This window comes from Sphaerisporangium corydalis, from assembly GCF_025506355.1.
GTDB lineage: Bacteria > Actinomycetota > Actinomycetes > Streptosporangiales > Streptosporangiaceae > Sphaerisporangium > Sphaerisporangium corydalis.
Window position 1 is genome coordinate 1 of sequence record NZ_JANZYP010000038.1, and the last position, 90,563, is coordinate 90,563.

Genomic DNA, 90,563 nt, shown 5'->3' on the forward strand with positions numbered 1-90,563 from the left:
GTGTACTGGCTGTCGGTGATCCCGATCACGAACTCCCAGTGACCCTGGGCGTTGGTGCGCAACCAGAACCCGCTGGACCTGGAGGCGTCCTGACTGAACACCGCCCGGTAGGTGAGGTTCGCCACCGCGTCCAGCTTCGCCCACGCGCACACCGTGTACCCACCCGCGACATTCACCACGTTCCCCGTACTCGCGTACCCGGTGGTCCCGTTCAACACCAGCCCCTGGACCGGCCGGCCGTCGGAGCCGACGGTGGCCGCCCCGTTGAGCGTGAGCGTCCGGTTGTTGCCCGAGCCGTCGGTGAGGATGCCGGTGCCGGTGTCGAACCTCCAGTGACCGGCACGGGCGTGGTCGGTCTCCTCGGCGCCGACCCGGCCATCCATGATCGTCCTGATCTGGTCGGCGTCGCTGATGCCGCCCACGTACGTGCGGACGTCGTCGATGACGCCGGCGAAGGCGCCGGCGTAGCCGTCCAGGTACTTGTAGCGGCCGATGGTGAACGCTCCCGGAGCACTGATCCCGGTGGCGGTCTTGGCACCGGCCAGGGCGCCGTCGACGAACAGCATCATCTGCGACGTGGCCGCGTCCCACGCGCCGCACAGGTGTGTCCAGGTCCCGGCGGTGGCGAGGGCGGGGGCAGCGACGGTGGTGTACTGGCTGTCGGTGATCCCGATCACGAACTCCCAGTGACCCTGGGCGTTGGTGCGCAACCAGAACCCGCTGGACCTGGAGGCGTCCTGACTGAACACCGCCCGGTAGGTGAGGTTCGCCACCGCGTCCAGCTTCGCCCACGCGCACACCGTGTACCCACCCGCGACATTCACCACGTTCCCCGTACTCGCGTACCCCGTGGTGCCGTTCAACACCAGCCCCTGACCGAGCTTCCCGGTGCCCGTCGTGGCCGCCCCGTTGAACGTGAGCGGCCGGCCGTTGCCCGAACCGTCGGACGTGGCGCCCGTGGCGGTGTCGAACTTCCAGTGGCCCGATCTGGCGTGCGTGGTGTTGGCGGCGCCGACCTGGGTGGCGGTCAGCGCGGTGCCCCAGGTCCGCACGTTGCCGACCTGGCCGGAGTAGTAGGCGGTGGGGGCGCCGTTGTTCAGGTACCGTCCGATGACGAAGTCGCCCGTCGCCGGCCAGGTGACGGCGCGGTCATGGCGGGCGGTCCCGGTGAGCAGGCCGTTGACGTACAACGCCATGGTGCTGACGTCGGCGTCGTAGGTGGCGACCAGATGGGTCCACACGCCGAGCCGCGCGCCGGCGGGTGAGATGACCTGGTCGTAGGACCAGCCGGTGATGTCCCCGCCCGCCATGCCGAACCGCCAGGTGTCATCGCTTTCCTCGTGCCACATGATGAACCGGGAGGAGTGGGCGCCGTCCTCGGAGACGATGACGCCTCCGGCCCGGGTGGGCTTCACCCACACCGAGACGCTGAAGGACCTGGTGGTGTCGACCAGCGGGCCGTTGCCCGCCAAGTGGCCGGTCCCTGTGGGGTCCACGGCGGTGCCGGCGGCGTCGGTGTTGAGCAGCAGGCTCGGGCTGAACAGGTCGCCGTCGTGCCATACCGCGTTGCCAGATGCCCGCAGGGTGGCGGTGCCGGTGGTGTCGGCCGCGTTCGTGGCCCTGGCGCCGCCCGTCCCGTCGTTGAGCGGCCAGGTGTGGGCGGAGGTGACCAGGGAACGCGGCGGCCGGGCGGTGACGGTGCCGGTGCCACCGGTCAGGCCCGTGACGAGCCAGGCGGTCGCCGTCCCGCCCGCACCGACGGCCCACAGGTCGGCGGTGCCGTCGGCGTCGATGTCGGCGGCGCGCAGGCTCACCGGGGTGCCGGCGTTCCAGTCGCCGGAGAGCGTCCTGCCGGTGTGGCTCAGGGTGCCGTCCATGTCGTAGCGCAGGTCGGTCCACAGGTGCAGGGCGCCGGTGCCGCGGTTCCACAGGAACATGGCGGTGGCCCCCGCGACCTGGGCGGTGGCGATGGTCCACTGGTTCCAGGCCATGTCGCCCGCTGGGGTGGGCGTGCTCAGCCGGTCGGCGGCGGAGTAGCCGCCCACCAGGTCCAGGTTCGGGTAGTAGGTCAGGTAGTAGCCGTCGTCCGCGTCGCCGGCGACGCCCATCAGGTCGGGGTAGAGCAGGCCTCGGCCGGTGGTGTTCCCCGCGTTCGCGACCTGTGATGGCCTGTTCCCGAGATCGTCCACCAGCAGGTCGGAGCCGAGGGTGTACTGGTTCTCGGTGAGCTGCGCCTGGATGACCGAGCCGTCGCCGTTGGCGTGCAGGATCGAGCCGCCGCCGGCGTTGGAGCCCGACGGGTAGTAGACCAGCACGTCCTGCAGGCCGTTGCCGGTGAACCGCCCGCTGACCACCTGGCCGCCGTCGAAGTCGGCCGGGGAACCGGCGCCGATCCCGTTGCCGTTCGCCCCGATGTCGGTCGCGTTGGTGTTGACGTCGGCGAAGGCCCTGCCCGCGCTGAGCCACAACCCCGAGGGGAGGCCGTTGGCGCCCCCGGCGGCGAGCAGGTCGGCGACGCCGTCACCGGTGAGGTCCGCGTCCGCGGCGGCCGCGGCCGGATCGGAGTTGAACACCACCCTGGCGGTGTCGCCGAAGTTCCCGCCCGCGGACAGGCTGGTCACCGTGAGCGTGTTGGTGTAGCGCGTCGGCGCGACGGTGATCTGTGCTCCGCCGGCGGAGGCGTTCACGGTGGCGGGCGCCGCGCCGTTGAGCTGGTAGTTGTAGGCGACCGGTGTCGGCCCGCCGACGGGCGCGGCGATCGTGAAGGCCGCCGCCCGGCCGATGACGGTCTGTTCGGCCGGCGGGGTCACACCGGGCGCGCCGGGATAGGCGGGGTCGTAGTCGAACCGGCACGTCGCCGACCAGTCACCGCTCATGTTGAAGTCGGTGACCTGCACCTTCCACGAGAATCCCGTCAGCGTGCCGCCGGCGGCCCCCGTGAGGACGGCGGCGGGCACGACCAGGACGGCGGTGGTGCCGGAACGGTAGGTCAGCAGGTTGGGGTCGGAGGAGGCGACGGCGGTCTGCGTGGCGTCGCCGGTCTTCCACAGCTTGAACGACACGCCGAGGTTCCCGCCGTCGCGGTCCGACACCGGCGCGTACAGCGACACCGTCCCGGCGCCGAGCGTGGTCGGCGTGGCCGCCGCGCACGAGGTGGCGGGGGAGGTCGTCATGCCGTCGGGGGTGTTCGGCCTGTGGTTGTAGGTGATGGTCAGCCTGGGGCTGGTCTGCAGGAACTCCTTCCAGCTGTTGGTGTCGCCCCCCTCGTTCTGCCCGGTGAGGACGAACGTCTGGGTCTTCTTGCCCGCGCCGACGTCGGCCCTGACCTCGTCCAGCACGTTGAAGGCGACGCCGTGGGCGGGGCAGGAGGAGTTGTAGCCGTACGCCACGTTCTTGTAGTCGGCCACGCCGCCGAGGTTGACCCCTTCCCAGGCGTTCCAGGTGGCGTTGGAGGAGGTCAGCGTGGTGGCGGGAGCGTAGAGGTTCACCCTGCTCGGGGTGCAGGAGTAGGACCAGGTCTCGGTGATGTCGATGGTGGCGGAGTTGATGGCGGCACCGGCCAGGGTGGCCGTGTCGATCGGGAAGTTGATGAGCGTGTGCGACCACATGCTGCCCGAGTTGCCGACCTGCATGCGGCCGTCCGGGTCGGGGGTGTTCTTCCAGTAGTTGGTGGACTGGAAGTGCTGGGAGATGCTGGCCCAGCCGTTGTTCCCCGTGCCGAGCGATGACCACGTGAAGGTGGGGTCGATGTACACGGGGTAGACGGTGTCCGCGCCGGTCAGCAGGTCCGCGCCCGGCGCGAGCTCTATCCCGCCCGGCGTGACGGCGACGCCGATCGGCGCCGTCTTCGCGGCCTCGCCGGGCCCCCGCACCGTCGAGGTGCCGTGCCCGGGCGAGGCGGCCCGCGCCTCGGCTCCGAGACCCCTGGCCGAGTCCCAGGCCATGGGCGCCGGCGCCGTGAGGACGACCTCGCCGGCGCGGTCCCTGCCGGTGATGTTGCCGTGGCCGTCGGCGGTCAGGGCCACTCCGTCGGCCTTGGTGGCGAGGGTGAGCCTCCTCAGCGCGGGGTTGGCCGCGGCGGCGGCGTCACGCACCACCAGCACGTGCGAGAAGCCGCCCTGGAGACCGGCGACCACCTTCAGGTCAACGCCGGGAAGCACTCCGGCGTAGGTGGCGGTGTCCCCCGACACCGTGGGGGCCGGCAGCGCGAACGGCAGGGAGAACGCCACCGACCTGCCCGCGCCGCTCATGGTCGCGAGCGGCCCGCTGCCACCGCCCGACAGCGTCAGCCCGCCCGTCGTGGCGGTGGTCGACAGCGTTCCGTCCCCGTTGCGGCGCAACGAGGCGTCCAGGCCGACCCACGCGCCGCCGACCAGTTTGCGCGTCGGCACGACCGTACGGCTCAGGGTGAGCGTGCCGTCCGGATTGGCGGTGACCGTGTCGGTGGGCGTCGCGGCACCGCCGACCTCCACGGCCGTGCCGGACCGCCGGGCCGTGGCGAGCGACTGCTCCACCGATGGCGCCTTGGACGGGGACACCGGGGCCGGGGGCTTGGCCGCGGCCTCTATCGGCGAGGCGGGGACGATACCGGCGCAGGAGGCGAGCAGGGCCGCGGCCACGGCCGTGCGGCCGAGACGTCCGCGGCGTGACCACCGTGGGCGATGGGTGATTCGAGGCATCCAGGACCACTTTCTCGGAGAGCGCGGCGCCGCCGGCAAGCCATCGGACGGCACCGGCCGCGCGTGACATGCGAAGTCTCGGCCGGTGGCCCCCGAGTGTCGACGTCTTTCGGCCACCGCTGAAATGCCCTGCACAGGACGCCCGCCGGAGTGCGGCGATGCCTGCCGGGCAGGGAAGGTGATCTTCTGGAGGACGCCTCCCGGCCTCGTCCCGTACCCGCTGAGCAGGGTGTTTCAGTGCTCCCCGAAAGATCTCGACGCTCGGAGACGGCCGGCGGAGACTTCCATCCGACGGCGGGGGCCGCCGATGAGCCGGCGCCCATCGTCACCTGGACGCGCCGAACCGGAAGCGCGGGTCCTCGCGCCGTCGGCGGCTGTGTTCCGTTCACGTTTGGGGTGGATGCCATGATTCTTCGGCGGAGGCAAGGCGGGCGTCGCACCGGACGGGCGACCATCGCCACGGTCTGGGTCGCGCTGGCGTCGCTCCTGACGCCGCTCGCCGTCCCGGACCCGGCCGGCGCCGGCTCGGGCACGACCGCGCCCGCCGCCCCGCGGCCCTCGCCGGGACCTTCGGTCACGGGCGTGAAACCGGTCCCGCCCCGGTTCGTCACCCCTCGCGACCAGGCACGGGCGACGTACGTGCCGGGCAGGACGCGGTGGCCGGCGGCGGCGACCGGGGCGATCTCCGTAAGCCCCGCGGCCTCGGGCGCCGAGCAGGGGCCCAGATCACGCGCGGACGGCACCCCGGTCTGGGCCCAGGCCGTCGGGGACGACGTGACGGCACCGAAGCCGGCCCGCCTGGACGTGCGGGTCCTGGACGCCGCCGCCGCTCAGGCGGCCCGCGTCGACGGCGTGCTGTTCTCGATCACCCCCCGGGCGGGCGCCGAGGGGAAGGCCAAGGTCCGGGTGGGCATCGACTACGGTGGGTTCGCCGAGGCGTATGGCGGGAACTACGGGTCGCGGCTGCGGCTCGCGCGGCTGCCGGCCTGCGTGCTCACCACGCCGGAGGACCCGCGGTGCCAGGAGGCCACGCCACTGGACTCGGCCAACGACGGTGCCGCCCAGAGCGTCTCGGCGCCGGTGGGCATCGACGCGGCGGGCGATGCGGGCGGCGTCATGGTACTGGCCGCGTTGGCCGGCACGGGCGAGGAGGGCGGCAGGGGCGGCACGTACGCGGCCACCGACCTCAAGCCGTCGGGTTCGTGGTCCGGCGGCGGCAGCACGGGGTCGTTCACCTACTCCTACCCGATCGCGGCGCCCCCGGCGGCCTCGTCCCTGGTCCCGCAGGTCGCGCTGACCTACGACTCGGGCAGCGTGGACGGGCAGACCGCGTCCACCCAGGCGCAGGCGTCGTGGGTGGGCGACGGCTGGTCCACGCCGCGCTCGTTCATCGAGCAGACCTTCGAGTCGTGCTCCGACAGCCCGGAGGGCAAGGCGTCACCGGTGTCGACGCCGGACCGGTGCTACGCCGGGCCGATCCTGACCATGGCGCTGAACGGCTCGTCCACGTCCCTGGTCTGGGACGAGGGCAAGAAGACGTGGAGGGGGCAGAACGACAACGGCTCCGTCGTCAAGCACGTCACCGGGTCCGGCAACGGCACCGGCACCTACAACACCGACTACTGGCGTGTCACCACGCGCGACGGCACGGTCTACGAGTTCGGCCGCAACCGGCCGCCCGGGTGGTCCGCCGGCAAGACGCCGACGAACTCGGTGGACCACACGCCCGTCTACTCGGCGCACCCCGGCGACCCCTGCTACGACTCCTCGGGCTTCTCCGCGTCGGTGTGCACGATGGCCTACCGGTGGAACCTCGACTACGTCACCGACGTCCACGGCAACGCGATGACCTACTACTACACGCAGGACGTCAACCACTACGGCCGGAACAAGGGCGCCACCGACGTCGCCTACATCCGCGACAGCCACCTCGACCACGTCGACTACGGCTTCACCGACGGCGACGCCTACGGGACGCCGCCCGACCGGCTGGTGTTCACCACCGGCGACCGCTGCCTGTCGGGCACCTGCCAGCCGCTCAACGCCACCACGAAGGCCAACTGGCCGGACGTGCCCTACGACCTGATCTGCGCCAAGGGCACCGACTGCAAGGAGTGGAGCCCCTCGTTCTTCTCGACCGTCCGGCTCACCTCGATCACCGCCCAGCAGTACTCCACCGCGACGTCGAAATACGAACCGGTGGACTCCTACGCGCTGGGCCACGCGATCCCCGCGACCGGTGACGGCAACTCCCCGACGCTGTGGCTGGCCTCGATCACCCGTACCGGGCAGGACACCGGCGCGGGCGGGTCCACCACGCCGATCACCCTGCCCTCGGTGTCCTTCACCTCCGTCAAGCTGCAGAACCGGGTCGACTCGGTCTCCGACGGGCTCAACGCCTTCTACCGGCACCGTATCGAGAGCATCACCAGCGAGGCCGGTGCGGTGACCACCGTCGGCTACGAGCGGCCGGTGCCGTGCACGGCCCCGGTGACGCTGAACCCCGCGACCAACACCTCGTCGTGCTACCCGGTGTTCTGGACGCCGGACGGCTACACCGCCCCGTTCCGTGACTGGTTCAACAAGTACGCCGTCACGCGTGTCACCACCACCGACCCGACCGGCGGCGCGCCCGCCACCTCGACGAATTACCGGTACCTGGGCGGCGCGGCGTGGCACTACGACGACAGCGAGGTGGGCAAGGCCAAGTACCGCGGCTACGGGCAGTTCCGCGGCTACGGCAGGGTCCAGACGCTGACCGGCGACGGGGTCAACGACCGGCGGACGCTGTCGGAGACCACCTACCACCGGGGCATGTCCAAGAACAACGACACGAAGGTGGTCAACGTCACCGACTCCGCCGGCGGCGTCCACGAGGACGTCGACCAGCTTGCGGGCAACGAACTGGAGAGCACGGCGTACCTGGGCGAGGGCGGGCCGGTCGACCACTCGACCATCACCTCGTACTGGGTGTCGGCGCCCAGCGCCACGCGCGACCGCACGGGCATGCCCGATCTGACGGCCAACTGGATCGCGCCGGTGAAGACCTACTCCCGGCAGGCGGTCACCACCGGCGGCACCGCCAAATGGCGGTACACCGGGACGGACAGCTCGTACGACGCGGACACCGGCAGCGCGACGTTCGGCGAGCTGAAGCACACCTACACCCACACGGTCCCGGCCGATCCGGACTACGACACCTGCACCAGCTACACCTACGCGCCGGTCAACGTCGGCGGCAACCTGGCCGGCCTGGTGAGCCAGGAGGAAGCCGTCTCGGTGGCCTGCGGCGGGTTCACCGAGGGCTCCCCGCCATCGGTCCCGGGTGGTGTCAACACCCTCACCGCCCCCGCGAACGTCGACCGCCCGGCGCAGGTCGTGTCCAGCGAGCGCACCTACTATGACGACCCGAGCTTCTCGGACACCTTTCCCCAGGCCACCGCGCCGAGCAAGGGCGACGGCACCATGACCCGGGTGGCGACCGGCTGGGCGTCCGGCGCCTACACCTACAAGACCTCCGAACGGACGGTCTACGACTCCTACGGCCGCACCATCGAGGAGTACGACGCCAACGGCAACAAGACCGCCACCGGCTACACGATGAGCGGCGGGCTGGTCACCGGGACGACCGTGACCGACCCGCTCGGCCACACGTCCACGACCACGATGGGGACACGGCGCGGCCTGGCACGGACGGCCAAGGATCCGAACGACGTCGTCACGACCGTCCAGTACGACGCGCTGGGCCGTACCACCTCGGTCTGGCTGAACTCCCGCCCCACCACCTCGCCCGCGAACCAGAAGTACGCCTACACGGTGGCGAAGACCGGGATCAGCGCGACCACCTCCCAGCGGCTCGGCGAATCCCTGAGCTACCAGACCTCGACCGTGATCCACGACGCCCAGCTGCGCCGGCGGCAGACGCAGGGAATGACCCCGCAGGGCGGCCGGATGGTGACCGACACCTTCTACGACAGCCGAGGCTGGGTCCGCGCCACGTACAACGGCTGGTGGGATCCGGCCACCACGCCCGGCACCGCGCTGGTGTCGGCGACAGGTCTGCAGGCGGCGGTGCCCAACCAGAGCCTCTTCACCTACGACGGGCTCGGGCGGACCGTCGTCGACGCCGCCGCCAAGAACGGCCAGGTCGTCTCCAGCACCACCACGGTGTACAACGGCGACCGCACGACCGTCATCCCTCCGGCCGGCGGGGTCACCAAGACGACCGTGGTGGACCCGGTCGGCCGCACCAGCCGGCTGGAGGAGTACACCTCCCCGCCGACGCTCCACACCCCGGCGGACACGTTCACGGGCGCCTTCCACCTGGAAGGCGGCACCGCGACCGCCGGCGAGTACGGCTACGACCGGCACGGCAACCAGGCCACGCTCACCGACGCCGCCTCGAACACCTGGACCTCGGTCTACGACGTGCTGGGCCAGGTGATCAGCAAGAAGGACCCGGACGCCGGCACGAGCACCATGAAGTACGACGGCAACGGCAACCTCACCGAGACCACCGACGCCCGAGGCAAGACGGTGTCCTACACCTACGACAAGCTCGACCGCAAGACCGGCGAGTACGCCGCCCCGGCCGCGTCGCAGTCCCCGTCCAACCGGCTGGCCGCGTGGGTGTACGACAACTCCGACAACGCCGTACCCGGCATGACGTACCCGATCGGGGAGCTCACCTCGTCCACCTCCTACTCCGGCGACTCCGCGTACACCAGGCAGGTGAAGGGTTACACCGTCTTCGGCACCTCGCTCGGCGAGACCCTCACGATCCCCCAGGAGGAGGGCGCGCTCGGCGGCTCCTACGACTTCACCCACTCCTACACCCCGAACACCGGCCTGCTCTCCACCGACACCTACCCCTCCCGGGGAGGCCTGCCGGCCGAGACGATCACGCACGGCTACGGCGGCGTGCTGGACCTGCCCAAGACCCTCGGCGGCACGCTGGCCGGCTACACGCAGAACGTGGGGTACGACGCCTACGGGCGGGTCAACTCCGCGACCATCGGCGGCACGGCCGGGCGGGCGAACCTGACCAGCGCCTACGACGACCACACCGGCCGGCTGACGGAACGGCTCCTCAGCCGCCAGACGGGCACGACCACCGAGACCGTGGACAGGCAGGCCTACGACTACGACCTCGCCGGCAACGTCACCAAGCAGGTCAGCACGCGCATGGGCGCGGCCACCCCGTCCGAGACGCAGTGCTACGCCTACGACCGCCTCCAGCGGCTGACCGAGGCCTGGACGGCGGACGACTGCTCGAAGGCGCCCACGGCGTCCGACCATGGAATGGTGGCGAACGACCTGGGCTCCGCCTACTGGACCGGCTGGGACATCGACGTCCTGGGCAACCGCACCAAGCAGACCGAGCACGGCCTCACCGGCGCCGCCGACGTCACCACCACCTACACCTACGACGGCGACGGCCACGACCAGCCGCACACGCTGACCGCCACCGGCGGCGGCGCCGGCGGGCCGGCGTCCTACGCCTACGACGCGACCGGCAACATGACCCGCCGGGACGCAGGGCACGGCGCGCAGACCCTCACCTGGGACGACGACGGCCAGCTCGCGTCGGTCACGGGCGGCGGCGCCGGCGACGCGTCGTTCGTCTACGACGCCAACGGCGACCTGCTCATGGAGAAGGGCTCGAGCACCACCACGCTGTACCTGCCGGGCCAGCAGCACACCCTGAACAAGGCGACGCACGTCGTGACCGGGGTCCGCTACTACTCCCTGCCCGGCGGCGGCACCTGCGTCCGCACCGGCGGCGGCTCCGCCTACGCCTTCTCCATCGCCGACCAGCACGACACGCCGGTCCTCTACCTCGACAGCACCGCGCAGATCCCCACGTGGCGCCAGTACACGCCGTACGGCGCACCACGCGGGGCGGCGGGCGCCTACCCCGACAACCGCGGGTTCCTGAACAAGCCGATGGAGGCCGAGACCGGGCTCACCCGGCTCGGCGCGCGCGACTACGACCCGTCGACCGGCCGGTTCATCTCGCTCGACCCGGTGCAGGACACCGCCCAGCCGCAGCAGTGGAACGGCTACGCCTACGCCGGCAACTCGCCGGTCACCCTCAGCGACCCGACCGGCATGATCCCGGCCGACTGCCGCGAGTTCGACTGCTACGGCTACAGCGTCAGCAGCGGGTGCCCGCACGGCTGCGGCTCCACCGAGAACGTCTCCTGGGGCAAGAAGAACCACAAGAGCAGCACCAAGGGCAAGAACGGCAAGTACCGCCCGCAACCGAAGCCGCCCAAGAAACCCAAGAGCAAGTGCGGCTCCCTGTCGTTCGTCTGCCATGCCGCGTCAGGCGTGAAGAACTGGGCATTGGACCATCCGGAGATCGTCGGCGCGATCGTCGGCGCGGTCGTCGGTCTCGGATGTACGGCCCTTACCGGAGGCGCTGGCGCTTTGGTCTGCGGAGCCCTTGCCGGAGCGGTCACGAATCTGGTCAGCGGCGGCCTGCAGTGTTCCCAGGCGGCTGCAGGTTGCAGCATGGGTGCGTTGGCTGTCGGCGCCCTGGAGGGTGCGGTGCTAGGCGCCGTGGGTGGTGTCGCGGGAGCCTGGGCCGGCGGCTTCTCCAAGGGCGGAATGGCCGCCGGGAAGCTGGCGGTGAAACAGATCAAGCCCATCGGAGCACTGCGCAGCCTCTCACCCAGGACGGCCGCGCGGTTCATCAAGAACTCGGCATACAACATCAAGTACCCGGGACTTTACTCGGCGCCGAATCCGCCCTCGCTGACCAGGCTGATAGGCCGCGCTGCCGTGTCACCGGAAGGCATAGGCGCAGGCATTGTTGCTGGCCTCGTTCCAGGTAGTCGGCAAGAAATCGTCAAGTACAACCCCTTGAAACCGCAGAACATGGTCAATTCCGTCGGGGGTATGTTAGGAGAGATTCTGGGGTGAGCCGCCGCATTCCCGGACGCCGCAGGAGTAAGGCAACAGGTCCTACTCACGATATGGATTAAAAGGTTGCGTGCAAACGCATCACCGCGCCAGGGCGGATGTGGGGTTGAGTCTGAGGAGTTCGGTGCCGAGGGGGGTGAGGGTGTGGATCATCTCGTTGGCCTGGCGGGTGGAGGTGATCAGGCCGGCCTCGCGCAGGGTGGTGGCGTGCTGGCTGGCGCTGGAGGCGGTGGCGCCGACGCGCCGGGCCATCTCCCCTGTCGTGCAGCCGCTCTCGATCACCTTCAGGCAGGCCGCCCGGGTCCGGCCGAGGAGGTTCGCCAAGATCTCGGACCCGTGACCGCCCGGACCGGCCCACCATTCCAGGTTCCGGCTGACCGGGTAGACGAGCACCGGCGGAAGCGAGGGGTCGACGAGGGTGACGGGGACGCGCCAGCAGAACGCCGAGGGCAGCAACAGCAGGCCGCGCCCGTTCAGCCGGATCTCATGACGGACCGGGTAGTCGACCTCCAGCACCGGCGGCTTCCACCGCATGGTGGGCCCGAGCCGGTCGAGGAGCCCCTCACCACTGTGATCGAGCACCGAACGGGCGCACACGGCCCGCTCGGCGTCGACCAGGGCCTGCATCTGACTCGCGTACGGGGCGATGACCGTCTCGTGGTAGGCGCTGAGCGCGTCACCGAGCAGGACGAGCGCTTCGTCGTCCCCGGCGGCGAGCGGGGACGCCCATGACGACGCCCCCGGCAGGGGGGCGAGCTCCCGGCGCAGGCGGCTTCGCGGGGTGCTCAGCACCACGTCCATACCGGCCTCGACGCCCTGGGACGCCTCTGCCGGGGTGAGGAAGTCGGGGAAATCCCCCACAGGAGGCACCAGTTGCCGCAGCAGGCGCAGCTGGGGCCGGGGCAGCCCGCGCAGCGCCTCTCGCGCCTGCGCGCGCCAGGGTCCAAGGACCGCCCGGGCGTCGGACGAGCCCAGCAACGTGAGGCTGAGCACCGTCTCCCACAACGGGTCCGGCTGTCTCGCGACACGAACACGGAACACGTCATCCTTCGTGAAGACAAGGCGCAGCACAGCGAACAACCCCCCGATGCGTCGACCATCCCTGGCCGGCTCCTGCGGCCGGTTCGTCCCCCAGACGAACACCGTTAAGGCGCTAGGCAATTGTCCCGAAAGGTGGGTTTGTTGTTCTTGTCAATCCGCGCCACCCCCTTGTCGTTTCGCGCCAGCGCACGCCGTCGCGCGGAAACCGTCGTCCTGTCCCTCCACATTGACGGCTTGACTTTGGCGCGCGCCCGGTTCGCTGTGCCCGTGAAGCTCACGGCGTGCGTTCGCGTGGTGACCGTCGATGATTCCGCCGGGTTCGATCGACGGCCCCGGTGGCGTCGCGAGCACGGCGGCCGGTCGGAGGGCGTTGGCGCCGGGGCGCGGGGAGGCTAGAGTCTGGGCCGGGATCATCAGGGTGCCGCGGCGGAGGAGGGGCGATTGTCCATCACTCCGCTGTCCCTGCCGCGGCCGCCTCAGAGGGCACCGGAGTTCGGGCGAGACGCCCTGATCGTCTGCGAGAACCTCGTGCGGATCTACCAGACCGGGTCGATCGAGGTGCAGGCGCTGCAGGGGCTGGACCTGGCCGTGGAGAGTGGCGAGATGGTCGCCGTCGTCGGGGCGTCCGGGTCGGGCAAGTCGACGTTGCTGTCCATCCTCGCCGGGATCGACGCCCCCACCGCCGGGCGGGCGCGCGTCGACCGGTGGAACCTGCTGGCGATGTCCCGTGCCGACCGCGTGCGCTACCGGCGGCATACCGTCGGGTTCGTCCGGCAGCAGACGGCCGCCAACCTCGTGCCCTACCTGACCGCGCGGGAGATGGTCGATCTTCCGATGACGGCGGCCCGTACGCCGGCCCGCACCCGCCGCGCCCGTACGGCCGAACTGCTGGACACTCTCGGCGTCGCCGGCTGCGCCGACCGGCGTCCCGCGCAGCTGTCCGGCGGGGAGCAGATGCGCGTCGCCATCGCGGTGGGCCTCGCCAACGAGCCCCACGTCCTGCTCGCCGACGAGCCGACCGGCGAGCTGGACACCGCCACCTCCGCGCAGGTCTTCGGCGCGTTACGGGACGTCAACCGGCGGCTCGGCGTCACCGTCGTCATCGTGACGCACGACCCTGAGGTCAGCGGGCAGGTCGAGCGAACCGTGGCTATCCGCGACGGGCGCACCAGCAGCGAGGTGCTGCGCCGCACCGCCACCGGCGCCGACGGCGACACGCACGTGATCGCCGAGGAGTACGCCGTGATGGACCGCGCCGGGCGCGTCCAGGTACCCCGCGACTACCGCGAGGCACTGGACCTGACCAGGAGGGTCCGCCTGGCCCTGGAGCCCGACCACATCACCATCCACTCCGACCTCGGCGGGGACACGTGAGTACGGGCGCGATCCTCAATGCCGTCCGCCTCGATGATGGCGGGGGCGCATGAGCACGGGCGCGATCCTCAATGCCGTCCGCCTCGATGGTGGCGGGGGCGCATGAGGCGCGGGTGCGATCCTCGATGCGGTCCGTCCCGATGGTGGCGGGGACGCATGAGCGCCGGTGCGATCTTTGATGCCGTCCGTCCCGATGGTGGTGGGGGCGGGTGAGCGCCGGTGCGGACGTGAGCCCGCTGCTCACCGTGCGGGGTGTCCATCGGCGCTTCGGTACCGGGCCGGCCGCCGTCCATGCCTTGCAGGACGTGTCGTTCGACGTCGCCGCCGGCACCATGGTCGCCCTGGTCGGCCGGTCAGGATCCGGCAAGACCACCCTGCTCAACGTCATCGGCGGCCTCGACCGCCCGGACTCCGGGACCGTCCTCGTCGACGGCACCGACGTCACCACCCTCGACGAGGACGGCCTGTCCCGGCTGCGGCGCGAGAAGGTCGCCTACGTGTTCCAGACGTTCGGCCTGATCCCCGTGCTGTCGGCCGCCGAGAACGTCGGCGCCCCGTTACGGCTGGCGCGCGTCCCGGCGAAGGAACGCGAGCGCCGTGTCGGGCTGTTGCTGGAGCTGGTGGGCCTGGCCGACCACGTCGAGCAGCGTCCGAGCGAGCTTTCCGGCGGGCAGCAGCAGCGGGTGGCCATCGCCCGGGCCCTGGCCGCCTCACCCCGGCTGCTGATCGCCGACGAGCCGACCGGGCAACTGGACGCCGAGACGGGCCTTTCGGTGATGGCGCTGCTGCGCGGAGTGGTGGAGTCCGAGGGCGTCACGGTGCTGGTCTCCACGCACGACCCGGTGATGGTGGCACTGGCGGACCGGGTGATCCGCATCACTGACGGCCAGGTCGGCGCGGAGGCCAATGGCGAGGGCGACAGGCTCATCGGCAGCTTGCGCGACGAACGCCTCGACAGGCGCGACGGCAGCTTGGACGACCAGCACCTCGACAGGCACGGCGGCAACTTGGGCAACGAGCACCTCGACGGGCACGGCGGCGGCTTGGACGACAAGCGCCTTGACGGGCACGGCGGCGGCTTGGGCGATGAACAAATCGACAGGCACGACGGCGGCTTAGGCGACCAGCACCTTGACGGGCGCGGTGGCGGCCGGTTCGACCGGCGGGGTAGCGATCCTGGCGAGGGGCGGCCCGGCGGGCGGGGAGCCTTGTGATCGTTCGGAGGGGCTCGTGCTGAGGCTGCTCGCTCGCCGTGCCCGGGTGCAGTGGCCGCTGCTGGCAGCCCTCCTGGCGGTGGCCATGGTCGGTCCCGCCCTGCTGGGCACCTGCGCCCTCCTTGTCACCCGCACCGCCGAGCAGGCGCTGGAGGCCGCCGTGTCCCGCGCCGCCCCCAAGGACGTCGACGTCACCGCCTACACCGTCACCGTCCGCGGTCCGGACGCGCGATCCGTCGCCGAGGACACCCGCGGCGTGCTGGTCTCGGCGCTCGCCCCGTTCGCCGCGACGACGGCCACGCGCGCTTCGTCCGCGTTCCGGTCGCTGCCGGCGGCGCTTGCCGGGACGGACGGTGTCCAGGCCGAGACCTACCTGTCGGGAGTGGAGAACCTACCGGCCCGCACCCAATTGACCACCGGACACTGGCCCCGGCCCGCGCCCGGCGACACGCGACCCGCAGCGGAACCCATCGAGCGACCTGCGAAACGATCCGCCACGGAACCCGCCGCGCGAGCGGCCGCGTCGCTGGAGGCGGTGGTGTTCGAGTCGACTGCGCGGGTGCTCGGGCTCGCCGTCGGTAGTCGTGTACGCATTGGCCCGGAGTTGTCCAGTCAGGGTGCCCCGGCGGTCGACGTGACCGTTGTCGGGGTCGTGCGGCCGCTGCCGAGTTCCGGTTGGGACCGTGACCCCCTCGCCGCCGCAGGGTACGACCTCTCCTACCAGGACGGCCGTTCCACCGGGCCGGTCCACGCGTACGGGCCGTTCGTCGTCGATCTCGCCGATCTGCTCGCCGGCGGCTCCACCATCGATCGGATGGAGATCACCGCCCATCCTGACCTGTCGGCCCCCGACCTCCGGGATCTCGACACCGCCGCCGGGGCGGTGCTCGGGGCGGACCACCGGCTGGCGCGCGTCCTCGGCGACCGGGTAAAAATCGAACGCGTCGCCTCAGGGCTGCCGCAGACCCTCCTGTCCGGTCACGACCAGCAGGAGGTCACCGCCGCCACCGTGCTCGCCGTCGCCGTCCTCGGCAGCGTGCTGACCGCGACCGCCCTCGCCCTCGCCGGTCGGCTCACCGCCGGCGTGCGCGCCGACGAGACGGCCTTACTCACCGCCCTGGGCTTCAGCCGAGGCCGGCTCGCCGCCGCCTCGGCCGCCGAGGCCGGTACGCTCGCCGTTCTGGCCGCCGCACTCGCGATCCCCGCCTCGTCCGCCTTGCACGCCGGCCTGACCCACCTGCCGCCGATGGCGCGCGCCGGGCTCGCCGCCGATCCGAGCGTGACCGGCGTCCAGGTGCTCACCGTCGCCGGCGGCGCGCTGGCGCTCGCGGCGCTGCTCGTCGTCCTCGCGGTGCGGCCCGCCCCCGAGGCCGGCGAGCGCCGCCACCGGCGCGAACTGCTGGCCCGCTCCGGTGCCGACCTGCTGCTCGTGGCGTTCGCCGCCGCCGGGTGGTGGCAGTTGCACGCTCAGCCCACCGGCTCCGGCTCCCGCGCCGATGTCGTCCGCGTGCTCGCGCCCACGCTGCTGCTCACGGCGGGCGCCGCGCTGGCGCTGCGCATCGTCCTGCCCGCGCTGCGTGGCGCCGACCGGCTGGCGCGCCGTGCCCGCGGGCTGGTGCTCCCGCTGGCCGCGTTCGAAGCCGCCCGCCGGCCGCAGGCGGTCGCCGCGGGCCTGCTGATCGGCCTGGCATGCGCGGCCGGCACGTTCGGGATCGCCTTCGACGCCACCTGGCAGCGCTCGCAGCACGACCAGGCCGACCTGTCCGTCGGCACGGACCTCGCCCTCACCCTCACCATCCCGCCGGTCGCCGGGCAGGGCGCGATCGTCAGCGCGGCCACCGGAGGAGTGGTGAGCCCGGCGATCGACCGTGGTGTCGCGGTCGGGCAGTGGCTCGGCATCGGAGGCGACGCGCCGCGGCTGGTCGCCGTCGACACCACCCACGCCGACGCCCTGCTGCGCGGGCGGCTCCCCGCCGGCCGCGATTGGACGAAGGTCGGCGCCGCGCTGGCACCACCGACCCGCGCCACCGGAGTCGCCGTCCCGGCCGGCGCCGCGCTCACCCTGACCGGGACGGCATCCGGTGCGACACCGCTCACCGTGACCCCCCGGCTGCTGCTGCAGGACGACACGGGCCTGCGGACGCCCTGCATCGGCGCGCCCGTCCTGCTCGACGGCAAGGCGCATCCACTACCGGCCTGTGCGACGGCGGACGGACTGCGGCTGGTCGCCGTGTCCCTTCCGATCGCGGGCCACACGACCGCACCGGAGAGCCGCGGCATCGGCGATCCCTACATCGCCGACGAGCCCCTGCCCACAGGCGACAGCCACATCGCCGTCACCCTCACGGTGCCGACAACTCCCCCATCGTCGTCCAGACCAGAAGCCCCCGCATCCGCCTCGGCCGGCACGGTGCCCGGGTCGTCCTGGACCGCGACCTCCGCCGCGCCTGCCCCGGGGCAGCTCGCCGATCCGGCCGTGGCCCTCACCCGTACCCCCACGGGCACCCGGCTGAGGATGACGACGACCGTCTCGTTCAAGGGCCCCCCGGACGCCGCCCGAAACCTCATCGCCACAGGGTTCCCCGTCCCCGGTCCGGTGCCCGTAGCCGTCTCCGCCCGCTTCGCCGATGAGGTCGGTGCCCGGCCCGGCCGGCAGCTCAGCCTCACCCTGGGGACCACGGCCGTCCCGATCACCGTCACCGAGGTGCTGCCCACCGTCCCGTCCGCCCCCGGCGCCGCCGCCATCCTGGCCGACCTGGACACCCTCTCCCGGGCCCTGGTGGTCAGCGGAAACCTGGATTTCCCCACGGACGCCTGGTGGGTCGGCCACCCCACCCAGAACCGGCCCAACCAGGGCGACCCCACCCGTGGCGACCGCACTCAGGGCGACCCCGCTCAGGGCGACCCCGCTCAGGGTGATGCCACTCAAGGTGATGCCACTCAAGGTGATGCCGCAGCGCGCGCCACCGCCCTGCATCTCGGCACCGTCACCACCCGCGCCGCCGAGACCGCCCGCCTCACCGACGGCCCTCTGCGCGCCGGGCTGCCGGCCGCGCTCCGGCTGCTGGTCCCCGCCTCGGTCCTGCTGCTGCTCGCCGGCGTAGTCCTGCATGTGACCTTCGACCTGCAGGTCCGCGCCCTGGAGGTGGCGCGCCTGCGGGGCCTCGGGATGCTCCGGCGCGAGATCCGTACCGTGCTGCTCGGCCAGCACATCGGCGTCCTGCTGCCCCTGCTCGCGGCGGGCGCGGCCGTCGGTGCGCTCGCGACCCGCGTCGTCGCGCCCCTGCTCGTCCGCTCCGACACCGGCGCCGTGCCGGTCCCGGCCGCCCTGCCGAGCTGGCCCTGGGCCACCGAGGCCGCCTTGCTCATCCTGCTGCCTGCCGGGTGCGCGCTCGCCGTGGCCGCCGTGGTCGCCGTCCAGGCCCGCCGCGCCGACGTCGCGCACCTGCGCGTGGCGTCATGAGCGTGCGCGCCGCGCTGCGGTCGCCAGGGCTCCGCCGGCCGCTCGCCCCGCACTGGCCCAGCGTCCGAGGCCGCGCTCTCACCGACGCCGGGCCCCTGCTGCTGGCCGCCGCCGTCGTCGCGGCCGTCACCCTGCTGGCCGGTGCCGTGCCGCCCCTGCTGCGCGCCACCGCCGACGAAGCCGTCCAGGACGCGGTCCGCCGCGCGGGCAGCGAAGTCGTCGTCCACGCCGGCTGGGAGCACGACGACGGGCCGGGCGGCGGACGTGTCCGGACTCCTAGCCTCGCCGAGGACATCGACGGCTTCCGCGACAAGGCCATCGACGCGCTCGGCCCCCGCCTGCTCGCCGTGCTGCGACCGCCCGTCGCCACGGTGACCAGCACCGTCCTGACGATCACCGACGGCAGCGTGCAGCGCACCTTTCAGCTCACTTACCTCGCGAAAGCCCCCAACGCGGGCGGCGGGCCACACGTGACCTGGATCGCGGGCGGCCCGCCCCGCGCCGGGGTGCCGGTTATCGAGGTCCCCTACGACGGGACGCCGTGGCCGGTGCAGGTCGGCCTGTCGGAAGCGGACGCCGGTGCTCTCGGCGTGCGTCCCGGCGATCGCATCCCGCTCAAGGACGATCAGAACAACGTCAAGGACGTCCAGGTCAGCGGCGTCTTCCGGGCCACGGACAGCGCCGATCCCGCCTGGCTGCTCGCCCCCTGGCTGCTGCGTCCGGTCTCCGGTGCGGACGGCGCCGGTAGCACCCGGCTCGCCGGTCTGCTGTCACCCGACTCGCTGCCCGACGCCCGCCTCGCCTTCGACGACGACCACCTGCAGCGCACCGTACGGTTCGCCCCTGACCCGGGTGCGCTGACCTCGGACTCCGCCGACGCGCTCGCCGCGACCGTGGTCGCGCTCAAGGCGGCCTCCGCCTCCTCCGGCGACCTGGGCAGCTCCCTGAAGTGGGAGACACGGTTCGACGCCGTGCTGCGCGACGTGCGAACGCAGGTCGGCGCCGCGTCCGCGCAGGCGTCCGTGCTGCTCATCGACGTCCTGGCCGTCGCGATCCTGGTCCTGCTGCTCGCCGCCGACCTGCTGGTCCGCCGCCGCGCCCCCGCGCTGGCCGCCGCCCGGCAACGGGGCGCGGGCCTGCCCGACCTCGGCGCCGAACTGGTGCTCGAATCCGCCGGAGTGGCAATCCTGGCCGCCGCCGCCGGGCTCGCGCTGGCCCGTACGGTCGCCCCGGACGCCTCCTGGGGGTGGGCGGTCCCCGTGGTCCTCGCCGCGGCCGCCGCCGGCCCGGCGTTCGGCACGCTGGCCGCCGCCCGCGCCACCCGCGACCGGCGGGTCCCCGCCAACCGGACCGCGCGCCGCTGGGCCCGCCGCACCCGCCAGCTGCGCCGCGCCACTCTTGAGGCCGCGGTAATGATCGCCGCGGTCGCCGCCTTCGTCGCGCTGGCCCAGCGCGGGATCCTCCCGGCCGACCCCGTCGGGACCGCCGGTCCGGAGTCCGGGCCGGACGGCGCGACGCTGCCCGCGAGCACGCCCGCCCTCGGCGCGCTCGCCGGCACGCTCGTCCTGCTGCGGCTGCTGCCCGCAGGGACGCGCCTGGTGTTGAAGCGGGCCCTGCGCTCGCGACGCCCGCTGGCGGTGTTCGGCAGCGCGCGTGCCGCCGCGACCTCCGCACGGGTGCTGCCGCTCCTGGTCCTGGTGACCTCCGCCGCACTGGCGTCGTTCGCGCTCACCCTCGACGCCACCGCGGGCCAGGGCCTGGCGGACGGCGCCTGGCGCACCGTCGGCGCCGACGCCCGCCTCGACCTCACCCCCGGACCCGCCGCCTCCACCCCCGGACCCGCCACATCGACCCCCGGAGCCACCGCCCCCACCCCTGGACCCTCCGCGTCCACCCCTGCCCCCACCCCTGGACCCGCCGCCGCCACGCCCGCACTCGCCCGGCGCATCGCCGCCGCGCCAGGAGTCAGGCAGGTCGTCACCGCGCAGGTGACGGACAGGGCGCGCGTGCGCGCCGACTCGCTCGCCGTCGCCCCGCGCCTGGTGATCGTGAACGCCGCCGAGTTCCAGCGGCTGCTGGCCGCCACCCCGCTGCCGGGCGCCCCGGCACTTTCCCGGCTCGTGACGGCCGGCCATGGGGACGTGCCCGCGCTGGTGCGCTCCAGCGACGGCGGCCTGCGGCCCGGCATGCGGCTGGAACTCGTCCGGGACGGAGCCCCGGCCATCCGGCTCGTCGCCGCCGGTACGGCACCCGCCATCGGCGACGCCGATGACGTCGTCCTCGTGGACGCCGCGGCCGTCGCCGCCGCGGGCATGCCCGCCGTCCCGAACACGGTGTGGGTGACCGGCCCCGGATCGGCGCGGGCGGTCGCCGCGAACGCCGGCGCCGGGCACGCCGTACTGCTCGCGGACGTGCTGCGCGAACGCCGCGCGGCGCCGCTGACCTCGGGGCTGTTGCGGCTGGCGTGGGCCTCGGCCGCGGCCCTGCTCGCCCTCGGACTGCTCGGGCTCGTCCTCGGCGCCGCCGCGAGCGCGCCGGACCGGTGGCAGACCCTGACCCGGCTGCGGACCCTCGGCCTGCGGCCACGGGACGCCCGCTGGGTCGCGGCGGGGGAACTGCTGCCGCCGGTGCTGGTCGCGGCCGTCGCCGGCCCCCTGCTCGGGGCGCTGCTCGCGCGCCTGACGCTCGGCCCCCTCGCGCTGCGGCTGCTCACCGGGCAGGCGGCCGACCCGGCCCTGGCCCTGTCGTGGTGGCGGCTCGGTCTGGTGGCCGTCGCCCTGCTGGTGACGGTCGTCGCGGTGGTCCCCATCGAGTCGAGGCTGCGGCGCCGGCGGCGGCTAAGCGAAGTACTCCGCGCGGGCGAGGGATAACGCCCCTGGTCGCCGCCGAGGCTCCACGCCGGCGAGGGAAAGCCGCATCAGGTCGCCGCCGAAGCTTGAGTGACGTGCTCCACGCCGACGAGAGAGAGCCGCACCGTCTGTGTCCCGGCCCGGCCGCGGAGATCCCGGAACGTTCGCCTGGAAGCTGAAAGTTACATCGCTTCCGGCGGGTGCGGCGCCGTCCCCTTGCTCGCCACCTGCCCGCCGTCCCCCCGCCTCGCCGCCGCCGCGCCGTGCCGTTGACCGGCCCCTGCTTCGATCCTCATGCTGGCATCCGAGCCGCGCGGAAGGGCGAATCGATGAACGGACGCTGGGCTGTCTCCTGGGCCGTCGCCGCGCTGGTCGCCGCGGCCTTCATCATTCCGGCGGCGGCGAGCGCCTCCTCCGGAGGGCGACGGGGCGCGGCGAGCGTGGCCACAGATGCCCCGCCGCCGGGCTCGCCATCGCCGTCGCCGTCGTTGCTGTGGCCGTGCTACGACCCGAAGACCTACCCGCCGAGCAGCCCGCCGCTGACGCCGCCGACCGCCCCCGGCACGCCCGAGGCGGTACAGGTGATGATGAACTACGTGCGGCTGCGCTGGGGCGCCGCCACCGACCCGGACGGCCTCGCCTGTTACCAGGTGTACGAGGACCGTGACGGCACGAAGACCAAGGTCGCCACGTTCGGTCCCGACGTCACGGAGGGGACGTTCACCGTGAACTGGCCGCCGCTCGGCACGGCCTCGCGGGTCGCCTCCCTCTACGTCGTGGCCGTCGATCGGTGGGGGGCGGTCAGCCCGCCGTCGGGGACGATCAAGGTCACGATCTACAACGACGTCGTCCTGCCACCGACCCCGACCCCGACCCCGTCGCCGTCGGGCGCCTGTCACGTGACCTACGGCTCCCACGGCTGGTCCGGTGGCATGACCTCGTCGGTGTCGATCACGAACACCGGCTCGACCGCGATCACCGGCTGGCGGCTCACCTTCGTCTTCCCCGACCCTGGGCAGCGGGTGTCCTCCGGATGGGCGGCCGACTGGTCGCAGAGCGGTCCGACGGTGACGGCGACGGCGCTCGCGTGGAACCGGGAGATCGCCCCCGGTGGCGGCGTCACCATCGGCTTCAACGGCGCCAACCAGGGCCCCAACCCCGCTCCGGCGACCTTCCAGCTCAACGGCGCCACCTGCCGCTGAGGGCCGGACGTCAGGCGGCGGCCATGACCGCCGCCGGCCTTCGGGTGCGGCGCCAGGCCACCACTATCAGCCCGATCAGGCCGAACAGTGGGAGCGTGCCGATCGTCCAGCTCAGGGCGAGCGGCGGGCCGGGTTGCTCCAGCACGTTCAGGTGGCGCAGTTCGCCGACGCCTTCCCCGGCCGGACCCCGCACGGTGAACGTCAGCGTCCAGTCACCCGGCTCGGGCAGGCTCTGCACGTCCAACCCCCATACCTCGCGTTGACGCGGGTGCCGGACGAGCGCTCCGCTCTCCTCACCGGCGCCGCCGGGGGCCGTCACCGTGATCTCACCGGATTTCCCGGCGATCCCGTCGTCCGGTGTGAACAGCAGGTCCAGCGACTGCATCGCCCGCACCGGCCAGGCGCTGAAGCCGATGGTGATGCCGTACGGCCCGGCCTGGACCCGTTCGGTGTGGACGATGGGGATCGGCCCGGCCGCGGAGACCGGCAGGGCCGGGCCGAGCAGCAGACCGATCGTGCCCACCAGCGCCATCAACGCTTTACGCATGACTCGTCTCCTTCGGGGCGAGGACGCGCAGCATCTCGCCGAATCGGGCACCCAGGGATCCGGCCAGGGCACCGGCCACCGTTCCGGCGGCGGCCACGATGAGGACGTCAGAGACCTGCGGCGGCCCGCCCTGGTACACCCAGGCTTCCTGCAGCGGCACGGACGCCGCGATGACGGCACCGCCGATCGCGCCGGTCGGCCAGGCGGGACGCCTTCTCAGCACCTCGACGAGCACGCCGACGACGATCAGCACCATCGGGATCATCGCCGGGATCACCGGTACGCCCTCGGTGTCCTCACGCAGCGGCTGTCCGATCGCGTCGGCGTACACCCGGGCCGCCCACGGCGCGAACCACCAGAACGCCGCCTGCATGGCCGCGACCAGCGCGATGACGGCGATGGCGCCACCGCGCCGGTCGAGCACGTGCCCGCCCATCGTCACCAGCACCACGCATGTGAACGTGACGCCCACGGTCACACCGTCGACGGCGCCGAGCGGTAACGCCTCCAGACCGGCCACCGTCAGCACGCCGAACGCCACCAGGAAGGCCGTGCCGGCCACCGTGCCGACCACGCCCCAGCGGTGCCGGCGCGCGGCCGCGAAGACCATCACCGCGCCGACCATCGTCACCGTGATCGACAGGAACAGGCCGACGTGCGGAGGAGACGCGAGCATCGCGTCGAAGCCGTACAGGCCATGCCACCACTGGTCCCACAGCCCGTACAACAGGAACGACGCCGCGCCCGAGCCGGAGATCAGGTAGCCGACCGGGGCGGCGATGGCACCGCCGAACACGCCGACCACCCGGCCGCCCACGGTCGGGTCGATCGGGTGCCCCCGGCGACGCCCGGCCGTGGTGGCCAGCACGACCGCCAGGCTCGCGAGCCCCGCGATCGCGCTGCCCGCGTACAGGAGCAGATGGGGAGCGGTGAAGAAGGTGTCAGGGCCGACATCGGTGTGCCATTGGACGTCCCAGACGAAGCCGGCGAGCGAGAGGAAGACACCGGCCAGGACCGCCGTCGCCGGGGCCAGGCCGTTCCTGGGCGAACGCGCCACCGTTGACGCTGTCGTTTCCATCATCCACCCCTGTCAGGTGAGTAGCAGAGAAAAGAGGGCCTTCTCGGTGCCGGCCAGCGAAACGGTCATCTCCCACTGGCCGGCCATCGGGATGTCGGTGTCCGGCACGCGGTACCGGCCCGGTCCGGTCCCGATCGCGGTGACGGGCGGGAGTGCGTGTCCCATGGCCGGCATGACGAGTTCGATCGTGACCGGGGTCATGGTGGCCGGTTCGCCGGTGCGGTCGACGATTTCGAGGCCGAACGTGTTCGCGCCCCGTTTCGGGTCGTCCACCGTCATCGTCACCTGGTGACGCGCGGTCCGCAGGGTGGTCACCATGGGTCCGGGGCCGATCGGCCACAGCAGCAGCGCGGCGCCTGCGAGGAGGATCGTGCCGGCCGCCCAGAGCACGGCTTTCATCCCCGTGGTCCTTCCGCCGCGGGCACGTCGACCACTGTCGGAACGGTGATCACCGAGTAGTCCCGCTCAGCCTGGACCCACGCCAGGTAGGTACCGGGCGACGGGAATGTGTAGGTGAACCGAATGTCCGGCCCGAATGTGGCGACGCTCTCGTCCGGCCTGTCGGGATATCCAGGGGACGACGGGAGCATCGCGTGCACATGCGCCCAGATCGGCGCGGTCACCGGGGTCTGGGTGTCATCCACGGGGCCAACGACGATCATGTGCCCGATCATGCCCAGCCATGGCTGCAGGGTCGGCGAGCCGAACGCGGCCATGATCGTGCTCGGTGTGCCGGCCGGTCGTACCGCCTTGGTCAGTTCGACGGGCGGTCGGCCCGCCCCGTCCGGTCCGGCGCTCTTCTCCAGCCTGGCGTTCCCCTGGTGCTCCGGGCTCGACGCGACCGCGCCGACCAGCGCCGACGACCGCAGGAGTTGCACGCCACCGCCCCGCCTGGCCAGTTCCCCGGCGACGGCGTACGCGCCGGGTTCCGAGGGGTTGAGACGGGCTCGATAGTCACCCGGCGCGACCCGGATCGGATGCAGATGCCTCATGCCCCCCGAAGGGGAGACGACCACCAGATGGATCAGGGCGTCGTTGTGCACCAGCAGATCGTCCACCGGCCGCCCGGAGGAGCCGTCGGTCAACCGGAGACGCAGGTCGGCGCCGTCCATGCCCACCGTCAGGTTCACCGGCGGGCGTGAGAAATCCGTCATGGACGTGCGCCGGTACGGGTGGCCGACGGTGTCGAACGTGGGATCCAGGTGCGTGCCGGGCGCGGGCGGCGACGGGATGGCCGGCGCGAGGGCCCCGGCGGTGATCGCCGTCGCCAGCGCCGCCACCACGCCGCCCGCCGAAACGAGCGCGAAGCCGATCCGGCCGAACACCGCCAGGCCGAGCGCCACGAACAGCAAGGCCCCCGCGGCGGTGAACCCGCCGTAAACGGCGTTCTCCCAGGGTGACGCCACGAGCGCCGGCACGACGAACGGGATCGTGGCCGCCTGGGCGCCGTCGTCGACCGCCAGTTCCCAGGGGCCCACCCGGTCCACCCGTAGTGTTCCTCGGTAGAACCCCGGGGTCACGCCGAGATCGACCTTCGTGGTGCTCACGGTCTCGCCGGCCGTGCTCGCCCTCAACTCCAGCCGGCCCGGGGGCGTCCCCGCGTGCGTCACCACGTCGACCCGGAGCGGGGCCGGTGGGCGGCCGGCCCGGCGGATGATCAGGGTCAGGTCCCGGTCCCCCAGCGTCTGGGCCACCTGGACGTCCGCCCCGGGCGTCGCACCGTCGGAGAAGGCGGGAGTGGCGCCGACGAGCACGATCCCGAACACCACCGCGACGACCGCGGGCAAGGCTCTCATGCGGGCAGCCGGCGCGGCTGGGGCTCCACGAACTCCCAGCCCATCGCCCGGCCGCCGGCCAGCAGTTCCTCGACCGTCGGGTCGCGGGTCGGGTGCGTCGGCATGCTCGGCGTCGTCGCCGGCTCCCCCAGGTCCTCGAAGAACTTCTCGAACCCCGCCGGGGTGACGACACAGAAGCCGCGGCCGCGCTTGGACCGCACGAAGATGGAGTGCGCGGTGCCCTGCGGGATCCAGACCGTGCAGCCGTGCGTCACCAGGTGCACGGTGTCGTTGACGAAGACCTCCCATTCGCCCTCGGTGATGTGGAACAGCTCGCTCTCGCCGGCGTGCCGGTGCACGGGCGCCTGCCAGCCGTACGGCACGTCGCACTGGAAGAACGACAGCACGCCGCGGGTGTCGGCGGCCTTGGCGCGGAAGGTGACGAGCCCGCCGGCGAACCATGTCGTGGTCCCGTCATCGGGGCCCAGCACGTAGCCGCCGGGGTCGGCGCCCGGGATCGGGGTGCCGCCGTGCGGTGCGGTGTAGTCGAAGGACATCGGTACCTCCCGTTACTCGGCCGGCCGGGGTACCCCGGCCTGGTCCAGGCAGGACTCGGTGGTGACCAGCACCGTGCGGACACCGGGCGTCTCCGGTGCGGTCCATACCGACTCCACGTCGGCCAGCGGGAGGGCCCGGGCGGCGATCGCGATCCCGCCGTGGTCGATCTCGTCCATCAGCGCCGGCAGTTCCTCCAGGTAGGCCCGGGTGGACACGGCGCCCTGGCCGTTGCCCTGGAGCCGGAAGTTCGCCGAGCGCAGTGCCACGGACGGCAGCTCGATGACCGGTCCGGCCACCGAGCCGATCTGGATCCAGTTCAGCTCGCGGCCCCGGTCCGCGCGGCCGAGCAGCAGCGACATGATCGCCGCGGCGGCCGGTACGCCCCACAGGTAGTCGATCACCAGGTCCACCTCGGCGGCCGCCTCGGCCAGCGCGGCGCCGGTGGCCTCGGCGGTGCCGGTGAGCGCGACCGTGGCGTCCGCGCCGATCCCCGGCAGCAGGGCGAGGCGGCCCGGGTCCCGTCCGGCGCCGACCACCCGCCCGGCACCCAGCCGTTTGGCGACCTGGATCGCCATCTGGCCGGCGTTGCCGGTGGCGCCCAAGACGAGCACCGACTGCCCGGGGCGGATCGGTACCCGGCGGCGCAGCGCGACCCAGGAGGACATGGCCGGGTTCATCGCGGCGGCGATCTTGACCACGTCCGCGCCCTCCGGCAGCGGGACGCACCGGCGGGCGTCGACCACGGTGCGGGTGGCCATCGGCCCGGTCAGCTCGTCGTCGGCGACGAAGTAGACCAGGCGGCCGTCCTCGAGCCGGCCGACGCCGTCCACGCCAGGGACCATCGGCAGCTTGCCGGTGCTGGTGTAGTGCCGGCCGGAGGCTCCGGTGCGCACCCTAGGGTGCAGCCCGACCGCGAGCACGTCCACGACCACCTGGTCCTCGTCGACGGGTGCGGGCAGGTCGAACGGCTCGTAGCGGGGCGGGTGGTCGAACGAGCCGACCACGGCGGCGTTGACTTCCATCGTCATCGTCCTCATTTCGGTGTCGGGCCTCATGGCCTTACGGGTGCAGGACCACCTTGATCGAGCCGGTGGACCGGTCGGCGGCCACCCGGAACGCCTCGGCCGCGTCCGCCAGCGGGAACCGGTGCGTGATGACGGTCTCCGCGATCTCCGGCTGGTCGGCCAGCATCGCGGCCACGTCGGCGAACTCGCGGCGGCCGTCGCGGTGGTCGTACGCCATGGCGTTGAGGTAGGCGAGCTCCTTGACCAGGCTCGCCGGGCCGGGGAACGAGGCGGCCCCGAAGTACACGCCGACCACCACGACGCGGCCGCCCGGCCGGGCCAGTTCGGCGCACCGGGCCAGCGCGGCTGGACTGCCGGCCGCGTCGATGACCACGTCGTACAGCCCGTGCGGGTGCCCGGCGCCCAGCTTCCCGGCGGCGCGCGCCTGGTGGTCGTACCGCGCCTCGACGTCGACCTCGAACCCCATCCGGCGGGCGGCCGCGGCGGCCAGCAGCCCGATGGATCCGCCGCCCACGACGGCGACGCGTTCCCCGGCGACCGGCCGGGCCCGCCGTACCCCGTGCCAGGCCACCGCGCCCGGCTCGACCAGGCACGCCTCCTCCACCGGCAGCCCGGCGGGCAGCGGGAGCAAGGTGAACTCCGGGACGACGATCTCCGAGGTCATCCCGCCGTCCCGGAAGATCCCGAGCACGCCGTGGCCCTCGGCGTCGCAGCGCTGGACGTCGCCGCGCTCGCACTCCGCGCAGCGGCCGCAGTAGATCGAGGGCTCGACCGCCCAGGCCCGGCCGTCCGGGGTGGTGCCGGCCATCTCGTGCCCGTAGGTGAAGCCGCCGAGCCCCATGGCGGCGAACGACACGTCGGTGCCGCAGATCCCGGCGGCGGCGACCCGCAACCGCACGCCCGGCCCGGACGGCCGGTCGACCGGGACGGCGCGGACCCCGGATTCGGTGCTCCTGACGGCGAGCATGGTTTCCCCCTCGATGGCGTAATCTAAGCGAACGGAGTTAACTTAGGCTAAGTGAACGTGGTTCGCTTAGCAAGAGAACGGATGCGCATGGATGACGCCACGCCGATCAGGGCCGGCACCGCAGCCTGGTGGCTGGCCCGGACCGAGAACGCCGACGACCGCCCACGGCGCCGGCGGATGCTGTCGCTCGACCTGATCGCCGACACCGCGCTGACCGTGCTGGACACCGAGGGCGCGGAGGCGCTGACCATGCGCCGTCTGGCCCAGCGGCTCAACTGCAGCCAGGCCGCGCTGTACCGGCACGTCACCAGCCGCGACGAGCTCGTGGTCCTGGCCATGGACCGGGCCATGGGGCTGGGCCTGGACCTGCCGCCGCCGGGCCTGGGCTGGCGGGAGACCTCGGAGTGGCAGGCGCACTCGTTCCGCGACTTCCTGCTCGCGCACCCAGGACTGGTCCCGTTCCTGCGCGGCACCGAACGACTCGGCCCGAACTCACTGAGCGGGATGGAGCTGTGGCTCGGGCAGTTCACGGCCATCGGGCTGAGCGTCCGGGAGGCGTACGCCACGGCGTCGGCGTTCGCCACGTTCGTGATCGGCTCGGTGCAGTTCACCCTGGGCGTGGACTCCACCAACCCGGACGAGCAACGGCTGCGCCGCCGGCTCTACGAGGGCCTGGACCCGCGGCGCCACCCCATCCTGACCGCGCACGCCGAGGAACTGTCCCAGGTGGGCAGCCCCGAGGAGTTCGCGTTCGGCCTGGCCGCGCTGCTGGACGCGGTCGCCGTCCGGATCTCCGGCTGACGAGAGGCGAAGACGTTGTCCAAGACCTGGTTCATCACCGGCACATCGAAAGGCTTCGGCCGCGAGTGGGCCACGGCCGCCCTCGAGCGGGGCGACCGCGTCGCCGCCACCGTGCGCGACCTCGACCACCTGCGTCCCCTCGCCGAGCGGTACGGCGAGGCCGTCCTGCCCCTGCGGCTCGACATCACCGACCGCGCCGCCGTGTTCGCCGCCGTGGCGCAGGCCGCCGGGCACTTCGGCGCACTGGACGTGGTGGTCAACAACGCCGGCTACGGCCACTTCGGCATGGTCGAGGAGCTGACCGAGGCCGAGATCCGCGCCGAGATGGAGACCAACTTCTTCGGCACGCTGTGGGTGACGCAGGCGGTCCTGCCCGTGCTGCGCGCCCAGGGTCACGGCCGGATCATCCAGGTCACCAGCGAGGGCGGCGTCCGGGCGTTCCCCGGCATCGGCGGCTACCACGCGTCGAAATGGGCGGTGGAGGGGCTGTCGGAGTCGCTCCGCAAGGAGGTCGCGCACTTCGGCATCGACGTCATCTGCCTGGAACCCGGCCCGTACTCGACCGGCTTCGGCGGCGACAGCGTCCGCACCAGCGCCGAGCACCCCGACTACGCCGAGGTCCGCACGGCCACCGCGATCACCTGGACCCTCGGCGACCCGAAGGCGACACGCGCCCCGATCCTGCAATTGGCCGACACCGACGACCCCCCGGCCCGGGCCTTCTTCGGCACGTCATTCGAACCGGTCGCCGCCGAATACGAGGAACGCCTCGCCACATGGCGCAAGTGGCAGCCACTCGCACTGTCCGCATTCCGCTGACCGCCCACCCCCGGCGGAGGAGCCGACCGCTCACTGCGCGTCGGCGACGTGTTCCTGAAGGTGGACGCCGATCAGGCGCGCATCGAAGTGGAGATCCAGGCGATGGCCCTGGCGCCGGTGCCGACCCCGAAGGTCCTGTGGCACAAGCCGCCGGTGCTCGCGATCGCCGCGGTCCCGGGGACGGCGCTCGGCCGCCTCGGCGAGCCGTCGACCGCGTCCCCGGCGGCGTGGGCCGCGGCGGGCGCCGCCATCCGGACGTTGCACGACGCGCCGTTACCGCCCTGGCTCGGCCAGGCCGGCCGGGGCCGCGAGGAGCTGGCGGCGGATCTCGACCGCGAGTGCGCGTGGCTCGTGACCAACGGCGTCCTGCCCGCCGACCTGGTCACCCGCAACCGCCAGGTCGCCGAGGCCGCGCTCCGGCCGTGGACTCCGGTGTTCACGCACGGCGACCTGCAGATCGCGCACGTGTTCGCCGACGGCGACCAGATCACGGGCATCATCGACTGGGCCGAGGTGACGCCCTGTTCGACCTCTCCATCTTGACGCTCGGGCACGAGGAGCACCTCGGCGACGTCGTCGCCGGTTACGGCACCGGCGTCGACCTCGACGTGATCCACGCGTGGTGGTCGTTGCGCAGCCTGCTGGCGGTCCGCTGGCTGGCCGAGCACGGCTTCGACCCGTTCGCGCCGGGCTGCGAGATCGACGTACTGAGGCGCTGATGTAGCCGGGCTAGCTCGGTCGTCGTGCCGGGGTGCAGGACCAGCGGCCGTCGTGCCAGCCGCAGGTCTGCTCGTAGCCGGAGCGGAACGACCCGAGCCAGGGGATGTCGTCCTCGTAGCGCGTGGGCGGCGGGGCCGGTGCGAAGTTCGCCGCGTCGTCGCCGCTGCCGCTCCCGTCGTAGCGTGCGACGGTCGGATAGGGGTAGACCGGCCGGGTCCGTACGACGTTGTCGTCCTGGCGCTTGGTGGCGACGAGCCGGTCGGGTGCGACGCCGTTCTCGACCCAGGCGAGGGTGGGGGTGAGCGCGTCGAACGCGTCCGGTCCCTGACCGCCACCGCAGTGGGCGACGCCCGGCAGCATGAACAGGCGGGCGAACCGCTGCGTGGCGTCCGTCCCGCCCATGCGCTCGGTGAGGGCGTGGTAGTAGGCGATCGTCCCGTACGGCGAGATCGCCTGGTCCGCCCAGCCGTGCCAGAGGAGGAGTTTCCCGCCCGCGGCGCGGAAGGCCGTCAGGTCGGGGTCGCTCGCGTCGTAGATGCCGGCCTGCCGGTTGATCTCGCGGAACGTCGCCGAGTCGTAGCGCAGGTCGCGCAGTGTCGCCGACGGCCGGGCGGACGGGTAGGCGAGGTACTTCAGCGCGCTCGTCGCGTTGCCCTCGGCCACGGCCGGGTCGCCGTTGGCGGTCGGGGTGACCCAGCGGGCCCAGTTCGCCTCCGAGCCCACGGGCTCGCCCCCCGGGTACATCCGCCGGCCCCGCTCGTCACGTGGCCCGTCGTACAGCTTGCGTACCGCACCGATCTGCGCGTCGGTGAGGCAGTCCGCGCTGTCGGTTCCCGTCGCGCAGCGCAGGCTCTGCGGATCGAACGTGCAGGCACGCGGGTCGTCGATCTGGCCGTCGGCCAGGCCGTCCCGTGCGTCGCACTCGCGCATGACAGCGGCGTGCAGCGCGGGAAGCTTGGCCGCGGTCATGATGGGCCGGCCCCGCGCGTCGGTGTTGGCCGTGGCGTGCCAGCCCGCGGACCACACGATGAGCGAGGTGAGCAGCGACGCCGGGGCGCCGGCGATGATGCCGTCGAAGTCATGCGGGTAGCGCTGCGCCTCGGTCATCCCCTCGTGGCCGCCCTGCGAGCAGCCGTCGAAGTAGGAGTAGCGCGGGCCTTGCCCGTAGTAGAGCGCGATGAGCCGCTTGGCGACGAGCGCGACGACGTGGTCGGACCGGTAGCCGAAGTCGACCCGGAGCTGCGGGTCGGCACCGAAGGTGCCGTCGAAGCCGGAGACGCCGACGTGCCCTCCGTTGCCGGTGGCTATGGCGAAGTCGCCGCGGGTCAGCGGCACGCACCCGTCCGACGCGTCGGCGAAGAAGTCGACGCTGCCGCAGAACGCCCCGCACCCGGTCTGCAGATACCGCTGCCGCCACGTCTTGGTGGGGAGGAGCACGTCGAACTGGATCTGCGGCGCAGCGGTTCCCTTGACTTCGCAGGCCGCCCAGCCGTCCGGCGAGATCATCTCGGTCGCGGACCCGATGACCGCCGGAGCGCCGGGCGTCCCCGACAGGTCCTGCCCGGCGAGGGCCGCGCAGTCGGTCTTCGGCAGTACCACGGGAGGGCCGGACGAAGAACCGCGCGCCTCGGCGGGCACCCCGGCCACGGCCGCACGGGACGCGGCCTGGCCACCGTCGGCCATCACGAGGACGGCGAGGAGGGCGAACACGACCGGCAGCGCCCGGACTCCAGCGGCGCGGCCGGCGCGACCCGGCGTCCGGCCCCGTACACGAGCGAGCAGTTCTTGCGTCATCGCCATGCCTGATCATGACGGAAGGCGGCGATCGGCGGCAATGGCTTTATCTCTTACTCCGCCACGAGGAGCCGGTAAGGCTCGAACCACCAGTCGCAGGATGGAGCGTCGCAGCGTGGCAACTCGGACTCGGGGTCTTCCACCACGGCCGGCCGGCGTGACCGGGCGCACCGCGGATCCTAATAAGGCAGGACGGGCTGGCGGACGCCTGCGCGCATGCCGAGGTAGGCGAGGACGCCCAGGGCCGCGCACATCACCCAGACGGCGCCGCCCACGTACTCGAACAGGGCCGTGCCAATGGTGGGGCCGAGGGCCCAGCCTGCTGCCTGGCAGGTGGAGAGCGCGCCTATGTAGCGGCTGCGGAGGATGGGGGCCGGGGCGGCCAGGGCCGGGTAGGCGCCGATGCTGGGAGCGCTGATGATCTCTCCCAGGGTCCAGACGACGGCTCCCAGGATGAAGATCCATGGGCCGAAGGGGAGGCCGAACAGGCTGAGGCCCACGCCCAGGAGGAGGCAGCCGGTGGCGACGGTGGTTCGCATGGGGAATCGCTGGATGAAGGGGGTCAGGGGGAGTTCCACGAGGATGACCAGCGCGCCGTTGATCGCCACCAGTGCGCCGTAGAGAGCTGTGGGGTAGCCGCGTGCCTGCACTTCGAGCGGTAGCGTCGAGTGGTACTGGGCCTCGGCGACGGCCGTGATGAACATGCCGGCGAGGAACAGCAGGTAGCGCCGGTCCCCCAGCAGGTCCTTGTAACGCGCGGTGTCCTTGAGGCGCGGGGCCTCGGCGGCCCGGTTCCCGGTGGTGGGGTGGTCGCTCGCGCGGCCGGGGGTCGCGGCCGGGATGACCAGCAGGACGATCAAGGCGAAGAGCAGGTCCACCATTGCGTTGACGAGGAAGACGACCTGGTAGGAGTACGCGGCGGCCAGCCATACGCCGAGCAGGGGGCCGATGGCGGCGCCGAGGTTGAGGCCGAAACGGCTGGCGGCCGAGGTCGTGACGAGGCGTTGTGGCGGGGTCAGGTCGGCGAGCATGGTCATGGCGGCGGGGCGGTACATCTGGCCGAAGGCGCCTGCGGCGAAGCTCACGGCCAGCAGCGGGACGAGCGCCGTCACGACGGTCAGGGAGGCGATGGCGAGGCTGCATAACAGCATCGACCAGATGATCACGGTTCGCGCGCCGTACTTTCCGGTGGCGCTGCCGCCGGCGAACGTTCCCACGATCGAGCCCACGCCGAAACCGGAGACGACGAAGCCCGCCTGCGCGGGGCTGTAGCCGAGGCCGGTGAGGTACAGGATCAGGAAGAGCGCGACGAAGCTTCCCATGCGGTTCAGCGCGATGCCGGACAGCAGGACGATGGCCGACCGCGGCAGTTCGCGCAGCGTGCGGATCACCCCCGCGGGGGCTTCGGCGGCGGGTGTCTGCGGCGGGTTGGTCATGGGCGACTCCACAAGCGCGGGTTGATCAAGGGTGGCTCCACATGCGCGGGTCGATCAAGGGGGACTCCACGAGCGCGGGTCGATCATGGAGGGCCGCACGGCGCGGCCCGGTCAGCGGGGCTCCACGTGCAGCGCAGTGCCGCCAGGCACCGGTCCAGTGCGGCGGAGACCTCCCCGCGGGTGGACGCGGTGACGGTGGCGAAGGCGACGCGGGCTTCCATGAGGTCCTTGTTCGGCAGCTGGACGACTTCGCCCGGGCCGACGAGGGGGACGGCGAGGTCCGTCTCCGGGGGAAGTGCCGACTCGTCGAAGGCGATCTCCTCTACGCGGGTCTCGGGCCACGGGGGGTAGGCGAACCTGATTCCGGCGCATGACGCGCGTACCGGTGTCAGGTCGGGGACGGCGCCGCAGGACACGGCGGCGAGGGCCAGGCCGGGGGCCACGCCGGAGGCGTTGCCGCACAGGTAGGAGATGAGGTCGCCGCCCAGCCGGCCGTTGATCTCGATGAGGTGCGGGCCCTTGTCGGTGAGTTTGAGTTCGGTGTGCGTGGCGCCGGTCGAGTAGCCGATGGCGGTGTGGACCTGGGTGAGGAACCTGGTGATCGCGGGGTCGGCCAGCAGCGGGTCGGACGCCTGTGTCCAGTGGCCGGTCTCCTCGAAGTACGGCGCGTAGCCCATCTCCTTGTGCGAGACGCAGATCGGCATGACCTGGCCGTTCCGCACGACCGAGTCGACGGCGATCTCCTGGCCGGTGAGGTACTCCTCGATCAGGACGGTGCGGTCCGGGGATCGCAGGCCGGCGGCCGGGAGGCGGTGCGCGGAGGGGAAGTGGCCGGCCAGCTCCTCGGCGTCGTGGATGAGCGCGACGGCTTGGCTCGCGACGCCTCCTCTCGGCTTGATGACGACGGGGTAGCCGAGCTTGTCGGCCACGGCGCACGCCTCGGTGAGGTCGGCCACCAGGACCGATCGGGGTTGTGGGACGCCGCGCGCGGCGAGGGCCGAGCGGGTGAGGTGTTTGTCGCGGCAGGCGCGCGCGGCGCCGGGACCGGGGCCCGGCAGGCCCGCGGCGGCCGCGGCGAGCGCGGTGTCGACGACGTGGTCCTCGGCCCATGTCATGATGCCGTCGACGCCGCCCTGTGCGACGATCTGCCGGACGGCGGCCGCGATGCCGTCCGGGGTCATGCCGGGGACGACGCTGACGCCGGTGACGTACGGCGTCTCCCATTCGGCCGGTCGGCCGATGACGATGTGGACGTCGTGGCGCTCACCGATGCCACGCAGCATGAACTCGCGGTACAGGCGGGGCCCTGTCCCGACGACGACCAGCCGCGTCATGCCGACCGCCTCGCGCCGACGCCGACGAACGCCATCAGTGCCGGGATCTCGGAGCGGTTGTGCCAGGCGTGCGGGGTCCCCTGCTGGACGACGCAGGCGCCGGGGGTGAGCCGCACCTCCGCACCGGAGTCGAGTTCGAGCCACAGCTCGCCTTCGACGCAGATGCCGTAGTCGAGGGTGTCGGTGGTGTGCATCCCCGAGGTGTCGCCGGGGTCGAAGACGTCGATCAGGCCGGGGAGGCGTTCCTGGACCTCCGCGTCGATCTCGGCCTGGTCGTTGGGGGACGGTGGTCCGGTGAGCGCGGACGCGGGCGGGAAGCGCACGAGCAGGAGCCGCGTGCCGCCGATTCCGGCGAAGAACGGCAGCGTGATCGGGCCGGGCGCCTTCGGGCCGACGGTCGCGCCGCCGTCGGGGGTGCCCCACATCAGGTACATCTCCTGGCCGAGGAGCGCGCGCGCCGTGATCGGCGGGACGAGCGTGTCGCGTACGACGACCGCCTTGCCGTCCGGGCCGTAGCCGGTCACGACCACGCGTGGGTCGATCGGCATCAGAGTCCCCCCAGTCCCCGCAGTCGCTTCAGCGTGTCCTCCTCGGCCGCGCGGAGTTCCGCGCACGCGGCGGCCACACGGGAGGCGTCCACCCGGCCGATCGCCTTGCCGATCATCAGCTGGTTCCTGATGTCCCTGCACCGGCCGACGAGGCCGGCGAGCGCCGGACCGGCGTCCGCGTACGCCGGTTGCCGCTTCGCGAACTCCCGCAGGCAGGCCCGTGACCCCTCGTACACCGAGAAGGCGTCGTACAGCAGGGCGATGGTGCGCGCCGGGGTGATCCACGGTGTCCCCAGCAGGTCAGCGACGCCGTCGAGCAGCGCGTAGGTGTCGTCGTAGGTCCGCAGGACCTCGGTGAACGCCGCCGACGACCCGGCCGCCGCGGCGGCGGCGTCGTACGGGCCGGTGGGGAACCAGCTGACGTGCCGCAGTTTGCCATTGTCGTACGCCGCGGCGACGACGTCCTCGGGATAGGCGTACCGGCACAGCACGCTGGCCTGGTTGTCGTCGAGGATCGACCAGAGGCCGCCGGCGCGGGAGGTGAGGGTGATCGTGTGGACGACGTGCTCGGTGCGGTACTCGGGGGTGTGCGGGAGGTAGTAGACGTCGATGAACAGGATCACGTAGCCGGTGCGCTCGACGGTGTCGACGATGAGCTCGCGTGCCCGCGCGTAGGTGTCGAACGGCACGTACTCGCGGGTGATCCCGACGCGTGCGAGCGCGGCGGGGTCGAGGAGGTCGCTCTGGAAGTCGTACTTCGGCCGGCCCAGGCGGATGACCTGGCCGGCGATGTCGTCGCCGGCGACCAGGCAGTTGTAGAAGGTCAGCGGCAGGTCGGGGACACGCTCGGCGAGCATGACCATGGCCTGCCGCTGGTAGCAGTTGAGGAACGACCGGTCGTACAACTGCTGGTCGTAGGCGTGGACGACGTCCTTCATGTCGTCAGATCGTCCGGGTCATGAAGTAGCTGTGCGGGTCGGGGCCGTAGCCTTCGAACGGGCCGCAGGCGTCGAAGCCGAACTTCTCGTACAGCTTCCTGGCCTGCTCGAAGTGCTCGGTCGCGCCGGTCTCCAGGCTGAGCCGTTCGATGCCCATCGCCTTGGCCTCCGCCAGCATGTGGGTGAGGAGCAGGCTCGCGATGCCGTCGCGCCGGCGCTCGTGGGCGGTGCGCATGGACTTGATCTCGGCGTGCGTGCCGTCGATGCGCTTGATCGCGCCGCAGCCGACGAGCTGATCACCGTCGTACACCGACCAGAACGTGACCTCCGGGACCCGGAGCCTGTCGAGGTCGAGCGCGTACACGCTCTCGGAGGGGGTGATGGCGTGCATCTCCCGCAGGTGGTCCTCCAGGAACGCGGCGATCTCCGGGCCGCGGAGGTCGTCGAGCACGATCTTCATGTACTTGCCTCCAGTAGTGCGCACGCGAAGAAGCCCGGCGCGGAGGCTTGCGCGAGGTAGAGAGCTCCTGGCTCCAGGCCGGTCTTGTGGTCGTAGTCCATCAGATTGATCAGCCAGTCGGCGTTGCCGCAATGACCGTACCGGGTCATCGGCTCCTGGAAATAGAGCTTCCCGCGGGCGTGTCCTGCGGCCATCGCGTTGAAGGTCGCGATGGGTGCGAACAGGCTCGACGTGAAGATCTTCGCGACGTCCTCCGGCGCGCGTCCGGCCTGGCCGTACGCCTGGCCGAGCGCGGCACGCGCCACCGACTGCCGGGTCGCGAACGTGTCCTCGCCGACCATGCCGGAGAAGTCGGCGGCGACACCGGTCCCCGCGAGCGTGAGGCCGGCGTGGTCGGGGCTGATGAGGCAACCGGCCACGGCGTCACCGAAGACCGCGAAGGACTTCACCCGGTCGCGGTCGTCCGGTGTGAAGTCCAGCGCCACCAGGACGACGTTGCGCGCGCCCGCGCCGGCCAGGCCCCAGGCGTACCGCAGGGCCTCGATGGAGCTGCAGCACTGCTGGAGCGACACGATCGCGGGAACGCACGCGGTGAGCCCGGCGGCGCGCATGACGTCGACGGCGACGTCCCTGCCGAGCAGGCCGAGCACGCCGTCGGAGGTCGCGAGCACGAGCCGGTCCACCTCGGCCGCGCGGACGCCGTGCTCGCTCAGCACCTTCGCCACACAGTCCACGATGTACGGGGTGACCGGCCCGGTCATCTTGCGGTACGTGCCTGTCCCCATCGCGGCGAACGCGGTGTCCGGCGACACCGCGCGCCACAGGTCCTCGAACCCGGGGATGTCCTCAGGGCGGCCTTCGGCGTGACCGGTGACGCGGGCGAAGGACCCGATGGCCGCCACTCAGACCTCGACCGGCGCGCCGGCGTCGATCTCCTCGATCACCGACAGGATGCCTTCGACCTCGTCGAGCATCGGCACCCACTCGGGACGCAGCGCGATCTTCCCGTCGGCCTTCTCCTCGATGTAGTTGTTGACGAGGATGAGGATGCTGAGCGAGCTGATGCCGAGTTCGGCGCGTGACGTGCTCTGCGCGACCTCGTCGTAGGTGAGGTCCGGCGCCATCGGCTGTGTGCCGAGGAAGTCGACGAAGTTCTTCAGCCGGTCGTCGATCTCAGGCATTGGCCACCCGCCTGAACTCGTAGCCGTTGAGGTTCTCGGTGTAGATCCGGTTGTAGCCGTACCTGTCCTCGCCGGAGACCAGGACGCAGCCGTGGTAGTCGAGGCTGATCTCGTCGCCGAACTCGACCAGCCTGTCCACGTTCTCGTACACCTTGGTCTGCGGGATCACGTACCTGGAGGCGTAGCCGAGGCGGGTCTGGTCGCTGGTGTTCGGCAGGGACCCGTGGACGCATTTCTCGACGAACAGGACGAACTGGCCGGGTTTCATCTCCATGTCGACGACGTCGTCCTTCTCCGGGTCCCAGCTCGGGTCGATCTGGAGCTCGGAGTAGTCGTAGCCGAAGAAGTCGGTCTTGCGCTCCGGGCTCTTGTGGAGCCGCTTGTTCTCGTCGTAGAACCAGCGCTTCTGGCTGCCGCGGATGAAGCGCAGGCAGCCGTTCTCGCGTCCGGCCGGGGAGAAGGCGGTCCAGACGCTGACGTCCTGGAGGACCGTGTCGTCGTCGCGGCTGTAGGCGAAGTTCAGTGAGGGCGTGGCGGCGGTCGTGGTCTCGCCGACGATGTACTTCTCGACCTGGTGCCAGCCGGTGCCGGCGTCACCCGGCTGCTTCTGGAAGATGTTGGACTTCCAGCAGATGATGTCCTCGCCGAGGAGCGAGCGCAGCTTGTTCACGATCTCGGGCCGTGAGATGTGCTCGGAGAGCGTGTCGCAGTCCAGGTGCCGGTCATAGTTGATGATCGTCGAGTTGTGCGGCTTGTTCTTCGACAGCGCCATCTCGATCATGGCCTTGCTCCAGATCTTCTGAACCTCGCCGGGCTCGTACAGATCGAAGGGGCCGACGTAGCCGTTGTCCTTGAAGAACTGGACCTGCTCGGCGGTGAGCCCATCGGTCAGCGATGTCATCTGCCCGTACCCTTCTTGTCGAGGAGCCGTTGCGCGTTCTTCCCCATGAACAGGTCGCGGTCGGCCTGGGTCATCTCAGCCGGGAAGGCCCCTTCGGCTGTGAGTCGTTCCACGAAGTTGGTCTGCCTGCCCTGCAACCGGAAGATCGGCCAGTCGGTTCCGAACAGCACCTTGTGGTGGATGTTGCGGCGGAAGAACCGGTTGAGCCCCGCCACCCCGTCGGGGGCCTCGTAACCGCTGGCGTCGATGTAGACGTTCGGCCGGTTGTTGCAGAGCATCGCGCACTCGTCGGGGTAGTGGACGCTGCCGTGCGCGAGCACGAAGTCCACGCCGGGGAAGTCCCGCGCGGGCCGGTCCACGTAGATCGGCAGCGCGATCTCGAAGTCGAGGGCCGGGGAGGTGGCGCCGATGTGCGACAGCACCGGCAGCCGGTGCTGCGCGCAGATCTCGTAGAACGGGTAGAGCGCCTTGTCGTCGAGGCGGTAGCCGCACGGCGGGTAGAGCTTCATCCCGTCGAAGCCGTACTCGACGATGGCCCGTTCGAACAGCGTGATCCCGTCGGCCCCCCACCGCGGGTCGACGCCGACCAGGACGCGGAAGCGGCCGGGGTGCCGGTCGGTCACCACCTTGTGGTGGTCGACGATCTCCTCGATGGTGTGCGTGCCGTCCTTCAGCGCGTAGGTGAAGTCCGGCATCAGCAGCACGGCCTCGTCGATCCCCGCCTCGTCCATCTCCTTGACGAGCTGGTCGCACAGCGGATCCCGCAGGGTCGCGTCGTGCATGCGGCGCAGGTGTTCCTTGGGCGCCGGCAGGCCGCGCGCGTGCATGGCCACGGCCATGTTGTCGATGACCCCGTCGCGGAACGACGGCGGGAAGCACATCTCGGCCGCGACGTGGCAGTGAAAGTCGATGATCTTCATGAGCCCGCCTTCAGGCAGATGCCGACGATGTCGTGCACGTATTCGGCCTCGATGAACTCCATCACGTGGCTCGTGGTGTCGATGCCGGTCTGTTCCTCAAGGACGAACACGATGCTCATGAGCCCGATCGAGTCGACGCCGAGGTCGTTCCTGAGGCTCATGTGCGGCGCGACGTCCTTGCCCGGCAGGACGCCGGCGATGATCTGGCAGAGCTCGTCCTCGGTCACCTGTCCTCACCCGTCCAGACGGTGCGCCTGACCGCGCCACGGTCGATCTTGAAGTTCCTGGTCAGCAGACCGCTCTCCACGGTGAGCTCCTCCGCCGGGCGGACGAGGGTCGTCGCGATGCGGTGCGACGGCTCGTGGTCCGCGTTCATCCGTGTGATGTGCGCCTCGACCTCGGCCGCCCTGCCCGGGTCGTCCAGCCAGACGACACAGGCGAGCAGCGCGGCGCCGTCCGGCAGGGCCACCATGGCGCGGACGCCGGGAAAGGCGCGTTCGACGCCGGCCTCGAGCCCGGCCGGGTTGATCTTCACACCGCTCCGGGTGATGATCACGTTGTTCTCGCGGCCGGTGAGCCGCAGGAAGCCGTCCTCAAGGACCCCGAGGTCGCCGGTGACGATCCTGCCGTCGGGGAGGAAGACGGCGTCCTGCGTCCCGACGCCTTCGTACACGTACCCGGCGACCTGCGGCCGTCCGGCGCGCACGACGACCTCGCCGCCGTCGCCGAGTTCGACGGTGACGCCGTCCACGGGCCGTCCCGCCGTGCCGGCCCTGGCCGCACCCGGCACGTTCATGGCGATCCACCCGATCTCGGTGCTGCCGTAGATCTCGTACAGCGGCGCGCCGAGCTCCTGGAACAGGGTGACCATGGCCGGCGGCACCGGCGCGGACCCGGTGTACATGAGCCGCACCCGCGACCCGTACATCGACAGCCATCCCCGGCCCTTGTCCATGCGATCGGCCGGGCCGGCGGCCATGACACGGTTGTAGAGCACTTCGAAGAAGGACGGCGGGCCGAGGATGATCGTGGGTTCCACGACCTTGAGCGCCTGGAACATGATCTCCGGCGGGACGACGGTGGCCGCGCAGCCCGTCCAGATCGCGAGGTAGGTGAGGTAGCGCTGCTGGAAGTTCGAGTACGGCATCACGATCAAGATGTCGTCGTCCGTCGTGACCCGCCACGCGCGGGCCGACAGCTCGACGGTGTTGGCGATGCCGTCGTCGGTGATCATCAGGCCCTTCTGCGTCCCGGCGGTCCCCGAGGAGAACGCGATCGTGCGCACTCCGGGCGGCAGCGCCGGGACGTCGTCGTGCCGCGCCGGGCCGAGCTTGACCGGTCGTTCGGTTAGGACCGCGGTGGCCGCCGGCAGGCCGGCCCCGCCGGGGAGCGGCCGGGTCACCAGCAGCGCGGCCAGACGGTAGCGCTCGACGAACGCGCCGATCTCCGCAGGTTCGTGCCGGTTCTCGGCGGGGATGGCGACGGGGACGCAGCCGAGCGCGAGCAGCGCGAGGTCGGCGAGGATCCACTCGTAGGAGTTCGGGCCGAGCACCCCGACGAGGTCGCCCGGGCCGAGGCCGCTGTCGCGCAGCTCGGACATGAGCCGGACGGCGTCGTCGTGGATCTCACCGTAGGTCTTGACCAGCGTGGTCCTGTCGCGGGCCACGAACCGCATCCGCTGGGCGGGATGCTCGGCGAGCCTGTCCACCAAGGAGTCAGCGAACATGGATGTGTTCCTGGACGTACTCGACGGACCGCATGGGCCCGAGGCGTAACTCCTCGACCAGTGGCTTCAGCGGGCCGGGCTCCGCCGGGCCGTACGTGGCGTGGAAGGTGAGCGCGGGGCCGGGGCCGGGGAGCAGCAGGACCTCGGCGAGGCAGCGGGCCAGTGACCGCAGCCCGGCGATCACCACGTCCGGCTCGGCGACGACAACGGGGCCGTCGAGCGCGAGCGCGCCGACCTGCGCCAGGTAGGACAGCTGGAGGAACATGCCGTCGCTGTCGGGGAACGTGCCGAGGCCGCGGTCCACGTAACGCAGGCATTCGGCCAGGTAGTACGCGATGACGTCGGCCCTGTCCAGCCCGAGCGGCCCGGCCCACACCTCGGCGAGGACCAGGACGCCGAACACGTCGGCGGCCGTCTCCTGGAGCACCCCGACGGCCCATTTGTCGGCGGTACGCAGCGGGCCGAAGTCGGTCGCGGGCCGGTGCACGAAGTGGCCGAACTCGTGGCTGAGCACACCGAGCGTCGGAATGCCGGCGAACCGCTCGTCCGCCGGGTCGAACCCGTTCCCCCCGCGCACGTACCGCGCGGAGAGCGGCCCGGACACCGTGTCGAGGACGGCACGGTGGGTGTTGCGGAAGTAGTAGGTCTTCATGTACGGCGACCGGCCGACGCCCTCGTCCTCCGGCAGGAAGTACGCGATGTGCTTGGGGTGCAGGTTCCCCTCACCGGCCATGAAGAACAACCGGGTCGCGCCGAACGCCGGCAGGTCGCCGAGCCGGAGGTCGGCCATGAGCGTGCGCAGGTACGGCTCGACCTTGTCGCGCTCGGCGAGCGCGGCGTCCACCAACCGCTGTCCCGTCTCGTCGCGCCGGCAGGCGAACGCCGTCGGCAACCCGCCGGGGTCCTTCCCCGACCAGGTGCCGAGGTGATTGGCGACGACCGTCACGTCCTCACGCAGCTCCGCGAGCTCGCCCAGCGCCTCGGTCGTGTAGCCGTGCTCGACGGCGTCGGCGCGCAGCGCGAGCGCGCGCCGGCCGGCGTCGTCCGGCAGGTGCTTGGCGATGTCACGCATGGCGGAGGCGACCAGCGCCGGAGCGTGGAACCGCCGCGTGTCCTCCCCCGCCGTCTCCTTGACGTGCTGCCAGTCGGCGTCGACGACCGTCTTCAGCGCGGCCAGCCCGGTGAGGAAACCTCCGCCGAGGTCCGGCGTCTCGGCCGCGAGGTCGAGGCACGCCAGCCGGTAGGTCTCGGAAGGCGGCCAGAAGGCGCCGCGCCAGTGGCGGTAGGTCCCGGCGGCGGCCTTGTTGCGTACGTAGTCGAACCTCACGCGCCCTCCCTCGAATCGGCGGTGACCAGGGCCGCGCCTTTTTCGCCGATCATCATGCTCGCGGCGTTCGTGTTGCCGGAGATCATGGCCGGCATCACCGACGCGTCGATCACGCGCAGCCCGGACAGGCCGTGGACGCGCAGCCGGTGGTCGACGACGGACATCGGGTCGGCGCCCATCCGGCACGTCCCCACCGGGTGGTAGGACGTGTCGCCGTTCTCCCGCGCGTAGGCGACCAGTTCGTCGTCGGTCCGGACGTCCTTCCCCGGGACCAGCTCGAACGCGCGGTACGCGTCGAGCGCCGGATCCTCGACGACGCGGCGCGCGATGCGCATCCCGGCGACCAGCCGCGCGCGGTCGGCCTCGTCGGCGAGGAAACGCGGCCGGATCGCCGGAGGGGCCGTCGGGTCGGCTGACCTGATGTGGATGGACCCGGCGGACTCCGGCCGCAGCGGATAGACGCCGACGGTCATGCCGGGAGCGGTGTCGAGGCGCCGGGTCGCTCCCGCGCCGTAGCTGGCCGGGGCGAAGTGGAACTGGATGTCGGGCCGGGGCTCGGCGTCGGACGAGCGGACGAAGCCGTGGCCGAGCGCGATGGGAAGGCTGAGCAGGCCGCGGCGGCGCGTCAGGTACGTCGCGACCTCGCGGGCCAGGCGCAGGCCGCGCGAGCGCTCGTTGAACGTGATGGGACGGGTGACCCGCCAGCGCAGCCGGGTCGCGTAGTGGTCGCGGAAATGCTCGCCCACCCCTGGCAGGTGGTGCACGACCGGCACCCCGGCCGCGGCGAGCACATCGGCGGAGCCGACGCCCGACAGTTCGAGCAGGTGCGGCGACTGGACGGTCCCGGCGCTGACGATCACCTCGCGCCCGCAGTCGGCCTGCCGGCTGCCGCCCTGGTGGCGGTAGGTGACGCCGACGCAGCGTTTGCCGTCGAACCTGAGGCGGGTGACGTGCGCGTCGGTGAGCACGGTCAGGTTGGGCCGGCGCAGCGCACGGCGGAGATAGGTCCCGGCGACCGACGAGCGGCGGCCGCCGTCGTGGTTGACCTGGTAGTAGCCGAATCCTTCCTGGTCACCGGAGTTGTAGTCGGGGTTCTCCGGGTATCCGGCCTTCTGCGCGGCCAGCAGGAACGCGTCGCACAGCTCGTCGCGCTCACGCGGCAGTCCGACGCTGATCAGCCCTTCGCCGCCCCGGCTCGGCCCGCCGATCCCCGTACGCTCCAGGCTCTTGAAGTACGGCAGGACGCCGGCCCACGACCAGCCGGGGTTGCCGAGGCGTTCCCACTCGTCGTAGTCCTCGCGCTGACCGCGGACGAAGATCATGCCGTTGATCTGGTTGGACCCCCCGAGCAGGCGTCCGCGCGGAATGCTCACGCTCCGGCCGCCGATCGTCGGATCGGCTTCGGTCTCGAAGCACCAGTCGTACCTGGGGTTTCCCATGAGGATGGTCTCCGCGGCCGGGATCGACAGCAGCGGGCTGCGCCGCCGCGACCCCGACTCCAGCAGGAGCACCCGTGTGCCGGGGTCCTCCGACAACCGCGACGCCAGCACGCACCCCGCCGCGCCGGCCCCCACGATGATGTAGTCGGCCCGCATCTAACGGGCCGCCGCGAGAGTGGTCCGGTGCATCAGGCGCCGGTGGTTGACGTCGTCGTAGTAGGTGGCCATGTGCATGGCGCTGCGGTTGTCCCACAGGATGATGTCGCCGACCTGCCATCGGTGCCGGTAGGTGAAACGCGGCATCGTGGCGAACTCCTGCAGGAACGTGATGAGCGGCCGGCTCTCGTCCTCGTCCATCCCCTGGATGCGCCACGGCACGTTGCCGCCCACGTACAGGGCCTTGCGTCCGCTCTCGTCGTGCACCTTGACGATGGGGTGCGCGACGTCCGTCCAGTCCTCGCGTTCCTCGGCGGTGGGAGGCGGCCGGTCGGGGTAGTTGTAGGGCCGGGACTGGACGCGGCTGATGACGACCTTGAGGTCGGCGATCCGGTCCTTGACCCTGACCGGGAGCGCGTCGTAGGCGGCGTGCATGTTGCCGTACCACGTGTCCCCGCCGACCGGCGGGATCTCCCGCGCGTACAGCATCGATCCCGTCGGCGGGCCGGTCAGGTACGCGCCGTCGCTGTGCCACACGCGGCCGCTGTACGCCGAGCCGATCGGCTTGCCGTCTCGGGTCAGATTCGACAGGACGAGTATCTCGGGGTGGTCGTCGGCGTTGAACCGGGACCGTGTGTAGGTGAGCACCTCGCCGAACCTGCGGGTGAATTCCACCTGCTGCTCCGGGGTCATCTTCTGGCCCCTGATCAGCAAAATGGTGGTGTCGATCCAGGCCCGATAGATGCGCTCGAAGTCGTGATCTGAAATACGACCTGTGACATCGATTCCGCGGACTTCAGTGCCAATGGTTTCCGTAATGGGAATCAACTCGGGCATGGCTGAACCTCGCATAGACCCCGTAGCGGCGACGGCCGGAGCATACGACACTGTCACAGCGGCACACAAGATAGCAAGAAACTTTCACCAATCGATATAGGTCCCGCGTCCGGCCACGATAAGTGGCGCACCGAAACCCGCTCACCGGCACTGACTAGGTGGTTTACATGTTACAAACTCCTCACTTAAATACGAGCGACCCATACTGCGATTTCGGTCGGTCCAGCGCGATTGATACGACCCTTTGCCGCCCGTCGGCCGCGTGTTACGCTCTTGCCGCGTGTTCGATGGCTGGAAACTCAAAGGCGAGAAATCCATCCCACTGGCAAGGTTTAGACACCGGTTAGACCAGGGAGGGACAGGGTGCCGCGATCCAAACCGGAGCTCGCTCGCATTCACGACTACTATTGCCTGCCACGCTCCGTCGGCTCCGCTCATCAGAGCATCTACGACATCTGGGAGAACGGCGACGCCTTCAACGACTCCGTCACCCCGTCGACCTACGTCCCCGAGTACCGATCGCACATCACCCTCAAGATCCGCATGCTGACCGCGCCTGAGGCGACGGTGCTGTCGCTCGGCTGCGGCAACGGCTTCGTCGAAGCCGACCTGGTCGCGCACGGCCGCGACACGCGCGCCATCGACTGCAACGCCGAAGCCGTCGAGCTGACCAGGAAGAAGGGGGTCGACGCGCGCACCGTCGACTTCTTCGAGCTGCGCCCGGAGGACGCCGCGGACGTGTCGGCCGTCTACGCCGACGGCCTGCTCGGCCACCTCTTCGACGCCACCGAGGAACTGGCCCCCGCGCTCGGCAAACTCCGCGACCTGGCCCTGCGGCCGGGGACCTACCTGATCCTTTCCAACGACGCTCCACGCGACGGCAAGGCCGACTTCGCGCCGCACGAGCACGTGGACGGGTTCTGGTTCATCGCGAGGGACTATCTGCACAAGAGCCTGGCGTCTTTCGGGTTCGAGCCGGAAGAAAGCTACTACTTTCCTTACCAGCGGCCGGTGAGCGGCATGCGCAACCGCACGATATGCGTCGCGCGCGTACCCGGATGATCGGATCCTACCTTGCCAATGTCGGTTGAATTCGCGGAGCGACTGCTGCCGCGGCTTCCCGAGATCGTCGCGAGTCAGGGCACACCGTTCCACATTTACGACGCGCGCGGAATCGTGGCCGCGCACAAGGCGCTGGCCCGCGCGTTCGGTGAAATCCCCTACCGGCAGTATTTCGCGGTGAAGGCCTTGCCCAACCCGGCCGTCCTCGCGTTGCTGCGGGCCGCGGGAAGCGGTTTCGACTGTTCTTCCCCGGTGGAATTGCGTATCGCGGCGGCGGTCGGCGCGCGGCGCGGCGACGTCGTTTTCACCTCCAACAACACCACGCCGGCCGAATACAGGTCGGCACGCGACGCCGGCGCGCTGATAACGTTCGACGACAGGTCGTTCGCGGAGAAAGCCGACGAGCTTCCCGAGGTCGTCGCCTTTCGCGTCTCCCCCACCGGTCTCGCCGCCGGCTCCCCGCTCATGGGCGACGCGGCGCACAGCAAGTTCGGCGTCCCCGCCGGCGAGCTCGCCGCCGCGTACGCGGACGCGGCGGCCCGGGGCGCGCGGCGGTTCGGCATCCACGGCATGACGTGCGCCAACGAGCTCGACACCGGCCGCGCCGCGCAGGCCGCCGCCGACGTCATCCGGCTCGGGGCGCGTGTCGCCGAGGAGGCCGGGATCGAGCTGGAGTACGTGAACGTCGGCGGCGGTCTCGGCATCCCCTACCGCCTGGACGACGAACCCATCGACATCACCGCCTACGCGGACGAGATCCTCGCGGCGCGGGAGAAGATCTTCGGCGTCGACGGGCCGCGCGTCATCACCGAGATCGGCCGGTACGTGACCGGCCCGCACGGCGTCCTGGTCACACGCGTCATCAACCGCTGCCGCAAGGGCCACGAGATCGCCGGTGTGGACGCCTCGATGTCGTCGCTGATGCGGCCCGCCATGTACGGCGCGTACCACCACGTCTCCCTCCCCTACGCCGAGGGACGGCCCGCCGGCAGGTTCGACGTCGTCGGCGCGCTCTGCGAGAACATGGACAGGTTCGCCGTCGGCCGCGAGCTGCCGGAGCCACGCGACGGCGACATCGCGCTCATCCACGACACCGGAGCACACGGCCACGCCATGGGCTTCACCTACAACGGCCGCCTGCGACCCGCCGAATTGATGCTCACCGACGCCGGCGACGTGGTGGAGATCCGGCGTGCCGAGACCTACGAGGACTACATGGCGACCGTCCGCTGGGAGTTCGATCGTGGATAGAAGCATGGTCGAGACCGCCTTCGAGCGCCGGGACTCGTTGTCCGAGGACGACCTCGCGGCCCTCGCACCCCACGTCACCGCCGGCCTTGAGGCCCTCGACCGCGGAGAGCTGCGCGCGGCGCGGCCGGAGGGGCCGGAGTGGGTGGTCGACACCTTCGTGAAGAAGGTCATCCTGCTGTCGTTCCTGACCCGCCGGAACGAGGTCGGCGCCGGCGGCCCGCGACGACCGAAGAGCTTCGACAAGATGGCGCTCAAGTTCGAGGACTGGGACGACGACGCCTTCCGCGGGGCGCGCCTGCGTGTGGTCCCCGGCGGCGTCGTCCGCCACGGCGCGTACGTGGCGCCCGGGGCCGTGCTGATGCCGTGCTTCGTCAACGTCGGCGCCCACATCGGCCCCGGCACGATGATCGACACCTGGGCCACCGTCGGCTCCTGCGCGCAGATCGGTGCGCGCTGCCACATCTCCGGCGGGGCCGGCATCGGCGGCGTCCTGGAACCCCTCGGTGAGCAGCCGGTGATCGTCGAGGACGACGTCTTCGTCGGCGCGCGCTCGGAGATCGCCGAAGGGGTGGTCGTGCGGCGTGGCGCCGTGCTCGGCATGGGGGTGTTCCTCGGCAGGTCCACCCCCATCGTCGACCGCGCCACGGGAAAGGTCACCTACGGCGAGGTCCCCGAGAACGCCGTCGTCGTCCCGGGCTCCCGTGTCGACGCGAACAATCCCGATATTTCGATCTCCGCGGCGATCATCGTCAAATACGCCGACGAGCGCACCCGCGGCAAGACGGCCCTGAACGACCTCGCGCGCGAGTGAGTCCGTCGATGCCGTCGACGCGACCGACGCCGGCGCCGAGCGCGTTCGACCGGCTGCGCGCGCTGCTGGCGGGGATCCCCGCACCCCCTGGCGTCACCACGATCCCCCTGCATCTCGGCGAGGCCCGCCTCGTCACGCCGCCGGTGGACGGCCGTCTCCTCGGTGAGGTGGACGGCTGGACGCGCTACCCGCCGCTCGGCGGCACACCTGAACTCCGCGCCGCCTACACCGGCTGGCTGGAACGCCGCTTCGGCCCCCACCTGCGCGCGGCCGTGGACGAAGGATCGCTCGCCATCGAGCCGACCCCCGGCACGAAGCAGGCCGTCACGGCCGCCGTCACCCTCGCCGTCCACCCGCGCGCCCCGGCGGTCGTCCTGCCCAACCCCTTCTACCCCACCTACCACGCGGCGGTGCAGGCCGCGGGAGGCCGTGCGATCCTCTACGGCCACACGCCGGAGGTCCCCGCCGCCGTGGCCGCCCACCCGGGTGTCGCCGCGGTCGTCGTCTGCTCACCGGGAAACCCCCGCGGTGAGACGCACGCCCCTGCCACGGTGCGCGCCATCAGCGCGGCGGCGCGGGCGGCCGGCGCGCTGCTCGTCGTCGACGAGTGCTACATCGACCTCGTCCACGCCGCGTCGGCGCACGACGGGTTCCTGACGCCCGGCACGGCCCGTGAGACGGGACGCTTCCTGGTCCTGCACACCCTGTCCAAACGGTCCGGGATGCCGGGCCTGCGGTCCGGTTTCGTGATCGGTGACCCGGCGAGCGTGGCGGCGTACGCGAACCACAACCGCGCCTGCGGTGTCTCCCAGGCGGCGCCGGTGTGCGCGGTGGCGGCACGCCTGTGGGCCGACGACGCGCACGTCGCGCACCTGCGGTCCGCGGTGCGCGCCAACTGGGACACCGCGGACGAACTGCTCGGCGATCTGCCCGGTTACCAGCGGGCCGAGGCGGGATTCTTCCTCTGGTTCCCCGTACCCGACGACGAGGAGGCCGCGTGCCGGCTGTGGCGCGACGAGGCCGTGACGGTGATGCCGGGCCGCTACCTCGGCACGGCCACCGGCCTCGGCACCAACCCCGGCGCGGGTCACCTGCGCATCGCGCTCGTCCACCCGAGGGACCGCACCCGCGAGGCGCTGACCCGCGTACGCCGGGTGCTCATGAAGCCGTGACCACCAACGACCACAGGGGAGCTGACAGATGAGCGGCGGTCTCGTCGGATGGATCGACTTCGAACGCGACCTGACGGAGCGGGCGGACGTCGTGCACGCCATGACGGACACGATGCGCGACCGCGGCCCCGACGCGGGCGCGGTCCACATCACCCGGCACGCGGCGCTCGGCCACCGCAGGCTCACCACCCCCGGCACCACCGAAAGCCCTCAGCCGGCGCTGTTCCCCGCGCACGGCGGCCCCTCCTCAGGCGAGGGGCCCATCGCGCTCGTGTACGACGGCGCGATCTACAACCTGGCCGCCGTCCGCCGGTCCCTGGACCTGTCCCCCGCCGCCACCGACACCGACGTGCTGCTGCGGGCCTACCTGACGCACGGCGCGGACTTCGTCACCCGCCTCGTCGGCCCGTTCGCGATCGCCGTCTGGGACCCGCGCGACCGGCGGCTACTGCTGGCACGGGACCACATGGGCCTGAAGCCGCTGTACTACCACCCCTACCCCGGCGGGATCCTGTTCGCCTCCCTCCCCAAGGGGATCATGGCGAACCCCCTCGTCACCCCGCGCCTCGACCGCTCCCTGATGACGATCGTGCTCCAGCCGCGCCTCACCCTCGCCGGTGAGACACCGCTCGCCGGCGTCCACGAGGTGAGACCCGCGCACGTCATCACCCGCACCCCCGACCACGGCCCGGTCTCGCGCGCCTACTGGTGCCTGACGAGCGGACCCCACCCCCACACCCCCGCCGAGACCGCCGGACACGTGAGGGACCTTCTCCACGAAGCCGTGGCGACCCAGCTCCCCGCCGCCGGCCCCTGCGCCGCGATGCTGTCCGGCGGCGTCGACTCGACCTCGGTCGCCGCACTGGCGGCCCGGTCCCTGCCGTACCCCCTCGACACGTACTGCGTCGACTTCGACAGCGACAAGGCCCACTTCGCGCCGACCGAACTACGGCCCGACGTGGACAGCCCGTACGCCGCCGCCGCGGCGGAACACATGGGAAGCAGGCACACCACTCTCACCGCGACGATGCGGGACCTGCTCGACGTGATCCCGGCGACCCGCCGCGCACGTGACCTCCCCGGCTGGGGCCAGTTCGACGCGTCGATGTACCTGCTGTTCCGGCGAATGCGCCAGGACACCACCGTGGCCATGTCCGGTGAGGCCGCCGACGAGTTCTTCGGCGGATACCCCTACCTGTTCAAATCCGACCTGATCCGCCGCGACACCTTCCCCTGGCTCGGCGACGGCCCCAGACTCGCCGACTACCTGACCCCCGACCTCGCCCAGGACGGCGACGAGAAGGCCCGCTACGCGCAACTCCTCGGCGAAGTGCCGCGCCTGCCGGGCGAACAGGGCCTGGACGCACGCATGCGTGAGGTCCTGTACCTGGGAATGACCGGCCCGCTGGCCGTGGTCCTGGACCGCAAGGAACGCATGAGCGCCGCACAGGGCCTCCACGTACGCCTGCCGTTCTGCGACCACCGCCTGGTCCAGTACGTATGGAACGTCCCCTGGTCCATGAAATGCGCCAACGGCCTGAAAAGCCTCCTCAAGCAGGCGATGGCCGACATCCTCCCCCCCACCACACTGAACCGCCAGAAGAGCGCCTACCCCCATGTCCAGAACCCGTCTTACGAAAAAGCCCTGGTCCACGAGGTCATGCGCATCACGAACGCGAGCGACTCCCCCCTGCACGGAATGTTCGACACCCCCCGCCTCAACGACCTCCTACGCCGGATCGACACCGGCCGACTGAACGCCCGACTCCCCGGCGGCGCCAGCGCCGCACAACTCCTCGTCCAACTCGTCGAACTCGACGCCTGGATGCGCGCCCACCGAGTGACCCTGTCCTGACCCGCTCGGTGTGCGGCGGCAGGCCGGTCAGGCAGATCGCGACGTCCCACCGGGCGTCGGCGCGCCGGCGGGCAAGGTCGCTGATCACTGATGGCCATTGGCGCTCCTCGCCGGTGGCCGGGCGGAATCCCGGACTGATCACCCGCGTGACGGCCGTCCCTCGCCTGCGGATGACGAGCGATCGCCGAAGGCGAGTTCGCCCCCAAGCTGGCTGTACAGCTCAAGTTGGTCGTAGTAGATCCGATGAGTGATGATCTTGTCGTTGCCGACGGAGCAGGTGCTGGTGCCGCGCACGGCGACAGGACGGCCGGTTCCGTCCAGCACACCCCCGCTGGGCAGCACCAAAGGCCCGTCATGCGTGCCGGTGAGCATCCATTCGGTCACTGCGGGATCGGCGCAGAACACCGTGTGCCAGACCGTCATGCGCAGGTCCGGAAATCCCTTGAAGACCTCCTCGTAGAACGAGGCGATCTGGTCGTGTCCTTCCGCGACGCCCTCTGGGGTCACCAGGACCCCGTCCCGGCTGTGGCACTGAAGAACACGATCCAGATCGTGGGCGTTGAAGGCCTCGAGCAGCCTGTCCTTGAGGTCGCGAGCGTTGCCCATGGTCATCACCCCTCGATAGGGACCCTTCCGGCGATGGACGCGCCAGCACGGCGGCCGGCCCTTCGCGCCGTGCTGGCGTGCGACCGGCGGCGGTGGCGGGTCGCCGGGTGTCAGCCGAGCCGGCCGGGATGGATGACGACCTTGGTCCAGCCGAGATCCCGCCGGTCGAAATGCTCGTAGCCGTCCGGTGCGTCGTCCAGGTTCAGTTCGTGCGAGACGACCCAGGACGGCCGGGCCTTCCCTTCGTGGATGAGCGTGCCGAGCCGCCGGTTGTAGCGCTTCACGTCGCACTGGCCGTTGCCGATCTTCTGGCCCTTGAACCAGAACATCCCGTAGTCGAAGGCGATCTCGCCCTGCTTGAAAAGATCGTCCGGGCTGCCGGGGTCCGACGGGATGAAGACGCCGACGACGCCGATGGTCCCGGTGAACTTGACCGATTTGACGAGGTCGTTGAGCGTCATGTTGGGGTGCTCGTGCCCCTGCGGGTCGTGCGCCTGGTAACCCACGCACTCGCAGCCCCGGTCGGCGCCCATGCCCTTGGTGAGCTCCATGACCTGATCGACCGGTGACGACCGGGAGTCGTCGATCGCGATCGCGCCGATCTCCTCGGCTTTGGCGAGCCGGTCGGGGTGGCGGTCGACGACCATCACCTTGCTCGCGCTCTGGAGCGTGGCGGAGTAGGCGGCCATCAGCCCGACGGGCCCCGCCCCGTAGATCACGACCGAGTCGCCCGCCTCTACCTGGGCGAGTTGGGTCGCGTGCCAGCCGGTCGGCCAGATGTCGGCGAGCATCACGTAGTCGTTCTGCTTCTCCCGCGCGTCGTCCGGGAGGACGAGGCAGTTGAAGTCGCCGTACGGCACTCGCAGCAGCTCGGCCTGGCCGCCGCTGTAGGGCCCCATGTCCGCGAAGCCGTACGCCGCCCCGGCCATGCCCGGCTCGGGATTGGTGGTGAGGCAGTAGGCCGTCAGGCCCGTTTCGCAGTTCACACAGAAGCCGCACGAGATGTTGAACGGGATGCAGACCACGTCGCCGACGCGGACGCGGTCGACAGCCGGTCCGACCTCGACCACTTCGCCGAGGTTCTCGTGACCGAGGACCCGGCCCGTCTCGAAGTCGGTCCGGCCTTCGTACATGTGCAGGTCCGACCCGCAGATATTGGTCGTGGTGATGCGAACCAGGACATCGGTGGGCCGCTCAATGCGCGCGTCTGGGACTTGCTCGATGCTGACCTGTCGAGGTCCGTTGTATACGACTGCTTTCATGATTTCCTCGCATGCGATCGTTCGCGAAGGATCGCCTTACCCGTCAACGACGGGAAGGAAGGTGCTGCGCCGTGCATCTGGTCAACGGTGCGTTCCTCCTTCATCGCCAGCCATGACCGCGCCCCTGGCAGGACGCGGCGCCAAGTCACCGGGCGTCTGGGCGGGCCGTCAGAGCTGATCGCCGAGGCCGTCCCGATCACCTCAGAGCAGCAGGTCGAAGACACCTATCTTGGTGAGGGGTAGATCCCAGGGTTCGATGATGTCGCGACGGTTGGCCCCGGCGTGGGCCTGGCCGATCAGCAGAAGGTCGTGGACCTTGTCGTTCACGAAGTCGCCGTAGCGCCGCAGGTCGTCCTTGTCGATATCGACACCTGCGGCGCTGCGGAAGAAGCGTTCGAATCTCGACACCGCCATGACAGCCATGGAGGTCTCCTTCCTTCCGGCCCGGAGTCACTCTCCGGCCTGGAGGTAGTCGTGGATCAGCCGTACGGCCATGGCGCCTTCACCGACCGCCGCGGCCACCCGCTTGACCGACCCGCTCCGCACGTCCCCGGCCGCGAACACGCCCGTGCTGCTCGTCTCCAGCGGGAACGGCCGGCCGACGGAGTCGGGCACGCCTTCCCTGCCCGACCGGCCGGCGTCCGCGCCCGTCAGTATGTAGCCCCGCGGGTCGAGCGCGATCTCGTCGGCCAGCCAGGCGGTGTACGGCTCCGCGCCGATGAAGATGAACATCGCGCGGGCCTCGATCGTGGAACGCTCCCCGGTGCGGTTGTTCTCGGCGATGACCGCGGCGAGCCGCTCTTCCCCGATCAGCTCCCGGACCTCGGTGTTCGGCATGATCTGGATCCGGGGGTGCCGTTCGACCTCGACGGCCAGGTAGCGGGACATGCTCCTGGACAGCGTGTCGTCCCGCACGAGCAGCCGGACGCAGTCGGCGTGCCGGGCCAGGAACAGGGCGGCCTGACCGGCCGAGTTGCCTCCGCCCACGACGACGATCGGCTCCCGCACGCACATCTGGGCTTCGAACATGGTCGCCGCGTAATAGACGCTCGTGGGCTCGAACCTTTCCAGGTTCACCCCGTCGAGCCTCCGGTAGCGGACGCCGGTCGCGATGATCAGGGTGCGCGCGTGGATCGTGCCGCCCTCCCCCACGGTCACGGTGTGATCGCCCGCGTTCAGGCGCAGTCCGCATGCCTGTGCGGGGACGAGGAACCGCGCGCCGAACTTGCCGGCCTGGATCGCCGCCCGCTCCGCCATTTCCCCGCCGGAGATCCCGGACGGGAAGCCGAGGTAGTTCTCGATCCGCGAGGAGGTGCCCGCCTGGCCGCCCGTCGCGACATCGTCCAGGACCGTCGTCGCGAGACCCTCCGACGCCCCGTAGACCGCCGCCGCCAGCCCCGCCGGCCCGGCCCCGATGACGAGCAGGTCGCATCGGGTCTCCTGTACCCCTGGTGCGGGAAGCCCGATCGCCCGGGCCAGCTCCGCGTTGCTCGGGTTGCGGAGCACCGTCTCGCCACGCCAGATCACGACCGGGGTATCCTCCGGGGTGACGCCCATGCTCCGCAGGAACCGGTCTGCCTCTCGGTCCTGCTCCAGGTCGATCCACCGGTGCGGCAGCCGGTTGCGTGCCGCGAACTCCCGCAGCCGCCGGGAGTCGGCCGAGAAGCGGGAGCCGACGACGCGGAAACCGGCCCCGAGTCCGATGAGCATCGTGCGGCGGACGAGGTAGGCCCGCAGGATGAGGTCGCCGAGTGCCGGATCCCCGGCGACCAGGCGGCGGAGCGCGTCCGCCGGCACGGCGAGGACCTCACCGTCCTCGGCCACCACGCCGGTGACGAAGCCCACCTGGCCGGTGAGCACGTTGAGCTCTCCCAGGAATCGGCCTGCCCCGTGGACGCCGATCACCTGGTCGTCCGCTCCGAATCCCTCGACCGTCGCCACCTTGCCGGCCAGGACCGCGAAGAACTCGGTACACGGAAGGCCCTCCGCGTACAGGACCTCGTCCCGGTGGACGCGGCGCCGCTCGCCGTGCGGGGCCAGCGCCTGGAGCTGCGCGTCACTCAGCCGCGGGTAGGCTCCCTGCGGGTCCGGCGTCTCGCGGAGCTCAGCTGGCCAGCGCATCGTCTCCGGCGTCTCGCGGAGCTCAGCTGGCCAGCGCATCGTCCACCCAGGGCAGCCGGTTCTTCCGCCCGCATTTCGAGCATTGGGCGACGTTCGCGTCCTTGGTCGGTGACCGCATGGTCAGACCTCCGGATCCCCTACGTCATCGAGGGTGTGCCGCCGGTCGGTGCGACATGGACGACCGTCCCGCCGAGGGCGCCGCCCGCGACCGGTTCGCCGGTCCCGGCGGCCGCTCGGTGACGAGCCGCTGCTCAGCCTCCTCTACACCCCCAAGCTATCTCCGCCGCCGAAGACGCTTTGCGGCACCCCCAACGCTGACCAGCGGCCATCCCCGCGCGTGATCCCTTTCTGCCGTATCGGCGTGCGGACCTGTCTCGCGGCGATCAGTGACCTTGTTCCCGGCCGAGGAAGCACGACAGCAGGCGCCTGAAGTCGTGCGGGTGCTCGAGCGCCGGTACGTGCCCGCAGCGGCCGAGCACGTGCAGGCGGACATCGGCCAGGTGGTCGAGCAGGGGCAGGGCCGCCGTCCCGAGCGGGGTGAGCCGGTCCTCGGCGCCGTGGACGAGCAGCACGGGCGCGCGGATCCCTGTCAGCGTTCGCGCCGGGAGGGTGAGCTCGTCGGCCCAACGTGCCCTGGGTGGAGGGAACAACGACGCGAACGCGGCCGCCCCCGCTCGCATCGCGGCCGCACGGGCGGCGACGGCCGACTCGGTCACGAGCGCCTGGTCCAGGACGAGGCGGCTCAGCATGTCCCGTGCCCCGTGCGGGCCGGCGGGGGCGGCCCAGACCGCGTCGAGGTCGGCGGACAGCGGCGCCCCGGGGGCGCCCATCGTCGAGACCGCCACGACACGGGTGACCTGCCGGGGACGCGCGGCCGCCAGCGCCAGCGCCACGGCACCGCCCATGGAGTGGCCCACCACGGCGTAGTGCTCGGCACCGAGGGCGTCCATCAGGCCCGCGGCCTGCTCCGTCCACAGCCGGAGCCCGCCCCTTGCGCCCGCCGGGATCGGTGTGCGGCCGAACCCCGCCTGGTCAGGAGCCACCACGTGCCAGGACGTGCCCAGCGCCTGTGCCGTCGTCGCCCAGGCGCCGGATCCGGTCGTACCGGGTCCGGAGCCGTGCAGCATCAGCACCGCGGGCCCGGTGCCGCTCTCCAGGACGTGGACGGGGGAGCCGCCGACCGTGACGGTCCGAAGTGCCGTCACCGAGACGGGTCCGGTGTGCTCATGCCGGCGCGGAGTCGATGGACTTCGAGAAGAGCTCCATCATCGCCCTGCCGAACTGCGGCATGTCGGGCCACCCCCGGCAGGAGACGAGGTTGCCGTCCACGACGTCGGGAGCGTCGATGACCGTCGCGCCCGCGTTCTCCATGTCACCGGTGATGGGGGGGAAGCACGCCGTCTTGCGACCCTTCAGCAGCCCGTACACGGCCGGCACCTGCGCGCCGTGGCACACCAGCGCGATCGGGAGGTCGCGCGCGAAGAAGTGCTCGGTGATGCGCCTGACGTCGGCGTCGACCCGGATCCACTCGGGGGCACGTCCCCCGGGGATGATGAGGGCGTCATAGAGCTCGACGTCGACCTCGGCCCAGGGCACGTCGACCGGCAGCTTCCGGCCGTTCTTCTCCACGTAGGCGTCGGAGTTGGGGTCGAACTCGTGGATGACCAGCTGAATGTCACGCATCGTCCGTGACGAGACGTCGACGTCCCAGCCGCCCTCCTGCACGCGATAGTAGGGATACATGGTGTCGAGCTCCTCGGCGGCGTCGCCGGTCAGGAGCAGCGCTCTGGGCACCTGCTTCTCCTCGCATCTGGAACGGGTGAGGCGGGATCCGATCCAATCCGATCCGATTGGGTTAGCATTCCTCGGCCCAGCCCACCCGTCAAGCCTTTACCGCCATTCCGTCCACGCCCTCGGCCTGGTCGAACAACCGCCGGAACCGCTCGCCGGACAGCAGGATGTGCCGGCGCATGGCGTAGGCGGCGGCGTCGGGGTCACGCGCGGCGATCGCGGCCAGGACCTCTTCGTGCTCGGCCATGGCCAGGTGGGTGACCTGGTTGTCGTGGAGGAGCCGGAACAGGTGCACGTGCGCGTGCAGGCGGGCGAGCGCTTCGCGGATGACCTCGTTCTCCGCGCTCAGGGCGATGAGATCGTGAAAGGCGGCGTCGCGTAGCCCGAAGGCGCCATAGGCCATGAGCCCCTCGCCCCCGTCCAGCTCCGCCATCTCCTCCAGCATTCGCCGCAGACCGGCCACCTGCGTCGAGGATGCGCGTTCGGCGGATCTGCGCGCCGCCGCCGGCTCGAGGAGCAGGCGGACCTCAAGCATGTCCTCGAATCGGTTACGGGTGATCTGGGGGGGAATGCGATAGCCGGCATGGGGCACACGCACGACCAGGCCCTCGGCCTCCATGCGGTTCAGGGCGTCCCGGATCGGCGTCTGCGAGACCCCCAGCTCCCGCGCCAGGACGTCGATCGTGACGCGGGAGCCGGGCTCGATCCGTAGCGACATCAGCTGTCCGAGCAGCGTGTCGTACACCTCGTCGGCAAGCCGGCCGCGAGATCTTCCCGGCGGCGTTCCGCCCGCCATGGCCCCGCGGCGCCGCGCGATCACCACTTCGTCGTCCATCGTGACGTGAGGTCCTTTCCTGTGTCTTCGGGAACCTGTTGACATCGGCCGCACCACTGCGGGATGTTGACGCTCCCACTCGGATCGTATAGGAAAGGTGGCGGATGTCGGCCACCCTTCACCCATCGCGGAACCGCCCGCCATCGCTCCGCTTCGATCAGCTGGAGCTCCCATGAGCCGGCAACACGCCTGAACGACCCGGCGACCGCTCGGCGAAGCACGCGGCAAGGCTCCAGAGGCCCCCCCAGAAAGCAGGCAAGAAGATGCGGTATCCACAGCGAACAGGACGACCGTCCGCTCCCGGTCGAACGGTGCGGCTGGCGACGGCGGCCATGCTGGTGGCCACGACCGTGGCGGCGTGCGGCGGCGGCCAGGACGACGGCGCGAAGGCGAGCGCCCCCAAGGCGCCGGCGACCATCCCGGAGCTCACCAAGGACCCGCTGACCCTCAGCTTCATCTGGTTCGACTGGCCCCCCGCCCACGCGCTGGAAGCCTTCGCGAACGCGGAGTACAAAAAAGAGCGGCCGAACGCGACCATCAAGGTCAACACCGTGCCGAACGCGAACTGGCACGACGCGATGTTCACCCAGTTCGCCGCGCACAAGACCGACTTCGACATCCCGATCCTGGACTCGCAGCACATCGGCGAGGCCGTGACGAACGGCAACATCCTCGACATCACCGACTTCGTCAAGACGAACATCGACGTCAAAGCCTACAACCCGTACCTCCTGGCGGCCTACGGCCAGTTCCCCCAGGCGGAGACCGGCAAGCGCGACGAGAACGCCAGCCTGTACGGACTGCCGCTGCTCGGCGACACCTGGACGATGATCTACCGCAAGGACCTGATCGGCGACAAGCCACCGCAGACCTGGGACCAGATGATCTCGGTCGCCGAGAAGTGCCAGAAGGACCACCCTGGCGTCAGCGGGCTCGCTTTCCACCAGGCCAACGGCTCCGACGCCGCGGCCGTGACCTACAACACGGTCAACGGCGTCTACGGCGGCAACCTCTGGAACGCCAAGACGCGCAAGATCGACGGCGTCATCAACGACGCCGCGGGCCAGGAGGCGATGGACGTCCTGGTCAACAAGATGAAGCCGCTGACCGCCAAGGGCTCGGGCAACTGGTTCATCGACGAGGTGAACGCGGCGGTCGCCCAGGGCAAGGCATGCATCGCGTTCAACTGGATCGCCGCGAGCGGCGGCCTGCTCGACCCGAAGCAGTCGACGCTCGGCACCACGCGGGAGCAGATCCTCGACAAGCTGGGTTTCGCCACCCTGCCGAGCCAGAAGACGAACCTGGTTCCCCTCGGCGGCATGGGGATGCACGTGTCGGCCTACTCCCCCAAGGCGAACCAGGCCGAGGCCCTGAACTTCATGAAGTGGTTCGAGCGGGCCGACATCCAGAAGAAGTGGGCCGCGGCCGGTGGCGTGCCATCGCGTACGGACGCCCTGGAGTCGCCCGAGTTCCTCAATGCCGGGCCGTTCAACCAGGTGTACACCGACTCGGTCGCGCGGATGCGGGACATGTGGAACGTCCCCGAGTACGCGCGCCTCGTCGACATCGAGAACACCAACGTGAACGCGGCCCTCAACGGCGCGAAGAAGCCGAAGGACGCGCTCGACGACATCGCCAAGGAGCAGCAGGGCGTCCTCGACTCCGGCAGCCGCAAGGGCGGCGGCGGACTGTGAGTGACCCCGCCCCTCTGACGACCGACCGCCCCGGGCAGGTGGCGTCCGCGACGCCGCCCGCACGGGGTCGGTCCCGCCGGTTGAGCGACCGCGGGCTCGCCGTGGCCTTCATCTCCCCCGCGCTGCTGCTGTTGCTCGCGATGTCGGTGTTCCCGTTGCTGTGGGCGTTGTACCTGTCCTTCACCGACTACTCGGCCACCCGCGGGGGGCCGGCCCACTTCCTCTGGTTCGAGAACTACACCGCCATCCTGGCTTCGGCGCAGGTCCACCTGAGGGCCCTGACGACGTTGATCTACGTGGTCGGCGCGGTCGCCCTGCAGACCGTGCTCGGTTTCACCATCGCCTACCTGATCTCGCGGCGCACGCACGGGCGGGGACTGCTGACCACTCTGTTCCTGGTCCCGATGATGCTGTCGCCCGTCGTGGTCGGGCTGTTCTGGCGATTCATGCTCGACGCGCAGTTCGGCGTGATCAACAGCATGCTCGGCTCGCTCGGCCTGGGGCAGGTGGAGTGGCTCACCCGGCAGCGAACGGCACTGATCTCCCTGATCGTGGTCGACACCTGGCAGTGGACGCCGTTCATCATGCTCATCGCGCTCGCGGGCCTCACCGCGGTTCCCAAGTACCTGTACGAGGCCGCCTCGATCGACCGGGCGTCCGAGTGGTTCCGGTTCCGCACCATCACCCTTCCGCTGGTGTGGCCGCTGCTCCTCATCGCCGTGTTGTTCAGGGCCATCGAGGCCTTCCGGCTGTTCGACCTCGTCTACATCCTCACCAGCGGAGGCCCGGGGGTCTCCACCGAGACGTTGTCGTTCCACGTCTACAAGGTCGCGTTCCTGGGCTTCAACACCGGAACCGCCTCGGCGTACGGGATCCTCATGGTCCTCGTCGTCATCGTCCTCACGCAGCTCTACCTGCGCTACTTGAACAAGCTCAAGGAGGACTGATGGCCGTCTCCGCCCACGAGGCCGTGTCCCCAGGTCCTGTCCGGGATCACACGCCCCCCGCGCGCCGCTCCGGCGGCAGGGGCCGCTCCGTGCTGGAGGTCGCGCTGCTGACCGTACTGGCCGTCGTGATGCTCTTTCCGGTGCTGTGGATGATCGAGACGTCCATCAAGGAGAACCGGGACGTCTACGCCATCCCGGCCAAGTTCTTCGACTTCAAGGTCACTTTGGACCATTTCAGGGACGTGTTCGTCGCCTCCGGCGGCGGTCCTTCGACCTTGTCCGTCTCGTTCCTCAACTCCGTCGTGGTCGCCGGGGTCTCCACGGTGCTGGCCACCGTGCTGGGGGTCCCGGCGGCCTGGGCCTACTCACGCTTCGGCGTGAAGGCCAAGAAGGACCAGCTGTTCTTCATCCTGTCCACCCGCTTCATGCCGCCCGTGGTGGTCGTGATCCCGATCTTCCTCATGTACCGCCAGGCCGGGCTCATCAACACCCAGCTCGGCCTGATCCTCATCTACGCCGCGTTCAACGTCCCGTTCACGATCTGGATGATGAAGGGGTTCGTCGACGAGGTCCCCCCGGAGTACGAGGACGCCGCCATGCTCGACGGCTACACCCGCCTGCAGGCGTTCCGGCGGTACACCCTTCCCCTGCTTTTGCCCGGCATCGCCGCGACGGCGGTCTTCGCACTCATCTTCTCGTGGAACGAGTTCGTGTTCGCCATCTTCCTCACCTCCAGCGACAACGTGCGGACGGCCCCGCCCGCCATCGCCGGCCTCATCGGTGGCACCACCGTGGACTGGGGTCTGGTGGCCGCCGCCTCCGTGGTGTTCGCCCTGCCGGTGCTCGTCTTCGCCTACCTGGTGCGCAAGCACCTCGTCGCCGGTGTGACGCTCGGGGCGGTGCGGCGCTGATGGCGGGCATCGAGGTGACCGCCCTGCACAAGCGCTACCCGGACGGGACGGTCGCGGTCGACCACGTGGACCTGTCCATCGGCGACGGCGAGCTGTTCGTGATGCTCGGCCCTTCGGGTTGCGGCAAGACGACCACGCTGCGGGCCATCGCCGGCCTGGAGAGGCAGACGACGGGCGACATCCGCATCGGCGACACGCTGGTCAACGACCTGCCGCCCGCCGAGCGCGACATCGCGATGGTGTTCCAGTTCTACGCCCTCTACCCGCATCTGCGGACCCGCGACAACCTGGCGTTCCCGCTGCGGGCCGAAGGGCTGCCCAAGGCGGAGGTGCGCGAGCGGGTCGACGAGGCCGCCCGGCTGATGCGGCTCGGTCCGCTCATGGACCGGCGGCCGCGCCGGCTGTCCGGCGGGGAGCAGCAGCGCGTCGCGCTCGCTCGCGCCCTGGTGCGGCGACCGCGCGCGTTCCTCATGGACGAACCGCTCACCAATCTGGACGCGGAGCTGAGGGCGGACATGCGCACGGAGATCAAGCACCTGCAGGGGGAGCTCGGGACGACGATGGTCTACGTCACCCACGACCAGGTCGAGGCGATGTCGCTCGGTCACAGGATCGCCATCCTCAACAAGGGCCGCGTCGAGCAGATCGGCACGCCGCTGGAGGTCTACGACCGTCCGGCGAGTCTTTTCTGCGCCGCGTTCATCGGCTCCCCGCCGATGAACCTGATCGACGTGGAGGTGGCCGACGGGAAGCTGCGCGGTCAGGGCGGGCTGGTCCTCACGCCACCGCCAGGTCTGCCGCGCGACCGTGGCCTGGTCGCGGGCGTCCGGCCGGAGGCGCTGGAGGTCACAGAACCGGGGGCGGAACGTTCGGTCCCGGCCCGCGTGGTCTCGGCGGAGTGGCTGGGCGACGAGCTCATCTACGTGGTCGACCACGGCGGCCGGCGCGACGTACGGGTCCGGATGCCACCGACCGTCCGTTTCGCCGCCGACGCACCGGTCGGGCTGCGGCACACCGGCGGGACCCCGGCGGTCTACGACGTGAGCACGGAAGAGCTGGTGGCCTGATGGGAACCGTGGCGGTGTACGGGCTGTGCAAGTCCTTCGGCAAGGTCCAGGCCATGGACGGGGTGACGCTGGACGTGCCGGACGGGTCGTTCTTCGTCGTGCTCGGACCCTCCGGGGCGGGCAAGACGACGACCCTGCGAGCGATCGCCGGCCTTGAGAAGCTGGACGCCGGGTCGGTGCGTCTGGACGGGACGGACGCGACCGGTGACACCCCGGCCGCACGCGACCTGGCCATGGTCTTCCAGAACTACGCCCTCTACCCGCGGCACACGGTGTACGAGAACATCGCTTCGCCGCTGCGGGCACGCCGCCGTTCTTCGAGCGAGATCGCCGCCGCCGTCGAGCGGATGTCGACCCTGCTGCACATCGAACCCCTGCTGCGGCGTCGTCCCGCGCAGTTGTCGGGCGGTGAGATGCAGCGTGTCGCCCTGGCCCGGGCGCTGGTCCGCCGCCCTCGCGCGTTTCTCATGGACGAGCCGCTGACGAACCTCGACCTCAAGCTCCGCGTCGAGATGCGCACCGAGCTCACCCGCATCCACCGGAGCCTCGGAGCGACCTTCGTCTACGTGACCAACGACCAGGTCGAGGCCCTGTCCATGGCCGACCAGGTCGCGGTGCTCAAGGAGGGGAAGGTGCAACAGGTCGGAACGCCGGCCGAGGTGTACGAGCGTCCGGCCAACCAGTGGGTCGCGGGCTTCGTCGGGAGCCCGCAGATCAGCCTGCTCGCCTGCCACGCCGAGGGAGATCGCCTGGTCGGGGCGGACGGCTGGACGCTGCCTCGGCCCCGCTGGACCACGGCCGAGGACGGTCGCCCGCTGCTGCTGGGCCTGCGCGCGGAGGACCTGTCCGTCGAGCGGCGTGGGAACGCGTCGTTGCCGGGTGAGCTCTACGGCCTCGAGCCGCTCGGTGACCGGACGGTGGTCGACGTCCGGGTGGGGACGGAGATCCTCAAGGTCAAGGCACGACCCACCGTCACCGGTACGCCGGGCGAGCGGCTGCTCGTCACGGTCGACCTGGACCGTGCGCACCTGTTCGACGCGGGCACCGGGCTGGCGCTGTCCGAGGCCGGGAGATAAGCGCGCGGGGCGGCGACGTCAGCATGCGCCAGCGGACATCACCAAGAACATCACAGGAGGCGACGCATTGAGTGACCCGATGAACGTCCTGGCCCCCGAGCACCGGCGGCTCCGGATCGGCGACGCCTGGCGCGACGCCGCCGGCGGAGCCACCTTCGCCGTCGAGGACCCGGCCACCGGCGAGACCATCGCCGAGGTGCCGGACGCCGGCGCCGTCGACGGGCTCGCCGCTCTGGACGCGGCGAGCAAGGCGATGGCGGAGTGGGCGGCGACCCCGCCGCGGAAACGGTCAGAGCTGCTGACCGCGACGTACCGGGCACTGACCGGGCGATCCGAGGAGGTCGCCCGGCTGATAACGCTCGAGATGGGCAAGCCGCTCGCCGAGGCCCGGGCAGAGGTGGCCTACGGCGCCGAGTTCTTCCGTTGGTTCGCCGAGGAGGCGGTGCGCGTCGAGGGGCGCTACAACACCGCTCCCGCTGGTGGATATCGCATCCTCACCGTGCCGAAGCCGGTCGGACCGTGCGTCTTCGTGACGCCCTGGAACTTCCCGTTGGCCATGGGTGCCCGCAAGATCGCTCCCGCGCTGGCGGCGGGCTGCACGACGATCACCAAGCCGGCGGCCCAGACACCGCTCACCATGCTGTTCCTGGCCCGCGTCATGGAAGAGGCCGGCGTTCCCCCGGGCGTCGTCAACGTCGTGACGACCGAGCGTGCCGGCGAGGTGGTCTCAGCACTGCTGGCCGACCGCCGGACCCGCAAGCTCTCGTTCACCGGGTCGACCGAGGTCGGGCGCGTGCTGCTCCGGCAGGCGGCGGACAACGTGCTGCGCACCTCCATGGAACTGGGCGGCAACGCGGCCCTGATCGTGTGCGCCGACGCGGACCTGGACGTCGCGCTCGACGGTGCCATGGTGGCCAAGATGCGCAACATCGGGGAGTCCTGCATCGCGGCCAACCGGATCTACGTCGAGGAGCCGGTGCGCGAGGAGTTCACGGCGCGCTTCGCCGACCGGATGGGCGCGCTCTCGATGGGCCATGGTCTCGACGACGGCGTGGACGTCGGGGCGTTGATCGACGAGGCCTCGGTCACCAAGATCGACGAGCTCGTCGCCGACGCGGTCGGCCGCGGCGCCCGTGTCCTGATGGGCGGCCGGCGTCCGGACGGGCCGGGCCACTTCTACCCGCCCACGGTCCTCGTCGACGTGCCCGAAGACGCGCGGATGCTGCGGGCGGAGATCTTCGGCCCGGTGGCGCCGATCATCTCGTTCACGTCCGACGACGAGGTGATGGCGAAGGCCAACGACACCGAGCACGGCCTGGTCGGATACGTCTTCACCCGTGACCTCCGGCGGGCGCTCCGGTTCACCGAGGGGCTGGAGACAGGGATGGTCGGCATCAACCGTGGTCTGATCTCGGACCCCTCGGCCCCGTTCGGAGGCGTGAAGCAGTCCGGGATCGGCAAGGAGGGGTCGCACGAAGGCATCCTCGAGTACCTCGACGTCACCTACGCGGCGATCGACCTGCCGTGACCGGCCCGCTGCTCGCCCAGCAGATCACCGCCGACGTTCCAGAGAGGCACTGACATGCTTGAGACCGTCCGCGGACCACGCCAGCTGATCGTGGGCGAAGGGGTCGCGCAGAACATCCCACGCGTGGTGGCCGAGTGCGGCTCGCGCGTCCTCATCGTGACCGACCGGATTCTCCTGGGGCAGCCGGGCGTGGCCGAGATCGTGGCCGCCGTGCGGGAGAAGGTCGACGTCGTCGGGGTGTTCGCCGACGCGACTGCGGACGTGCCGCTCACCGATGTCGCCCTGGCCGTCTCGGTCGCCGCGGAGGTGGACGCCGACGTCATCCTCGCCATCGGGGGTGGCACGGTGATCGACCTCGCCAAAATCGTCGGCGTCATCCGGCGCCACGGTGGATCGCCGCGCGACTTCTACGGCGAGTCGAAGGTGCCGGGGCCGACGATTCCCCTCGTCGCGGTCCCGACGACGTCAGGCACCGGCTCCGAGCTCACGCCCGTCTCGGTGTTGACCGACCCGGACCGCGAGCTGAAGGTGGGGGTCTCCAGCGTCCACATCGTGCCCGACTTCGCCATCGTCGACCCCGAGCTCACCTACACCTGCCCCGCGACCGTCACCGCCCACTCCGGCATCGACGCGTTCTGTCACGCGGTGGAGAGCTACACCGCGCGACCCCGGGCCCACGGACCACGCGACCCGGTGGAGCAGGTCTTCCTCGGCCGCAACCCGATCACCGACCACTACGCGCTCCTGGCCGCGAAGCGGATCGCCCGCAGCCTGCCCCACGTCGTCAGGGACGGAGGCGACAAGGACGCGCGCGCGGACATGTCCTATGGGTCCATGCTGGCCGGGCTCGCGTTCTCCCACGCGGGCAACGCGGCTCCGCACGCCCTCCAGTACCCCATCGGCGCGGCCACCCACACACCGCACGGCCTGGGCGTCGGGCTGCTGCTGCCCTACGCGCTGGACGCGGCCAGGGATGCCATCGGCGACCGGCTGGCCATCCTCGCCGGGGTGTGCGGGCTCGACGTGACCGGCGCCTCGGACGCCGAGGCCGCGGACACGTTCCTCACCTGGCTCGACGGGCTCCTCGCCGGCATCGGCATCCCTGCCACCTTGGCGGACATCGGCGTGGCACGCGCCGACCTCCCGCGCTTCGCGGAGATGGCCGGTGGCGTCACCCGCCTGATCCAGAACCATCCAGGCCCGACCGACCCCGCCAGCCTGACCGCGATCCTCGAAGCGGCCTGGACCGGGGACCGACACGCCCTGACTCCGAAGCAGAGCTAGTGCCGGGCCTTTCACACGACGACGAGTTCCCCGCCCCACCCTGGGTCTCGAATCACCCAGGAACTCCGATTCCGGTTCCTCATCGGCGGATCGATCGGCCGCTACCCTGGCCCGGCGTCGTGGACGATGAGGGCCAGCTGAACCCGGTTGTCCAGGGCAGCCTTGGTGAGAATGCGGGAGATGTACCCCTTCACGGTGCCCACGCTCACGTGCAGCTCACCGGCGATCACCGCGTTCGGCTTCCCCTGGCCGACCGCCAGCGCCACCTCGCGCTCCCGCTCACTCAGCCGCGCCAGCACCTGACGGGCGTCGGTACGTCGCCGGTTCTCCTCCTCGGGCGCCAGGTGGGCGATCAGCTTGCGCGTGACGCTCGGCGACAGGATCGGCTCCCCCGCCACGACCTTCCGCACGGCGTCCACGATGCCCTCCGGCGGGGTGTCCTTGAGCAGGAATCCGCTCGCCCCCGACCGCAACGCCCTGAAGACCAGCTCGTCGGCGTCGAACGTGGTGAGCACCACCACCTCGGGCGCCCCCGCCTTCGCCCGCAGCCGGCGGGTCGCCTCGATGCCGTCGAGGCCGTTCATCCGGATGTCCATGAGCACCACGTCCGGAGCGTGCTCGGCCACGGCGCTCTCCACCTCGCCGCCGTCGGCCACCGCGCCGACGATGCGCAGGTCGGGGACGCCTTTGAGCATCAACGTCAGACCGGCGCGTACGAGGGCGTCGTCGTCCACGATCAGCACCCGGATCGGCGCGCTCTCGTCGGCTCTCACCCGGGCCATGCTAGCCAGGCCCTTCGCGATGTGACCGCGCCCTCACGCCGGCCACGGCAGCCAGGCCCTTCGCGATGTGACCACACCCTCACGCCGGCCACGGCAGCCGGGCCGCCAACCGGAACCCGCCGTCCGCAGTCTCCCCGGACTCCAACCGGCCACCGGCCAGCGACGCCCGTTCCGACAGCCCGGCCAGCCCCGCCCCCGCTCCAGTTTCCGCAAGCGGGGCCGGTCCGGTGGGAAGCGGGTTGCGCACCTCGACCACCAGCTCGGCCCCCCTCGTGCCCGACACGAGTACGGAGACGGGCGCCCCGGGCGCGTGCTTGCGCGCGTTCGTGAGCCCCTCCTGCACGATCCGGTACGCGGCGCGGCCGACCGCGTCCGGCACCTCGGACAGCCGCACCCCATGATCGTGCAGCTCGACCCGCATCCCGGCCCGCCGCGACTCCTCCACGAGCGCCCCGAGATCCACCCCACCCCCCGGCGGGGACCCGGTGCCCGGCGGCGGCGGTGGATCGCGGAGAACCGAGACGACGGTCCGTAGCTCCTCCAGCGCCAGGCGGGCGCTTGACCGGATCACCCCGGCCGCCTCCGCGACCTCCCCCGGCATCGCGTCCACGTTGAACTCCAGCGCCCCCGCGTGCACCACCAGCAGCGACAGCCGGTGGGCGAGCACGTCGTGCATCTCCCGGGCGATCCGGAGCCGTTCGGCGCGACGGGCCTCCTCGGCGCGCGACCGCTGGTCGGCCTCCGCCCGGCGAGCCCGCTCGGTCAGCGACAGCACCAGCTCCCGGCGGGTGCGCGCCAGCATTCCCCACGCGGTCACCGCCACCCCGAAGAGCACCCCGACCAGCGCCCATACCGGGTACGGCGCGAGCCCGGGCGGACGCAACGCGAACCTGGCCAGCGCCGCCCCCACCCCTGCCGCCCCCACGGCGATCGCCACGCGCGGCCGCCGATACAGGGCCGCGATCAGCGCGGCGACGCCCGCGGCCACCGACGCCGAAGCCGCGGGCACCGACAGCGCGATCACCCCCAGCCCCGCGGACACGGGCCACCTCCGGCACAGCCACACCCCCGGGCAGGCCAGCGCGCCACCCACCAGGTCGGCGACCAGGTACCAGCCCGGACCGTCCGACAGATCCCCCCAGATCACCGCCAATGCTCCGGCGAGCGCGGGCACGAACCCGGCCAGGTCCATCACCCAGCCGCCTCGCGACCACATCCAGCCGATCCGCACCTCATCCGCGCTGGTCAGGTACACACCCGCCGATCGTAGTCCGCCCCGGAGCCCCGCGTGAGCAACCCAGGTCACCTGTGGACCACGACCAAAGTCACCGGGAGAGGCGCCAAAGGTGTCTCGCGGAAACCTACTCAGGCCGCCATGTTCCGGCCGTCCGCCGGCAGAGGCAGGCCCCCGCCACCCGGCACGCTGGCCCCATGAAGACACCCGACATGCCGAAGGGCGGGCGACGCGCCGCGGTTCTGCTCGCGGTGATCACCCCGGTCATCGCCGAGCTCACCCTGGGCAACCCGCCGCTCAGCCGGATCTGGCTGATGCTCCTGTGGATCCCGATCTATGGCGCCGGCACGGTGCTGATCCGGGAACTGGTGCGACGGCGCCGCAGAGGCTGGCCGTCGATCCTGCTGCTCGGGCTGGCGTACGGCATCGTCGAGGAGGGGCTGGTGTTGCAGGCGCTCAGCAGTCCCACCATGTACGGGGTGGCCGGGTGGGCGCCGAGGTTCTTCGGGCTGAACAGCGCCTATGCCGAGCTCAACCTGCCCTACCACGCCGTGTTCAGCGTGGCGCTGCCGATCCTCCTGGGCGACCTGGCGTTCCCGTCCTTGCGCGACCGGCCGTACCTGAAGCGGACGGGGGTCGTGGTGGCCGGAGTGGTGTTCGTGCTGGGCGGGTTGCTGCTGCGGGTGACCGTGGCGGCCTCCATCGACCCCGGCTACCAGGCACCGGTCCTGGTGCTGGCGGGGTGCGCGGCCGGCGCGGCACTGCTGGCGGTGGTGGCCTTACGCGTTCTCCCGCCCGCCGCCCCCGCTCCGCTCACAACACCCGCCACCTTCGATGCGCTCACGCCGCCCGCCGCCTTCGATGCGCCGCCCGCGCGCGAAGCGTCCGTCGCGTCCGTGGCACCCGTGGCGTCCGTCGCCTCCCGATCGACGGTGGACGGCACGCTGGCCGGAGCGGTCCCCCGGCCCTGGGTGGCAGGGGTCTCCGGGTTGCTGGCGGGGTTCGGTTTTCTGGCTCTGCTGTTCCCGTTCGGCGGGGCCGATCAGCCCGCCTTCACCCATGGCGGCTGGGTGGCGGCGCCGATGCTGGGCGCGGCGGTGCTCGCGGTGCTGATCGGATGGCTGGTACGCCGGTGGACGGCGAGCGGCGGCTGGACGGACCGGCACAGCCTCTGCCTGGCCGGTGGCGCGTTGGCGGGGCATACCGCGTTCGGGGTGGTGGCCAACGCCGCCACCCTCGCCGACAAGCTGGAGCTGTCCGTTCTGGGGCTGGTCATGGTCGGTCTGCTGGCGCTGCTAGGCCGCCGACGCCCGGCCCCGATGCCGATGAAATGACCCGAAGAAACTTTCTCCGCCAGATGTAGAGAACCTCGCCACGGCTCCGACTCCCCTGCGAAGCCGAACGGCGGAGTCACCGAGAAACAGGAGCCGGACATGCGTAAGATCATCTTTTGGGTGCACACCTCGATCGACGGCCACATCGACGGCCCGAACGGCGAGTTCGACTGGCCCGTGATGGGCGAGGAGCTGTCGGCGTACTCCGAGGCGCTGGGTGACCGTTGCGACACCTTCCTGTACGGGCGCGGCGTCTGGGATGGCATGGTGGCCTTCTGGCCGAACGCCGAGTCGATGTCGGACCACCCGCACATCCTGAAGTTCGCCCCTCGCTGGCGCGACACCCCGAAGATCGTCTTCTCGAGGACACTGAAGGACACCGACTGGGCCACCCGGGTCATCGGCGACGACCTGGCCGAGCAGGTCGCCGACCTCAAACGCCAGGAAGGCGAGCACCTGCTGCTCACCGGCGGCTCCAGCCTGGCCGCGGCACTCACCGCCCACGGCCTGATCGACGAGTACCACATCGCGGTACACCCGGTGGTCCTGGGCGGCGGCCGCCCATTGTTCACCCCACGCGACGAACGACTGACCCTGCGCCTGACCGAGTCACGTGCCTGCGACTCGCAGGTGGTGGTGATGCGCTACGACCGCGTCTGACCGAGGGCCACCACGACACGTCCGGCGGGGAGAGTGCATGTCATACCGGAAGCGGACACGACCAAGTTCGGTCTAGCTCTGGCAGCCTCAATTGGAGGTGAATTCCTCGACACATCCGACTATCTGGTCAAGCGCAAGGTTTGCCTCAGGCATCGGAAAGAGCATCCATACATGAACCATCCCAGAATACTCAAATAGCTGCAAGGGTATGGATTCTTCCTTGGCCTTGTCCTGCAACCGGTGAGCGTCAGGGTTAACCAGATCACGCGTACCCGTAAAAACCGCCAGTGGCGCCAAACCCCTTAAAGATCCGTAGAGTGGACTGACCATCGGATCACGCACATCAAGATCGCCGGCATAGAGAAGACCGAGCCGCCGTGCGCCCTCAAGATCCAAGATCGGATCAGTACGGTCCAGGGCGGGCTGTTTCGCATCGCTGAAGCTGAAGTCCAATCCCGGCGACAGAAGCACTGAACCGGCGGGCTGCTGGAGGTTTACATCTCGAGCCTGCATCGCAAGCGACAAGGCCAGGTTACCCCCAGCCGAATCTCCGATGAGAACGACATTCTTTGGGCCGGCTTCGTGAATAAGATCGGCATATAGCGGAAGCAGGAACTCGAAAACGTCGGGAGCGGTCTTCTCTGGTGCTAACGGGTAGAGAGGAACGACGACAGTGGCATCGAGTCGCTTGCTGAGCTTCCCTATCAAGTCCCAGTGGAGCTCGGTAATGGACATGACGAAACCGCCGCCATGCAGGTACAAGATGTGACGATGGCCGGCGGAAACGCCACGGGGCCGTATAGTCAATACCTGGCGATCCGAACTAGTCTTCTCCTGAACGTCAAAGAATGACCGCATATCGTTCGAGGGCAGTGAAGGCCCACTCCGGCGATCCGATGCGATGGTTCGGTCTAGTCGCGTTACGCCGAGTTTGTGCTTGACTCGTAATAGACGAGCCAATACGACAGCGAGCTTGGCTTGTATGCTGGTCATTTGTCAGTAAGCCTTTGAGTGATATTGATGACAATCAAACCGTGGCTGCCAGTGCGTTCAGCCACCTCTTGCCTCGACAACCCGCTTCCTGAAGCGTACGATACTGTATCGTACACATCAAGGGGTGAAGCATGGTCGAGCGCGGAGCGGCTCGGGAGCGGGCGATCCTCACTGCCGTGATAGCGGTGGTGGGGGAGGTCGGCTACGAGGCCATGACAATGGACGCCGTCGCTGCGAGGGCGGCGGCGAGCAAGAACACGATCTACCGGCGGTGGCGCAACAAGGCCGAGCTCGCGCGCGCCGCCCTCGACGCGTACGACGCCGACACCAACGCCACCGCGCCCGACACCGGCACGCTGCGCGGTGACCTCGTCGGTGCCGTCGAGCTGGCCCGCGACAAGGCCACGCCGGCCTACATGGCACTCATCGGCGGCCTCGTGAGCGCGACCCGCCATGACCCGGAGCTCAAGACGCAGCTGCGCGAGCACACTGCCGACGATGAGCTGTCTCCGTTCGCCGCGGCGTTGCGCCGCGCCGTCGACCGCAGTGAGCTGCCGGCCACCGTCGACGAAATCCTGATCCACGACGTCGCCGAGGCGCTGATCGTGCACCGCCTGACCACCGGCTCGTCCTTCGACGACGACTACGTCGCCCGCATCGTCGACGACGTCCTGCTGCCACTGCTGACCCCGAAGGAAACCTCATGACACCCGTGCTCATCGTCGGCGCCGGCCCGACCGGGCTGACGCTGGCCTGCGAACTGGCCCGCCGCGGTGTCGCGTCCCGGGTCGTCGAGAAGGCCCCGCACCTGTTCCCCGGCTCTCGCGGCAAGGGCCTGCAACCGCGCACACTCGAGGTCTTCGACGACCTCGGCGTGATCGACGAGGTGCTCGCCGCAGGCATGGAGTTCCCGTCGTTTCGCCTCTACGCAGGCAAGGAGGTGGTGTGGGAGCGCACGTTGGCCGACATGCTCGGTGCCGGCGGGATCGAGCACCGCGCCGACGCGCCGTACCCGCTCCCCTGGCTGCTGCCGCAGTGGCGCACCGACGAGATCCTCCATGCCCGGCTGCGCGAGCTCGGCGGCGAGGTCGAGTTCGGCACCGAACTGGTGGGGTTCCGGCCCGACGCCGACGGCGTCACGGCCACCATCGTGCGCGACGGTGTCGCGACCGAAATCCTGGCGGCGTACCTGGTCGGCGCCGACGGCGGGCGCAGCGCCGTGCGCAAGAGCATGGCGGTCGGCTTCGAAGGCGAGACGTTCGAGAGCGAGCGCACCCTTGTCGGCGACGTGCGGGTGGACGGGCTCGACGGAGTGTTCTGCCACATGCTCACCCGCGACGGTGACCTGGCCGACCGGTTCTCGTTCTGGAGCCTCCCGCACACGCCCTACTACCAGTTCGTGGCGACGATGCCGACCGAGCAGGTTCCCGACCTCACGCTCGACGGGTTGCGTGGGCTGCTCGTCCAGCGCACCGGCCGCGGCGACCTTGGCCTGCACGACCTGCGCGCGATCTCGCTCTACCGCGTGAACGCGCGGATGGTGCGGAGGTTCCGGGTAGGCCGGGTGCTGCTCGCCGGCGACGCGGCGCACGTGCACTCGTCGGCCGGCGGGCAGGGGCTCAACCTGAGCGTGCAGGACGCCTACAACCTCGGCTGGAAAGTCGCGGCGGTGCTCGGTGGAGGGCCGGCCGAGCTGCTCGACACCTACGAGGCGGAACGGGTCCCGGTCGCGGCCGGCGTGCTCGGGTTGAGCGCGGTGCTGGACCGTCGCGACTTCGTGGCGCCGTCCGAGTCCGGCACGACTCCGGCGATCACGCAGCTGGGGCTCGGCTACCGTGGTGGGCCGCTGTCGGTGGAGGACCGGGCCGCTCCCGGGGCGGTCCAGGCCGGGGACCGGGCGCCGGACGGCGTGGTCGGCGACCGGCGGCTGTTCGACGTCTTCCGCGGCACGCACTTCACGCTGCTGGGCTTCGGTATCGACGTGGCGGCGTTCGAGCGCAGCCATCCCGGTGTCGTCGTGGCGCGGACGGTCGGCGCCGGGGCGCAGCTGCCTGACGACGGCGCGGTCACGGCGAGCTACGACGTGTCCGGCCCGGCGATGTTCCTGGTCCGGCCCGACGGCTACGTCGGCGCGGTGTCGGAGTCACCGGGCGTAATCGAGGACTACCTGCGGCTGGTGAAATAGTCCAGACCGAGCGTGCGTCTGGCGTTGACGAGTGGGCCGGCATGTCGGTGTGGTGCTCGGGCGTCATGCTGATCAGGAGGCGGATGGGTGCCTGGCTGTTCTGATCGAGGGTGACAGCCAGTTGGGTGCCTACCTCGGTCACGTTGTGCAGGTGCAGTAGCGAGCCGGGCGGCTCGCGCCCTCACCACCGCCACCACCTCCCGGAACAACCTCGGTCGTCTTCTCCTCTGCGCGTACTACACCGGCCGGCTTCCCGTCCTTTCGTTCGACCACTTGATGACCTCAGTGATCATCCGCCTTCTGCGTTGATCGTCAGGTCGGGGAATCGCGCCGGGTAAGGGGGCCGTCCGTTCAGGACGATCCAGGCCTGTCCGCTCCGTCCGCCGGCCAGGATGGCCTCCACCGCGTCGGCCGCCTCGGATGGGCCGGCGAGGGCATGTCCCGCCTCGGCGAGCAACTCGCGGATCGGGGCGAGCAGCGGGGTGTCGACCAGGCCCGGGCACAGCGCGTTGACCTTGACACCGTCGCGGGCCAGGAGCGTGGCGGTCGACCGGACGAGGCCGACCAGGGCGTGCTTGCTCGCGGCGTAGAACGGGTCGGGAGATTCCTTGAGCCCGGCCAGGCTGGAGGTGACGATGATCGAGCCGCCTCCGCGCAGGTGCGGGAGGCAGGCGTGGATCCCGTAGACGACGCTGTCCAGGTTGGTGGCGATGGTGGTGCGGTAGGCGGCCGGGGTGAAGTCGTGCCATCCGCATTGGCCGGGGATGCCCGCGTTGAGCACGGCCACGTCGAGCCTGCCGTACGCCGAGATCGCCTCGGCCACGGCCGCCTCGTTGTCCTCCGGACGGGAGACGTCGGCCGGCACGAACCGGGCACCGGTCTCGGCGGCGACCTGCTCACCAAGCGAGCGGTCTTTGTCGACGATGACCACTTTCCAGCCTTTGTGTGCCATGCGCCGTGTGAGGGCAGCGCCGATGCCACTGGCACCGCCGGTGATCAGCATCACGGTCACCGTGACTCCCCGGGCGGTCCAGACGCTTCGACCGGTAGGCGAACCAGCGCGACCCCCCTGAGTCGCAAGCCGTGACGGCGCAGGTAGGCGCGGCCGTACATGCGCTGGAAGGCGAGCAGCGCGGCGAGGGTGGCCACCAGCAGGACGTCGTCCAGCAGCGGCACCGCGTCGATGGGCAGCGTGGTGGCCATGACGACGCGCAGGGCCGCATCGGCCAGCAACGCGACCCCCCACACCGCCGTGGTGACCCGCAGCACGTGGCGAAACGGCGGGTGGTCCCGCCAATTCACCTCCCACTGCCGTTGCTTGTCGCGATCGGAGATCACGCGCATGGCCTCGTACAGGAACGGGCGCCGCCCGCAGAGCGTGACCAATGCCCACACACCCAGCGCGCCGGTGCCCCACGCGTTGCGGATCAACAGCACGCGCGGGCTGCCGGCGACGAACGACATGGCGACGGTGAGCACCATCGCGCCGAGCACGAACACCGTGATCCCGCTGACGCGCCGCTCGACGACCAGGCCGTGGACGGCTCGGGCCGCGGGCAGCGCGCCGGCGGCCAGTAGTGCGATCCATTGGCTCACCCCGGCCGCCCTGAGCCCGTAGAAGATCACGAGCGGCCCGGCGAGTTCCACGACCGCCACACTGACCAGGCCGCGCCGCACCCCGCTCACCGCTCCACCGCAGCCTGCTGGGCGGCCTTTTGTACGGCCCGGACGAAGGTGTCGACGACGGTGCCGCGGTAGGCGTCGAAGTCGAACGAGTGCTCGTGGATCCGGGGGGCCGCCGCGTCGATGGCGGCGCGGATCATGACCGCCATCGATCGGGCGTCGAAGTCGCCGAAGTCGCCGCCTCGCTGTCCCTCCTCCAGCAGCATGACGAGTCCCTGGACGCTCGGCTCCTGGTGGCCGGCGCTGGAGTACGGCTCACCGGCCTGGTCCCGCAGATGGGGTCCGATCTCGGTCACGGCGGCCAGGTCGATCGGGTGTTCTCGGAGGAACTCCAGGTTCGCCTCCAGGTAGGCCCGCAGCCGTCCGGAGGCGGTGGTCTGAGCCTTCACCCGCTCCAGGATGAAGGCGGCTCCCGCGAGATAGACGTCTTCGACGATCTGCCGGATCAGATCCTGCTTGCCCGCGAAGTGGTACGAGATCATGCGGGGACTGCTGAGACCGGCCCGTCCGGTGATGGTCGCGAAGGTGGCCTTGTCGTAACCGAGCTCGACGATGGTCTCGATGGCCGCTCGGACGATCTGCGCCCGGCGCGCGGCGTTGGTGACGCTGTCTCTCGACTGTTTTTTTATCTGCATAGATAAAAAATGGTACAGCCAGATAAATTCGTTGTCCAGCGCGGCTGAGCATCCGCTCACCGCCTCCTGCGGGAAGGACCGGCCCGGGCGGCGCTCGCGCCGACGGGCTCACCGCGGCCCGAGACGATCACCTGGTGGCCGGAGCGGGTCACTGACACCACCACCGGCGACCCGGCCCCCGTGCCCTGCTCGGCCACCTCGAAGAAGGCGACCGCTGGACCGACACCCCGTCACCGGGCTGTGAGGGCGACCGGCATGCAGGCCCTTCACCAGGGTCCGCGCCACCAGCCGCAACGTAGCTGTAAGTGACAGGAGCTACATCCGGTGGCTGGCGGGGCTCGGTTTCCGTCATCGAGCATGTGCGGGCATCGGATGGGTTCGGCTTTCGATGTGTTCGACTCGGTGGCCTTCTCGGTCGCGGTGAAGTTCCTCCGGGGATCCGCGTTGGTCCACGGCGATCATGCCGACGCCGTACGCCACGAACACCATCACGATCAAGCACAGTTGTGCGGCCTGCGCGAATTCCAGATCGAGGATCATCGGTAGCGCGCTCAGCAGCATGATTCCCAACAGCAGCCAGCCGGCTGTTTCGGCATGGGGATCCCGGGCGAGGTAGAGCACTACGACGGTCGTGGTGAGCCAGGCCCAGCAGGCGGCGGCCAGGGAAACCAGCCAGCCCTGTGTGCGCCTGAACAGTCGGCGCCAGATGGTGCGGTGCTCGGCGGAGGTTTCATTCACCAGCCCGGTGATGATCAGCACGATCAACAACGCGGCATTGACGGCGAGCAGCCACCGCACCGTCTGGAAGCCGAAGGGACCGGCCAGTTCGACTGACCGATGCACTATCGCCGGCCCTGGTGTCAGTCGCGGTTGGGGAGAAGCTGCTCGGCACTCGTGCGTAGCCCAGATCCGGACCTCTCCCAAAGGGCATGCGGAAGGACGGGGCGGGGGCGGGATCGTGAAACTGGGCTTGGGGGAGATCGTGCCCATTGATCTGGTGATGGTGACACACCCCGCCTTCGCCTACGATCCACTACTCATCGACCACGGTATGTGGCGCTTGTCTCGGGTGCGTGTGGGCCGCTCGACCTGCGAAGGCTAACCGCAGTTGAGGTAGTCGCCTGAAGGGTGGAGACGCCGGTAGGGCGCGAGGCGGCGAAGTCTGCGCGGCCCTGGGCGATGACCTCGGGGTATGCCCGGGTCTGGTCGTGCTTTACGAGGGCGCGGTAGATGCCGGCGACGGATGGGTTGTGCCCCTTACGTCTGCCGGCCTGACCGCCGAGGCCGTCATCCAACCCAAGAGGACCGCGGTCACGAATCTCTGAGACCGCTACTTTGCGCCTGAGATCAGAATAAGCCGTGGAGGGAGATCCGTCGTACAGCCTGAACGCCGGGAGATGTTCCTTGCTGAATCGAGGGTGCGCCGTCGACGCGCACCCTCGAAAAATGCTGTATCTATTCAGCAATGGTGGCAACCGCATCGGCTCGGAGGGGCCGTAACGAGCTTTCTGCGACGCTCACTCTGTGAGTGACGACCGCATGCAGGGAAACGTTGCGAATTGCAGGGTATCTACATTTCCCCTTCACCTGTCAGCAGCCAGCGAGCCCGTCGAATCTGCCAGGGGCTCCCCATCTCCAGGTTCGCGACTGGCCACTCGAATAACCTGTACAGGAAAGGTCGGGGGCGTTCGCGAGGATAACCTTGGCGCGTTGGTAGGAGCCGCACGCGTTCGTAACCGTGAGATAGTCCGTCCACCCGGAGTCGTCCAGGTCAACGTGCATGCAGGTGGGGGCGTTGGCCATGGCCGTGCTCGTGTCGGCGTAGGCGGGGGTCATGAATCCCGGAAGCAGGGCTCCGACCATCACCGCCAAGGCCGCCTTGGATAAGTTCGATACACGTTGCATGTAACTCATCTCCGTTCCGTTGACCATGTTCGGGATTGCACTTAAGGCTTCTCGCTGTCGTCCCATTTCCTTTCTCTGATGAACCATTTGACAGTATGGCGGAAATAGGAAGGTCGATCGGTATCCAGGAAAACTCGTACATTCCCTAGATGTGATCGCGCGGGTGGTGGCAGCGGATGACGGCGCGGCCGAGGTCGAGACGAGGCACACGGCCATGACGACCAGGCTCAGGAGCGCCGCGGCGAACCGCGGCAGGCGATGCCGGAGGCCGTCACCGGCAGGTGAGGCGAACCGGTCCCGGCTCGCACGGCGTAAGCGGCGCGGCGGAACAACACGTCGGCCGGTGCTTTCGATTTCCTGAACTGGAGGAGAGCCTGCTGGTGGCATCACCGGCGAGTGCACCGGCTTGAGCCTGCGTTGGGCTGGGAATCGCGACGGAATGCTCACGCTCGCGGCACCGAGCAGCGTCATCAATCTTCGCTTCATTTCTTCCTTTCTTGATGTTCCAGTCTGTCTTCGCCGCCTTTGCCGCTGGACAAGAGCGACGCGTTCTTTGTGATGACCGAAATTTGGCTGCAATCGCGCCGGATGGCTTGCACTGGGCAGTGATCATTGTTAGGTGATCGTTTGGTCGGAATCTCGTCGATCGCCGTTTCCGCTCGCGCGTGCCGGTCAGACCCTTTTCTAGGCCAAGGGACGTGGAGTTATCGAGAGCGCGCATGCGCGGACACACCGGCGAGGGCGCAGGTGCGCACTACCGCGCAGCCGCGCGCCTGTACATGTATGGCTATGGCGTCGGATTATGAGTGTGTGGCTGATAAGCAGACGCTGAAACAACAGCTCCCTCACCCCTACAACCAGGACCTGTCGCAGGTCCTGCGGCGGCTTGACCGCCGCACGGCCTTCAGCCGTACCAGACTGGCCAACGATCCGGTCACCGCGGCTTATATCGCCGCGGCCATGCGCCTGGTCGAACGCCATCTAGGCCCTGATGCCACCCGTACACTGAGAGATTCGGGCGACGAAACCTCCATTGATCGTCCGGTTCTAAGCTTTCTGTCGCAGCGCACAGTGGCCGCAGAGGTCAACAACAACCCTGACCCGTTCCCCCAAATGGGCAGCGTGTCCACGATGCGAAGCACCTGGAGGTCCCATTCGGACTTCATCGCCGATTTACTCCGTTTCGGCCTTTGGTCGAAGTACCAACCCTCCCATTGCGACGTCACCGAGACGGCGGATGTCATTGAGCAGCTGATCGACGGCCCGCACTTCGTCGAGGCCATGCACGAGCTGGGCTATCGGGACTTGATGACCTTCATCGACAGGCCGAAGTTCCGGCTCGAACTCATCGCCGTCGCGGCAGCCGATGGGGATGACACCATCCGCCAAGCCATGGCCGAGAACCACCATGGCCTCATGGAGCCATGGATAGAGGTATGCGCGGAGATACTTCGCGTTCGAGGTCTGCAACTACGCACCGGCATGACGCTCGACATGCTTGTCACCCTTATGACAGCCATCACAGAAGGCGTGGCTCTGCGCGCTCTCATCGATCCCGAGGTCGGCATTGTCGACCATCGCAAGCAGCGCTCGTTGCTTGGCACCGGGCTCCTGGCGTTGATCCTCGGCTGCGTCGAACGGACCGACGACGCAGATGAGCTATCACTGGAAGAGGCCGTCTCGACGATGGTCTATGACCTCTCCTCGCGACTCTCTGGTGCGCCACCAGGTGTATGAAGGGCCAGGTCATCAGGACAAATGGCCACCCGGATCCTGCCGGCGTGTGGCCCATGCGTTCTGCGTGGGAGGAGACGACTGGCTGACCGACCTTGCGGTGTCACCCGTTGTCGTCTCCAACGGGTCGCGTGGTGACGCCGCCGGAGTTCAGGATGGTGGCGAGGTGGTGGATGCCTTCTTCGATGTGGTGGGACGTGAGTCTGCTGTAGCCCATCACGAGGGCCGGGTGCGGGCCTGGCGCCGGGCTGGACCGGTAGCGGTCCAGGGGCTGCAGGAGGATGCCGTGCCGGGCGGCGGTGGCGGCCAGGTGGATCGCGTCCATGCCGTCGGGCAGCCTGACCAGGACATGCAGGCCCGCGGAGACGCCGGTCGCACGACAGGCGGGCAGGTGCTGGCGCAGGGCCGCGATGAGCGCGTCGCGCCGCTGGCGGTAGCTGCGACGGGTGCGCCGCAGGTGCCGGTCGAGGTCGCCGCGCTGGACGAACTCGGCGACGGTGGCCTGGATGATCGAGGTGGTGAACCGGTCACTACGCGCGCGGGCGGCGACCACCTCCTCGCGTAGCGCCGGTGGGACGACCAGCCAGCCGAGCCGCAGCCCGGGAGCGAGGCTCTTGGAGAGGCTACCGGCGTGGACGACGTGATCGGGCGCGACCCCTTGGAGGGCGCCGACGGGTTGGCGGTCGTAGCGGTATTCGGCGTCGTAGTCGTCCTCGATGACGTACGCGCCGCTGGTGCGAGCCCAGTCGAGCAGGTCGATCCGCCGGCGGGCCGAGAGCACCACACCGGTCGGGTACTGGTGGGCGGGTGTGACGAGCACCGCGCCCGCCCTGGACGCGGTCAGCCGGTCCACCCGCAGCCCCTCGTCGTCGACCTCGATGTACGCCTACGACGCCCGTGACTACGACATCGCCCGGCTGGTGTGGCAGGTCTGCGACCAGTGCTGCCGCGGCAGCATCAACAAGATCTCCATCTCCCCCGAATGGCAGCGCCGTGGCGTGGGCCGCCGCCTGATCAGCCGCGCCTTACGCGACGGCCCGGGCTACACCTGGTCCACCTCCGGCCAGTCACCGGAGGCCAAGCGGTTCTTCCCGGCGCTGACCGCGGAGACCGGAACGGCCTTCCCCGAGTACGGCGGCGGCTGCGTCCACTTCGACGACGACCGCCGTCGGCCGATCGGCTCGCCGATCCCGGCGCCCGCGCCGCGGTTCGAGCGGCACGTCTGACCTTCGCCCGCCGGTCCAGGACCGGCCGGGTCCCGGCTCCTGTCGGCTGTGTTCGGCTCGTATCGGCTGGCGTCGTCACCACCCCGAATCCGTTTCAGCGACCGACCAGGGGGGCGGGGACCTCCTGCTCAGCCCTCCTGGGGTTCGACGGCGGCTGGGACATCCACGTCGTCCGGCACGGCCGGCTGGCGGCGGCCGGAGTGATGCCGAAGGGCGCCCATCCGACGGCGTACGTCGACGCCCTGGTCGCCACCGCCGAGACCGTGACTCCCGGCCCCCTGCCGGCCGCCATCGCCGAAGAGAGCGAGTGCATCCTGCGCTCGACTCCCCAGGCGTCCGGCTGGTCCGCCGTCGAGGGCACCGGGAGCCTACCCACCCGCGGCGCCGCCCATCTGGAAGGCCCGCATCGACCACTCCCACGACGGCGTCCGCGCCTACGACCAGCCCGCCACCCCCGCGAAGGCCGCCCTCCGCGCTGACGAGCCGCTTCCCCTGGACACCGGCTCGCCAGGCAGATGACCGCGTATTCGCATTTGTTATTCGCGGTCGCGGATATTCCGATAGAGAGATGTGGCGGCCGGGTCACATACCGTGTCACCCACCAATGGGCTTCTCTTGATGCGGAGGGCGGGCATTGTCAGCGAAAAGAGCGGCACCGGCCGCGTTGTCTTCTCGCAGTGCGGCGAGCCGGGCGCGGGCGATCGTTTCCACGGTGCCCCGGGCGGGTTCGGTGAGGCGTCCGGTGGAGGCGGCCGACCGGGTCTGCGCCCAGGCCCACCGCTGGTGCCGGTTGAGCAGCAGTAGCGTCACCAGCCAGAACACCCTGTCGGATGAGGCCAGCGAGGCCACCAGTACGACCGCGGCGCCGACCAGCAGCCCAGGCGTACCGTGCACCGTGGCGGCGGCGATCGCGAAAGGGGCACCTGCCACCATTCCTGCCATTCCCGTCAGTTGGGATAAATCACCTTTTCTCATGTCTTTCACCACCATGACGCCGGGCGAATGGCGCCGATCCAGGCGTGGATCATCTGTTTTCCTCCTCGGGCCGAAGCCGTGTGAAGGGTTGTGGCGCGCCGCGGCCGGAGGTCCGCGCAGAAACCAAGATTTTTCCGTCATTTTCTCGGGGCGCCGTGCCGCGCCGCCGAGGGTGTGATGACCATGCGCGAGGAGCCTGAGGAGTTATCCGACCGGGAACTGGTCGTCCGAGCGTCATATCCACTGACCAGGCGGGCCGCGCTGCACGCCATCTACGAGCGCTACCACCTCCGCATCCTGCGGTTCTGCGCCGACCGGCTCCGCTACCAGGACGGCGCGGTCGACGCCGCCGCCGACACCTTCGCCGAGCTCATCCGGTACTTCGCCGAGGACAAGACCTTGCGCGATCCCGACGCGCTCGCGGGCTTCCTCTATCGGATCGCCGACCGGCGCACCATGCGGTACATGCGCGGTGGCAGCCCCGGCAAGGGTCACCGTCCCGCCCTCGACATGCTCGGCGTCAACGACGTCTCCCAGATGGATCTCGACGAGAGCTTCGGCCTGACTCCGGCCGAGAGCTTCGAGATGAGCCGCGCCGAGGACGCCGCCGGACTGGACCGGGTCCGCCACCTGCTCGACACCCAGGTCGTGACCACGTTCACCGCCGCTCAGCAGCGGATGTACGAGGCGTCGGTGCGCCGCGGCCTGTACGGCAAGGCGCTCGCCGACCACCTCGACATGACACCGGACCAGGCCAAGAACACCGCCGAACGCATCCGCAAGCTCGCCGAGAACGGCTTCGCCGCCCTGGTGCTGTTCCGCGACGCCCGCCGGGTCTGCCGCGACCTCGACCGCATCATCCTCGGCGCCGTCGCCCGAGACGGCGACACTTTCACCGCTCAGGTCCGCGAGCAGATCGTCCGGCACTTCGACACCTGCTCGACCTGCCAGAAGTGCGAGGTATGCAACCCCCTGCGCCGCCGCCTGATCGCCCCCTACTCCCCCGCGCTGGTCCCGGTCGTCTACGCCACCGAACTACGCGAGCGGGTAATGCGGCAACTCGACCAGCTCAGCCGCTCCGTCCAGCACCACGACACCCCGCCTCGGCCACCGGACGAACCCGAACCCCCGTCGCGGCCGAAGCGGCCGAAGCGGCCGAAGCGACGGCGGTCCCGCCGGCCGCGCCGCCTGCACGAGCTCTTCCGCGCCCGCCCGGCCAAGGCCGCAGGCGGGCACCTGCGGCGGTCGGCGCTGAGCAAGCCGTACGTCATCGCGCTGGGAATCGCGCCGGTGATTCTGGTCGCGCTCGGGATCACGGCGTCCCTGCTCGGCCTGAACCCGCTCAGCGCCGTGGCGTCCGCCCCGCTCAAACGGCCCGACCCCTGCGCGCTCATCAGCCGGGCGGACGCGGAAAGAGAGATCGGCGCATCGTCGTCCGCCTGCTACAGCTGGGAATCGCCGAAAGCCGTGTCAGATGCGTCAGGACTGGGCCCCGCCGCCGGGGGCTATTTCTCCGACCCCAACGACACGCCGGAGCATCCGCCCGATTGGTACCTGTACCTCTCCACCTACGACGCCGGAGGCAAGGCCACGACCGCGTTCGACACCCTCGAGCAGCGGACGCGTTCCGCCCTTCCGCAACTGAGCAACGACTTCAACGTGAAAATGGGTCGGGTGCCGGGGCTCGGTGACGACAACTTCTATGTCTGCGGCCTGTGGAACGTGCCGGCCCCGACCGAGCGCACGAAGAAGTACAGCAACATCGACTGCTCCAAGGCAGCCTCTTTGTCCGTCCGCCGGAGCAACATCGTCCTGGTGATCGAGATACTACGGTTCGAGGGCACGGGAAACGCCCTTGAACAGGTCAAACACCTGACCGAACGCGCCCTGCGCTTCTGACGGCCGCCGCCTCCGCGAGGGCCTTCACCATCGCCGTCTCCGCGAAGGCCGTCCTGTGGCCCCACCGGCCGTCATCTGAGGTGTCGCCGCAGGCGGACAGTGGCCGGACCGCGCGGGAAGCAGTGATCGTGTCAGCGAGGCATCAGCCCGGTTGAGAGATGAGATTCAGGAGAGGAAGGTGCCCACCCGCTTGACCGTACGGATCACGGGCGCGGTCTCCAGCTCGCGCACGCCGTGGAGCGGTGCCACCCGCTCGGTGAGGTAGCGGTAGAGGTCGCGGGTGTCACGGCAGGCCACCCCGGCCATGAGGTTGGTGGGGCCGGTGGTGGCCGCGACCACGTCGGCCTCGGGGTGGGCTGCCATGGCTTCGCCGACCGAGGCCAGGGCCGACGGCTCCACCTTCATCCACAACCAGGCCTCGGCGTGGTAGCCCAGGGCTTGTGAGGGGATTTCGACGTCGAACCGGAGCGTGTCGCTGGATCGCAGCTGGTCGAGGCGGCGTCGCACGCTCGTGTGCGACCATCCGCCGGCCGCCACCAGCTCGCCGTACCCGGCCCGCCCGTCCTGGGCCAGCACGCGCAGAATGGCGTGGTCCCGCGCGCTCAGCGACACCTCCTTCTCGTACGGAAGAGCGGGCCGGAGCCGCTCGGCCTGCTCGTCGGTGAGCACCGCGACCCGGCTGCGCCAGCCGGCGAACATGTGCAGGGTCGCGTGCGCGGACATGGCCACGATGCGCGGGGTGCGCGGCAGCTTCTTCAGCAGCAGGGCGTCACCGTCCTGGTCGCCGCCCGCCTGGACGCCGCAGGCGATCTCGGTGCCGCCGGACAGCAGGCGCACCCAGACGGTGTCGTCGCGCCGGGCGAGGGCCTCGGCCACCTGACCTGCCGCATCCGGCGTGCACACGAGCCGCACCGACCAGGAGGTGCGGCCGAAGCGCTGGCCGTTGAGCCAGCCGACCACGCGCAGGACGCCGTGCGCGCGCAGCTTCCGGTAGCGGCGGGCGACGGTGTGCTCGGAGACGTCGAGCACGTCGGCGATCGTGCGGAAGGAGGCGCGGCCGTCGATCTGGAGCGCGTGCACGAGTGCGTAGTCCATCGCATCCAGCGCGCTAGTTTTCACCATATTTCATTCTTTCATGCCACTTATCGCCACAAGGCGGCACACGAGGTGCGCGATCTGCCTGAGCGACGGGATTCTTGACGCATGAGCACTTACCTGGTTTTCGGCGCAACGGGCAGCGTCGGCAGAAGGGTGGCCGAGCGGCTGGCCTGGAGTGGCGCCGCCGTACGAGCCACGAGCCGCAACCCGGAGGCCGCGAAGCTACCCCAAGGCGTCGAGGTGATCCCCGCGGACCTGGAGGCGCCCGGTGCCCTCGACGACATCGATGCCGCGTTCCTCATGTGGCCCTTCCACTCGGCTGAACCCGGCCGCCCCATCGTCGACGCGCTCAAGCGCCGCGTCCGCCACGTCGTCTTCATGACCGGCGGCGGCGCCCTGCCCGGGCTCGCGCCCGAAGAGCAGCCCAGCCCGGCCGCCCGCTGGCACGCCACCGTCGAGCATCTGATCGAGCGGTCCGGCATGGCGTGGACGGTGCTGAGCCCCAGCACCTTCATGACCAACACCCTGTGGTGGAGCGACCAGATCAAGGCAGGTGACAGCGTCCGCGGGGCCTTCGGCTCGCTGTGGATGACACCGATCCACGAGGACGACATCGCGGCGGTGGCCGTCCACGCGCTGACCGAACCCGGGCACGAAGGACACCGCTACACCCTCACCGGGCCCGAGGTGCTGACCCAGGCCGAACAGGTGCGCTTGATCGGCGAGGCCATCGGCCGCCCGCTGCGCTGGCAGGAGCTGACGCTGGAGCAAGAGCGCGCCCGGCTGCTGGCCGACCCCGACTTCCCCGGCGGCTTCGTCGACGAGCTGCTCGACGGCTACACCAAGATGGCCGCCGCCCCGCGTCCGCAGGTCACCTCCACGGTGCGCGACATCACAGGGGCGCCCGTCACGACGCTGTCGGCGTGGGCCGCCGAGCACGCCGCGGACTTCGGCGGCGAGCAGAGGTGAAGGTGATCGTCATCGGGGCCGGCCTCGGCGGGCTGGCCCTGGCCAACGGGCTGCGCAGGGCCGGGATCGGCGTGGCCGTCTACGAGCGAGACCCGTCGCCGCTCATCCGCCGCCAGGGCTACCGCCTGCACCTGAGCGACGTGGGCATCGACGCGCTGACCAGCGTGATGGCCCCGGAACGGCTGGCGGCCTTCCTGTCCACCGCCCACACACCCGCGCCCCGCTTTGTCCGCTTCGATCCCATGCTTGAGAAGTCAGAGGTCCTCGAACACGGCGGACTTCACCTGTCGATCGACCGGCGGACGCTCCGCGACACCCTGCTGGCCGACGTGGCGGAGACGATCACGTACGGCATGCGGCTGACCGGCTTCCAGGTCGCGGCCGGCCACGTGACGGCGCGCTTCGACGACGGCACCACCGCCGCAGCCGACGTCCTGATCGGCGCCGACGGCATCAACTCCGCGGTCCGCCGCCAGTACCTGCCACACATCCGCATCGTCGGCACCGGCCTCGTCCAGCTCTACGGCAAGATCCCCACCGAGCTGGCCGAGGGCATGGACAACGTATTCACCGCGATCACCGGTCCAGGCCATCGCACGATGGGCGTCGCGCCCACCCGCGACTACGCCACCTGCTCCTTCGGCGCCCGTGCCGACGACCTCCCACCCGGCCTGCACCTGATGACACAGGAGCGGCTCAGGTCCCTCGTCATGGACATGACGGACGGCTGGCACCCCCTCATCCACCGGATGATCGTCCAATGGCACGAGGTCTTCCCGTTGGAGCTGCGCACCAGCGTCCCGATCCCGCCCTGGCAGACCACCCGTGTCACCCTGCTCGGCGACGCCGCCCACGCCATGAGCCCGGCGGCCGGGGCGGGGGCCAACCTCGCTTTACGCGACGCGGCGGCGCTGGTCGCGGTACTCGCCCACGGCGGCCCGCTCATCCCGGCACTACGCTCCTACGAGCAGGAAATGATCGATTCCGGGTTCGCCGCGGTCCGCATCTCCGCCGCCAACGGCTCGCGCGTTCTCGGCCAGGACCCCCTGCCTGCCAGTTGACGGCGCGTGACCTTCGGCGCCGAACGGGCCCGCGCCCGCCCTCGGCTACCTCATCTACCGGGCACCGCGCTCAAGCCCCGAGACCAGCCGTGACGTCGGTCGCGGTGGCAGCGGTGTGCGGATTGACCGCTTGGAGTGCGCGCGGCAGGTCGGGGTGGAGACTCACCACCCGTCCCAGGCCGGTGATCTCCAGCAGGCGCAGCACGCGTGGGTGCGGGCTGACCACGTGCACGCCGCCGCCGGCGGCCTGCACCTGGTCACGGGCATCGATCAGGACGCACAGACCGGAGCAATCCAGGAAGGACAGACCGCTCAGTTCCAGCAGCAGCGGCTCCTGCGGGCGCGGATGGACGTCGGCGAGAAAGGTTCCCAGCTGAGCGGAGTTGGTGACATCGACTTCGCCGCTGACCCAGACCACCGTAGCGGCGGGCAGGCGACGAAAGGCCATTGTGACCGGGCTCACGGATCACCTCTCCAGTCGGCGGGAAGGCGAGGTTCAGACATCTGGCCCCGTGCTCCTGCGCTGCACGGAACAGTGGTTGCCTTGAGCGAGGACTCCTTCCGGGACAGAATATGCACCGAAGCACGTTACCGGAAAGACAGTTCATGAAAAGTTCGGGGGGTACCCCGCGGACCTGTGGTGGTTGTAAGCCTGCTAAGCGAAAGTGTGACGCCGTTGTGACCGTTTCTGAGGGCAGCTCTTCCCGATGGACTTTCCTGACCCATCACGCCAGGGTGCTGATGGAGATCGCCCGCCACCCCGATGCCACGATGCGCGACATCGCCGCGGCGATCGGCATCACCGAGCGTGCCGTGCACGGCATCATCACCGACCTGCACCAAGCCGGATACCTGAGCCGCGAACGCGTCGGGCGGCGCAACCACTACCGCATCAATCCCGATCAGCACCTGCGCTACCCCACCGAGGCCGCCTTCCCCGTCGGCCGGCTGATCGAGGTGTTCGTGGACCACGACCTGGCCGAGCCCATCACCAACACACGATGAGCGGACGCGCAAGCCGGAGGATGCCGACCGGCCCGGCTGAGAGGTGAGCGACTACCAGTCGGGCTTCCCACCAGGTATCAGCGCGCACAGCGCGATGGCGCAGGCGGTGTTGGCGCTACCGATCGTGACCAGGACCAGGAACTCAGATCACACGATTATCGGGCACGCCCGTGCCGAAGTGGCGCACTGAAACCTAGGTTTCCACCAGAGCCCTGCGAAGAGGACAATCCCGCCTGGTCAAACCGTAGTAGGACATGGCGGCGGCGAGCAGGCCCAGGCCCCACAAGGTGTAGCCGAACATCTCCATCGACACCTTCCAGACCGGGGCCTGGGCAAGGTTGCCCTTGCCAAGGATCCATGCCGTCATCCCGGCCACGCCGAAGTAGCCGACCATGCCCGCGCCGACGAGCAAGGCGGGTCCGAGTACAAGCCATCGCGGCACATCGCGTCCTGCCAGCGGAACCACCCAGCGCGGCCAGATCCTGCCGAACCGGTGGACCAATGCCAGCGGCAGGAGGGTACCGGCCACGATCATCAGGGCGACGAAGATCGCGAAAGGCGAACCGAGCGCGAACGGCAACGGCTTGTCCGTCGTCAAGGAGTCGAGCACCAGCGCGGTCACCCGAGCGGCGCAACCACCGACCGCGACGTAGGCGGCGAGGTAGGCCCATCGCGGTGTGGGGTCGGTGCGCCGCTCCGGCGAACGGCCGTGCACTCGGGCGCAAAGGACGCAGGCCCGGCGAACCCTGCGCTGCTCGGCGACGGCACACGCCAGCGTCAGCGCGCCCGCCGTCGCTCCGGCCGCGCGGGTCAACAGGCTTCCCCAGTGGTCGACCTGGCCGAAAAGCATGGTGGCAAGACTGATGGCGACCGCGTACGAATAGATGATCAGCCCGGCCCCGGCCACCCACGCCAGCGCCACCAGCGTCCACCGCGCAGGCGCGGCCCAGTGGCGTGCGGTCCCGGCGGCGATCAGCGAGCACACCGCCGCGGCCATGAAGGCGAGCGTCACCGCCACCCACCGGCCAGGCGAGAACGGCTCCTCAGGAGGAGCCAAGGGCGACCCCGGGTCCATCAGCCACCACACGTGGGCCACCCCATAGGCCGAGCTCCACACCGCCGCAACGCGGGGCCACCTGCGCGGCCCGCTCAATGCCTCGGCTCTCATCCGAACTCCTCAGCCCCGTGACTCGACGACTCGACGACTCGACGAGCCTGCTCTGACAGAGCTGTGATCACGCTGAGGGGCGCTGAGAATCCACTCAGCTGCGGAACCACACGGCGCATTGGGTGGGTGCCGCTTTCCCCGTACCCCCGCAGGTACCTGCCCTGATCAGAATTGCGGGCGTGGGGTGGCGTTCAACCACTTGTCGCGGAGGCAGATCTGGCCCGCTCTCAAGGACGAACCTTTCAACGCTAGGAGTAGCGTGGATATGTCTAGTCCGGGCCCTGCGGTGTCTCCGCCGCCTCCGCCGCCGCTTCGGCTTGTGGAGCATGTACTGGAGTGTCAGCTCTGCAAGCAGACATGCGTGATTCATGAGCTGCTGACCCGGGCTCCCGACGACGTACGAACGTCGATCGCTCTCACCACAACCCTGGCATGGCCGCACCGGGCACCCCGCGAGCTGCCCTCCTCCGCGCCAGATCAAATGCGGGACATCTACCGAGAAGGTGCGCAGTGCGAGGCCGTCGACGCGTTTCGGGCCGCGGGGGGATGTACCGTGCGGCGGTCGAGAAGATGTGTGATGACCTTGGTGTAGGTGGCACGAACCTGAAAGGAAGATCAACGCTCTGGTCGAAGACCGCGACCACCTTGGGCCGAGTGAACGCGGAGGTGACCGTCGAACCACATCGCCATGCTCCGGTGCCGTCGAGG

75 protein-coding genes are annotated in these 90,563 nt (G+C 70.5%); 32 read left to right on the top strand and 43 right to left on the bottom strand.

The window, feature by feature from the left end; translation table 11 throughout:
• Nucleotides 1-4,514 (bottom strand): LamG-like jellyroll fold domain-containing protein (locus tag NYZ98_RS24130; RefSeq protein ID WP_262845279.1); only part of this gene is annotated, 4,514 nt, incomplete at its 3' end.
• Nucleotides 4,515-5,084: 570 nt separating this feature from the next.
• On the opposite strand from NYZ98_RS24130, the gene NYZ98_RS24135 reads away from it, so the two are divergent.
• Nucleotides 5,085-11,606, top strand: a complete 6,522-nt coding sequence (locus NYZ98_RS24135; RefSeq protein WP_262845281.1) for an RHS repeat-associated core domain-containing protein — start codon at nt 5,085-5,087, stop codon at nt 11,604-11,606.
• A gap of 81 nt (nt 11,607-11,687) precedes the next feature.
• Here NYZ98_RS24135 and NYZ98_RS24140 read toward each other — a convergent pair whose 3' ends face one another.
• Nucleotides 11,688-12,647 (bottom strand): ArsR/SmtB family transcription factor, encoded by a 960-nt coding sequence (locus NYZ98_RS24140; RefSeq protein WP_262845283.1) that lies wholly within the window; start codon nt 12,645-12,647, stop codon nt 11,688-11,690.
• 441 nt (nt 12,648-13,088) lie between these two features.
• Between NYZ98_RS24140 and NYZ98_RS24145 the strand changes: the two genes are divergently transcribed.
• From NYZ98_RS24145 to NYZ98_RS24165, 5 genes are all read left to right on the top strand, one after another.
• Entirely contained in the window at nt 13,089-14,021 is a 933-nt protein-coding gene (locus NYZ98_RS24145) for an ABC transporter ATP-binding protein (RefSeq protein ID WP_262845285.1), read from the top strand.
• A gap of 209 nt (nt 14,022-14,230) precedes the next feature.
• Nucleotides 14,231-15,235, top strand: a complete 1,005-nt coding sequence (locus tag NYZ98_RS24150; RefSeq protein WP_262845286.1) for an ABC transporter ATP-binding protein — start codon at nt 14,231-14,233, stop codon at nt 15,233-15,235.
• Between the two features lie 16 nt (nt 15,236-15,251).
• Nucleotides 15,252-18,698 (top strand): permease, encoded by a 3,447-nt coding sequence (locus NYZ98_RS24155; protein WP_262845288.1) that lies wholly within the window; start codon nt 15,252-15,254, stop codon nt 18,696-18,698.
• A complete protein-coding gene (locus NYZ98_RS24160; RefSeq protein ID WP_262845290.1) occupies nt 18,695-21,568 on the top strand; it encodes an FtsX-like permease family protein in 2,874 nt (957 codons plus the stop codon). The genes NYZ98_RS24155 and NYZ98_RS24160 overlap by 4 nt, the downstream gene beginning before the upstream one ends.
• Nucleotides 21,569-21,876: 308 nt before the next feature.
• The gene (locus NYZ98_RS24165) at nt 21,877-22,749 is read left to right on the top strand and encodes a cellulose-binding domain-containing protein (protein ID WP_262845291.1); all 873 of its coding nucleotides are present in this window, start codon (nt 21,877-21,879) and stop codon (nt 22,747-22,749) included.
• 10 nt (nt 22,750-22,759) lie between these two features.
• Here the strand turns inward: NYZ98_RS24165 and NYZ98_RS24170 are convergent, their stop codons facing one another.
• The 7 genes from NYZ98_RS24170 to NYZ98_RS24200 are packed head-to-tail and all read right to left on the bottom strand — an operon-like array spanning nt 22,760 to nt 28,699.
• Nucleotides 22,760-23,296 (bottom strand): hypothetical protein, encoded by a 537-nt coding sequence (locus tag NYZ98_RS24170; RefSeq protein WP_262845293.1) that lies wholly within the window; start codon nt 23,294-23,296, stop codon nt 22,760-22,762.
• Nucleotides 23,289-24,353 carry a hypothetical protein gene (locus NYZ98_RS24175; protein ID WP_262845295.1) on the bottom strand — a complete coding sequence of 355 codons (1,065 nt, stop codon included), beginning with the start codon at nt 24,351-24,353 and terminating at the stop codon, nt 23,289-23,291. The genes NYZ98_RS24170 and NYZ98_RS24175 overlap by 8 nt, the downstream gene beginning before the upstream one ends.
• Nucleotides 24,354-24,386: 33 nt before the next feature.
• Nucleotides 24,387-24,773 (bottom strand): FixH family protein, encoded by a 387-nt coding sequence (locus NYZ98_RS24180; RefSeq protein WP_262845297.1) that lies wholly within the window; start codon nt 24,771-24,773, stop codon nt 24,387-24,389.
• Nucleotides 24,770-26,170, bottom strand: a complete 1,401-nt coding sequence (locus NYZ98_RS24185) for a hypothetical protein (RefSeq protein ID WP_262845299.1) — start codon at nt 26,168-26,170, stop codon at nt 24,770-24,772. The genes NYZ98_RS24180 and NYZ98_RS24185 overlap by 4 nt, the downstream gene beginning before the upstream one ends.
• Nucleotides 26,167-26,706 carry a cupin domain-containing protein gene (locus tag NYZ98_RS24190; protein ID WP_262845300.1) on the bottom strand — a complete coding sequence of 180 codons (540 nt, stop codon included), beginning with the start codon at nt 26,704-26,706 and terminating at the stop codon, nt 26,167-26,169. The genes NYZ98_RS24185 and NYZ98_RS24190 overlap by 4 nt, the downstream gene beginning before the upstream one ends.
• Nucleotides 26,707-26,718: 12 nt before the next feature.
• Entirely contained in the window at nt 26,719-27,735 is a 1,017-nt protein-coding gene (locus NYZ98_RS24195; RefSeq protein WP_262845302.1) for a quinone oxidoreductase family protein, read from the bottom strand.
• A 31-nt stretch (nt 27,736-27,766) separates the two neighbouring features.
• Entirely contained in the window at nt 27,767-28,699 is a 933-nt protein-coding gene (locus NYZ98_RS24200) for a zinc-dependent alcohol dehydrogenase (protein ID WP_262845304.1), read from the bottom strand.
• A gap of 87 nt (nt 28,700-28,786) precedes the next feature.
• Here NYZ98_RS24200 and NYZ98_RS24205 point away from each other — a divergent pair, with 87 nt between their 5' ends.
• From NYZ98_RS24205 to NYZ98_RS24220, 4 genes are read left to right on the top strand one after another with little or no spacing between them, the layout of a single operon-like run.
• Nucleotides 28,787-29,500, top strand: coding sequence for a TetR/AcrR family transcriptional regulator (locus NYZ98_RS24205; protein WP_262845306.1), 714 nt, complete (start codon nt 28,787-28,789; stop codon nt 29,498-29,500).
• Between the two features lie 15 nt (nt 29,501-29,515).
• The gene (locus NYZ98_RS24210; RefSeq protein WP_262845308.1) at nt 29,516-30,319 is read left to right on the top strand and encodes an SDR family NAD(P)-dependent oxidoreductase; all 804 of its coding nucleotides are present in this window, start codon (nt 29,516-29,518) and stop codon (nt 30,317-30,319) included.
• 48 nt (nt 30,320-30,367) lie between these two features.
• Nucleotides 30,368-30,862, top strand: a complete 495-nt coding sequence (locus NYZ98_RS24215; RefSeq protein ID WP_262845309.1) for an aminoglycoside phosphotransferase family protein — start codon at nt 30,368-30,370, stop codon at nt 30,860-30,862.
• Nucleotides 30,859-31,038 carry a hypothetical protein gene (locus NYZ98_RS24220; protein ID WP_262845311.1) on the top strand — a complete coding sequence of 60 codons (180 nt, stop codon included), beginning with the start codon at nt 30,859-30,861 and terminating at the stop codon, nt 31,036-31,038. The genes NYZ98_RS24215 and NYZ98_RS24220 overlap by 4 nt, the downstream gene beginning before the upstream one ends.
• Nucleotides 31,039-31,048: 10 nt before the next feature.
• Here the strand turns inward: NYZ98_RS24220 and NYZ98_RS24225 are convergent, their stop codons facing one another.
• From NYZ98_RS24225 to NYZ98_RS24295, 15 genes are all read right to left on the bottom strand, one after another.
• Nucleotides 31,049-32,839, bottom strand: a complete 1,791-nt coding sequence (locus NYZ98_RS24225; protein WP_262845312.1) for a tannase/feruloyl esterase family alpha/beta hydrolase — start codon at nt 32,837-32,839, stop codon at nt 31,049-31,051.
• Between the two features lie 173 nt (nt 32,840-33,012).
• On the bottom strand, nt 33,013-34,269 hold the full coding sequence (locus NYZ98_RS24230; protein WP_262845314.1) for an MFS transporter: 1,257 nt from the start codon (nt 34,267-34,269) through the stop codon (nt 33,013-33,015).
• An 83-nt stretch (nt 34,270-34,352) separates the two neighbouring features.
• Nucleotides 34,353-35,603, bottom strand: a complete 1,251-nt coding sequence (locus NYZ98_RS24235) for an ATP-grasp domain-containing protein (protein WP_262845316.1) — start codon at nt 35,601-35,603, stop codon at nt 34,353-34,355.
• The gene (locus NYZ98_RS24240) at nt 35,600-36,151 is read right to left on the bottom strand and encodes a cupin domain-containing protein (RefSeq protein ID WP_262845317.1); all 552 of its coding nucleotides are present in this window, start codon (nt 36,149-36,151) and stop codon (nt 35,600-35,602) included. Before NYZ98_RS24240 ends, NYZ98_RS24235 begins: the two co-directional genes overlap by 4 nt.
• Complete coding sequence (locus NYZ98_RS24245; protein ID WP_262845319.1) at nt 36,151-37,089, bottom strand: hypothetical protein; 939 nt, start codon at nt 37,087-37,089, stop codon at nt 36,151-36,153. Before NYZ98_RS24245 ends, NYZ98_RS24240 begins: the two co-directional genes overlap by 1 nt.
• 4 nt (nt 37,090-37,093) lie before the next feature.
• Nucleotides 37,094-37,549, bottom strand: a complete 456-nt coding sequence (locus tag NYZ98_RS24250) for a GNAT family N-acetyltransferase (protein ID WP_262845321.1) — start codon at nt 37,547-37,549, stop codon at nt 37,094-37,096.
• Entirely contained in the window at nt 37,546-38,451 is a 906-nt protein-coding gene (locus tag NYZ98_RS24255) for a beta-ketoacyl-[acyl-carrier-protein] synthase family protein (RefSeq protein WP_262845323.1), read from the bottom strand. Before NYZ98_RS24255 ends, NYZ98_RS24250 begins: the two co-directional genes overlap by 4 nt.
• Entirely contained in the window at nt 38,452-38,730 is a 279-nt protein-coding gene (locus NYZ98_RS24260) for a hypothetical protein (RefSeq protein ID WP_262845325.1), read from the bottom strand.
• Complete coding sequence (locus tag NYZ98_RS24265; RefSeq protein WP_262845326.1) at nt 38,723-39,631, bottom strand: chlorinating enzyme; 909 nt, start codon at nt 39,629-39,631, stop codon at nt 38,723-38,725. The genes NYZ98_RS24260 and NYZ98_RS24265 overlap by 8 nt, the downstream gene beginning before the upstream one ends.
• Nucleotides 39,628-40,551 (bottom strand): amidohydrolase family protein, encoded by a 924-nt coding sequence (locus NYZ98_RS24270; protein WP_262845327.1) that lies wholly within the window; start codon nt 40,549-40,551, stop codon nt 39,628-39,630. The genes NYZ98_RS24265 and NYZ98_RS24270 overlap by 4 nt, the downstream gene beginning before the upstream one ends.
• Nucleotides 40,548-40,778 (bottom strand): acyl carrier protein, encoded by a 231-nt coding sequence (locus tag NYZ98_RS24275; RefSeq protein WP_262845329.1) that lies wholly within the window; start codon nt 40,776-40,778, stop codon nt 40,548-40,550. Before NYZ98_RS24275 ends, NYZ98_RS24270 begins: the two co-directional genes overlap by 4 nt.
• A complete protein-coding gene (locus NYZ98_RS24280; protein WP_262845331.1) occupies nt 40,775-42,277 on the bottom strand; it encodes an AMP-binding protein in 1,503 nt (500 codons plus the stop codon). Before NYZ98_RS24280 ends, NYZ98_RS24275 begins: the two co-directional genes overlap by 4 nt.
• Complete coding sequence (locus tag NYZ98_RS24285) at nt 42,267-43,604, bottom strand: hypothetical protein (RefSeq protein ID WP_262845333.1); 1,338 nt, start codon at nt 43,602-43,604, stop codon at nt 42,267-42,269. Before NYZ98_RS24285 ends, NYZ98_RS24280 begins: the two co-directional genes overlap by 11 nt.
• Nucleotides 43,601-45,199 (bottom strand): GMC family oxidoreductase, encoded by a 1,599-nt coding sequence (locus NYZ98_RS24290; RefSeq protein ID WP_262845335.1) that lies wholly within the window; start codon nt 45,197-45,199, stop codon nt 43,601-43,603. The genes NYZ98_RS24285 and NYZ98_RS24290 overlap by 4 nt, the downstream gene beginning before the upstream one ends.
• Nucleotides 45,200-46,051: a TauD/TfdA dioxygenase family protein gene (locus NYZ98_RS24295; RefSeq protein WP_316249601.1), complete on the bottom strand. Its 852-nt coding sequence runs from the start codon at nt 46,049-46,051 to the stop codon at nt 45,200-45,202.
• Between the two features lie 348 nt (nt 46,052-46,399).
• Here NYZ98_RS24295 and NYZ98_RS24300 point away from each other — a divergent pair, with 348 nt between their 5' ends.
• Genes NYZ98_RS24300 through asnB form a run of 5 tightly spaced genes read left to right on the top strand, consistent with a single transcriptional unit; the run spans nt 46,400 to nt 52,187 of the window.
• Complete coding sequence (locus NYZ98_RS24300) at nt 46,400-47,098, top strand: class I SAM-dependent methyltransferase (protein ID WP_262845339.1); 699 nt, start codon at nt 46,400-46,402, stop codon at nt 47,096-47,098.
• 18 nt (nt 47,099-47,116) lie between these two features.
• The gene (locus NYZ98_RS24305) at nt 47,117-48,349 is read left to right on the top strand and encodes a diaminopimelate decarboxylase (protein WP_262845341.1); all 1,233 of its coding nucleotides are present in this window, start codon (nt 47,117-47,119) and stop codon (nt 48,347-48,349) included.
• The gene (locus NYZ98_RS24310; protein WP_262845342.1) at nt 48,342-49,160 is read left to right on the top strand and encodes a 2,3,4,5-tetrahydropyridine-2,6-dicarboxylate N-succinyltransferase; all 819 of its coding nucleotides are present in this window, start codon (nt 48,342-48,344) and stop codon (nt 49,158-49,160) included. Before NYZ98_RS24305 ends, NYZ98_RS24310 begins: the two co-directional genes overlap by 8 nt.
• Before the next feature lie 8 nt (nt 49,161-49,168).
• Nucleotides 49,169-50,332: an aminotransferase class I/II-fold pyridoxal phosphate-dependent enzyme gene (locus tag NYZ98_RS24315; RefSeq protein WP_262845344.1), complete on the top strand. Its 1,164-nt coding sequence runs from the start codon at nt 49,169-49,171 to the stop codon at nt 50,330-50,332.
• Between the two features lie 28 nt (nt 50,333-50,360).
• A complete protein-coding gene (gene asnB, locus NYZ98_RS24320; RefSeq protein WP_262845346.1) occupies nt 50,361-52,187 on the top strand; it encodes an asparagine synthase (glutamine-hydrolyzing) in 1,827 nt (608 codons plus the stop codon).
• A gap of 138 nt (nt 52,188-52,325) precedes the next feature.
• Here the strand turns inward: asnB and NYZ98_RS24325 are convergent, their stop codons facing one another.
• From NYZ98_RS24325 to NYZ98_RS24355, 7 genes are all read right to left on the bottom strand, one after another.
• Nucleotides 52,326-52,799 carry an ester cyclase gene (locus NYZ98_RS24325; RefSeq protein WP_262845348.1) on the bottom strand — a complete coding sequence of 158 codons (474 nt, stop codon included), beginning with the start codon at nt 52,797-52,799 and terminating at the stop codon, nt 52,326-52,328.
• A 104-nt stretch (nt 52,800-52,903) separates the two neighbouring features.
• Nucleotides 52,904-54,055, bottom strand: coding sequence for a glutathione-independent formaldehyde dehydrogenase (locus NYZ98_RS24330; protein WP_262845350.1), 1,152 nt, complete (start codon nt 54,053-54,055; stop codon nt 52,904-52,906).
• Between the two features lie 201 nt (nt 54,056-54,256).
• Nucleotides 54,257-54,478, bottom strand: a complete 222-nt coding sequence (locus tag NYZ98_RS24335) for a DUF1931 family protein (protein ID WP_262845351.1) — start codon at nt 54,476-54,478, stop codon at nt 54,257-54,259.
• Between the two features lie 27 nt (nt 54,479-54,505).
• A complete protein-coding gene (locus NYZ98_RS24340; RefSeq protein ID WP_262845353.1) occupies nt 54,506-56,215 on the bottom strand; it encodes an FAD-dependent oxidoreductase in 1,710 nt (569 codons plus the stop codon).
• Nucleotides 56,216-56,559: 344 nt separating this feature from the next.
• The gene (locus NYZ98_RS24345; RefSeq protein WP_262845355.1) at nt 56,560-57,381 is read right to left on the bottom strand and encodes an alpha/beta fold hydrolase; all 822 of its coding nucleotides are present in this window, start codon (nt 57,379-57,381) and stop codon (nt 56,560-56,562) included.
• 19 nt (nt 57,382-57,400) lie between these two features.
• Nucleotides 57,401-57,970 (bottom strand): DJ-1/PfpI family protein, encoded by a 570-nt coding sequence (locus NYZ98_RS24350; protein ID WP_262845357.1) that lies wholly within the window; start codon nt 57,968-57,970, stop codon nt 57,401-57,403.
• Between the two features lie 88 nt (nt 57,971-58,058).
• Complete coding sequence (locus tag NYZ98_RS24355; RefSeq protein WP_262845358.1) at nt 58,059-58,802, bottom strand: GntR family transcriptional regulator; 744 nt, start codon at nt 58,800-58,802, stop codon at nt 58,059-58,061.
• A gap of 311 nt (nt 58,803-59,113) precedes the next feature.
• Here NYZ98_RS24355 and NYZ98_RS24360 point away from each other — a divergent pair, with 311 nt between their 5' ends.
• From NYZ98_RS24360 to NYZ98_RS24390, 7 genes are all read left to right on the top strand, one after another.
• Nucleotides 59,114-60,496 (top strand): extracellular solute-binding protein, encoded by a 1,383-nt coding sequence (locus tag NYZ98_RS24360; RefSeq protein ID WP_262845359.1) that lies wholly within the window; start codon nt 59,114-59,116, stop codon nt 60,494-60,496.
• An 80-nt stretch (nt 60,497-60,576) separates the two neighbouring features.
• Nucleotides 60,577-61,443, top strand: coding sequence for a carbohydrate ABC transporter permease (locus NYZ98_RS24365; protein ID WP_262845361.1), 867 nt, complete (start codon nt 60,577-60,579; stop codon nt 61,441-61,443).
• Complete coding sequence (locus NYZ98_RS24370; protein ID WP_262845362.1) at nt 61,443-62,354, top strand: carbohydrate ABC transporter permease; 912 nt, start codon at nt 61,443-61,445, stop codon at nt 62,352-62,354. Before NYZ98_RS24365 ends, NYZ98_RS24370 begins: the two co-directional genes overlap by 1 nt.
• Nucleotides 62,354-63,421 carry an ABC transporter ATP-binding protein gene (locus tag NYZ98_RS24375; protein ID WP_262845364.1) on the top strand — a complete coding sequence of 356 codons (1,068 nt, stop codon included), beginning with the start codon at nt 62,354-62,356 and terminating at the stop codon, nt 63,419-63,421. Before NYZ98_RS24370 ends, NYZ98_RS24375 begins: the two co-directional genes overlap by 1 nt.
• A complete protein-coding gene (locus NYZ98_RS24380) occupies nt 63,421-64,497 on the top strand; it encodes an ABC transporter ATP-binding protein (RefSeq protein ID WP_262845366.1) in 1,077 nt (358 codons plus the stop codon). The genes NYZ98_RS24375 and NYZ98_RS24380 overlap by 1 nt, the downstream gene beginning before the upstream one ends.
• A gap of 67 nt (nt 64,498-64,564) precedes the next feature.
• Nucleotides 64,565-66,025 (top strand): NAD-dependent succinate-semialdehyde dehydrogenase, encoded by a 1,461-nt coding sequence (locus tag NYZ98_RS24385; RefSeq protein ID WP_380707741.1) that lies wholly within the window; start codon nt 64,565-64,567, stop codon nt 66,023-66,025.
• 54 nt (nt 66,026-66,079) lie between these two features.
• Nucleotides 66,080-67,309 (top strand): iron-containing alcohol dehydrogenase, encoded by a 1,230-nt coding sequence (locus NYZ98_RS24390; RefSeq protein WP_262845368.1) that lies wholly within the window; start codon nt 66,080-66,082, stop codon nt 67,307-67,309.
• Nucleotides 67,310-67,410: 101 nt separating this feature from the next.
• Here NYZ98_RS24390 and NYZ98_RS24395 read toward each other — a convergent pair whose 3' ends face one another.
• Entirely contained in the window at nt 67,411-68,091 is a 681-nt protein-coding gene (locus NYZ98_RS24395; RefSeq protein ID WP_380707738.1) for a response regulator, read from the bottom strand.
• Between the two features lie 79 nt (nt 68,092-68,170).
• A complete protein-coding gene (locus NYZ98_RS24400) occupies nt 68,171-69,346 on the bottom strand; it encodes a sensor histidine kinase (RefSeq protein ID WP_262845372.1) in 1,176 nt (391 codons plus the stop codon).
• A 176-nt stretch (nt 69,347-69,522) separates the two neighbouring features.
• On the opposite strand from NYZ98_RS24400, the gene NYZ98_RS24405 reads away from it, so the two are divergent.
• Nucleotides 69,523-70,659, top strand: a complete 1,137-nt coding sequence (locus tag NYZ98_RS24405; RefSeq protein ID WP_262845374.1) for a hypothetical protein — start codon at nt 69,523-69,525, stop codon at nt 70,657-70,659.
• A 99-nt stretch (nt 70,660-70,758) separates the two neighbouring features.
• Nucleotides 70,759-71,319, top strand: coding sequence for a dihydrofolate reductase family protein (locus tag NYZ98_RS24410; protein ID WP_262845375.1), 561 nt, complete (start codon nt 70,759-70,761; stop codon nt 71,317-71,319).
• 87 nt (nt 71,320-71,406) lie between these two features.
• Here the strand turns inward: NYZ98_RS24410 and NYZ98_RS24415 are convergent, their stop codons facing one another.
• Nucleotides 71,407-72,312, bottom strand: a complete 906-nt coding sequence (locus NYZ98_RS24415) for an alpha/beta hydrolase (RefSeq protein ID WP_316249602.1) — start codon at nt 72,310-72,312, stop codon at nt 71,407-71,409.
• Nucleotides 72,313-72,443: 131 nt separating this feature from the next.
• Here NYZ98_RS24415 and NYZ98_RS24420 point away from each other — a divergent pair, with 131 nt between their 5' ends.
• Together NYZ98_RS24420 and NYZ98_RS24425 are read left to right on the top strand one after the other, a co-directional pair.
• The gene (locus NYZ98_RS24420; RefSeq protein ID WP_262845377.1) at nt 72,444-73,019 is read left to right on the top strand and encodes a TetR/AcrR family transcriptional regulator; all 576 of its coding nucleotides are present in this window, start codon (nt 72,444-72,446) and stop codon (nt 73,017-73,019) included.
• Nucleotides 73,016-74,497 (top strand): FAD-dependent monooxygenase, encoded by a 1,482-nt coding sequence (locus NYZ98_RS24425; RefSeq protein WP_262845379.1) that lies wholly within the window; start codon nt 73,016-73,018, stop codon nt 74,495-74,497. Before NYZ98_RS24420 ends, NYZ98_RS24425 begins: the two co-directional genes overlap by 4 nt.
• Nucleotides 74,498-74,786: 289 nt before the next feature.
• On the opposite strand, the gene NYZ98_RS24430 is transcribed toward NYZ98_RS24425, so the two are convergent.
• The 4 genes from NYZ98_RS24430 to NYZ98_RS24445 form a co-directional block, all read right to left on the bottom strand.
• On the bottom strand, nt 74,787-75,500 hold the full coding sequence (locus tag NYZ98_RS24430) for an SDR family NAD(P)-dependent oxidoreductase (protein ID WP_262845408.1): 714 nt from the start codon (nt 75,498-75,500) through the stop codon (nt 74,787-74,789).
• A gap of 5 nt (nt 75,501-75,505) precedes the next feature.
• Nucleotides 75,506-76,183 (bottom strand): VC0807 family protein, encoded by a 678-nt coding sequence (locus NYZ98_RS24435; protein WP_262845381.1) that lies wholly within the window; start codon nt 76,181-76,183, stop codon nt 75,506-75,508.
• Nucleotides 76,180-76,815: a TetR/AcrR family transcriptional regulator gene (locus NYZ98_RS24440; RefSeq protein ID WP_262845383.1), complete on the bottom strand. Its 636-nt coding sequence runs from the start codon at nt 76,813-76,815 to the stop codon at nt 76,180-76,182. The genes NYZ98_RS24435 and NYZ98_RS24440 overlap by 4 nt, the downstream gene beginning before the upstream one ends.
• A 348-nt stretch (nt 76,816-77,163) precedes the next feature.
• Nucleotides 77,164-77,613 (bottom strand): hypothetical protein, encoded by a 450-nt coding sequence (locus tag NYZ98_RS24445; RefSeq protein ID WP_262845385.1) that lies wholly within the window; start codon nt 77,611-77,613, stop codon nt 77,164-77,166.
• Between the two features lie 1,917 nt (nt 77,614-79,530).
• Between NYZ98_RS24445 and NYZ98_RS24450 the strand changes: the two genes are divergently transcribed.
• Nucleotides 79,531-80,457 carry a hypothetical protein gene (locus NYZ98_RS24450; protein WP_262845387.1) on the top strand — a complete coding sequence of 309 codons (927 nt, stop codon included), beginning with the start codon at nt 79,531-79,533 and terminating at the stop codon, nt 80,455-80,457.
• A 100-nt stretch (nt 80,458-80,557) separates the two neighbouring features.
• On the opposite strand, the gene NYZ98_RS24455 is transcribed toward NYZ98_RS24450, so the two are convergent.
• Nucleotides 80,558-81,274: an aminotransferase-like domain-containing protein gene (locus NYZ98_RS24455; RefSeq protein WP_262845409.1), complete on the bottom strand. Its 717-nt coding sequence runs from the start codon at nt 81,272-81,274 to the stop codon at nt 80,558-80,560.
• On the opposite strand from NYZ98_RS24455, the gene NYZ98_RS24460 reads away from it, so the two are divergent.
• On the top strand, nt 81,264-81,680 hold the full coding sequence (locus NYZ98_RS24460; protein WP_262845410.1) for an N-acetyltransferase: 417 nt from the start codon (nt 81,264-81,266) through the stop codon (nt 81,678-81,680). The genes NYZ98_RS24455 and NYZ98_RS24460 overlap by 11 nt on opposite strands.
• A 594-nt stretch (nt 81,681-82,274) precedes the next feature.
• Here the strand turns inward: NYZ98_RS24460 and NYZ98_RS24470 are convergent.
• Complete coding sequence (locus NYZ98_RS24470; protein WP_262845388.1) at nt 82,275-82,796, bottom strand: hypothetical protein; 522 nt, start codon at nt 82,794-82,796, stop codon at nt 82,275-82,277.
• Between the two features lie 42 nt (nt 82,797-82,838).
• On the opposite strand from NYZ98_RS24470, the gene NYZ98_RS24475 reads away from it, so the two are divergent.
• The gene (locus NYZ98_RS24475) at nt 82,839-84,554 is read left to right on the top strand and encodes an RNA polymerase sigma factor (protein WP_262845390.1); all 1,716 of its coding nucleotides are present in this window, start codon (nt 82,839-82,841) and stop codon (nt 84,552-84,554) included.
• 165 nt (nt 84,555-84,719) lie between these two features.
• Here NYZ98_RS24475 and NYZ98_RS24480 read toward each other — a convergent pair whose 3' ends face one another.
• Nucleotides 84,720-85,649 carry an Lrp/AsnC family transcriptional regulator gene (locus NYZ98_RS24480; protein WP_262845392.1) on the bottom strand — a complete coding sequence of 310 codons (930 nt, stop codon included), beginning with the start codon at nt 85,647-85,649 and terminating at the stop codon, nt 84,720-84,722.
• A 108-nt stretch (nt 85,650-85,757) separates the two neighbouring features.
• Between NYZ98_RS24480 and NYZ98_RS24485 the strand changes: the two genes are divergently transcribed.
• Together NYZ98_RS24485 and NYZ98_RS24490 are read left to right on the top strand one after the other, a co-directional pair.
• Nucleotides 85,758-86,621 carry an NAD(P)H-binding protein gene (locus NYZ98_RS24485; protein ID WP_262845394.1) on the top strand — a complete coding sequence of 288 codons (864 nt, stop codon included), beginning with the start codon at nt 85,758-85,760 and terminating at the stop codon, nt 86,619-86,621.
• Nucleotides 86,618-87,682 (top strand): FAD-dependent oxidoreductase, encoded by a 1,065-nt coding sequence (locus NYZ98_RS24490; RefSeq protein ID WP_262845396.1) that lies wholly within the window; start codon nt 86,618-86,620, stop codon nt 87,680-87,682. Before NYZ98_RS24485 ends, NYZ98_RS24490 begins: the two co-directional genes overlap by 4 nt.
• 70 nt (nt 87,683-87,752) lie before the next feature.
• Here NYZ98_RS24490 and NYZ98_RS24495 read toward each other — a convergent pair whose 3' ends face one another.
• Nucleotides 87,753-88,145: an STAS domain-containing protein gene (locus NYZ98_RS24495; protein WP_262845398.1), complete on the bottom strand. Its 393-nt coding sequence runs from the start codon at nt 88,143-88,145 to the stop codon at nt 87,753-87,755.
• 272 nt (nt 88,146-88,417) lie between these two features.
• Between NYZ98_RS24495 and NYZ98_RS24500 the strand changes: the two genes are divergently transcribed.
• Entirely contained in the window at nt 88,418-88,687 is a 270-nt protein-coding gene (locus NYZ98_RS24500) for a MarR family transcriptional regulator (protein ID WP_262845400.1), read from the top strand.
• A 193-nt stretch (nt 88,688-88,880) separates the two neighbouring features.
• Here the strand turns inward: NYZ98_RS24500 and NYZ98_RS24505 are convergent, their stop codons facing one another.
• Nucleotides 88,881-89,699: a hypothetical protein gene (locus NYZ98_RS24505; protein WP_262845402.1), complete on the bottom strand. Its 819-nt coding sequence runs from the start codon at nt 89,697-89,699 to the stop codon at nt 88,881-88,883.
• Nucleotides 89,700-90,563 lie beyond the last annotated feature (864 nt).

Excerpts from the sequence above, each read along its gene's own strand:
- NYZ98_RS24135 (WP_262845281.1), top strand. The coding sequence starts at position 5,085 with ATGATTCTTCGGCGGAGGCAAGGCGGGCGTCGCACCGGACGGGCGACC.
- NYZ98_RS24160 (WP_262845290.1), top strand. The coding sequence starts at position 18,695 with ATGAGCGTGCGCGCCGCGCTGCGGTCGCCAGGGCTCCGCCGGCCGCTC.
- NYZ98_RS24165 (WP_262845291.1), top strand. The coding sequence starts at position 21,877 with ATGAACGGACGCTGGGCTGTCTCCTGGGCCGTCGCCGCGCTGGTCGCC.
- NYZ98_RS24170 (WP_262845293.1), bottom strand. The coding sequence starts at position 23,296 with ATGCGTAAAGCGTTGATGGCGCTGGTGGGCACGATCGGTCTGCTGCTC.
- NYZ98_RS24180 (WP_262845297.1), bottom strand. The coding sequence starts at position 24,773 with ATGAAAGCCGTGCTCTGGGCGGCCGGCACGATCCTCCTCGCAGGCGCC.
- NYZ98_RS24185 (WP_262845299.1), bottom strand. The coding sequence starts at position 26,170 with ATGAGAGCCTTGCCCGCGGTCGTCGCGGTGGTGTTCGGGATCGTGCTC.
- NYZ98_RS24190 (WP_262845300.1), bottom strand. The coding sequence starts at position 26,706 with ATGTCCTTCGACTACACCGCACCGCACGGCGGCACCCCGATCCCGGGC.
- NYZ98_RS24195 (WP_262845302.1), bottom strand. The coding sequence starts at position 27,735 with ATGACGATGGAAGTCAACGCCGCCGTGGTCGGCTCGTTCGACCACCCG.
- NYZ98_RS24200 (WP_262845304.1), bottom strand. The coding sequence starts at position 28,699 with ATGCTCGCCGTCAGGAGCACCGAATCCGGGGTCCGCGCCGTCCCGGTC.
- NYZ98_RS24205 (WP_262845306.1), top strand. The coding sequence starts at position 28,787 with ATGGATGACGCCACGCCGATCAGGGCCGGCACCGCAGCCTGGTGGCTG.
- NYZ98_RS24225 (WP_262845312.1), bottom strand. The coding sequence starts at position 32,839 with ATGGCGATGACGCAAGAACTGCTCGCTCGTGTACGGGGCCGGACGCCG.
- NYZ98_RS24230 (WP_262845314.1), bottom strand. The coding sequence starts at position 34,269 with ATGACCAACCCGCCGCAGACACCCGCCGCCGAAGCCCCCGCGGGGGTG.
- NYZ98_RS24235 (WP_262845316.1), bottom strand. The coding sequence starts at position 35,603 with ATGACGCGGCTGGTCGTCGTCGGGACAGGGCCCCGCCTGTACCGCGAG.
- NYZ98_RS24240 (WP_262845317.1), bottom strand. The coding sequence starts at position 36,151 with ATGCCGATCGACCCACGCGTGGTCGTGACCGGCTACGGCCCGGACGGC.
- NYZ98_RS24245 (WP_262845319.1), bottom strand. The coding sequence starts at position 37,089 with ATGAAGGACGTCGTCCACGCCTACGACCAGCAGTTGTACGACCGGTCG.
- NYZ98_RS24250 (WP_262845321.1), bottom strand. The coding sequence starts at position 37,549 with ATGAAGATCGTGCTCGACGACCTCCGCGGCCCGGAGATCGCCGCGTTC.
- NYZ98_RS24260 (WP_262845325.1), bottom strand. The coding sequence starts at position 38,730 with ATGCCTGAGATCGACGACCGGCTGAAGAACTTCGTCGACTTCCTCGGC.
- NYZ98_RS24265 (WP_262845326.1), bottom strand. The coding sequence starts at position 39,631 with ATGACATCGCTGACCGATGGGCTCACCGCCGAGCAGGTCCAGTTCTTC.
- NYZ98_RS24270 (WP_262845327.1), bottom strand. The coding sequence starts at position 40,551 with ATGAAGATCATCGACTTTCACTGCCACGTCGCGGCCGAGATGTGCTTC.
- NYZ98_RS24280 (WP_262845331.1), bottom strand. The coding sequence starts at position 42,277 with ATGTTCGCTGACTCCTTGGTGGACAGGCTCGCCGAGCATCCCGCCCAG.
- NYZ98_RS24290 (WP_262845335.1), bottom strand. The coding sequence starts at position 45,199 with ATGCGGGCCGACTACATCATCGTGGGGGCCGGCGCGGCGGGGTGCGTG.
- NYZ98_RS24295 (WP_316249601.1), bottom strand. The coding sequence starts at position 46,051 with ATGCGAGGTTCAGCCATGCCCGAGTTGATTCCCATTACGGAAACCATT.
- NYZ98_RS24305 (WP_262845341.1), top strand. The coding sequence starts at position 47,117 with ATGTCGGTTGAATTCGCGGAGCGACTGCTGCCGCGGCTTCCCGAGATC.
- NYZ98_RS24315 (WP_262845344.1), top strand. The coding sequence starts at position 49,169 with ATGCCGTCGACGCGACCGACGCCGGCGCCGAGCGCGTTCGACCGGCTG.
- asnB (WP_262845346.1), top strand. The coding sequence starts at position 50,361 with ATGAGCGGCGGTCTCGTCGGATGGATCGACTTCGAACGCGACCTGACG.
- NYZ98_RS24325 (WP_262845348.1), bottom strand. The coding sequence starts at position 52,799 with ATGACCATGGGCAACGCTCGCGACCTCAAGGACAGGCTGCTCGAGGCC.
- NYZ98_RS24330 (WP_262845350.1), bottom strand. The coding sequence starts at position 54,055 with ATGAAAGCAGTCGTATACAACGGACCTCGACAGGTCAGCATCGAGCAA.
- NYZ98_RS24335 (WP_262845351.1), bottom strand. The coding sequence starts at position 54,478 with ATGGCTGTCATGGCGGTGTCGAGATTCGAACGCTTCTTCCGCAGCGCC.
- NYZ98_RS24340 (WP_262845353.1), bottom strand. The coding sequence starts at position 56,215 with ATGCGCTGGCCAGCTGAGCTCCGCGAGACGCCGGAGACGATGCGCTGG.
- NYZ98_RS24355 (WP_262845358.1), bottom strand. The coding sequence starts at position 58,802 with ATGGACGACGAAGTGGTGATCGCGCGGCGCCGCGGGGCCATGGCGGGC.
- NYZ98_RS24370 (WP_262845362.1), top strand. The coding sequence starts at position 61,443 with ATGGCCGTCTCCGCCCACGAGGCCGTGTCCCCAGGTCCTGTCCGGGAT.
- NYZ98_RS24375 (WP_262845364.1), top strand. The coding sequence starts at position 62,354 with ATGGCGGGCATCGAGGTGACCGCCCTGCACAAGCGCTACCCGGACGGG.
- NYZ98_RS24380 (WP_262845366.1), top strand. The coding sequence starts at position 63,421 with ATGGGAACCGTGGCGGTGTACGGGCTGTGCAAGTCCTTCGGCAAGGTC.
- NYZ98_RS24390 (WP_262845368.1), top strand. The coding sequence starts at position 66,080 with ATGCTTGAGACCGTCCGCGGACCACGCCAGCTGATCGTGGGCGAAGGG.
- NYZ98_RS24395 (WP_380707738.1), bottom strand. The coding sequence starts at position 68,091 with ATGGCCCGGGTGAGAGCCGACGAGAGCGCGCCGATCCGGGTGCTGATC.
- NYZ98_RS24405 (WP_262845374.1), top strand. The coding sequence starts at position 69,523 with ATGAAGACACCCGACATGCCGAAGGGCGGGCGACGCGCCGCGGTTCTG.
- NYZ98_RS24410 (WP_262845375.1), top strand. The coding sequence starts at position 70,759 with ATGCGTAAGATCATCTTTTGGGTGCACACCTCGATCGACGGCCACATC.
- NYZ98_RS24415 (WP_316249602.1), bottom strand. The coding sequence starts at position 72,312 with ATGACCAGCATACAAGCCAAGCTCGCTGTCGTATTGGCTCGTCTATTA.
- NYZ98_RS24420 (WP_262845377.1), top strand. The coding sequence starts at position 72,444 with ATGGTCGAGCGCGGAGCGGCTCGGGAGCGGGCGATCCTCACTGCCGTG.
- NYZ98_RS24425 (WP_262845379.1), top strand. The coding sequence starts at position 73,016 with ATGACACCCGTGCTCATCGTCGGCGCCGGCCCGACCGGGCTGACGCTG.
- NYZ98_RS24430 (WP_262845408.1), bottom strand. The coding sequence starts at position 75,500 with ATGCTGATCACCGGCGGTGCCAGTGGCATCGGCGCTGCCCTCACACGG.
- NYZ98_RS24440 (WP_262845383.1), bottom strand. The coding sequence starts at position 76,815 with ATGCAGATAAAAAAACAGTCGAGAGACAGCGTCACCAACGCCGCGCGC.
- NYZ98_RS24470 (WP_262845388.1), bottom strand. The coding sequence starts at position 82,796 with ATGACGGAAAAATCTTGGTTTCTGCGCGGACCTCCGGCCGCGGCGCGC.
- NYZ98_RS24475 (WP_262845390.1), top strand. The coding sequence starts at position 82,839 with ATGCGCGAGGAGCCTGAGGAGTTATCCGACCGGGAACTGGTCGTCCGA.
- NYZ98_RS24480 (WP_262845392.1), bottom strand. The coding sequence starts at position 85,649 with ATGGACTACGCACTCGTGCACGCGCTCCAGATCGACGGCCGCGCCTCC.
- NYZ98_RS24485 (WP_262845394.1), top strand. The coding sequence starts at position 85,758 with ATGAGCACTTACCTGGTTTTCGGCGCAACGGGCAGCGTCGGCAGAAGG.